Annotated in this window: 87 protein-coding genes, 1 tRNA gene and 2 pseudogenes (2 of these 90 running past the window's edge); 35 read left to right on the top strand and 55 right to left on the bottom strand. The window is 68.5% G+C overall.

What is annotated here, in order from left to right; genetic code table 11:
* On the bottom strand, positions 1–728 hold the 5' portion of the coding sequence (locus tag K5L01_RS02210) for a DnaJ C-terminal domain-containing protein (protein ID WP_250061537.1). 163 nt of this gene lie to the left of the window's left edge; the window shows 728 of its 891 coding nt (coding positions 1–728); its start codon is at positions 726–728; the stop codon falls past the left edge of the window.
* A gap of 121 nt (positions 729–849) precedes the next feature.
* Positions 850–1290, bottom strand: coding sequence for an Hsp20/alpha crystallin family protein (locus tag K5L01_RS02205; RefSeq protein WP_250061535.1), 441 nt, complete (start codon positions 1288–1290; stop codon positions 850–852).
* Between the two features lie 152 nt (positions 1291–1442).
* Here K5L01_RS02205 and K5L01_RS02200 point away from each other — a divergent pair, with 152 nt between their 5' ends.
* Both K5L01_RS02200 and K5L01_RS02195 read left to right on the top strand, forming a co-directional pair.
* The gene (locus tag K5L01_RS02200; RefSeq protein ID WP_250061533.1) at positions 1443–1925 is read left to right on the top strand and encodes a peroxiredoxin; all 483 of its coding nucleotides are present in this window, start codon (positions 1443–1445) and stop codon (positions 1923–1925) included.
* Between the two features lie 32 nt (positions 1926–1957).
* Positions 1958–2533: a ferritin-like domain-containing protein gene (locus K5L01_RS02195; RefSeq protein ID WP_250061531.1), complete on the top strand. Its 576-nt coding sequence runs from the start codon at positions 1958–1960 to the stop codon at positions 2531–2533.
* 287 nt (positions 2534–2820) lie between these two features.
* Here the strand turns inward: K5L01_RS02195 and pbpC are convergent, their stop codons facing one another.
* From pbpC to prpB, 6 genes are all read right to left on the bottom strand, one after another.
* On the bottom strand, positions 2821–5160 hold the full coding sequence (pbpC, locus tag K5L01_RS02190; RefSeq protein WP_250063417.1) for a penicillin-binding protein 1C: 2340 nt from the start codon (positions 5158–5160) through the stop codon (positions 2821–2823).
* Between the two features lie 183 nt (positions 5161–5343).
* Positions 5344–10263: an alpha-2-macroglobulin family protein gene (locus tag K5L01_RS02185; RefSeq protein ID WP_250061529.1), complete on the bottom strand. Its 4920-nt coding sequence runs from the start codon at positions 10261–10263 to the stop codon at positions 5344–5346.
* Positions 10264–10349: 86 nt separating this feature from the next.
* Positions 10350–11558 (bottom strand): 2-methylaconitate cis-trans isomerase PrpF, encoded by a 1209-nt coding sequence (gene prpF, locus K5L01_RS02180; RefSeq protein ID WP_250061527.1) that lies wholly within the window; start codon positions 11556–11558, stop codon positions 10350–10352.
* Positions 11559–11664: 106 nt separating this feature from the next.
* Entirely contained in the window at positions 11665–14280 is a 2616-nt protein-coding gene (gene acnD / locus K5L01_RS02175) for a Fe/S-dependent 2-methylisocitrate dehydratase AcnD (protein WP_250061525.1), read from the bottom strand.
* Positions 14281–14530: 250 nt separating this feature from the next.
* Positions 14531–15688, bottom strand: a complete 1158-nt coding sequence (gene prpC / locus K5L01_RS02170) for a bifunctional 2-methylcitrate synthase/citrate synthase (protein WP_250061523.1) — start codon at positions 15686–15688, stop codon at positions 14531–14533.
* 204 nt (positions 15689–15892) lie between these two features.
* Entirely contained in the window at positions 15893–16777 is an 885-nt protein-coding gene (gene prpB, locus K5L01_RS02165; protein ID WP_250061521.1) for a methylisocitrate lyase, read from the bottom strand.
* 115 nt (positions 16778–16892) lie between these two features.
* On the opposite strand from prpB, the gene K5L01_RS02160 reads away from it, so the two are divergent.
* A complete protein-coding gene (locus tag K5L01_RS02160) occupies positions 16893–18122 on the top strand; it encodes a citrate synthase family protein (RefSeq protein ID WP_250061519.1) in 1230 nt (409 codons plus the stop codon).
* 524 nt (positions 18123–18646) lie between these two features.
* Here K5L01_RS02160 and K5L01_RS02150 read toward each other — a convergent pair.
* The gene (locus tag K5L01_RS02150) at positions 18647–19003 is read right to left on the bottom strand and encodes a hypothetical protein (protein ID WP_250061517.1); all 357 of its coding nucleotides are present in this window, start codon (positions 19001–19003) and stop codon (positions 18647–18649) included.
* A gap of 97 nt (positions 19004–19100) precedes the next feature.
* Positions 19101–19700 carry a pyridoxamine 5'-phosphate oxidase gene (gene pdxH / locus K5L01_RS02145; RefSeq protein ID WP_250061515.1) on the bottom strand — a complete coding sequence of 200 codons (600 nt, stop codon included), beginning with the start codon at positions 19698–19700 and terminating at the stop codon, positions 19101–19103.
* A 42-nt stretch (positions 19701–19742) separates the two neighbouring features.
* Between pdxH and K5L01_RS02140 the strand changes: the two genes are divergently transcribed.
* Positions 19743–20558: a kinase gene (locus tag K5L01_RS02140; RefSeq protein ID WP_250061513.1), complete on the top strand. Its 816-nt coding sequence runs from the start codon at positions 19743–19745 to the stop codon at positions 20556–20558.
* A gap of 60 nt (positions 20559–20618) precedes the next feature.
* On the opposite strand, the gene K5L01_RS02135 is transcribed toward K5L01_RS02140, so the two are convergent.
* On the bottom strand, positions 20619–20822 hold the full coding sequence (locus tag K5L01_RS02135) for a dodecin family protein (RefSeq protein ID WP_250061511.1): 204 nt from the start codon (positions 20820–20822) through the stop codon (positions 20619–20621).
* 100 nt (positions 20823–20922) lie between these two features.
* On the opposite strand from K5L01_RS02135, the gene K5L01_RS02130 reads away from it, so the two are divergent.
* From K5L01_RS02130 to mdtD, 5 genes are all read left to right on the top strand, one after another.
* Positions 20923–21465, top strand: coding sequence for a shikimate kinase (locus K5L01_RS02130; RefSeq protein WP_250061509.1), 543 nt, complete (start codon positions 20923–20925; stop codon positions 21463–21465).
* Complete coding sequence (gene aroB / locus K5L01_RS02125) at positions 21462–22571, top strand: 3-dehydroquinate synthase (RefSeq protein WP_250061507.1); 1110 nt, start codon at positions 21462–21464, stop codon at positions 22569–22571. The genes K5L01_RS02130 and aroB overlap by 4 nt, the downstream gene beginning before the upstream one ends.
* A gap of 612 nt (positions 22572–23183) precedes the next feature.
* A complete protein-coding gene (locus tag K5L01_RS02120; RefSeq protein ID WP_250061505.1) occupies positions 23184–23435 on the top strand; it encodes a WGR domain-containing protein in 252 nt (83 codons plus the stop codon).
* Between the two features lie 121 nt (positions 23436–23556).
* Positions 23557–24630 carry a uroporphyrinogen decarboxylase gene (gene hemE, locus K5L01_RS02115; protein WP_250061503.1) on the top strand — a complete coding sequence of 358 codons (1074 nt, stop codon included), beginning with the start codon at positions 23557–23559 and terminating at the stop codon, positions 24628–24630.
* A gap of 141 nt (positions 24631–24771) precedes the next feature.
* The gene (mdtD, locus tag K5L01_RS02110; RefSeq protein WP_250061501.1) at positions 24772–26199 is read left to right on the top strand and encodes a multidrug transporter subunit MdtD; all 1428 of its coding nucleotides are present in this window, start codon (positions 24772–24774) and stop codon (positions 26197–26199) included.
* On the opposite strand, the gene K5L01_RS02105 is transcribed toward mdtD, so the two are convergent.
* Entirely contained in the window at positions 26200–29778 is a 3579-nt protein-coding gene (locus K5L01_RS02105; protein WP_250061498.1) for a hybrid sensor histidine kinase/response regulator, read from the bottom strand. It abuts the gene before it with no gap.
* A gap of 220 nt (positions 29779–29998) precedes the next feature.
* Here K5L01_RS02105 and K5L01_RS02100 point away from each other — a divergent pair, with 220 nt between their 5' ends.
* From K5L01_RS02100 to K5L01_RS02090, 3 genes are read left to right on the top strand one after another with little or no spacing between them, the layout of a single operon-like run.
* Positions 29999–30748 carry a YceI family protein gene (locus K5L01_RS02100; protein WP_425603809.1) on the top strand — a complete coding sequence of 250 codons (750 nt, stop codon included), beginning with the start codon at positions 29999–30001 and terminating at the stop codon, positions 30746–30748.
* Positions 30745–31323 carry a cytochrome b gene (locus K5L01_RS02095; RefSeq protein ID WP_250061494.1) on the top strand — a complete coding sequence of 193 codons (579 nt, stop codon included), beginning with the start codon at positions 30745–30747 and terminating at the stop codon, positions 31321–31323. Before K5L01_RS02100 ends, K5L01_RS02095 begins: the two co-directional genes overlap by 4 nt.
* Entirely contained in the window at positions 31320–31886 is a 567-nt protein-coding gene (locus tag K5L01_RS02090; protein WP_250061492.1) for a YceI family protein, read from the top strand. The genes K5L01_RS02095 and K5L01_RS02090 overlap by 4 nt, the downstream gene beginning before the upstream one ends.
* Positions 31887–31971: 85 nt before the next feature.
* Here the strand turns inward: K5L01_RS02090 and radA are convergent, their stop codons facing one another.
* The 11 genes and pseudogenes from radA to murJ form a co-directional block, all read right to left on the bottom strand.
* Positions 31972–33348, bottom strand: coding sequence for a DNA repair protein RadA (gene radA, locus K5L01_RS02085; protein ID WP_250061490.1), 1377 nt, complete (start codon positions 33346–33348; stop codon positions 31972–31974).
* Between the two features lie 142 nt (positions 33349–33490).
* On the bottom strand, positions 33491–33829 hold the full coding sequence (gene cyoD / locus K5L01_RS02080; protein WP_250061489.1) for a cytochrome o ubiquinol oxidase subunit IV: 339 nt from the start codon (positions 33827–33829) through the stop codon (positions 33491–33493).
* Entirely contained in the window at positions 33829–34461 is a 633-nt protein-coding gene (gene cyoC / locus K5L01_RS02075) for a cytochrome o ubiquinol oxidase subunit III (RefSeq protein WP_250061488.1), read from the bottom strand. The genes cyoD and cyoC overlap by 1 nt, the downstream gene beginning before the upstream one ends.
* Positions 34458–36455, bottom strand: a complete 1998-nt coding sequence (cyoB, locus tag K5L01_RS02070) for a cytochrome o ubiquinol oxidase subunit I (RefSeq protein WP_250061487.1) — start codon at positions 36453–36455, stop codon at positions 34458–34460. Before cyoB ends, cyoC begins: the two co-directional genes overlap by 4 nt.
* Before the next feature lie 2 nt (positions 36456–36457).
* Positions 36458–37513, bottom strand: coding sequence for a ubiquinol oxidase subunit II (gene cyoA, locus K5L01_RS02065; RefSeq protein WP_250061486.1), 1056 nt, complete (start codon positions 37511–37513; stop codon positions 36458–36460).
* A gap of 691 nt (positions 37514–38204) precedes the next feature.
* Positions 38205–38280, bottom strand: a tRNA-Thr gene (locus K5L01_RS02060).
* A 35-nt stretch (positions 38281–38315) separates the two neighbouring features.
* Positions 38316–39266, bottom strand: coding sequence for a 4-hydroxy-3-methylbut-2-enyl diphosphate reductase (ispH, locus tag K5L01_RS02055; protein WP_250061485.1), 951 nt, complete (start codon positions 39264–39266; stop codon positions 38316–38318).
* A gap of 59 nt (positions 39267–39325) precedes the next feature.
* A complete protein-coding gene (lspA, locus tag K5L01_RS02050) occupies positions 39326–39847 on the bottom strand; it encodes a signal peptidase II (RefSeq protein WP_250061484.1) in 522 nt (173 codons plus the stop codon).
* Positions 39848–39931: 84 nt separating this feature from the next.
* The gene (gene ileS / locus K5L01_RS02045) at positions 39932–42763 is read right to left on the bottom strand and encodes an isoleucine--tRNA ligase (protein WP_250061483.1); all 2832 of its coding nucleotides are present in this window, start codon (positions 42761–42763) and stop codon (positions 39932–39934) included.
* A gap of 128 nt (positions 42764–42891) precedes the next feature.
* Positions 42892–43810 (bottom strand): annotated as a pseudogene (locus K5L01_RS02040) (bifunctional riboflavin kinase/FAD synthetase); the annotation flags it as partial.
* An 83-nt stretch (positions 43811–43893) separates the two neighbouring features.
* Positions 43894–45522: a murein biosynthesis integral membrane protein MurJ gene (gene murJ / locus K5L01_RS02035; RefSeq protein WP_272494029.1), complete on the bottom strand. Its 1629-nt coding sequence runs from the start codon at positions 45520–45522 to the stop codon at positions 43894–43896.
* A 100-nt stretch (positions 45523–45622) separates the two neighbouring features.
* On the opposite strand from murJ, the gene rpsT reads away from it, so the two are divergent.
* A complete protein-coding gene (gene rpsT / locus K5L01_RS02030; protein WP_250061479.1) occupies positions 45623–45892 on the top strand; it encodes a 30S ribosomal protein S20 in 270 nt (89 codons plus the stop codon).
* Between the two features lie 231 nt (positions 45893–46123).
* Here the strand turns inward: rpsT and obgE are convergent, their stop codons facing one another.
* The 4 genes from obgE to rplU all read right to left on the bottom strand — a co-directional run bounded on the left by obgE (position 46124) and on the right by rplU (position 48695).
* Entirely contained in the window at positions 46124–47197 is a 1074-nt protein-coding gene (gene obgE, locus K5L01_RS02025) for a GTPase ObgE (protein WP_250061477.1), read from the bottom strand.
* Entirely contained in the window at positions 47184–48026 is an 843-nt protein-coding gene (locus K5L01_RS02020; protein ID WP_250061475.1) for a hypothetical protein, read from the bottom strand. The genes obgE and K5L01_RS02020 overlap by 14 nt, the downstream gene beginning before the upstream one ends.
* Before the next feature lie 81 nt (positions 48027–48107).
* Complete coding sequence (gene rpmA / locus K5L01_RS02015; protein ID WP_250061472.1) at positions 48108–48368, bottom strand: 50S ribosomal protein L27; 261 nt, start codon at positions 48366–48368, stop codon at positions 48108–48110.
* Positions 48369–48386: 18 nt separating this feature from the next.
* Positions 48387–48695 (bottom strand): 50S ribosomal protein L21, encoded by a 309-nt coding sequence (gene rplU, locus K5L01_RS02010; RefSeq protein WP_250061470.1) that lies wholly within the window; start codon positions 48693–48695, stop codon positions 48387–48389.
* A 414-nt stretch (positions 48696–49109) separates the two neighbouring features.
* Between rplU and uvrA the strand changes: the two genes are divergently transcribed.
* The gene (gene uvrA / locus K5L01_RS02005) at positions 49110–52088 is read left to right on the top strand and encodes an excinuclease ABC subunit UvrA (protein WP_250061468.1); all 2979 of its coding nucleotides are present in this window, start codon (positions 49110–49112) and stop codon (positions 52086–52088) included.
* Positions 52085–52492, top strand: a complete 408-nt coding sequence (locus K5L01_RS02000; protein ID WP_250061466.1) for an acyl-CoA thioesterase — start codon at positions 52085–52087, stop codon at positions 52490–52492. The genes uvrA and K5L01_RS02000 overlap by 4 nt, the downstream gene beginning before the upstream one ends.
* A 177-nt stretch (positions 52493–52669) precedes the next feature.
* Here the strand turns inward: K5L01_RS02000 and K5L01_RS01995 are convergent, their stop codons facing one another.
* Entirely contained in the window at positions 52670–54247 is a 1578-nt protein-coding gene (locus K5L01_RS01995; RefSeq protein WP_250063406.1) for a M20/M25/M40 family metallo-hydrolase, read from the bottom strand.
* A gap of 272 nt (positions 54248–54519) precedes the next feature.
* On the opposite strand from K5L01_RS01995, the gene K5L01_RS01990 reads away from it, so the two are divergent.
* The 4 genes from K5L01_RS01990 (at position 54520) to K5L01_RS01975 (ending at position 60296) form a co-directional block, all read left to right on the top strand.
* Positions 54520–55401, top strand: a complete 882-nt coding sequence (locus tag K5L01_RS01990; RefSeq protein ID WP_250061464.1) for a 23S rRNA (adenine(2030)-N(6))-methyltransferase RlmJ — start codon at positions 54520–54522, stop codon at positions 55399–55401.
* A gap of 96 nt (positions 55402–55497) precedes the next feature.
* Positions 55498–56043 carry a GNAT family N-acetyltransferase gene (locus tag K5L01_RS01985; RefSeq protein ID WP_250061462.1) on the top strand — a complete coding sequence of 182 codons (546 nt, stop codon included), beginning with the start codon at positions 55498–55500 and terminating at the stop codon, positions 56041–56043.
* Between the two features lie 62 nt (positions 56044–56105).
* Positions 56106–59579 carry a transcription-repair coupling factor gene (gene mfd / locus K5L01_RS01980; RefSeq protein ID WP_250061460.1) on the top strand — a complete coding sequence of 1158 codons (3474 nt, stop codon included), beginning with the start codon at positions 56106–56108 and terminating at the stop codon, positions 59577–59579.
* A gap of 96 nt (positions 59580–59675) precedes the next feature.
* Entirely contained in the window at positions 59676–60296 is a 621-nt protein-coding gene (locus K5L01_RS01975) for an HD-GYP domain-containing protein (protein WP_250061458.1), read from the top strand.
* A gap of 18 nt (positions 60297–60314) precedes the next feature.
* Here the strand turns inward: K5L01_RS01975 and cls are convergent, their stop codons facing one another.
* The 3 genes from cls to K5L01_RS01960 all read right to left on the bottom strand — a co-directional run bounded on the left by cls (position 60315) and on the right by K5L01_RS01960 (position 65446).
* Positions 60315–61814 (bottom strand): cardiolipin synthase, encoded by a 1500-nt coding sequence (gene cls, locus K5L01_RS01970; RefSeq protein ID WP_250061456.1) that lies wholly within the window; start codon positions 61812–61814, stop codon positions 60315–60317.
* 160 nt (positions 61815–61974) lie between these two features.
* Positions 61975–64062 carry a M13 family metallopeptidase gene (locus K5L01_RS01965; protein WP_250061454.1) on the bottom strand — a complete coding sequence of 696 codons (2088 nt, stop codon included), beginning with the start codon at positions 64060–64062 and terminating at the stop codon, positions 61975–61977.
* Between the two features lie 157 nt (positions 64063–64219).
* Complete coding sequence (locus K5L01_RS01960; protein WP_250061452.1) at positions 64220–65446, bottom strand: MFS transporter; 1227 nt, start codon at positions 65444–65446, stop codon at positions 64220–64222.
* Between the two features lie 74 nt (positions 65447–65520).
* Between K5L01_RS01960 and K5L01_RS01955 the strand changes: the two genes are divergently transcribed.
* A complete protein-coding gene (locus K5L01_RS01955; protein ID WP_250061450.1) occupies positions 65521–66318 on the top strand; it encodes an AraC family transcriptional regulator in 798 nt (265 codons plus the stop codon).
* Positions 66319–66469: 151 nt separating this feature from the next.
* Here K5L01_RS01955 and gpmA read toward each other — a convergent pair whose 3' ends face one another.
* A complete protein-coding gene (gene gpmA / locus K5L01_RS01950) occupies positions 66470–67219 on the bottom strand; it encodes a 2,3-diphosphoglycerate-dependent phosphoglycerate mutase (RefSeq protein WP_336254070.1) in 750 nt (249 codons plus the stop codon).
* Positions 67220–67324: 105 nt separating this feature from the next.
* Between gpmA and nfi the strand changes: the two genes are divergently transcribed.
* The 6 genes from nfi (at position 67325) to K5L01_RS01920 (ending at position 73219) form a co-directional block, all read left to right on the top strand.
* On the top strand, positions 67325–68005 hold the full coding sequence (nfi, locus tag K5L01_RS01945; protein WP_250061446.1) for a deoxyribonuclease V: 681 nt from the start codon (positions 67325–67327) through the stop codon (positions 68003–68005).
* 90 nt (positions 68006–68095) lie between these two features.
* Positions 68096–68959 carry a pirin family protein gene (locus tag K5L01_RS01940; RefSeq protein WP_250061444.1) on the top strand — a complete coding sequence of 288 codons (864 nt, stop codon included), beginning with the start codon at positions 68096–68098 and terminating at the stop codon, positions 68957–68959.
* Positions 68960–69045: 86 nt separating this feature from the next.
* Positions 69046–69768 (top strand): aquaporin Z, encoded by a 723-nt coding sequence (gene aqpZ / locus K5L01_RS01935; protein ID WP_250061442.1) that lies wholly within the window; start codon positions 69046–69048, stop codon positions 69766–69768.
* Positions 69769–69954: 186 nt separating this feature from the next.
* Positions 69955–70419 (top strand): hypothetical protein, encoded by a 465-nt coding sequence (locus K5L01_RS01930; protein WP_250061440.1) that lies wholly within the window; start codon positions 69955–69957, stop codon positions 70417–70419.
* A 509-nt stretch (positions 70420–70928) separates the two neighbouring features.
* A complete protein-coding gene (locus tag K5L01_RS01925) occupies positions 70929–72995 on the top strand; it encodes a carbon starvation CstA family protein (protein WP_250061438.1) in 2067 nt (688 codons plus the stop codon).
* Positions 72995–73219, top strand: coding sequence for a YbdD/YjiX family protein (locus tag K5L01_RS01920; RefSeq protein ID WP_250061436.1), 225 nt, complete (start codon positions 72995–72997; stop codon positions 73217–73219). The genes K5L01_RS01925 and K5L01_RS01920 overlap by 1 nt, the downstream gene beginning before the upstream one ends.
* A 654-nt stretch (positions 73220–73873) precedes the next feature.
* Here the strand turns inward: K5L01_RS01920 and K5L01_RS01915 are convergent.
* From K5L01_RS01915 to K5L01_RS01900, 4 genes are all read right to left on the bottom strand, one after another.
* Positions 73874–75127 (bottom strand): DUF819 family protein, encoded by a 1254-nt coding sequence (locus K5L01_RS01915; RefSeq protein WP_250061434.1) that lies wholly within the window; start codon positions 75125–75127, stop codon positions 73874–73876.
* 88 nt (positions 75128–75215) lie between these two features.
* Positions 75216–77282, bottom strand: coding sequence for an alpha/beta hydrolase family protein (locus K5L01_RS01910; RefSeq protein WP_250061432.1), 2067 nt, complete (start codon positions 77280–77282; stop codon positions 75216–75218).
* Positions 77283–77431: 149 nt separating this feature from the next.
* Positions 77432–79405 (bottom strand): OPT family oligopeptide transporter, encoded by a 1974-nt coding sequence (locus K5L01_RS01905; RefSeq protein WP_250061430.1) that lies wholly within the window; start codon positions 79403–79405, stop codon positions 77432–77434.
* Between the two features lie 328 nt (positions 79406–79733).
* Positions 79734–82604, bottom strand: a complete 2871-nt coding sequence (locus tag K5L01_RS01900) for a TonB-dependent receptor plug domain-containing protein (RefSeq protein WP_250061428.1) — start codon at positions 82602–82604, stop codon at positions 79734–79736.
* Between the two features lie 498 nt (positions 82605–83102).
* On the opposite strand from K5L01_RS01900, the gene K5L01_RS01895 reads away from it, so the two are divergent.
* On the top strand, positions 83103–84239 hold the full coding sequence (locus K5L01_RS01895) for a serine hydrolase domain-containing protein (RefSeq protein ID WP_250061427.1): 1137 nt from the start codon (positions 83103–83105) through the stop codon (positions 84237–84239).
* A 70-nt stretch (positions 84240–84309) separates the two neighbouring features.
* On the opposite strand, the gene dgcA is transcribed toward K5L01_RS01895, so the two are convergent.
* Both dgcA and K5L01_RS01885 read right to left on the bottom strand, forming a co-directional pair.
* On the bottom strand, positions 84310–85293 hold the full coding sequence (dgcA, locus tag K5L01_RS01890) for an N-acetyl-D-Glu racemase DgcA (RefSeq protein WP_250061426.1): 984 nt from the start codon (positions 85291–85293) through the stop codon (positions 84310–84312).
* A gap of 6 nt (positions 85294–85299) precedes the next feature.
* Positions 85300–86322 (bottom strand): N-acetyltransferase DgcN family protein, encoded by a 1023-nt coding sequence (locus K5L01_RS01885; RefSeq protein WP_250061425.1) that lies wholly within the window; start codon positions 86320–86322, stop codon positions 85300–85302.
* Positions 86323–86614: 292 nt separating this feature from the next.
* Here K5L01_RS01885 and K5L01_RS01880 point away from each other — a divergent pair, with 292 nt between their 5' ends.
* A complete protein-coding gene (locus K5L01_RS01880) occupies positions 86615–87724 on the top strand; it encodes a helix-turn-helix transcriptional regulator (RefSeq protein ID WP_250061424.1) in 1110 nt (369 codons plus the stop codon).
* Between the two features lie 242 nt (positions 87725–87966).
* Here K5L01_RS01880 and K5L01_RS01875 read toward each other — a convergent pair whose 3' ends face one another.
* Both K5L01_RS01875 and K5L01_RS01870 read right to left on the bottom strand, forming a co-directional pair.
* Positions 87967–89133 carry a DmpA family aminopeptidase gene (locus K5L01_RS01875; RefSeq protein ID WP_250061423.1) on the bottom strand — a complete coding sequence of 389 codons (1167 nt, stop codon included), beginning with the start codon at positions 89131–89133 and terminating at the stop codon, positions 87967–87969.
* A 403-nt stretch (positions 89134–89536) separates the two neighbouring features.
* Entirely contained in the window at positions 89537–90775 is a 1239-nt protein-coding gene (locus K5L01_RS01870; RefSeq protein ID WP_250061422.1) for a glycosyltransferase, read from the bottom strand.
* 97 nt (positions 90776–90872) lie between these two features.
* Here K5L01_RS01870 and K5L01_RS01865 point away from each other — a divergent pair, with 97 nt between their 5' ends.
* Positions 90873–91499 (top strand): TetR/AcrR family transcriptional regulator, encoded by a 627-nt coding sequence (locus K5L01_RS01865; protein WP_250061420.1) that lies wholly within the window; start codon positions 90873–90875, stop codon positions 91497–91499.
* A 464-nt stretch (positions 91500–91963) separates the two neighbouring features.
* Here the strand turns inward: K5L01_RS01865 and K5L01_RS01860 are convergent, their stop codons facing one another.
* Both K5L01_RS01860 and K5L01_RS01855 read right to left on the bottom strand, forming a co-directional pair.
* Positions 91964–93367, bottom strand: a complete 1404-nt coding sequence (locus tag K5L01_RS01860) for a hypothetical protein (protein WP_250061418.1) — start codon at positions 93365–93367, stop codon at positions 91964–91966.
* A 74-nt stretch (positions 93368–93441) separates the two neighbouring features.
* Positions 93442–94359: a hypothetical protein gene (locus K5L01_RS01855; protein WP_250061416.1), complete on the bottom strand. Its 918-nt coding sequence runs from the start codon at positions 94357–94359 to the stop codon at positions 93442–93444.
* Between the two features lie 186 nt (positions 94360–94545).
* On the opposite strand from K5L01_RS01855, the gene K5L01_RS01850 reads away from it, so the two are divergent.
* Both K5L01_RS01850 and K5L01_RS01845 read left to right on the top strand, forming a co-directional pair.
* Positions 94546–96372, top strand: a complete 1827-nt coding sequence (locus K5L01_RS01850) for an ATP-binding protein (protein ID WP_250061414.1) — start codon at positions 94546–94548, stop codon at positions 96370–96372.
* Positions 96373–96532: 160 nt separating this feature from the next.
* Positions 96533–97000: a hypothetical protein gene (locus K5L01_RS01845; protein ID WP_250061412.1), complete on the top strand. Its 468-nt coding sequence runs from the start codon at positions 96533–96535 to the stop codon at positions 96998–97000.
* 174 nt (positions 97001–97174) lie between these two features.
* On the opposite strand, the gene K5L01_RS01840 is transcribed toward K5L01_RS01845, so the two are convergent.
* Positions 97175–97732 carry a hypothetical protein gene (locus K5L01_RS01840; RefSeq protein ID WP_250061410.1) on the bottom strand — a complete coding sequence of 186 codons (558 nt, stop codon included), beginning with the start codon at positions 97730–97732 and terminating at the stop codon, positions 97175–97177.
* A gap of 87 nt (positions 97733–97819) precedes the next feature.
* A complete protein-coding gene (locus K5L01_RS01835) occupies positions 97820–98557 on the bottom strand; it encodes an HNH endonuclease (protein ID WP_250061408.1) in 738 nt (245 codons plus the stop codon).
* A 468-nt stretch (positions 98558–99025) separates the two neighbouring features.
* Here K5L01_RS01835 and K5L01_RS01830 point away from each other — a divergent pair, with 468 nt between their 5' ends.
* On the top strand, positions 99026–99511 hold the full coding sequence (locus K5L01_RS01830) for a DUF4238 domain-containing protein (protein WP_250061406.1): 486 nt from the start codon (positions 99026–99028) through the stop codon (positions 99509–99511).
* A gap of 228 nt (positions 99512–99739) precedes the next feature.
* Here the strand turns inward: K5L01_RS01830 and K5L01_RS01825 are convergent, their stop codons facing one another.
* Genes K5L01_RS01825 through K5L01_RS01815 form a run of 3 tightly spaced genes read right to left on the bottom strand, consistent with a single transcriptional unit; the run spans position 99740 to position 103400 of the window.
* A complete protein-coding gene (locus K5L01_RS01825; protein WP_250061404.1) occupies positions 99740–101695 on the bottom strand; it encodes a DUF3732 domain-containing protein in 1956 nt (651 codons plus the stop codon).
* On the bottom strand, positions 101692–102180 hold the full coding sequence (locus tag K5L01_RS01820; protein WP_057380189.1) for a three component ABC system middle component: 489 nt from the start codon (positions 102178–102180) through the stop codon (positions 101692–101694). The genes K5L01_RS01825 and K5L01_RS01820 overlap by 4 nt, the downstream gene beginning before the upstream one ends.
* Positions 102177–103400, bottom strand: coding sequence for an ABC-three component system protein (locus tag K5L01_RS01815; RefSeq protein ID WP_250061403.1), 1224 nt, complete (start codon positions 103398–103400; stop codon positions 102177–102179). Before K5L01_RS01815 ends, K5L01_RS01820 begins: the two co-directional genes overlap by 4 nt.
* A gap of 190 nt (positions 103401–103590) precedes the next feature.
* Between K5L01_RS01815 and K5L01_RS01810 the strand changes: the two are divergent.
* Positions 103591–103827, top strand: a pseudogene (locus tag K5L01_RS01810) (IS3 family transposase); the annotation flags it as partial.
* A gap of 1100 nt (positions 103828–104927) precedes the next feature.
* On the opposite strand, the gene K5L01_RS01805 reads toward K5L01_RS01810, so the two are convergent.
* From K5L01_RS01805 to K5L01_RS01780, 6 genes are all read right to left on the bottom strand, one after another.
* On the bottom strand, positions 104928–105392 hold the full coding sequence (locus tag K5L01_RS01805; RefSeq protein WP_250061402.1) for a hypothetical protein: 465 nt from the start codon (positions 105390–105392) through the stop codon (positions 104928–104930).
* Positions 105389–107422, bottom strand: coding sequence for an integrase (locus K5L01_RS01800; protein ID WP_250061401.1), 2034 nt, complete (start codon positions 107420–107422; stop codon positions 105389–105391). The genes K5L01_RS01805 and K5L01_RS01800 overlap by 4 nt, the downstream gene beginning before the upstream one ends.
* Positions 107412–108953, bottom strand: coding sequence for a site-specific integrase (locus K5L01_RS01795; RefSeq protein WP_272494028.1), 1542 nt, complete (start codon positions 108951–108953; stop codon positions 107412–107414). Before K5L01_RS01795 ends, K5L01_RS01800 begins: the two co-directional genes overlap by 11 nt.
* Positions 108946–110226 (bottom strand): tyrosine-type recombinase/integrase, encoded by a 1281-nt coding sequence (locus K5L01_RS01790; protein ID WP_250061399.1) that lies wholly within the window; start codon positions 110224–110226, stop codon positions 108946–108948. Before K5L01_RS01790 ends, K5L01_RS01795 begins: the two co-directional genes overlap by 8 nt.
* A gap of 130 nt (positions 110227–110356) precedes the next feature.
* Entirely contained in the window at positions 110357–110905 is a 549-nt protein-coding gene (locus tag K5L01_RS01785) for a single-stranded DNA-binding protein (RefSeq protein WP_250061398.1), read from the bottom strand.
* 232 nt (positions 110906–111137) lie between these two features.
* On the bottom strand, positions 111138–111518 hold the full coding sequence (locus tag K5L01_RS01780) for an SseB family protein (RefSeq protein ID WP_250061396.1): 381 nt from the start codon (positions 111516–111518) through the stop codon (positions 111138–111140).
* A 106-nt stretch (positions 111519–111624) separates the two neighbouring features.
* On the opposite strand from K5L01_RS01780, the gene K5L01_RS01775 reads away from it, so the two are divergent.
* The gene (locus tag K5L01_RS01775) at positions 111625–112623 is read left to right on the top strand and encodes a polyprenyl synthetase family protein (protein ID WP_250061394.1); all 999 of its coding nucleotides are present in this window, start codon (positions 111625–111627) and stop codon (positions 112621–112623) included.
* Positions 112624–112626: 3 nt separating this feature from the next.
* The gene (locus K5L01_RS01770; protein WP_250061392.1) at positions 112627–112881 is read left to right on the top strand and encodes a helix-hairpin-helix domain-containing protein; all 255 of its coding nucleotides are present in this window, start codon (positions 112627–112629) and stop codon (positions 112879–112881) included.
* 21 nt (positions 112882–112902) lie between these two features.
* Here the strand turns inward: K5L01_RS01770 and murD are convergent, their stop codons facing one another.
* Together murD and murL are read right to left on the bottom strand one after the other, a co-directional pair.
* Positions 112903–114309, bottom strand: a complete 1407-nt coding sequence (gene murD / locus K5L01_RS01765) for a UDP-N-acetylmuramoyl-L-alanine--D-glutamate ligase (RefSeq protein WP_250061390.1) — start codon at positions 114307–114309, stop codon at positions 112903–112905.
* A protein-coding gene (murL, locus tag K5L01_RS01760) for a UDP-N-acetyl-alpha-D-muramoyl-L-alanyl-L-glutamate epimerase (RefSeq protein WP_250061389.1) crosses the window boundary here: on the bottom strand, positions 114290–115343 show its 3' portion. 293 nt of this gene lie beyond the right edge of the window; the window shows 1054 of its 1347 coding nt (coding positions 294–1347); its start codon lies off the right edge, out of view — the gene reads right to left on this strand; the stop codon is at positions 114290–114292. Before murL ends, murD begins: the two co-directional genes overlap by 20 nt.

The raw sequence follows: 115343 nt of genomic DNA, 5'->3' as shown, positions 1-115343 counted from the left end.
TCGGGCGGAATCTTCAGCTCCACCGCACCGCCCAGGGTCGGTACGCTGATGCGGGTGCCCAAGGCCGCCTGCCAGGGCGTCACCTGCAGCGTATAGAGGATGTTGCGGCCGTCGACCTCGAACTGGGGATGTTCGGCGTACTCCACTTCCAGCATCAGGTTGCCGCCGCCACTGCCCTGCCCCGCCAGGCGGATCACCTGCCCCGGGCGGATGCCCTTGGGCACGCGCACGTCGAGCTGGCGGCCATCGAGGTTCAAGCGCAGCGTGTCGCCGCCATGGGCCGCCTCCAGCGGCACCGACAGCTTGGCGCGGGTGTCGCGTGACGGTTGCGGGCCGCCGCCGAAGCCCTCGAAGCCTCCCTGCGCGCGGCCGCCGCGCTGGCGCGCGAACAGGCTCTCGAAGAAATCGCTGAAACCGCCGCCGGCACCGGCACCGCCGAACACCTCCTCGAAATCGAAGCCCTGGCCGCCGCCGAAGTTCGGTGGCGCATGGAACTCCTCGCCCGGCCGGTAGCCCTGCGCCCGCAGCTGGTCGTAGGCCTGGCGCTTGGCCGGATCGCGCAGGGCCTCGTAGGCTTCATTGACGGCCTTGAACTGGTCCTCGGCACCGGCCTCCTTGCTCACGTCCGGATGGTACTTGCGCGCCAGCCGGCGGTAGGCGGTCTTGATCTCGGCATCGCCGGCCGTGGGCTCCACGCCCAGTGTCGCGTAGTAATCCTTGAATTCCATCCAGGCACCCTATCGGAGAAACAGGCCCGCCGGCTCGGCACCGGCAGGCGGAAACAGGCACGGCATCGCCGCGGCGCCATTCTAGCCGCGGCGATGCCGGAGGACCGCGATGCGGCGCGGATCAGCCGCCGCCGGTGCCGGCCTCGATCGGGATGCGCCGCGGTGCCGCCTCGACACGCTTGGGGATGCGCACTTCCAGCACGCCGTCGCGGCTGCGCGCGGCGATGCCCTCGGCGTCGGCGCTGTCGGGCAGCGCGAAGCGCCGCTCGAAGGCCCCCTGGCCGCGTTCGATGCGCGAGAAACGCTCGCCGTCGGCGGCCAGCGGCGCACTGCGCTCGCCGCGGATCGACAGCACGTTCTTGTCCATCTGCAGCTCGATCGAGGCCGGGTCCACGCCCGGCAGGTCGGCGTGCAGCACGAACCCGTCCTGCTGCTCGTGGATGTCCACGGCCGGCTGCCAGCGTCCACCCGCGACGGCCTCGCGCGGCGTTTCCAGCAAGGGCGCCAGCAGATGGCGGATGTCGGGCTGGGTCGGCCACTGGCGGTAACGTACGATGCTCATCATCTCCTCCTGCAACGGATGCGGGCCGGCGGGCCGGGATGGCGCCGCCGCTCCCATGCAGGGGAAGTGCTGCGTGAAGACGGCCTTTTCAAGCCGTTGACGCGCCCCTTAGACCCCCCTCACTAAACTGCAATTCAGCCTAGGAGAGCCCCATGACGATCCGCGTCGGCGACCGCATCCCCGAAGTGACCCTCAAGCGCATCCGCGAGGGAATGGAAACCGTCGACACCCGCGCCCTGTTCGACGGCCGCAAGGTGGTGCTGTTCGCGGTGCCCGGTGCCTTCACCCCCACCTGCTCCGCGCGCCACCTGCCCGGCTACATCGAGAACTTCCCCAGGTTCCGCAGCCGCGGCATCGAGGTCTACTGCATGGCGGTGAACGACCCGTTCGTGATGCAGGCCTGGGCCGCCACCCAGTCGGTGCCGGACGGACTGCAGATGCTGTCCGACGGCAACGGCGACTTCACCCGTGCGCTGGGCCTGGAAATGGACGCCAGCGGTTCGGGCATGGGCATGCGTTCGCGCCGCTTCGCGCTGTACGTGGACAACGGCACCGTACGCGGCGTGCATGTCGAAGATCCCGGGACGTTCGAGGTGTCCTCGGCCGAGTACATCCTCGACCACCTGCCCGGATAGTTCCCCCCCTGCCACCCAAGGAGCAGCCCGCCATGAGCAAGCCATCCGCCCGCACCTCCGCCCGCACCGCCACGCCGGCCGGCATGACCGACCGCAAGACGCTGCGCGCCAATGCCCGCAAGCGCATCGAGGACGGTGCCGTCACGCCGACCTACAGCGCCGACCGCAAGGCGGTGATCAAGCTGCTCAACGATGCCCTGGCCACCGAGTGGGTCTGCGTGCTGCGCTACTACCGCCACTACTACATGGCCAGCGGCATGCTCGCCGACGCGGTCAAGGCCGAGTTCCTGGAGCATGCCCAGCAGGAACAGGCGCACGCCGGCATGCTCGCCGAGCGCATCGTGCAGCTGGGCGGCGAGCCGGACTTCGATCCGGACACCCTCACCGCCCGCTCCCATGCCGAGTACAAGGAAGGCGGCAACCTGCGCGACATGGTGCGCGAGAACCTGATCGCCGAGCGCATCGCCATCGACAGCTACCGCGAGATGATCAACTTCGTCGGCGACAAGGACACCACCACCAAGCGCATCCTCGAGCACATCCTCGCCCAGGAAGAGGACCACGCCGACGACTTCGCCGACATGCTCGAAGGCTGGATCGGCGAGTAGCACGCCGCAGGTGCCGGGCCGGTCCGGCACCTGGCCTCCCGGCACCGGTCAGGGCGCGCTCCGTACCTGGGCAAGTACCCCCGTCAGAGTGCGCCACGTGGAAGTGGCAGCGCGTCTTGGTTCCCGCCCGTAAAAGCGCATGCTCGATGGCTGGATCGGCGCAGACAGCCCCCGCAGGTGCCGGGCAGGCCCGGCACGAATCGTCCCATACCGGTGCAGCCCGATAACCGGTGCAGTCGTCCCGGCACCGGTCATGGCGGGCGCGCGAGGCGCGCCCCGCACCTGCGTCAGTGCGCCACGCGGAAGCGGATGCGCGTCCAGGCGCCGTCCGCGGCCAGCGCGGTGAGGCGGTGCTCCCCTGGTTCGTCGAAATCACGCACGAAGGCCCGCGCGCCCTCGGTCTGTGCGATCCAGCGCCCGTCCAGCAGCCAGGTGACCGTCGATTCGCTGCCGATCGCCTGCAATTGCAGCCGCGGCCCGTGCGTCGCGCCCGGCGGCCGCGCCAGCGTCGCGCGGTCGTCCAGCCCGCGGATGTACAGCGTGCCGTCCTGGCCACGGCCATCGTCGGCGCAGCCCGGCGCCAACGGCGGCAGGCGCTGCGCGCGCCGCTGCGCCTGCGACAGCCAGGGCGTCGCCAGGGCCGGCCAGCGTGCCAGCTCGCGCACCGCGCGCGGGCCCGGGACCTCGCAGCCGGCGGACAGCCGCAGCCCGCTGCGCGCGTCGACCTCGAAGCGCAGCCGCCCCGGCTGCCATAGCCGCGCTTCGCGCTCGGCGAACGTCGGCGGCACGGCCTGTTCCAGCGCCAGCGCCTTAAGCGGCCGCTGGCACAGCGCCGCCGGAGTCTCCGCCGCGGCGATGCCCAGCGGCCAGCACACCTCCACCTCGCTCACGCTGGCCGGCATCGCCGGCACCGCACCGTCGCCGGGCAAGCGCGGCAGGCTGTCGATCACCTCGAACATCAGCGGCAGCGCGGTCACCGCGCCGTACTGCCCCGGCAACGGCGTGCCGTCCGGGCGACCCACCCACACCCCGACCGTGTAGCGGCGGGTGCCGCCGATCGCCCAGGCGTCGCGGTAGCCGTAGCTGGTACCGGTCTTCCAGGCCACCGCCGGCCGGCTGCCGGTGTCGAAGGTGCCCACGCCATAGCCGGGGCGCGGATTGGACTGCAGGATGTCGCGCACGATCCACGCCGCGCCCGGCGACACCAGCCGGCGCTCGATGCGCGGATCATCCGGGGTATAGCGCACGCGCCCGGCGATGCCCTCGCGGTTGAGCGCGGCGAAGGCGCCGACCAGGCCTTCCAGGCGCGCGCCGGTGCCGCCCAGGATCAGCGCCAGGTTGGGCTGCACCCCGTGCGGGAAGCGCAGCTTGATGCCGGCATTGCCCAGCCGCGCGGCGAAGCGCGACGGGCCGACACGGTCGAGCAGGTCCACCGCCGGCACGTTGAGCGACAGCCGCAGTGCGGTGGCCGCGCCCACCGGGCCGTTGAAGGCGGCGTCGAAGTTGCCGGGGCGGTAGCCGCCGAAGCTCTGCGGGGCATCCACCAGAAGGCTTTCCGAATGGATCAACCCGTCGTCCAGCGCCATGCCGTACAGGAACGGTTTGAGCGTGGAGCCGGGCGAGCGCCAGGCCTGCACCATGTCCACGTGGCCCAGCCGCGCCTTGTCGCCGAACGCCACCGAGCCGACGTAGGCACGCGCTTCCAGCGTGGCGTTGTCCATCACCAGCAGCGCGGCCGAGGTGCGCTCGGGCAACTGCGAGAAATACGCGGCCACGCGCTCCTCCAGGGTGCGCTGCAGGCCGCTGTCGAGGGTGGTCCGGATATGCGCCGCGCGCGGCTGGGCGCTGCGCAGGCGCTGCGCCAGCAAGGCGGCGTGCAGCGGCGGCTGCAACGAGCGCGCCACCACCGGCTCGATGCGCGCGTCGGCCACCTCCTCGGCCGACCACACGCCGAGCTCGGCCATGCGCGCCAGCACCTTGTCGCGGGCACGCTGCGCCGCTTCGGGATGGCGGTCCGGGCGCAACCGGCTCGGCGACTGCGGCAGCACCGCCAGCAGTGCCGCCTCGGCCTGCGACAGGTGCGCGGCGGACTTGCCCAGATAGGCCCAGCTGGCGGCCTCCACGCCTTCGATGGTGCCACCGTAGGGCGCGCGTTCCAGGTACAGGGCGAGGATCCGCCGCTTGTCCAGGTGCACCTCAAGCTGCAGCGCGCGCAGCAGCTGCTTGGCCTTGCCCCAGGGTGTGCGCGTGTGCGGATCGAGGATCCGCGCCACCTGCATGGTCAGGGTGGAGCCACCGGAGACGATGCGGCGTTCGCTCAGCATCTGCCCCGCCGCGCGCAGCAATCCCCAGGGGTTGATGCCCGGATGGCGCCAGAACCAGCGGTCCTCGTAGGTCAGCAGCGCCTGCAGGTAAAGCGGCGACACCGTGTCCACGCTGGCCGGATAGCGCCACACGCCCTCGGCATCGGCGAAGGCGCGCAGCGGCGTGCCGTCGCGTGCGGCCACCAGTGTGCTGGTGTCGCGCGAGGTCGGCAGCGGCGGCGGGAAGGCCAGGTCCAGGAGCAGCAGCAGCGACAGCGCAGCCACCGTGCCCCAGCGCAGGTAGGGCAGGAGACACCGGAACAGGCGGGGGCAACGCCGGAATGGCGGTTCCTTATCGGGACCGCCCGTACGTCCGGCCCTCGCCCCCGCCGCGCCCCCGGAGAGAGTGGAGCGCTGTGCCGCCGGTGTCCGTGGTGTGCCGCTCGCCATCGACCCTTCATCCATTGCACCGCGGGCGCCTGCTCCGGCGGGCGCCCGCGGTGGCCGTCACGGCTGCACGACGGTGATCGTGGACGGGCTGGAACGCCCGACGCCGCGCAGCTCGGGGCGGTACATGTCCTCGGCCAGCGGCGGCGGCACCGTATAGGTCCCCGGAGTCACCGCGCGCACCAGGTAGAACACCCGTGCGGTACGCCCGCGCGCGAGGTTGAGCGCGGCCACGTAGCGGTCGTCGCGGTACTCCTCGTGCCTGGCGTCGGCCGCTCCGGAACGGTCGCTGATCTGGATGCCGTCCACCACCACGTCGGCCCACTGCTTGGCGTCGCCGAGGTTGAAGTTCTCCACCTCCAGCCCCGCCGGCAACAGGTCGGTCAGCAGGGCATCGGGCATCGCGCTGTTGGCGGTGACGCTCAGCCGCACGATCAGCGCCTCGCCTTCCTTCAGCGGGCCGGGCTGCCAGGGCTTGCCGTCGGGGGTGAACCAGTCACGCTCGATGCCGATCACCCGGGTGTCCGGCGCCGGTGCCTGGCGCGGGATGCCGGCCACCTCCAGGCTGGCGAACATCGGCGCCTCGCCCTGCGGCGAGAAGCGCACACCCTGCGCCAGCTGCGCGGCGTCGAACACCCGCGCGAACAGCTTGCGCGCATCGATGGCTTCGCGCGCCTCGCCCACCGCCAGTTCGCCGGACACCCGCTTCTTCTGGTCGGCCATCAGCCCCTTGCCCAGCCGCGCCAGCGCCACCTGCTCCTGCGTGCTCAGCCACAGCCAGCCGCTGCCGCGGCGCGCATCCAGTTCGCGGCCCAGCCCGACCGCACGCGCGTCGTATTCGGGCTTGGCCAGGCCATGCTCGTGCAGCAGCGCGATCATCAGCGCCCCGTCGCGCAGCGGGCTGCCGTAGTCGCCGAAATAGCCCGGCCGGTCGCTCGCCCCCTTGTCGAAGCCAGCGGCGATGGCGGCCTGGCCGCGCTTGCCGTCGCCCTGCAGCGACAGCGCCACGCCCAGGTGCACCAGCGACAGCGCGGTGACGGCCTTGCCGCGCTCGTTGTCGTACAGCGCGCGCAGCGTGCCCAGCGGCGCACGGTTGACGCGCGCCAGCACGTAGCCCGAATAGGCCTGGTTGGCGAAGGTCAGCGCCTCGCGCCGCTCCTGCCCGTAGAACGGGTTGCCGCCACTGAGCAGGTCCTCGCTGATCCGGTTCAGGGCCTTCTGCAGCACCGCGTCCGGCACCGCGAAACCGGCGTCCTTGGCATCGAGCAGGAACTCGGCGATGTACGGGGTCAGCGCCGGATTGACGTAGTCGTCGTTGCCCCACATCGAGAAGTTGCCGTTGGCCACCTGCATCGAGGCCAGCCGTCCGAACGCGCCCTCCATGCGCTCGCGGCGCGCCTTGGCGTCCAGGCCATCGGCACCGAGCATGGCCGAGGTCGCCTGGTCCAGCAGCAATGCGGCATAGCCCTTGCTGGCGGTCTGTTCGCTGCAGCCGTAGGGGTAGTTCAAGGCCCCCTGCAGGGCCGAGGCGAACGGGATCGGCGGCAACGGGCTGACCAGCATGCGCGCGTTGACCGAGCCGGGCATCAGCCCGCCGGCGAAGCCGCTGTCCAGGGTGACCGGCGCCAGCGGGTCCAGGGTGCGGGTCTGCGAGCGCAGCACCTGCGGCCAGGCCGCGCGTACCGGCAGGTCGTGGCGGCGGTCGACCTTGAAGCCGTTGCCGTCCACCCGCACCCGCACCTTGGCCACGCTGTAGCCTTCCTGCGCACTGAGCGGGAAGCTCAGCGTCCGCTTGGCGTCGGCGGCCAGCTGCAGCGTGCGCGTGCCTTCGGCGATGGCCAGCGGGCCCTCGCCGTCCACGCGCACGGTGAAGTCGCCCGGCCTACCGGTGAAGTTCTGCACGTCCAGGGTCACCGTGCTGCGGTCGCCCGGCGCCATCACCCGCGGCATGCTGGCCTCGGCCAGGATCGGTGCGCGCACCACCGTTTCCACGTCGCGGTTGCCATAGCGCTGGTCCGAATACACCAGCGCCGACACCCGCAGCGTGCCGTTGAAGTCCGGCACCTGCAGGACGATGCGGGCGTTGCCCCTGGCGTCGAGCGCGACCGGGCCGGAGAACAGGTCCACGGTCTGCACCCGTGCGGTCGGGCGCCGCGCCTGCGGCAGTGCCTGCAGGGCCATGTCGCCGCCGAACTTGAGCTTGCCGCTGCCGCCCTCGAAGCTCTCGATCACCCGCCCGTAGATGTCGTAGGCGTCCACGCCCAGCCGCCGCTGCGCGAAGAAGTGCGCGGTGGCGTCGGGCACCGGGAAGCGGGTGATGTTGAGGATGCCCACGTCCACCGCCGAGACGGTGACATGCGCCGGCTTGCCCGCCAGTTCCGGCGCGCTGACGGTGACCGCCAGCGGCTGCTCGGGGCGCATCTGCTGCGGCGCCACCAGGCCCACCGCGACGCGGCGGTCGCGGCGGTCCATCGGCACGTGCGCCACGCCCACGGCGCGCGCCGGGGTGATCCTGCTGGGCGCGCTGCCGCCACGGAACACCAGCGCGGTGACGTAGACGTCGTGCCGTTCCCAGTCCCGGGTGACCGGGATCTCGAAAGTGCTGCCCGGCTTGGCCTCGATGTCCTGCACGTAGAGCATGCGGTCGCTTTCGACCATCAGCACGCCGCGGCCGGCATGCGGCGGGGTCAGCGTCACCTTCAGCGTGTCGCCGGCCTTGTAGCCGGTCTTGTCGAGCGCGAGCTTGACCTTGTCCGGGCGCGCGTCCAGGCCGCGGTTGTCGTCGTTCCAGCTCCAGCCGGCGCGGAACGGGTAGCGCATGGTCAGGCCGCTGGCCGGGTCGAACACGTCCACCCGGTACTCGCCCCACTCCACCGGGAAATCGAACGTCGCCGAGGTCGCGCCGGCGTCGACGGTACGGGTGTCCTTGTTCTCGAAGCGGCGGGTGAAGTCGTAGTCCCAGCGGTTGTCGGTGAAGGTCCAGTGGTAGTCGCGCAGTTCACGCACCAGGGTGACCTTCAGCCCCTTCGCCGGCTGCGGCGTGCCGTCGGCATCCACGCGCAGCAGCTCGAAGCGGGCGTTGGCATTGGCGTCGGCACCGTCGGCGTCGTTGAACAGCGGGCGCACCGCGACCAGTGCCGGGGCCGGCCACAGCACCCGCTTGAGCGTGCGGGTGACGGTGCGGCCACCGGTCTCGTAGACGCTGCCGGAAACCACCGCCGCCACCGTCGTGCCCTTGCCGACCTCCTCCGGCAGCGCGATGTCCTCGCGCAGCCGGCCGTCCCCGGGCAGGGTGGTGTCGATCACGTCGTCGGCAGCGCGCGGCAGGGTCACGGTCGGGTCGCCGAAGAACCAGCCCGGCATCGACTCCACCGGGTGCTGCTCCACCGCCACCGCCAGCCTGGCGGTGAAGCGGTTGCCATCGGCCGGCGCGCCGTACAGGTAGGCGGCGTCGGCCTGCAGTTTCAGCGGCTCGCCGGGCCTGAGCGTCTTCTGCGCGCTGTCCAGGTCCAGCTTCATGCGCTCGGGCAGGAATTCCTCGATGCGCAGGGCCATGCCCTGCACCGCCTCCTTGCTGGCCGGGTCGGTGCGGAACTCCACCTGCCAGCGGCCGGTCGGCGCCTCGACCGGGATCGCCTGCTCGAAGCTGAAATAGCCCTGCGCATCGGGCTGCAGGCGGGTCTCGCGGAAGACCTTGCCGTCGGGCTGCTTCAGGCGCAGGAACACCGGCTGCAGCGCCTTGCCGGAACCGGCGACCGGGCGGCCGTCGTTGTCGCGCAGAAGCGCCGACACGCGTACGGTCTCGCCGGGGCGGTACAGGTCGCGGCCGGACCAGGCGAACACGTCGAACCCGGCGCTCTGGCGCCCGGCCACGGCGAACTCGCTCAGGTCCAGCGCCGGCTGGTTGAACGGCAGCAGGGTGGTGTCGCCGCCGCTGGAGGCCACCAGCACGTGGGCGGCGTCGAGCGTGTAGTTGAGCAGCGCGTTGCCGTTGGCGTCGGTCTGCCCACGGAGCACCGTCTCGCCCTTGCCGTCCAGCACCCGCAGCTCGATCTTCTTCGCCGGCGCGCCGGAGGCCAGCGAGGCGGTGTGCACGAACAGCTGCTCCTTGTAGGCGCGGGTGTGCAGGCCGATGTCGCTGACGGTGAAGAACGCGGTGTCGTACTCGCCTTCGAAACTGCCGGCGCGCTTCATCACCGCGAAGTACAGGCCGGGCTGCTGCAGCTCGCGGATGTCCTGGATCGGCAGGTAGGTCAGCATGCGTTCGTTGGGCTTGCCACCGAGCACGAAGCGGTTGACGTAGACCGGGTCGGCCAGCTGCGCGATCGGCGTGTGCTCGCCGTAGTCGCTGTCCAGTTCCCAGCTGCCGCGGCGGCCGCCGCGCTGGTACTGGCTGAAGAAGGTGGGCAGATTCTTCTCGCCCACGCGCAGGAACTCGACGTCCACCTCCGGCACGTTCACCGACACCACCGGCAACCCGCGGCTCTCGCGTGCCGGCAGCACGCTGCCCTGCGAGGCGAAGCCGGCGGCCGGCGACAGTTCGCCGGTGAACACCTTTTGCCGTACTTCCTTGCCGAGGCGGCTGCCGTCGGCGGCCAGCAGGTCGGCCGAGACGATCAGGGTGTAGTCCTTGGCCGCCTCGACGTAGGGGTAGCGCAGGGTCCTGCCGTCATCGGACAGCGACCAGCTGCTGTCCTCGGTGCCGACCTTCTCCTCGAAGCGCAGCAGCGTGTCGAAGTCCTGGGTGCCGACCAGCGGCTGTGAGAACTCCACCGCCAGCGCCAGGCCGTCGCCGCCCTTCTGGTCCGGCCACACCCGTACCAGTGCGAAGCCGTCGACCGTCTCGCGCTCGGAATGGATCGCCTCGCCGCTGGCGCCGGGCAGCTGCCCGGTCTCGTTGCGCTTGCAGCCGGCCACCAGCGCCAGCGCCAACAGCGCGGCCGTGGCCCAGCGCACGTGCTTCCACTTCCGGTCGTTCATGGCCTTCTCCTGCGGACGCGGCGAGTATAACGGCCGCCCGTGACCTTCCCGCATGCGCGCCGGGCTCCCTGCCGCGCCGCGTCCGCTCAGCGCGGCTGGACGGCCCCGGGCACCCGCACGGCGCCCTCCATCAGCACCCGTGCCGAACGCGACATCACCGCCCGGGTCACGGTCCACCGGCCATCGGCCAGGGCCACCGCCGCGCCCACCCGCAGCGTGCCGGAGGGATGGCCGAAACGCACCGCGTCGCGCGCCCCACCGCCGGCGGCAAGGTTCACCAGGGTGCCGGGCACGGCCGCGGCCGCGGCGATGGCGACCGAGGCGGTGCCCATCATCGCGTGGTGCAGCTTGCCCATCGACAGCGCGCGCACGTTGAGGTCGATCTCGGCCGCGGCGATGCGCTTGCCGCTGGAAGCCGCGTAGTCCTTCGCCGGTGCCACGAAGGCGACCTTGGGCGTGTGCTGGCGCGTGGCCGCGTCCTCCGGTGCCTTGATCAGCCCCATGCGCAGCGCACCGGCCACGCGGATGGCTTCCAGCCGGGCCAGCGCCGCCTTGTCGTCGTTGACCGCCGGCTGCAGCTCGGTGCCATCAAAGCCGAGGGCGGCCGCATCGACGAACACCGTGGGAATGCCGGCGGTGATCAGCGTGGCCGTGAGCGTGCCGATGCCGGGCACCTCCAGGTCGTCGACCAGGTTGCCGGTGGGGAACATGCCGGGCTGGAGCCCCTCACCGCCCTCGCCTTCGTCGTCGGAGGGATCGATGAACTCCAGCACGATCTCGGCCGCCGGGAAGGTCACCCCGTCCAGTTCGAAGTCGCCGGTTTCCTGCACCTGCCCGTCGCTGACCGGGACATGCACGACGATGGTCTTGCCGATGTTGGCCTGCCACACCCGTACCGCCACCGTGCCTTCGCGCGGGATGCGCGCGGCCGGGACGAAGCCGTTGGCGACGGCGAACGGCCCCACCGCGGTGCTGAGGTTGCCGCAGTTGCCCGACCAGTCGACGAAGGCGCTGTCGATGGAGACCTGGCCGTACAGGTAGTCGACATCGTGGTCCGGCACCGAGGCCGGGGCGATGATCACGCACTTGCTGGTGCTGGAGGTCGCCCCGCCCATGCCGTCGGTGTGCTTGCCGTACGGGTCGGGCGAACCGATCACGCGCATCAGCAGCGCGTCGCGCGCCGGGCCGGGGACCCGCGCCGCTTCCGGCAGGTCGTCGAGGCGGAAGAACACGCCCTTGCTGGTGCCGCCACGCATGTAGGTGGCGGGGATGCGGATCTGCGGGGCGTGCGTCATGTTCGTCTCCTTGCCCCCGCAGACGCGGCGTCAACCGCGAACGGGGGACTTTCCGGGAAGGCCCCGTCGCGACCGGGGTCGCTCCTGCGGGGAGGGGCGGTATGCATCAGGCGGCGCTGCCTTCCAGGAAGTCCTGCGCGAAGCGCTGCAGCACGCCGCCGGCCTCGTAGATGGCCACTTCCTCGTCCGAATCCAGGCGGCAGGTCACCCGGACCTCGACGGTGCCGCCGTCGCGGCGGTGGATCACCAGGGTCAGGTCGGCACGCGGGGTGCGCTGGCCGACCACGTCGTAGATCTCGGTGCCGTCGATGCCCAGCGTGGTGCGGTCGGTGCCCGGCTTGAACTCCAGCGGCAGCACGCCCATGCCGATCAGGTTGGTGCGGTGGATGCGCTCGAAGCCCTCGGCGGCGATGGCTTCCACGCCCGCCAGGCGCACGCCCTTGGCCGCCCAGTCGCGCGAGCTGCCCTGGCCGTAGTCGGCGCCGGCGATGATGATCAGCGGCTGCTTGCGCGCCATGTAGGTCTCGATCGCCTCCCACATGCGCATGACCTTGCCGTCCGGCTCCACGCGCGCCAGCGAGCCCTGCTTCACGCTGCCGTCGGCGTTGCGCACCATCTCGTTGAACAGCTTGGGATTGGCGAAGGTGGCGCGCTGCGCGGTGAGGTGGTCGCCACGGTGGGTGGCGTAGGAATTGAAGTCCTCTTCCGGCAGGCCCATCGTCGCCAGGTACTCCCCGGCCGCGCTCGACGGCAGGATCGCATTGGACGGCGACAGGTGGTCGGTGGTGATGTTGTCCGGCAGCACCGCCAGCGGACGCATGCCGCGCAGCGTGCGCTCGCCGGCCAGCGCGCCCTCCCAGTACGGCGGACGGCGGATGTAGGTGCTCTGCGGACGCCAGTCGTACAGCGGACTGACCGGCGCGCCGTGCTCGACGCGTACGTTGAACATCGGGTTGTAGACGCGCCGGAACTGCTCCGGCTTGACCGAGGCCTTCACCACCGCGTCGATCTCGGCGTCGCTCGGCCAGATGTCCTTCAGGCGGACGGCATTGCCATCGGCATCGATGCCCAGCACGTCCTTCTCGATGTCGAAGCGCACGGTACCGGCGATGGCATAGGCGATGACCAGCGGCGGCGAGGCCAGGAACGCCTGCTTGGCGTACGGGTGGATGCGGCCGTCGAAGTTGCGGTTGCCCGACAGCACCGCGGTGGCGTACAGGTCGCGGTCGATGATCTCCTGCTGGATGGCCGGGTCGAGCGCGCCGCTCATGCCGTTGCAGGTGGTGCAGGCGAAGGCGACGATGCCGAAGCCCAGTGCCTCCAGCTCCGGCAGCAGGCCGGCGTCCTCCAGGTACAGCTGCACCGCCTTGGAACCGGGCGCCAGCGACGACTTCACCCACGGTTTGCGCACCAGGCCGCGGGCGTTGGCGTTGCGCGCCAGCAGGCCGGCGGCGATCACGTTGCGCGGGTTGGAGGTGTTGGTGCAGCTGGTGATGGCGGCGATGATCACCGCACCATCGGGCATCAGGCCCTGGGTTTCCTCGCCCTTGCCGCTTTCCAGCTTGGCTTCGTCGGCGATGCCGCGTTCGGCCAGCTCGGACACCGGCAGGCGCCGGTGCGGGTTGCTCGGCCCGGCCATGTTGCGCACGACCGTGGACAGGTCGAACTCGAGCACGCGCTCGTACTGCGCGGTGGCCAGCGCGTCGGCCCACAGGCCGGTGGTCTTCGCGTAGGTCTCCACCAGCGCCACCTGTGCTTCCTCGCGACCGGTCAGGCGCAGGTAGTCCAGGGTCTGCGGGTCGATGTAGAACATCGCCGCGGTCGCACCGTATTCCGGGCACATGTTGGAAATGGTGGCGCGGTCGCCGATGGTCAGCGCCGCGGCACCCTCGCCGAAGAACTCCAGCCAGGCGCCGACCACCCGCTCGGCGCGCAGGAACTCGGTCAGGGCCAGCACCACGTCGGTGGCGGTGATGCCCGGCTGCGGCCGCCCGCCCAGCTTGACGCCGACGATGTCCGGCAGCCGCATCCACGACGCGCGGCCGAGCATCACGTTCTCCGCCTCCAGGCCGCCGACACCGATGGCGATCACCCCCAGCGCGTCCACATGCGGCGTATGGCTGTCGGTGCCGACACAGGTATCCGGGAACGCCACGCCGTCCTGCACGTACACCACCGGCGACATCTTCTCCAGGTTGATCTGGTGCATGATGCCGTTGCCCGGCGGGATCACGTCCACGTTGCGGAAGGCGCGCTTGGTCCAGTCGATGAAGTGGAAGCGGTCCTCATTGCGGCGGTCCTCGATGGCGCGGTTCTTGGCGAACGCCTGCGGGTCGAAACCGCCGCACTCCACCGCCAGCGAGTGGTCGACGATCAGCTGCACCGGCACCACCGGGTTGACCTTGGCCGGGTCGCCGCCCTTCTCGGCGATCGCGTCGCGCAGGCCCGCCAGGTCCACCAGGGCGGTCTGGCCGAGGATGTCGTGGCAGACCACGCGCGCCGGGAACCATGGGAAGTCGAGGTCGTGCCTGCGTTCGATCAGCTGCGTGAGCGAATCGGTCAACATGGCCGGGTCGCAGCGGCGCACCAGGTTCTCGGCCAGCACGCGCGAGACGTAGGGCAGCGTGGCCCAGGCGCCGGAGGCGATGGCATCGACGGCTTCACGGGCATCGAAGTAGTCCAGTGCGGTGCCGGGGAGGGTCTTGCGGTGCTGGCTGTTCATGGCTGGCTCGGAAAGCGGGGGGACGGGAAACGGTGCGCAGCGGCCCCCTTCCGCCTCTTCCTCCGGGGGACACCCGGCGGGATGGCCGGGCGGCACGGTGAAGCCGCTCGAGGGGCGGGGCACAGGAATGTGCCGACTGCGGGTGCCCACGGGGCGGATGGGGGATCGGGCGACACCCCGTGCAATCCAGGGACTGCGGACGTCGCCCTGCCCTCACCCGCTCCCATGGGAGGCGGGGCTCGACGGCGCCTCAGGCGCGCTGGTCGAGCGGTACGAACGCCTGGTCTTCCGGACCGGTGTAGTTGGCGCTCGGGCGGATGATCTTGCCGTCGATGCGCTGCTCGACGATGTGCGCGCTCCAGCCGGCGGTGCGCGCGATCACGAACAGCGGGGTGAACATGGCGGTCGGCACGCCCATCATGTGGTAGCTGACGGCGCTGAACCAGTCCAGGTTCGGGAACATCTTCTTGATGTCCCACATCACCGACTCCAGGCGCTCGGCGATGTCGTACATCTTCATGTTCTGCTGCTCGGCCGACAGCGCGCGCGCCACGTCCTTGATCACCTTGTTGCGCGGATCGGACACGGTATAGACCGGGTGGCCGAAGCCGATGACCACTTCCTTGCGCTCCACGCGCGCCTTGATGTCGGCCTCGGCCTCGTCCGGCGTCTCGTAGCGTTTCTGAACTTCGAAGGCGACTTCGTTGGCGCCGCCGTGCTTGGGTCCGCGCAGCGCGCCGATGCCGCCGGCGATGGCGCTGTACATGTCGCTGCCGGTGCCGGCGATGACGCGGCAGGCGAAGGTGGAGGCGTTGAACTCGTGCTCGGCGTACAGGATCAGCGAGGTGTGCATCGCCTTGACCCACGACGCGCGCGGCGGCTCGCCGTGCAGCAGGTGCAGGAAGTGGCCGCCGATGGAGTCGTCGTCGGTCTCCACGTCGATGACCCGGCCGTTGTGGCTCCAGTGGTACCAGTACAGCAGCATCGAGCCCAGGCAGGCCATCAGCTTGTCGGCGATGTCGCGCGCGCCCGGGTGGTTGTGGTCGTCCTTCTCCGGCGACACGCAGCCCAGCACCGAAACGCCGGTGCGCATCACGTCCATCGGGTGCGCCGACGGCGGCAGCTCCTCCAGCGCGGCCTTGACCGCGGCCGGGATGCCGCGCAGCGCCTTCAGCTTGGCCTTGTAGGCGCGCAGCTCGGCGGTGTTCGGCAGCTTGCCGTGCACCAGCAGGTGGGCGATTTCCTCGAATTCGCTGGTGGTGGCCAGGTCGAGGATGTCGTAGCCGCGGTAGTGCAGGTCGTTGCCGCTGCGGCCGACGGTGCACAGCGCGGTGTTGCCGGCGGCGGTGCCGGACAGGGCGACGGACTTCTTGGGCTTGAAGGCCGGGGCGGCGGTGGATTCGGACATGATGGAACCTCGATCAGGGTCGGAACGGGAGGCCCCGCTGCCGGTGGCAGGGGGCGGCGGCATGCGTCCGGCCGGTGCCGGATGCTGCGCGCACGGGTGCACAGCGTTTTCCGGGGCCGTCCCTGGCGGTGCCCTCCGCGGGTTCCCGCCCTGCGGGACGGCTTCCCTGCCGCCCCGCCTCCACGAGGGAGGAAACGGCGGGAATCACGTCTTCGCAGCGAACGTACTGTCCAGGCTGCGCTCGAACCGGTGGTAGTCGATACGGTCGTACAGCTCCTCGCGGGTCTGCATGGCGTCCACCACCGCGCGCTGGTGGCCGTCGCGGCGGATCGCCTCGTACACGGCCTCGGCCGCCTTGTTGGCCGCCCGGAACGCCGACAGCGGGAACAGCTGGATGGCGACCCCGGCCGAGGCCAGTTCGTCGCGGCTGAACAAGGGCGTGGCGCCGAATTCGGTGATGTTGGCCAGCAGCGGCACCTTCACCGCGTCGGCGAAGCGCCGGTAGGTCTCCAGATCGTACGCCGCCTCGGCGAAGATGCCGTCGGCACCGGCCTCCACGCAGGCAAGGGCGCGCGCGATGGCCGCATCCACGCCTTCCATCTGGATCGCGTCGGTACGGGCGATCAGGAAGAAGTCCGGATCGGTCCTGGCATCCGCCGCGGCCTTCACCCGGTCGACCATTTCGCCCTGCGTGACGATCTCCTTGCCCGGACGGTGGCCGCAGCGCTTGGCGCCGACCTGGTCCTCGATGTGGCAGGCGCCCGCACCGGCCTTGATCAGCGACTTCACCGTGCGCGCGATGTTGAACGCGCTCGGCCCGAAGCCGGTGTCGATGTCCACCAGCAGCGGCAGGTCGCACACGTCGGTGATGCGGCGCACGTCGATCAACACGTCTTCCAGGGTGTTGATGCCCAGGTCCGGCAGGCCCAGCGAGCCGGCCGCGACGCCGCCGCCGGACAGGTAGACGGCCTTGTAGCCGGCGCGCTTGGCCAGCAGCGCGTGGTGGGCGTTGATCGCGCCGATCACCTGCAGCGGCTTCTCGGCGGCCAGCGCGGCCCGGAACGCGGCACCGGCGGAAGGAACGGACATGGCGGGGAACTCCTGGCGTCTGGGGCGGAAGCAGCGTTCCGCGATGGCCCACAATCTGGCACTCTCCACATCATTGATCAATCTTGATCAAAACAATCAACCTGTTGAATACGCCATGTCCACCCCCTCCGACCCCGAGTTGATCCGCGCCCGCGAGGCCTGCGCCCTGCTCGGCATCAGCCCGGCCACCCTGTATGCCTACGTCAGCCGCGGCCTGCTCAGCTCGCGCCCGGGCCCGGACGCACGCAGCCGCGTCTACCTGCGCGCCGAAGTGGCGCGACTGGCGCAGCGCAAGCGCGCCGGCCGCGGCGCCGCCCGCGGCGCGGCGCAGAGCCTGGACCGGGGGTTGCCGGTACTGGAGACCCGGATCTCGCTGATCCGCCCCGATGCGCCGTATTACCGCGGCCGCTCCGCAGTGGCGGCGGCCCGGGCCGGGGCCACCCTGGAGGACATCGCACGGCTGCTGTGGGAGTGCGAGGACCAGGATCCGTTCGCGGCACCGCCACCGGCCGCGTGGCCGGAACCGGTCGCGGCCCTGGCGCGGGATGCCACGCTGCCACCGCTGGAGCGGGCCATGGCCTGCATCCCGCTGCTGGCCCTGGAACAGCGGCAATCGCTCAACGCCGCCGCACCGGTGCGGCGCGAGGTGGCGGCACTGCTGCTGCGCCAGAACGCCGCGCTGCTGGTCGGCACCCGGCCCGACGCCCGCCCGGTGCACCGGCTGCTTGCCGACGCCTGGCGTCCGGGCGACACCGGGTTCGCCGGACTGGTGCGTTCGGCGCTGGTGCTGTGCGCCGACCACGAACTGAATGTCTCCGCGTTCGCGGCGCGCGTGGTCGCCTCCACCGGCGCGCACCTGCACGCCACCGTCAGCGCGGGGCTGGCGGCCCTGTCCGGCCCCCGCCACGGCGGCGCCACGGCACGTGCGCACGCGCTGCTGCAGGACGCCCGCGCCAGCGGCGCGGCGGCCGCCTTCATCGCCGAGCGCTGGCGGCGCGGCGACGAACTGCCCGGCTTCAACCACCTGCTCTACCCCGATGGCGATCCGCGTGGCGCCGAGCTGCTGCGCCAGCTGCGCGAACGCTGCGGCGATGCGCCGCGCATGCGCGACGTCGAGGCGGTACTGGCCGCCACCGCCGAGCACAGTGGCCAGCACCCGAACATCGACGGCCTGCTCGCCGCCATCTGCCACGTGCACGACCTGCCCGCCAGCCCTGCACTGGTGATGTTCGCCACGGCGCGCCTGACCGGCTGGCTCGCGCATGCCCTGGAGCAGCAGGCGCTGGGAACCCTGATACGGCCGCGCGCCCGCTATGCCGGGCTGGCGCCGGGAAGCGAGCGCTAGCAGCGGGCGCCATCGCCGCTTGCGCACCAGGGGGCCGCGCCGCTGGGCCGCTCGTTCCCTGGGGCGCGGGACCCTCCGCGGACCCGGCACCCCCTGGCCGGCTGGCGCCCCGGACGCGGTTTCCAGCACCCTCCGGCACGTGCCGGAGGGGATCAGACCGCGCAGTACCGCTGCGTCCGGCGCTGGATGATCACCACGCCGCCCTGCATCGCCGCCACTCAGCGCCGCCGGCCCCGGCTGCAGGATCAGCGGCGACGTGATCGTGTGCAGCGCGCCATCGCGCATGGCCTTGATCGCCGCCCAGCCCGGGCGTGCGGCCACGCGCCCTGGGTGGCACGCCTTGCCGCATCACGCGCCGCGGATGATGTCCGGGGTGCGGGCGACCATCGGATCGCCATCGGCCAGGATCCGTGCCTTGGCCAGCCGCGCACGACGGCCCGGGGAACACGCTGATGCCGACGATGCGGTCCTGCTCGCCCAGCGCGTACCGGGTCCGGTCGGTCAGACGATGCGGCGCGGTCCGCTCACGGCGCGGCGAACGCCACCGCATCGACGAACACCGCCGGGCTGTTCCACGGGTGGTGCGCGGCGATGCCATCGTCCAGCAATCGCTGCAGCCGCTCGCGGTCGCCCGGGACGTCGCGCGGGATGCAGAACTCCAGCCGCACCGTGGGCGCGCTCACCCGCTCTCCGGCCCCGCCGACGGCGCTGGCGGTGCCCGGCAGCACGCAAAATTGCTCCCGCCCCGGGGCCGACTCCCACATGCCGTGCGCATAGCCGCCGGCCGCCAGATCGTCCACCGCGAGGATGCCGCGCTTGAGCGCCTCCAGCTGCGCCGGTGGCACGAACACGGTGATGCGGTAGACGGGATGCAGGGTCACGGCGCCTCCGGGACCGTGCCGCAGTACACCACCGGCACGGTCTCGCTGACGCCACAAGCGGCATGCGCCGACCGCCCGCCCCGGGCCGCGGCGTGATTCACGGATACAGCAGCCGCTTGCTCCAGGTGTCGGCGGCATCGGCTTCATAGCACCAGCGCTCATGCAGGCGGAAGTTCGCGCCGTACCAGAACTCGATGCGCTGCGGCACCACGCGGATGCCGCACCAGCCGTCCGGGCGCGGCACCTCGCGGCCCTCGAAGCGGGTTTCGAAGTTGCGCAGGCGCTCCTCGAACTCCTCGCGCGACCCCAATGTCTGCGACTGCACCGAAGCCCAGGCGCCGACCTGGCTCATGCGTGGACGCGACGCGAAGTAGGCGTCGGCCTCGGCGGCGGACACCAGCTGCGCAGCGCCGTCCACCCGTACCTGGATGCCGGCCTCGCGCAGCCCGCGCCACAGGAACAGCAACGCCGCTTGGCGGTTGGCATGCAGCTCGCGGCCCTTGCGGCTGTCCAGGTGGGTGTAGAACACGAAGCCGCGCTCGTCCACGGCCTTGAGCAGCACGGTGCGCGCCGAGGGCCGGCCATCGACGTCGGCGGTGGCCACGGTCATCGCCGTGGGTTCGATTTCATTGCTGGCCTTGGCCTCCTCCAACAGCTCGGTGAAGGTCGACAGCGCTTCTGCGTACAGGTCGGTCATGGTTCCACTTCGGACAGCGGGGGTTTGGGCTATTGTGGCGCCATGTCGTCCGCTCCGCACCGTTTCTCCTCACGCCGCTTCCCGCAAGGCCTGGTCGCGCAGGCGCTGGAGGACGCGCTGGCGTGCGGCCGCTGCACGCCGGTACTGGCGATCAGCGGCCTGCAGGGCAGTGGCAAGTCCACGTTCGCCGCACAGGTGGTGGAGCACGCGCAGGCGCGCGGCCTGCGCGCGGCAGCGCTGTCGATCGACGATGTCTACCTCACCCGCGCCCGGCGCCAGCGCCTGGCCGACCGCGTCCACCCGCTGCTCGCCACGCGCGGCCCGCCCGGCACCCACGACCTGCCGTTGGCGCTGGCGACACTGGACGCGGCCCGCAGCGGGCGGCCGTTCGCGCTGCCGCGCTTCGACAAGCTCGCCGACGAGCGCGTGCCCGAACCGCACTGGGAGAGGGTCGACGGGCTGGACCTGCTGGTGTTCGAGGGCTGGTTCCTCGGCACCCCGGCCGAAACCGAGGCCGCGCTGCACGCTCCCTTGAACGCGCTGGAACGCGATGCCGACCCGGAAGGCACCTGGCGGCGCTGGTGCAACCAGGCGCTGGCCGGGGACTATCCCGCGCTGTGGCGGCAATGCGACCGGCTCTGGTTCCTGCAGCCCCCCGGCTTCGAGGTGGTGCCGCACTGGCGCTGGCAGCAGGAACAGGCGCTGCAGCAGGCGGCGCCCGGCCGCAGCGGCATGAGCCGCGCCCAGGTCGAACGCTTCGTGCAGTATTACGAGCGGGTCAGCCGGCAGGCGCTGCGCTGCCTGCCCGGCATCGCCGACCGCACCCTCGTGCTGGATGCCCAGCGGCAGGTGCTGTAGAGCGGGGCAACGCCCCGCCGGCGTCCTGCCGGGAAAACCGGAGCGGGGCGTTGCCCCGCTCTACTGGACCAGGAAGGTCACCCGCAGGTTGACCCGCCATTCGGTGATGTTGCCGTCGCCGTCGGTGACGACCTTGGTCTCGTTGATCCAGGCGCCCTGGATGCCCTTGACCGTCTCGGCCACCTTGTTCAAGCCGTTGCGCACCGCCTCTTCGACGCTGGCGCCGGACGACGCGCTGACTTCGATGATCTTCGCCACTGCCATCTCCGCCTCCATTGGTTGCACCACGAACCACTCGCGGTGGAGGCCAGCTTGACTGCTACCGTGTTAACGCACCGACACGAGGTGCTAGCATCGGCCCGCAATGAATCCCGCCCCCAACGTCATCCTGGTCGGTCCCATGGGGGCCGGCAAAACCTGCATCGGCCGCCGTGTGGCCGAACGCTTCGGACTGGCATTCGTCGACGCCGACCAGGCGCTCGTCGAGGATGTCGGCGCCTCGATCCCCTCCTTGTTCCAGAGCATGGGCGAGGCCGGCTTCCGCGCCCATGAAAAGCGGGTCCTGGCGCGCCTGCTGGAGCGCGGCGGACAGCTGGTCGCCACCGGCGGCGGCGCCGTCCTGGATGCCGACAACCGCCGCCGGATCCGCGAGCGCGGGTTCGTGGTCTGGCTGCGCGTGGGCGTGGCCGCCCAGCTGCAACGGCTGCAGCGCGACAAGAGCCGCCCGCTGCTGCAGCGCGACGACCGCGAACAGGCACTGCACGCGATGGCCGCGCTGCGCGACCCCCTCTACGGCGAAGTCGCCGACCTGATCGTCGATACCGACCCCTACCCGCCCACCGAGGCCACCGCGCAGCTGGTCGTGCGCCTGGCCGCGCAGTGGCGGAATCCGGAATGCCCCGCATGACTCCTGCTCCCCGTACCGTCGCCGTCGGCGGCGACCGCCCCTACCCGATCGCCATCGGCCCCGGCCTGCTCGACGAGGGTCCGCGCCTGGCCGACCCCCTGCGCGGGCGCCATGCACTGCTGGTCAGCGACGACCGCGTCGCCCCCCTGTACCTGGAGCGCGTGCGGCGCGCACTGCAGGCCGCCCGCCCGGACCTGGTGATCGCCGACCACGTGATTCCCGCCGGCGAAGCCTCCAAGACCCTGCAGCACTTCGGCGCCACCCTCCAGGCCCTGGCCGGCCTGGGCGCCACCCGCGACGCCACCGTGCTGGCACTGGGTGGCGGCGTGGTCGGCGACCTGGCCGGCTTCGCCGCCGCCTGCTGGATGCGCGGCGTCGACTGCGTGCAGCTGCCCACCACCCTGCTGGCGATGGTCGACTCCTCGGTCGGCGGCAAGACCGCGGTGGACCTTCCCCAGGGCAAGAACCTGGTCGGCGCCTTCCACCCGCCGCGCGCGGTGATCGCCGACACCGGCGTGCTGCGCACCCTGCCGCCACGCGAACTGCGGGCCGGCCTGGCCGAGGTGATCAAGTACGGCGGCATCGGCGATCCCGCGTTCTTCCAGTGGCTGCAGGCGCAGCGCGACGCGCTGCTGGCCGGCGACGACGCGGCATTGGCGCAGGCCATCGCCCGCAGCTGCGAGCACAAGGCCGCCATCGTCGAGCGCGACCCGCTGGAGAAAGGCGAGCGCGCCCTGCTCAACCTCGGCCACACCTTCGGCCATGCCATCGAGACCGCACAGGGCTATGGCGCACCGGACAACGCCAACCTCAACCACGGCGAAGCGGTGGCCGTGGGCATGGTCCTGGCCGCGCGCCTGTCGGCGCTGCTGGGCATGGCCGACACCGCCGACACCGACGCCCTGCGCGACCTGCTGCTGGCCTATGGCCTGCCGGTGACGATCCCGGCCGGACTGGAAGCCGACGCACTGCTCGCGCACATGCGCCTGGACAAGAAGAACCTCGCCGGCCGCCTGCGCCTGGTGCTGTGGCGCGGCATCGGCAAGGCCGAAGTGGTCCCCGACGTCGACGAATCCGCCGTGCTGGCGGTCCTGCGCGGCGGCTGAAGCGCCCGCGCGGCCACCGCCTCCCATGTAGAGCAAGGCCACGCCCCGCAGGCGCTTGCCCCATGCACCTGCCACCCCCGGCCGGGAACGCCCCGCCGGGCAAGGCCCGGCGCTACAGCTCCCGCGGCGGACGCCCCGCCCTCGCACACCCCGTGTAGAGCGGGGCCGCGCCCCGCTGGCGCCGGCCCCATGCACCTGCCGCCCCCGGCCGGGAACGCCCCGCCGGGCAAGGCCCGGCGCTACAGGTCCCGCGGTGGACGCTCCGCCCTCGCACACCCCGTGTAGAGCGGGGCCGCGCCCCGCTGGCGCCGGCCCCATGCACCTGCCGCCCCCGGCCGGGAACGCCCCGCCGGGCAAGGCCCGGCGCTACAGATCCCGCGGTGGACGCTCCGCCCTCGCACACCCCGTGTAGAGCGGGGCCGCGCCCCGCTGGCGGCAGCCCCATGCGCCTGCCACCCCCGGCCGGGAACGCCCCGCCGGGCAAGGCCCGGCGCTACAGGTCCCGCGGCGGACGCTCCACCCTCGCATCCCGTGTAGAGCGGGGCCACGCCCCGCTGGCGCCGGCCCCATGCACCTGCCGCGCCGGTAGCCGGGCCCGGCTACAATCACCGCATGCGCGTCTATCTGCAGCAGCCGCCCAGCGGCAACGAATCTCCCCGGTATGTGCAGCTTTCCCTGGTGCCGGACCTGCTCGGCGGCTGGGAGCTGCTGCGCGAGACCGGCCAGACCGGCGGCCGCGCGCAGCTGCGCCGCGAGCTGTTCCTGCAGCCGGACGAAGCCCGGCTCGCCTTCGAGAAGGCCCGCGACGTCCAGCTCAAGCGCGGCTTCCAGGTGGTGTTCGCCAGCGGCGAACCGCAGCCCTGAGAACCGTCCTGCGCCACCGCTGCGTCCGGTCCGCGCGCCATGCCGGCCCGGGCCGGCCGACCGCGCGCCCCCCGCTTTCCGTGCCGCCCCGGCCCTCCGGCCACGTTCCAAGGAGTCTTCCGTGACCAGCCCCCTCCGCAACGACCGTTTCCTGCGTGCCCTGCGCCGCGAGCCGGTGGACTGCACGCCCGTCTGGCTGATGCGCCAGGCCGGCCGCTACCTGCCGGAGTACCGCGCCACCCGCGCCCGCGCCGGGAGCTTCCTGGGAATGGCCAAGAATCCGGAGGTCGCCTGCGAGGTGACCCTGCAGCCGCTGGCCCGGTTCGACCTGGATGCCGCCATCCTGTTCTCCGACATCCTCACCGTGCCCGATGCGATGGGCCTGGGGCTGTATTTCGTCGATGGCGAGGGCCCCAAGTTCCAGCGCCCGATCCGCGACGCCGCCGCGGTCGCGCAGCTGGCGGTTCCGGACATGGAGACCGAGCTGGGCTATGTCATGGACGCGGTGCGGCTGATCCGCCGCGAACTGGACGGCAAGGTGCCGCTGATCGGTTTTTCCGGCAGCCCGTGGACGCTGGCCTGCTACATGGTCGAGGGCGGCGGCAGCAAGGACTATGCGCGCATCAAGGCGATGGCGCTGAACGCGCCGCAGGCACTGCACCGGCTGCTGGAGGTGGTGACCGACGCGGTGGTCGCCTACCTGGCGGCGCAGCGCGCGGCCGGCGCCCAGGCCCTGCAGGTGTTCGACACCTGGGGCGGGGTGCTGTCGCCGGCGATGTACCGCGAGTTCTCGCTGCCCTACCTGTCGCGCATCGCCCGTGAACTGGAGCGTGGCGAGGGCGCGCAGCGCACGCCGCTGATCCTGTTCGGCAGGGGCAACGGCCCCTATGTGGCCGAGCTGGCCGCCACCGGCACCGAGGGCGTGGGCGTGGACTGGACCATCGCGCTGGAAGAGGCCGTGCGCGCCGGCGGCGGCCGGGTGGCGCTGCAGGGCAACCTGGACCCGACCACGCTCTACGGCACCCCCGAGGCGATCACCACCGAGGTGGGCAAGGTGCTGGACAGCTATGCCGCCGGCAATGGCGGCTCGCGCGAGGGCCACGTGTTCAACCTCGGCCACGGCATGTCGCCGGACATGAATCCCGACCACGTTGCCGTGCTGGTGGACGCCGTGCACCGCCTCAGCCGCCGCTGATCCCGGCATCCCGCGCCCGGTCCGGCGCGGGACCACCGCCGCGCCGGGCCGGCATCGCCGGCCCGCCCGCCCACGGTCCTGCGCGGCGCCTGCACACCCCGGGGCGGACAATGCCCCTTTCCTCTGCGAGTCCGCGTCCCGATGTCCGCTCCGGTTTCCAGTCCGCTGCCCGCCGGCAGCCCGCACAAGCCCCTGCTGTGGCTGGTGTCGCTGGCGATCTTCATGCAGATGCTGGATTCGACCATCGTCAACACCGCGCTGCCGGCAATGGCCCGCAGCCTGGGCGAAAGCCCGCTGCAGATGCAGTCGGTGGTGTTCAGCTACGCCCTGGCGGTGGCCAGCTTCATCCCCGCCTCGGGCTGGATCGCCGACCGCTTCGGCACCCGCCGCACCTTCCTCGCCGCGATCGTGCTGTTCACGCTCGGCTCGCTGGCCTGCGCACTGTCGCCCACGCTGCGCTGGCTGGTGGCCGCGCGCGTGCTGCAGGGCATCGGCGGCGCCATGCTGCTGCCGGTCGGGCGGCTGGCGGTGATGCGCTCGGTGCCGCGCGCGCAGTTCCTGTCGGCGATGAGCTTCATCGCGATCCCGGCGCTGATCGGCCCGCTGCTCGGGCCGACCCTGGGCGGCTGGCTGGTGGAGGCCGCGTCCTGGCACTGGATCTTCCTGATCAACCTGCCGATCGGGTTGATCGGGCTGGGCGCGGCGATGCGCATCATGCCCGACCACTATGGCCTGCGCCGGCAGCGTTTCGACCTGGCCGGCTACCTGATGCTGGCCTTCGGCATGATCGCGCTCTCGCTGGCGCTGGACGGCGCCTCCGGCTTCGACTCGGCGCATGCGCTGGCGCTGCTGCTGGCGGTGATCGGGGTCGCCGCGCTGGCGGGTTACTGGCTGCATGCCGCCGGCCGTGCCGACGCGCTGTTCCCGCTGAGCCTGTTCCAGGTCGGCAGCTACCGCATCGGCATCCTCGGCAACCTGTTCTCGCGCATCGGCAGCGGGGCGATGCCGCTGTTGATCCCGCTGCTGCTGCAGGTCGGCCTGGGCATGAGCCCGATGGCCGCCGGCATGATGATGATCCCGGTGGCGCTGGCCGGCATGGCCGCCAAGCGCCTGGCGGTGCTGCTGGTGGAACGCTTCGGCTACCGGCGCACGCTGATGGTCAACACCGTCTGCGTCGGCCTGGCCATGGCCAGCTTCGTGTTCGTCACCGCACACCAGCCGCTGCCGCTGCGGCTGCTACAGCTGGCGCTGTTCGGCGCGGTCAACTCGATGCAGTTCACGGTGATGAACACCGTCACCCTGCGCGACCTGGACATGGACCAGGCCAGCAGCGGCAACAGCCTGCTGTCGATGGTGATGATGCTGGCCACCGGCTTCGGCGCGGCCACCGCCGGCAGCCTGCTGTCGGCTTTCGGCAACCACCTCGGCGCCCACGGCGACGGTGCCACCGCCGCGCTGCACGCGACATTCGTCTGCGTCGGCGCGATCACCCTCAGCTCGACCCTGGTGTTCTGGCAGCTGCCCGAGAACCGCCCGCACCCGCGGGCGGTGGAGGAAGTCGCCGAGTGATCAGCGCGGCGCCGGCCGCCAGGCCGCGCCGATCGCCGCCACCAGCATGTCGCCGGTCACCGGCTTGCGCAGGAAACCGTCGAAACCGGCCGCGCGCGCCTGCAGTTCCGCGGCGGGATCCGTGCGTGCGGTGACCGCCACCAGCGCGAAGCGGTGGCCCTGCCCGCGCAGCTGCGTCGCCAGCGCCATGCCGTCCAGCCCCGGCAGGTCCAGGTCCAGCAGGCCCACGTCGAACGTCCAGGCGGTGACCTCGGCCAGCGCGGCCAGCCCGTGCAGCGCGTGCACCACCTGGTGCCCGCGGGCGCGCAGCAGGCCGGCGATCACGTCGGCGACGGTCAGGTCGTCCTCCACCAGCAGGATCCGCAGGCTGCCGTCCGGGCCGCTCCCGGCGGCCGGCGGTGCCCGCCGCCGGCCATCGTCCAGTGCCCGCCACGGCAGCGGCAGCTCGACGATGAAGCGCGCACCGGCCCCCAGCCGGCTGGCCACCCGGATGCGTCCGCCCATGGCGACCGCCAGCTCCTGGCAGATCGCCAGGCCCAGGCCGCTGCCGCCGTAGCGCGAGGTGGTGTGCACGCCCTCGGCCTGCTCGAAGCGCCGGAACAGGCGCGCCTGCTGCTCCGGACGGATGCCCGGGCCGGTGTCGCTGACCTGCAGGCGGATGCCGCGCCCCTCCGGCAGCAGCTCCACGCCCATGCCGACCTGGCCGTGCTCGGTGAATTTCACCGCGTTGCCCAGCAGGTTCATCAGGATCTGCCGCAGGCGCATGGCATCGCCGGTGACCAGCACCGGCATCGGCAACCGCCGCTCGTGCACGAACATCAGCCCGCGCTTGTTGACCACCGGCGCGATCAACGCGGCGGTCTCCTCCAGCAGCGGGGCCAGCTCGAAGGCCTGGCTGTCCAGTTCCAGCCGGCCGGCCTCGATGCGGGCCAGGTCCAGCGAATCGTTGACCAGCTGCAGCAGGTGGGTGCCGGCCTGCTGGATCGAATTGGCGTAGCGCCGCTGCGCGCTGTCCAGCGGGGTATCCAGCAGCAGCTCGGTCATGCCCAGCACGCCGGTCATCGGCGTGCGCACCTCATGGCCGAAGGTGGCCAGGAAGCGGGTCTTGGCCATCGACGACTGCTCGGCCAGCGCCCGCCGCTGTTCGGTCAGCTGCCACTCGCTGCGTCGGCGCAGGCGCGCACGGTAGGCCAGCACCAGCCCGCCCAGCGCCAGCACCGCGGCGACCCCGTAGCCGGCCTTGGCCCAGCCGCCGCGCCACCAGGCCGGCGCCACCTCGATCTGCAACGGCGGCGCCGCGATCCAGCCTCCGCCGGGCACGCTACCCTGCACCTGCAGCGTATAGCTGCCCGGTGCCAGCCGCGCGAACACCCGCTCGCCGCTGGCACCGGCATCCACCCAGTCCAGGTCGTAGCCGGCCAGGCGGAAGCGGTAGGCGTTGTTGGTGGGGTCGGCGAAGGCCAGCAGCCGCGCGACCACCTGCAGGTCGCGGTCGCTGTCGCGCAGCTGCAGGGCGGTGCCGGGGCTGAGCTCGATCGCGTCGTCGCCGCGCCGCACGCTCATCCGCTCGATCACCAGCGGCGGCTTGCGCGGCGGCGGCCGGACCTGCGCCGGGTCGAACAGCACCACGCCTTCCGGGGTACCGCCGGCCACCTGCCCGTCGCGTGCCCGCACCAGGCTGCGGCGCCGGAACTCCTGGTCCGGCAGGCCGTCGTGCACGCCGTACAGGCGCACCGAATGGCTGGCCGGGTCCACCCGTATCAATCCGCGCGCGGCGCTGGCCCAGAGCAGGCCGTGGTCGTCCACCACCAGCCCGCCCGGCGCCAGTACCGGGAAGCCGTGGTCGCCGCCGATGCGGACCTCGCTCACCAGCCGCCCGCCCTTCCAGCGGTAGCGCTCGACATGCCCCTGGCCGGCGGTCCAGACCGCACCCCCGGCGTCCACGCTGAAGGCATAGACCGGGTCCTCCGGCCCGCCCGGCACCGGCCGCAGGCGGGCGGCGCCCGGATCCCAGCCGGCAAGGCCGGCGGCGCCGGAGATCCACAGCCGGTCCTGCGGCCCACACTGCATGTCCTCGATGCCCACGCTGGGCAGGCCGGCCTGCCCGGGCGCGATCTGCCGCAGCACCCGGCCCTCGCCATCGCGCTGCTGCAGTCCGGCGTCTTCCGAATACACCCATACCCGGCCACCGTCGCAGAAGCGCACGATGTCGCCGTCGCCGGCCAGCGCCGCATCCTCGGCATCGTCGCGGTGCCAGCGGCGCACGCTGCGGTCGCGCGGGTCGTAGCGCACCAGGGTGTCCAGGCTGCCGATCCATACCCGGCCGCGGGCATCCTCGGCCACCGACTGCGGCCAGGCGATGTCGGCGATCGGCTGCAGGTGGTGCTCCACCGCGCCGGTCGCCGGGTCCAGGCGGTCCAGCGCACCACGCGTGCCCACCACCCAGAGGCCGCCCGAGGAGGAGGCCGCCAGGGCCAGCGCATACGGGTTGCGCAGCGATGCCGGGTCGTCCAGGTGCCGCGTCAACACCGAGAACTGGCGCCAGCTCGGTGGCAGGTGCCAGAGCCCGGCGTTAGTGCTGGCGAACCACAGCCCGCCATCGCGGTCTTCGTGGGCGGCATTCCAGTTCGGCTTCACCAGCCCGCGCTCCTGGGCGCTGTAGAGCGGCACGTTGCGCACCGCTCCGCCACGGCGGCTGTAGCCCAGACCGTCGCGCGTATCCAGCCAGTAGTCGCCGCCGCCGGCATAGGCCAGCAGACCCAGGGCATCGCCGGCGGCCAGCCCGGGCCAGCCTGCGGACACGAAACGGCCGTCGCGCCGGCGCACCACCACGCCGTCGGTGGTGCCGATCCACAGCCGCTGCTGGCGGTCGACCTTGAGGCCGTTGATCCGCGTGCTCGGCAGCACGTCCTCGCCTTCGCGCTGGAAACCGTGGCCGGTCCAGCGCGCCAGCCCGCCCTTGGTGCCGACCCACAGCACGCCGTCGGCGGTCACCGCCAGGAAGGCGACCGCGGCCGACGGAAGGCTGTCCGCGCGGCCCGGCTCGGGCATGAACCGCTGGATGCTGCCATCGCTGGCCAGGCGGTGCAGCCCGGCGGTCGGGGTGCCGAACCAGACGCTGCCGTCAGGGGTGGAGGCGATGCTCCATACCGTGTTGCTGCCGATTTCCGGGTGGCTCTTGCGGTTGAAGAAGCGGATGCTGCGGCGGTCGGCCGACAACACCCCCAGGCCCGCACTCTGGGTGCCGAACCACAGCTGGTTGCGGGCATCGACGTGCAGGCTCCACAGCAGGTTGTCGCGGATGCCGTCCTCGGCGCGCCAGATGCGGTGGCTGCGTCCGTCGAAGCGTGCCAGGCCATCGCGGCTGGCCAGCCACAGGTAGCCGGTCCGGTCTTCGGCGAACGCATTGATGTTGGCCGACGGCAGGCCATCGGCCACGCCCAGCCGCCGCGGCTGCGGGGCGACCGGCACCTCGGCCTGGACCGCCGAACCGCAGAGCGCCAGGAGCAGCAGCAGCGCCGCCCGCCCGAGCCGGTGCGCGGCGCCGGTGGAGCCACGACCGCCGGCACGCGTTCCCACGCCGGCCGCTGCACTTCCTCGTCCCCCCTCTTCCACCGCTTCACTCGCCCACACCCGTACTCCCGGCAAAATAGCATCCGCACCGCCGTACGGCCGAACCGGTGCGGTCTTTCCACCCTCCGCGCGTCGCAATTACGGCAAACCCCGGCATGCGGCGGATCGAATTGGGAGCGGCATCACAACGATCCATTGCAGCCGCCGGTGACAACCCGCCCCCGGCATGCGCCTAGAATCCCCTTGTCCGTCCAGGAGCCGCCGCTTGCCTTTCCGCCGTCCCGCCGCCCTGCTGCTCGCCTGCCTGATCCCGCTGACCGCGCCGGCCAGCGAGCGCTACCGCCTGGACCCGGTGCACACCCGGGTACTGTTCGCGATCGACCATGCCGGGTTTTCGCAGGCGCTGGGCACCATCGCCGGCAGCGAGGGACTGCTGGAGTTCGACCCGGACGACTGGCGCAGCGCCCGCCTGGACGTCCTTGTCCCGCTCGACCGGCTGGAACTGGGCGAGGCCGGCTGGAACCGCGCGGCCCTGGCCCGCAACCTGCTCGATGGCCGCCGCCACCCGCAGGCCCGCTTCGTGTCCACCCGCGTGGAACCCATCGCGCCCGACCACGCCCGCGTCCATGGCCTGCTGACCCTGCGCGGCGTCAGCCGCGAGGTGGTGCTCGACACCCGCCTGAACGCGCTCAAGCGCCACCCCCTGCCGCCGTTCCGGCACACCGCCGGCTTCTCCGCCAGCGCCACCCTGAACCGTTCCGACTTCGGCATCGACGCCTGGTCGTCGGTCATCGGCGACCGCGTGGAACTGCGCATCGAGGCCGAAGCGGTACGCGATGCGCGCGCCCTTCCGCCGGCAGCCACCGGCGGGCTGCCCGCCGGTACCGATGCCGGCACCGAGGATGTCGAGGCGGCCGCGGCCGCCGCCGTCGAGGCAGCCCTGGCCCCCTCTCCAGAACCGGAACCACGCCCATGAGCCTGAAGAATCCTCCCGACCGCTGGGGCGGCGTCAGCACCGGCCTGCACTGGCTGATCGCCCTGCTGATCCTGCTGCTGGGCATCGTCGGGCTGACCATGGGCGAGCTGCCCAGGACCCCGAAGTACTTCTGGGTCTACACCACGCACAAGTCGCTGGGCATCAGCGTGCTGATACTGGTCGCGCTGCGCGTGGTGTGGCGGCTGTATGCCGGCGCCCCGCGGCCGCTGCCGGGCACTCCCGGCTGGCAGCGGCGCATCGCCACCGCCACCCATGTGCTGCTGTACCTGCTGATGTTCGCCCTGCCCCTGTCCGGCTGGCTGTACGACTCGGCCAGCGGCCTGCGTCCGTTCAGGCTGTTCGGACTGCTGGAGATGCCCAAGCTCAGCGCCCCCGACGACCTGCTCGCGCAGCTCGCCCACGGCGTGCACGAATGGGGCTTCTGGCTGCTGATCCTCGCCGTGCTGGCCCACGCCGCCGCCGCGTTCTACCACCACCTCCACCAGCGCGACGCCACCCTCGCACGCATGCTGCCGCGCGGCTGGCTCGCCCCTCCACAGAAGGAGTCCGCATGACCATCAAACTCACCACCCCGGCCGCGGTCGCGGCCGCCCTGGCCGGCCTGATCGCCACCGCCCCGGCCCTGGCCGCGGACTACGAACAGGCGCCCGGCTCGATCCTGGTGTTCGCCACCAAGTACGACGGCGAGATCTTCACCGGCACGTTTCCCGGCTTCCAGACCCGCGTGAGCTTCGACCCGGCCGATCCGGCCGCCGGTTCGCTGGACGTCACCATCCCGCTGGCCGGCGCCCGCAGCGGCAACGGCGACCGCGACTCGACCCTGCAGGGGGCGGATTTCTTCAACGTCGCCCGCTTCGCGCAGGCCCGCTACACCGCCACCGGCTTCCGTGCGGTCGGCGACAACCAGTACGCCGCCGACGGCACCCTGGAACTGCGCGGCGTCAGCAAGCCGGTCACCCTGACCTTCACCTGGACCCCCGGCGCGCAGCCGGTCCTGACCGGCAAGGCCACGGTGATGCGGCTGGACTTCGGCGTCGGCGGCGGCGACTGGAGCGACACCCGCACCATCCCCAACGAAACCGCGATCAGCACCAAGGTCGTGCTCCGCGCCCGTTGAGATCCGCTCCGGGCGCCCGCCGGCGGCGGCGCTGGCGCATGCGGGCGCGCGGACGCCGCCAGGCTGCCCGGTCCGCGTGGCGGGCTCAGGCGGCCTCGATCGCGTCGGCCAGGCGCTCGACCGCGATCACCTCCAGGCCCTTGATGCTGCCGCTCTTGGGCGCATTGGCCCGCGGCACGATGGCCCGCTTGAAGCCGTGGGTCGCGGCCTCGCGCAGCCGCTCCTCGCCGTTCGGCACCGGACGGATCTCGCCGGACAGGCCGACCTCGCCGAAGGCCAGGGTCTTCTCCGCCAGCGGCCGGTCCTGCAGCGAGGACAGCACCGCCAGCAGCACCGGCAGGTCCACCGCGGTCTCCTGCACGCGGATGCCGCCCACCACGTTGATGAACACGTCCTGGTCGCCGACCATCACCCCCCCGTGCCGGTGCAGGACCGCCAGCAGCATCGCCAGCCGGTTCTGCTCCAGGCCCACCGCCACCCGGCGCGGGTTGGACAGCGGCGAGGCGTCCACCAGCGCCTGCACTTCCACCAGCAGCGGCCGGGTGCCTTCGCGGGTGACCATGACACAGCTGCCGGGCTGGCGGGTGCTGCCCCCAGACAGGAAGATCGCCGACGGGTTGGGCACTTCCCTCAGGCCCTTTTCGCCCATCGCGAACACCCCCAGCTCGTTGACCGCGCCAAAGCGGTTCTTGAACGCGCGCAGCACGCGGAAGCGGCTGCCGCTCTCGCCCTCGAAATACAGCACCGCATCGACCATGTGCTCGAGCACCCGCGGGCCGGCGATGCCGCCCTCTTTGGTGACATGGCCGACCAGGAACACCGCGGTGCCGGTCTCCTTGGCGAAGCGCACCAGCCGTGCCGCGCTCTCGCGCACCTGGCTGACCGACCCCGGCGCCGCGGTCAGGCTCTCGGTCCACAGCGTCTGTACCGAGTCGGCGACGATCAGCTTCGGGCGCGCGGCCACGGCCTGCCGCAGGATCAGCTCGATGCCGGTCTCGGCCAGCGCATTGACGCCCTCCAGCGGCAGCTCCAGGCGCACCGCGCGGCCGGCGACCTGCGCCAGCGACTCCTCGCCGGTGACATAGAGCACCGGCAGGGTGCCGGCCATCTTCGCCACCGCCTGCAGCAGCAGGGTGGACTTGCCGATGCCCGGGTCGCCGCCGACCAGCACCACCGCGCCCTCGACCAGACCGCCGCCCAGCACCCGGTCGAACTCGCCGATGCCGGTGGACACCCGCGCGTGTTCGCTCTGCCGCACGTCCTTGAGCGCGGTGATCGTCGGCGCTTCGGCCTTGCCGGCCCAGCCGCTGCGGCGGGCCGCCGGCGCCTTGGCCGCGGCCGCGCTCTCCAGCACGACCTGCCCCAGCACGTTCCAGACCCCGCATTCGCTGCACTGGCCCTGCCACTTGCTGTATTCGGCGCCGCATTCGCTGCAGACGTAGGCGGTGCGATTCTTCGCCATCGGCATTTCCCTGGTGGATCGCCGCACAGGATACCCGCGGCCGGTCGCAGGACCTGCAACCGGCCGCCGCCGGTCCACGTCCGCGGCAATGGAAAAGGCCGCCCGGAGGCGGCCTTTCCAACGCGCACGGCGATGCCGCGGATCACATCATGTGGTAGTTCATGTTCCACATGACCCACAGCGTGCCGGCCACGATGATGCCGATCACCACCAGGGTGAACAGGCCGGCGTTGACGTTCCAGCGCGCCGCCGAGGAACGGTCCAGGTGCAGGAAGAACACCAGGTGGACCAGCAGCTGCAGCACGCCGGTGACCAGGATCACCATCCCGGTGGCGAAGGCCGACGGCAGCGCGCCGCTCATCACCGCCCAGAACGGGATGATGGTCAGCAACGCGGCCAGCACGAAGCCGGTGAGGTAGGACTTGACGCTGCCGTGGCTCTCGCCGCCGGCACTGTGCGCTTGGTTGTCGTGTGCGGACATCACAGGGCTCCAGTCAGGTAGACGACAGAGAACACGCCGATCCAGACCAGGTCCAGGAAGTGCCAGAACAGGCTCAGGCACGCCATGCGGGTCTTGTTGGTCTGGGTCAGTCCGTTCTGCTTGAGCTGGATGAACATCACCAGCAGCCACAGCATGCCGGCACTGACGTGCAGGCCGTGGGTGCCGACCAGGGCGAAGAACGCCGACAGGAAGGCGCTGTGGTCAGGGCCGTAGCCCTGGTGCACCAGGTGGTTGAACTCCCAGATCTCCATGATCATGAAGCCCAGGCCCAGCAGCCAGGTGATGCCCAGCCAGGCGAACATCTGCCCGACCTTCTTCTGGTGCAGGGCGATCATGCCCAGCCCGAAGGTCAGCGACGACACCAGCAGCAGCGCGGTTTCGCCGGCGACGAACTTCAGGTCGAACAGCTCCTTGGCGCCGGGACCGCCGTTGGTGCCGCCGGCCAGCACCACATAGGTGGCGAACAGCGAGGCGAAGATGAGCAGATCGCTCATCAGGTACACCCAGAAACCGAAGACGGTGCCTTCGCCGGCGTCGTGGTGGTGCTCGTGGTCGTGGTCCGCCGCGGGCGCGGCGTGACCGGGGTTCATCGTGGGGGCGGTCGTACTCATGCCTTCACCTCGCTCTTCACCAGCCCCTGTGCTTCCAGGTGGCGGTGGTGTTCGTTTTCGATGCGCTCCACTTCGGCGGCCGGCACCCAGTAGTCCACGTCCTTGTCGAAGGTGCGGTAGATGAAGGTGCCGATCATGCCGACCAGGCCGACGATGGCCAGCCACCAGATGTGCCAGATCATCGCGAAGCCGCCGATCAGGCTGAAGGCGCCGATCACCACGCCGGTGCCGGTGTTGCGCGGCATGTGGATGTCGCTGTACTTGGCCGGCCGCGCCCAGGCTTCACCGCGCTGCTTGCGCTCCCAGAAGTCGTCCAGCTCCTCGCCCTTGGGCGAGACGGCGAAGTTGTAGAACTGCACCGGCGAAGCGGTCTCCCACTCCAGGGTACGGGCGTCCCACGGGTCGCCGGTCAGGTCCGCGTTCTTCTTGCGGTCGCGGATCGAGACCACGAGCTGGATGAGCTGGCACAGGATGCCGGCGCCGATGATGAACGCACCGATCATCGCGACCACGAAGTACGGCTGGTAGTCGGCGTTCGGATAGCTCTGCAGGCGACGGGTCACGCCCATGAAGCCCAGCACGTACAGCGGCATGAAGGCGACATAGAAGCCGATGAACCAGCACCAGAACGCGCGCTTGCCCCAAGTCTCGTCCAGCTTGAAGCCGAACATCTTCGGGAACCAGTAGGTGATGCCGGCCATCATGCCGAACACCACGGCACCGATGATGGTGTTGTGGAAGTGGGCGATCAGGAACAGCGAGTTGTGCAGCACGAAGTCGATGGCCGGGATCGCCAGCATCACGCCGGTCATGCCGCCGATGGTGAAGGTGATCATGAAGCCGATCGTCCACAGCACCGGCGAGGTGAAGTGCACGCGGCCACGGAACATCGTGAACAGCCAGTTGAAGATCTTCACGCCGGTGGGGATCGAGATGATCATCGTCGTGATGCCGAAGAAGGCATTGACGTTGGCACCCGAGCCCATGGTGAAGAAGTGGTGCAGCCACACCAGGAACGACAGCACGCCGATCGCCGCGGTGGCGTAGACCATGCCCTTGTAGCCGAACAGGGTCTTGCGCGAGAACGTGGCGATGACTTCGGAGAACACGCCGAATGCCGGCATCACCAGGATGTAGACCTCCGGGTGGCCCCAGATCCAGATCAGGTTGATGTACAGCATGGCGTTGCCGCCGGCGTCGTTGGTGAAGAAGTGCATGCCCAGGTAGCGGTCCAGGGTCAGCAGCACCAGGGTGACGGTCAGCACCGGGAAGGCGGCGATGATCAGCACGTTGGTGACCAGCGCGGTCCAGGTGAACACCGGCATCTTCATCAGCGGCATGCCCGGGGTCCGCAGCTTCATGATCGTCACCAGGAAGTTGATGCCGCTCAGCGTGGTGCCCAGGCCGGAGACCTGCAGTCCCCATATGTAGTAGTCCACGCCGACGCCGGGACTGTACTCGAGCCCGGACAGCGGCGGGAACGCCAGCCAGCCGGTCTGCGCGAACTCGCCCAGGCCCAGCGAGATCATGACCAGGCCCGCGCCCGACACGAACAGCCAGAAGCTGAGCGAGTTCAGGAACGGGAAGGCCACGTCGCGGGCACCGATCTGCAGCGGAACCACCAGGTTCATCAGGCCGGTGATCAACGGCATGGCCACGAAGAAGATCATGATCACGCCGTGGGCGGTGAAGATCTGGTCGTAGTGGTGCGGTGGCAGGTAGCCCTCCGCGCCGCCGGCAGCGACCGCCTGCTGCATGCGCATCATGATCGCGTCGGCGAAGCCGCGCAGCAGCATCACGAAGGCGACGATGAGGTACATCGCGCCGATCTTCTTGTGGTCCACCGAGGTGAACCATTCCTTCCACAGGTATCCCCAGAGCCGGGCCTTGGTGATCAGGCCCAGCACCGCCAGGCCACCCAGACCCGCGACGATCAGCGTGGTCGTGATGATCGGGTCGTGTGGAATCGCGTCAAGCGACAGTTTTCCCAACATTGTCATTCTCCCGAGGCGCCGTGGCCGGCATGGGCGGCGGCGGGCTCGTCTGCGTTGTGTTCGGCGTGCGGCGCGGCATCCGTGTCGTCGGCAGCGTGTGCGGGGGCGTCGTGCCCTTCATGGCCGCCGGCGGCGTCGTGGCCGGCGTGGCCGTCCTCGCCGTGCGCCATGCGCGGGCCATGCTTCATGCCGAAGTGGTGGTTGTCGCCCATGTGGCGCGCGACCAGCCAGTCGAACAGGCCGGCTTCGGCATTGCCGTAGTAGGTGACCGGGAACCAGTCGTGGTTCTTCTGCGCGCCCAGCTCGGCGAACGCGGCCTTGTCCATCACCCGGGCCTCAGCCCGCACCTTGCCCAGCCACTGCTGGTACTCCTCGTCGGAGACCGCGTGCGCGCTGAAGTGCATCTTGTTGAAGCCCGCGCCGCTGTAGTGCGAGGACATGCCCTCGAACACGCCCGCCTCGTTGGCGATCAGGTGCAGCTTGGTCTCCATGCCCGCCATCGAATAGATCATGCTGCCCAGGCTCGGGATGAAGAACGCATTCATCACCGTGTCCGAGGTCAGCTTGAAGTTCAGCGGCGCATCGACCGGGAACACCAGCTCGTTGACCACGGCCACGTTCTCTTCCGGGTAGACGAACAGCCACTTCCAGTCGAGCGAGATCGCCTCGATGGTCACGCCCTTGTGCTCCGACTCCAGCGGCCGGTAGGGATCCAGCGCATGCGAGGAGCGCCAGGTCAGCACCGCCAGCACCAGCACGATCATGCAGGGGATCGACCACACCACCACTTCGATCGCGGTGGAGTGCGCCCACTTCGGCTCGTAGCGGGCCTTGGTGTTGGAGGCGCGGTACCGCCAGGCGAACACCAGGGTCATGATGATCACCGGCACGACGACCAGCAGCATCAGCACCGTGGCGGTGATCAGCAGCGTCTTCTCGTCATGGCCGATCTGGCCCTTGGGGTTGAAGATGGCCGCGTCGCAACCAGCCAGCAGCGCGGCGAATACAAACAGCAATCCCGGACGCAGCCAGCGTCCAAGCGATTTCAACGGAATCATCGAGTCGATCCAATTGCGAGGGGGCGCCTGCTCCGGCTTCCCGCACGCTGTTGCGCTGCGTGAACGGCCACCGGGGATTGCCCACCGGGGTGCACGCCTACGGGAATGCTGGATTCAGCACCGTAATTCTAGGCGCCGTCCAACGCTTTAGAAAGGCATTGACAAGGATTCCACACAGCGTTTGGGGCTTTCCTCGTGCGACATGTTGTCGCACCCGCTCCGCCTGCGCGCCCCTTCAGGTGCGTGAAGCGCCCTGCCGCGGCCGGCCGGCCAGCGTGCGCGCTCACCCGGCGGCGGTGACGTGGAGATCGCCGGCACCCCTGCCATCGGCGCGGGACGCCCGCGCGCACCGCCTGTTCCGGCGCGCCGCAACGGCCACGGCCGCGCTCGACCGCGGCCGAACGAGCGCTGTCCGGCACCATCGACCGGGCCCTCGCACACGACGGCAGGTGCCATCGCGGCGGCCGCCCGTGGCGAGCCCTGTGCAGCGACGGTGGCGCGTTGCAGACCGCCGACGGAACGTCGCACCGGCCCGCCTCCCTGTGCGGCGGCCCTTGCCTTCTTGTCCAGCGCGGAATCTGCCCGGCCACGCCCGCTGTTTCCAGCCACTCCCGCAGGCCGCCCGAAACGGACGGCGGCGTGGCGGAAAAAGAAAAGGCCGGACGCGGACGTCCGGCCTTTCTTCTGATGCTGGTGCCGGAAATAGGAATCGAACCTACGACCTACGCATTACGAATGCGCCGCTCTACCAACTGAGCTATTCCGGCGGAGCGGCGGATTGTAGGGCCGGCCGCGACAGGGGTCAATCGACCAGACGCAGGCGCAGCTCCTTGGGCAGCGCGAACACCATCGACTCCGGCTCGCCGTCCAGTTCACCGACACGGCCGGCACCCAGTTCGCGCAGGCGGTCAAGGACGCCGTCCACCAGCACCTGCGGCGCGGACGCGCCGGCGGTCAGGCCGATGTGCCGCTTGCCGGCGATCCAGCCCGGGTCGATCTCGTGCGCACCATCGATCAGATAGGACTCCACGCCCTCGCGCCGCGCGAGTTCGGCCAGGCGGTTGGAGTTGGAACTGTTCGGCGAACCGACCACCAGCACCAGGTCGCAGCGCTGGGCGAGCTCGCGCACCGCATCCTGGCGGTTCTGGGTGGCGTAGCAGATGTCGTCGTTCTTCGGCCCCTGGATCGCCGGGAACTTGCGCCGCAGCGCGGCGATCACGCTCAGGGTGTCGTCCACCGAGAGCGTGGTCTGGGTGGTGTAGGCCAGGTTGTCCGGCTGCCCGACCGCCAGCGCCGCGACGTCCTGCTCGTCCTCGACCAGGTAGATCGCACCGGCGCCGGCCTCGCTGCGCCACTGCCCCATGGTGCCTTCGACCTCGGGGTGGCCTTCGTGGCCGATCAGCACCACGTCGCGGCCGGCGCGGCAATGGCGCGCCACCTCGAAATGCACCTTGGTCACCAGCGGACAGGTCGCGTCGAACACCTTGAGCCCGCGCCGCCCGGCCTCGTCGCGCACGGCCTGCGAGACGCCGTGGGCGCTGAAGATGACCGTGTTGCCGTCGGGCACCTCGTCCAGTTCTTCGACGAAGATCGCGCCGCGCTGCTTCAGGTCGTCGACCACGAAGCGGTTGTGCACCACCTCGTGGCGTACGTAGATCGGGGCGCCGAGCGTCTCGATCGCGCGCTTGACGATCTCGATGGCGCGGTCGACACCAGCGCAGAAACCACGGGGATTGGCGAGCAGTACGTCCATGCGGGGATTCTAGAGGACCCTCGTGGGGAACAGGGAATGGTGGATGAACCGGGCCGGACTCAAGGCCCGTCCACGGCATCCGGCCGCCGCTTGCCCTTGCCGTCGAACAGGCCGCCCAGGGCGATGCCGACGGCGCCGGCGACGATCGCCGAGTCGGCCAGGTTGAATGCCGGCCAATAATGGTCGCCGACGTACCATTGGATGAAATCGATCACGTGGCCGTGCAGCTGGCGGTCGATGACATTGCCCAGGGCGCCGCCGATCACCAGCGCGTAGGGCAGCGCGGCGCGCCAGTTGCCGCGCGCGGTGCGCGACAGCCAATGGCCCATCAAGCCGCTGATGCCCAGCGCCAGCACGGTGAAGAACCAGCGCTGCCAGCCGCCGGCGTCGCTGAGGAAGCTGAACGCGGCGCCGGTGTTGTAGGTGCGATACCAGTTCCAGACGCCGTCGATCACCGGCACCTGCGTGAACTCGGGCAGGCTCGACAGCACCCAGGCCTTGCTCCACTGGTCCAGCCCGATGATCGCGGCCGAGAGCAGCAGCCAGACCAGGGCATTGGGTTTGATGGCGGGGGTTTGCATGGACGGGACTTCCGGTGTGCGGGCCGCGGGAGGCCCGATGATGGCGCCGCCCGCGTGCACGCGCAGGCAAGCGGCGCCGGTTGCTCAGAACCAGCGGCGGTCTTCGCCCGGGCCGTCGACGTTGCCGGCGCAGCGGCCGCACAGCTGCGGATGGGCCGGGTGGCTGCCCACGTCGGCGCGGTGGTGCCAGCAGCGCACGCACTTGGCCTTGTCGGTCGGCTGCGCGCTGACGAACACCTCGTCGGTGGTCGCCGGTCGCACGCTGACATCGCCACTGATGAAGAAGAAACGCAGCTCGTCGGCCAGCGGCTGCCAGCTGGCCGCCTGCTCGGCACTGGCCGCGACCGTGATCTCCGCTTCCAGCGCGGCGCCGATGGCGCCGTTGGTCCGCATCGGCTCCAGCACCTTGGCGACCTGCTCGCGCAGCGCCAGCAGCTGGTCGAAATCGGCGGCCGACAGCTGCGCGTCATCCGGCAGCGGCGCCAGCCCGTCGTACCAGGTGGTGAACAGCACGTTGTCGGCGCGCGCGCCCGGCAGGTAGCCCCACAGCTCGTCGGCGGTGAAGGTCAGGATCGGGGCGATCCAGCGCACGAAGGCCTCGACGATGCGGTACATGGCACTCTGCGCCGAACGCCGCCCGCGCGAGTCGGCCGGCATCGTGTACAGGCGGTCCTTGGTCACGTCCAGGTACAGCGACCCCAGGTCGACGCTGCAGAAGTTCAGCAGCAGCTGCACGATCTCGGCCATGTCGTATTCGGCATAGGCGGCCTTGATCTTCTCCTGCAGCTCATGCGCGCGGTGCACGATCCAGCGGTCCAGGGCCACCATGTCCTCCAGCGGACGCAGGTGCTGGACCGGATCGAAGCCGTCCAGGTTGCCGAGCAGGAAGCGCGCGGTGTTGCGCAGGCGGCGGTAGGCGTCGGCATTGCGCTTGAGGATCTCCTGCGACAGCGACATCTCGTTGCTGTAGTCGGCCGAGGCGATCCACAGGCGCAGGATGTCCGCGCCCAGGGTGCGCATGATCTCCTGCGGCTCGATGCCGTTGCCCAGCGACTTGGACATCTTGCGGCCGTGCTCGTCCACGGTGAAGCCATGGGTCAGGCACTGCTTGTACGGCGCCGCACGGTCTATCGCCACCCCGGTCAGCAGCGAGGACTGGAACCAGCCGCGGTGCTGGTCCGAGCCTTCCAGGTACAGGTCGGCCGGCTTGCCGAAGCCGCGCGCGCGCAGCACGCCCTCGTGGGTGACGCCGGAGTCGAACCAGACATCGAGGATGTCGGTGACCTTCTCGTACTGCGCGGCGTCCTCGCCCAGCAGTTCGCCGGCATCCAGCGCATACCAGGCATCGATGCCGTCGGCCTCCACGCGGTCGGCCACCTGCAGCATCAGCTCGACGCTGCGCGGGTGCGGCTCACCGGTCTCGCGGTGCATGAACAGCGCGATCGGCACGCCCCAGGTGCGCTGGCGCGAGATCGTCCAGTCCGGACGCCCTTCCACCATGCTGGCGATGCGCGCCTTGCCCCAGGCCGGGAACCAGCCCACGGTGTCGATGGCGGCCAGCGCATCGCTGCGCAGGTTGGCCTTGTCCATCGAGATGAACCATTGCGGGGTGGCACGGAACACCACCGGCGTCTTGTGCCGCCAGCAGTGCGGGTAGCTGTGCTGGATCTCGGCGAACGCCAGCAGCGCACCGCTGCCGCGCAACACCTCGACGATCAGCGGCTGCGCCTTCCACAGGTGCACGCCGGCCAACACCGCCTCGCCGGCCGGCGGCGTGGAGGGCAGGTAGACGCCACGGCCGTCGACCGGGTTGATCTGGCCCGCGTTGTAGGCGTCCATCACGCCGTACTGCTGGCTGACCGCGAAGTCCTCCTGGCCATGGCCGGGCGCGGTATGCACCGCGCCGGTGCCGTCGGCGTCGGACACATGCCCGCCGTTGAGCAGCGGCAGGTCGCGCTCGGGATAGAACGGGTGCGCCAGCCGCTGGTTCTCCAGCGCCGCCCCCTTGGCGTGGCCGTGCACCACCACCTCGCCGATGCCGTAGCGCGACAGCGCGCGCTCGGCCAGCGTCGCGGCCAGCACCAGCCAGCGCGGCTGGCCGTTGTGGGCCGGGCCCTCGACCAGGGCGTAATCGATGTCCGCGCCGAGCGACACCGCCAGCGAGGCCGGCAGCGTCCACGGCGTGGTGGTCCAGATCGGCACCGCCACTTCCACGCCGGCCGGCAGGTCCACGCCAAAGCTCGCCGCCAGCGCCCGGGAATCACGCGCGGCATAGGCCACGTCGATCGCCGGCGAGGTCTTGTCCTGGTACTCGATCTCGGCCTCGGCCAGGGCCGAGCCGCAGTCGAAGCACCAGTGCACCGGCTTGGCGCCGCGCACCAGGTGGCCGTTGGCGACGATCCGCGACAGCGCGCGGATCTCGTTGGCCTCGAAGTCGAAGCTCAGCGTCTTGTACGGGTTGTCCCAGTCGCCGACCACGCCCAGGCGCTTGAAGTCGCGGCGCTGGATCTCGATCTGCTCCTCGGCGTATTCGCGGCACTTCTGGCGGAACTGACCGGCATCGAGCTTGGTACCGACCTTGCCCCACTTCTTCTCCACCGCGATCTCGATCGGCAGGCCATGGCAGTCCCAGCCGGGCACGTACGGCGCGTCGAAACCGTCCAGGTAGCGCGACTTGACGATGATGTCCTTGAGGATCTTGTTGACCGCATGGCCCAGGTGGATCTGGCCATTGGCATAGGGCGGCCCGTCGTGCAGCACGAACAGCGGCCGGCCCTTGGCGTTCTCGCGCAGCTGCGCATAGATGCCCTGCTCTTCCCAACGCGCCAGGATGCCCGGCTCGCGCTTGGGCAGGTCGCCGCGCATCGGGAAATCCGTCGCCGGCAGGTGGAGGGTGGCTTTGTAGTCTTGGGTCACGGGCATTTACCGTTGCGCGGCTGTAGTTGAAGAGTCCGCACAGGGCTGTGCGGGCTGTTGCGGCGGCGTTCCAGCACCGTTCCCTGTACGGGAGAGGTGCGGGCTGCCGCAAGGGTTCGCGCCGTCGCCGAGGATCCGGCGCGCCTGCTGCGCATCGCGCTGCATCTGCTCGGTCAGGGCGTCCAGGCTGTCGAATTTTTCCTCGTCGCGCAGCTTGGCGACGAACTCGACCTCGATATGACGGCCGTACAGGTCGCCCTGGAAATCGAACAGGTGCGCCTCCAGCAGCGGCTCCACGCCCTGCACGGTCGGGCGCGTGCCGAAACTCGACACCGAGGGCCAGGGCTGCTCGGCGACCCCGTGCACCCGGGTCGCGTAGATGCCCGACAGCGCCGGGGTTTTGGGAAAGCGCAGGTTGGCCGTCGGGAACCCCAGGGTCCGCCCCAGCTGGCGCCCGCGCACGACCCGCCCGCCGATCGCGTACGGCCGCCCCAGCAGCTCGCCCGCATGGGCGAACTCGCCGGCCACCAGCAGCTCGCGGATACGGGTGCTGGAAATACGCTCGCCGTCCAGGTGCACCGGCGCGATCTCGCCGGCGCCGAAGCCCAGCTCCGCCCCCATCGCCTGCAGCAACGCCAGGTCGCCCCCGCGGCGGTTGCCGAAATGGAACCCCGGGCCGATCCACACTTCGCGCACGCCCAGGCGCCGCACCAGCATGTCGCGCACGAAATCGGCGGCGGTGATGGCGGCCATCTTCGCGTCGAAGCGCAGCAGGCCGACACTGTCGATGCCGAGCCCGCGCAGCGAGGCCACCTTGTCGCGCGCCAGCATCAGCCGCGGCGGCGGGGCCCCCCGGGCGAAGAACTCGCGCGGCAGCGGCTCGAACGCCAGCGCCACCGCGGGCACGCCCACGGCGCGCGCGCGCGCGACCGCGTGCCGCACCAGCGTCCGGTGGCCCCTGTGCAGGCCATCGAAAGCACCGATGCAGACCACGCTTCCCTGCGGGAACAGCACCCCGCCTTCGACGTCTCTAAACAGCCTGCTCATTCAACCCGGGTCGATCCGGCGCCCAGGCGCCGGTTCTGTCGTATGTAGCGGGCCAGTATAGCGGCGCCCGCGCCGCAACCGCCCTACTGGCCGCGCAGCTCGCGCGGGCGGTAGCCCATCAGCAGCAGGCCGGCGGCATAGGCGCCGGCGCCGGCGCCCACCAGCACGCCCAGGCGCCAGCCACGTTCCAGCCAGCTCCAGGGGGTCCAGTCGGCCCACTGCAGCCGCAGCGCCAGCACGGCCGCGGCCATGGCCAGGCTGGCCACCAGCAGCTGGCGCAGGAACCGTCCCCACCCCGGCTGCAGGCGGTACACCCGCGCCCGGCGCAGGTACCCCCACAGCTGCAGGGCATTGGCCCAGCCGGCCACCGCGATCGCCAGCGCCAGCAGCGCATGCGCGCCCTCCACGTCCTTCAGGGCCGCCAGCCAGCGCCCGTCGGCCGCCGCCAGCGCCGCGCGACCGGTCGGCGTGAGCCACAGCAGCGCCGCGAACAGCGCGGCCGCGCAGGCGATGTTGATCGCGATCGAGGCCAGCGCGGCCTTGACCGGGGTGCGCGTGTCCTGCCGCGAATAGAAGGCCGGGGCCAGCACCTTCACCAGCAGGAACGCCGGCACCGCGGTGGCCTGGGCGACCAGGCTGAGGCTGCTCATGCGGGTGTCCAGCTCGGAGAAGCGGCCGTACTGGAACAGCGTGGCCAGCAGCGGCTGCGCGCACAGGATCAGCCCCAGGCAGGCCGGGACCCCGATCAGCAGGCACAGCCGGAACCCCCAGTCCAGGCTCCGCGAGTAGCCCTGCGCATCCTCGGCGGCATGCCGGCCGGACAGGTGCGGCAGGATGACGGTGCCGATCGCCACCCCGAACATGCCCAGCGGGAACTCCAGCAGCCGGTCGCTGTAGTACAGCCAGGTCACGCTGCCGCCCATCAGCAGCGACGCGGCCAGGGTGTTGAACAGCAGGTTCACCTGCGCCACCGAGGAGCCGAACAGGGTCGGCACCATCAACCGCAGGATCTTGCGCACCCCGGCGTGGGCGAGGTCCAGCCGCGGCCGCGGCAGCAGTCCCAGCCGCGCCAGCGACGGCAGCTGGAACGCCAGCTGCAGGATGCCCGCGGCGAATACGCCCCAGGCCAGCGCCAGTACCGGCTCATAGCCCCAGCCGCGCATCCGCGGCGCCAGGCACAATGCCGCGGCGATCATCGACAGGTTGAGCAGGATCGGCGACAGCGCCGGAATGGCGAAGCGCTGGTAGCTGTTCAGGATGCCGCCGGCCAACGCCGCCAACGAGATGAACAGCGCATAGGGAAAGGTGATCTGCAGCATCAGGGTGGCCAGTTCGGCCTGTTCGCTGCCCGGCGCGAAGCCCGGCGCGAACACCCGCATCACCCAGGGCGCGAGCACCAGCGCCAGCCCCGTCACCACCAGCAGCGCCGCGATCAGCGCCCCGGCGACCCGGTCGACCAGCGCCTTGACCGCCGCCGCGTCGCCTTTCGCCTTGTACTCGGCCAGCACCGGGACGAAGGCCATCGAGAACGAACCCTCGGCGGACAGCCGGCGCAGGAAGTTGGGAATCCTGAATGCGACCACGAACGCATCCATCGCCGCACTCGCACCGAACACCTGGGCGTACACCTGGTCGCGCACCAGGCCACTGATGCGCGACAGGAAGGTCATGGCGCTGAACACCGCCGTGGATTTCAGCAACCGGCCGCTCAACGCATTTCCCCTTGACAACCCGACTTGACGTTCATTCTTCCGCCCATCATACTTCCGTGCTTGCTGTTCCCACCATACCGATTTTCAGGAAACCACCACCGTGGCCAATATCAAGTCCGCCCAGAAGCGCGCCAAGCAGACCGTTGTGCGCAATGCACGCAACACGGCTCAGCGCTCGATGCTGCGCACCGCCGTCAAGAAGGTGATCAAGGCCCTGGACGCCAATGACGCCAGCGGCGCCGAGGCGGCCTTCGCTGTCGCCCAGCCGATCCTCGACCGTTTCAGCGCCCGTGGCCTGATCCACAAGAACAAGGCCGCCCGCCACAAGAGCCGCCTGACCGCCCGCATCAAGGCGCTCAAGGCCGCCTGATCCGGCAGCCCCAGGAACCGCCAGGTTCCCGGCAGGAAAAGCCCGGCCCACGCCGGGCTTTTTGTTGCCCGCCCGTTGCCCGCGGCGCTTTCCGCAGGACGGCGCCGGCCAGCCCTCACCCGCCCCTGCGCCGCCGGGAACCCCCCTGCCCGGCCGCCCGGCATGGCCGCGTACAAAAAAACGCCGCTTCCCATCGGGAAAGCGGCGCTTCCGTCTGCGGGGGCGGGAAACTCAGCCGCCCTGCGCGTCGCGCTCTTCAGCTTCCCGCAGTTTCTGCTGGTCGAAGAAGGCCATGATGTCCTTCATGATCGGCCAGGTGCCCTCGCGGCCCAGCGCCGACACCAGGTACCACGGCTGGGTCCAGCCCAGCGCCGCGACCACCTGCTCGGCCGCCGCCCCGGCCTCTTCCTCGAACATCAGGTCGGCCTTGTTCAGCACCAGCCAGCGCGGCTTCTGCAGCAGAGCCGGGTCGTGCTTGCCGAGCTCATGCTCCAGTGCCCGCACCTGTTCGACCGGCGACGGCGCATCGGTCACCGCCTCGCCGCCGCCCTCGAACGCGGGCGAAAGGTCCACCAGGTGCAGCAGCAGGCGGGTACGCTGCAGGTGGCGCAGGAACTGCGCGCCCAGGCCGGCGCCATCGGCGGCCCCTTCGATCAGGCCGGGGATGTCGGCGATGACGAAGCTGCGGTAGTTCTCCACCTTCACCACGCCCAGGTTCGGGTACAGCGTGGTGAACGGGTAGTCGGCGACCTTCGGCGTCGCCGCCGAGACCGCACGGACCAGGGTGCTCTTGCCGGCGTTCGGGAAGCCCAGCAGGCCGACGTCGGCCAACAGTTTCAGCTCCAGCTTCAACAGCCGCTGCTCGCCCTCTTCGCCCGGCAGCGCCTGCCGCGGCGCACGGTTGGTCGAGCTCTTGAAGTGCATGTTGCCCAGGCCGCCCTTGCCACCCTTCGCCACCAGCAGGCGTTCGCCGTGGCGGGTCAGGTCGCCGATCACCTCGTCGGTGTCCACGTTCATCACCACGGTGCCGACCGGAACGGTGACGACCAGGTCGTCGCCGGCCTTGCCGTACATCTGCCGGCCCATGCCGTTCTCGCCACGGCGCGCCTTGAAGATGCGCTCGTGGCGGAAGTCCACCAGGGTGTTCAGGTTTTCGTCGGCGCGCAGCCAGACGCTGCCGCCATCGCCGCCATCGCCGCCGTCGGGGCCACCGAGCGGAATGAACTTCTCGCGGCGGAAGCCGACGCAGCCATTGCCGCCGTCGCCGGCGATTACAGAGATTTCGGCTTCATCAACGAGTTTCATCTTGGTATCGCAAGGTTCTCAGAATCACTTCGGCCCGCAGCACCGGCGCTTCCTGCGCCGCGCCGGCGGCGCGGTACAGGCGCACGATGCGGCGGGGATTGTCCCGCCCGTCGGGCAGGAAGTAATGGTTGGAGACGCGGTATTCCGCACCTTCCAGCAGTTCCACATCGTCCACCGGACGCCCCTGGGCGTCGCGCGCCATGACCTGGCGGCGCCTGCGGACCTTGGCACCGTCCGGCGCGATGCTGGTGGACTCTTCCAGCTCGACCCAGTTGGACGGGCCAAGGGCCAAGCTTCTTTCAAAGTCTTCGCGGCCTTCGACGCCGAGACGTCGGCCTTTATAGCTCAGGGTGCGCGTGGCGCCAGCATAGCGGACCGTGCCCTCGCCCATCGGCCAGTCCGGCTGCCCGCTGCCTTGCGGCGCCTGCATCCATATCCGCACCGTGGCCGGCGGTGGGCGCCTGCCCTCGCCGTATGCCATGTGCACTTCCCAGCCGCCACTGCGATCCCAGCTGAAGACCGTGGTGCGCAGCCAGCCATCGGCATCGAAATCGCCGCGGGAATGGCTGCGCTCGACGCCTTCGACGGCAGGCTCCGGCTGCCAGCCCGCCGGATCGGCCAGCAGGGCAGGCAGCTGCGGCGAACCCGGCGGAAGCGTCAGGGTCTCGGCCTGCAATGATGCCAAGGGCCCGGCGACCGTCAGGGTGGCGCGGTCGCTGGGAATATCGGCCGCGCATCCGGCGCAGGCCAGCAGGCCGGACAGCAGGGCCGCAGCCCAACAACGGATCACCATCCCTGCCCCCTGCCCGTTCGCAAAACCGTGGACCACCTGGAAACGACAAGCCCCGCCGAAGCGGGGCTTTCGTCGGCGGCACCCGCGCCGGAGCTGGGGTGCCTGCACGTGCGGCGATCAGACGTCCGCGACGACGCTCACGGTGCGACGCTTCTTGGCGCCCTTCACCGAGAACTCGACCTTGCCGTCGACCAGCGCGAACAGCGTGTGGTCGCGACCCAGGCCGACGCCGGCGCCCGGATGGAACTGGGTGCCGCGCTGACGCACGATGATGTTGCCGGCTTCGATGGCCTGGCCGCCGAAGATCTTGACGCCCAGGTACTTCGGGTTGGAATCGCGGCCGTTACGCGAGGAGCCTACGCCCTTTTTATGTGCCATGACGGATTCTCCTTGGGATTAGCCGGCGATGCCGGTGATTTCGATTTCGGTGTAGTACTGGCGGTGACCCTGGCGCTTCATGTGGTGCTTGCGCCGGCGGAACTTGATGATCCGCACCTTGTCGGCGCGGCCGTGGGCCACGACCTTGGCGGTCACCGAAGCGCCCTTCAGGGCATCGCCGATCTTGATGCCGTCGGCATCGCCGAGCATCAGGACGGTGTCGAACGTGATCTCGCTGCCGGCTTCGGCTTCGAGCTTCTCAACGCGGAGGGTTTCCCCCTGCGCGACGCGGTACTGCTTACCGCCGGTTACCAGAACTGCATACATGACCAGACTTCCTCTGTAGTTATTGTGGTCGCTGTGCCGCCATCGAGGGCGGACAGGAGCGGGATTTTAACGGGACAGGGAGTTTCGGGTCAAGCCGCCCCCGGCCGGGAAAACCCTGCCTGAACAAAGGCCTGCGCAGCCCCCGAACGCCCCGCGGATCGCTGGCAATGGCCGCGATTGCCCCCAAATCACAAGGCCGTTAGGCTGATCGACTGCCGCCGGCCAAGAACATGCCCATGTCCCTGTCGCGCCCGCCCCGGAGCTTCTCCCGCCGCGTCCGCAACGCACGCTTCCGGTGCGGCTCCCGCCCCGCGCGGGCCCTGACGGCCATGCCCGACGCGGCCTGAACATGTTCCCGGCCCTCCACACCCCCGCATGCCGGCACCCCCGGCCGCGGCCAAGAACGGATTTCCCATGGCGATGGATTTCATCCGCATCCGCGGTGCGCGGACGCACAACCTCAAGAACATCGACCTCGACCTGCCGCGCGACAAGCTGATCGTGATCACCGGGCTGTCCGGCTCGGGCAAGTCCTCGCTGGCCTTCGACACCATCTACGCCGAGGGCCAGCGCCGCTATGTGGAATCGCTGTCGGCCTACGCGCGGCAGTTCCTGAGCGTGATGGAGAAGCCCGACCTGGACCATATCGAGGGCCTGTCGCCGGCGATCTCGATCGAGCAGAAGTCCACCTCGCACAACCCGCGCTCGACCGTGGGCACCATCACCGAGATCTACGACTACCTGCGCCTGCTGTACGCCCGCGTCGGCAGCCCGCGCTGCCCGGACCACGGCTACCCGCTGGAGGCGCAGACCGTCAGCCAGATGGTCGACCAGGTGCTGGCACTCGACGGCGAGCAGCGCTGGATGCTGCTGGCGCCGGTGGTGCGCGAGCGCAAGGGCGAGCATGCGCAGGTGTTCGACCAGCTGCGCGCGCAGGGCTTCGTGCGGGTGCGCGTGGACGGCGAACTGCACGAGATCGACGCGGTCCCCACGCTGGCGCTGCGCCAGAAGCACACCATCGAAGCGGTGATCGACCGCTTCCGGCCGCGCGAGGACCTGAAGCAGCGCCTGGCGGAGAGCTTCGAGACCGCGCTCAAGCTGGGCGACGGCATGGCCACCGTGCAGTCGCTGGACGATGCCCAGGCGGTGCCGCAGCTGTTCTCCTCCAAGTACAGCTGCCCGGTCTGCGACTACGCGCTGCCGGAGCTGGAACCGCGGCTGTTCTCGTTCAACTCGCCGGTCGGCGCCTGCCCGGGCTGCGACGGCCTGGGCATGGCCGAGTTCTTCGACCCCGCCCGCGTGGTCGTGCACCCGGAGCTGTCGCTGGCCGCGGGCGCGGTGCGCGGCTGGGACCGCCGCAACGCCTATTACTTCCAGCTGATCGCCTCGCTGGCCAAGCACTACGCGTTCGACGTGGACGCGCCCTGGCAGTCGCTGCCCGAGGCGGTCCGCCAGGCGGTGCTGTACGGCAGCGGCGAGGAGCAGATCACCTTCACCTACTTCACCGAGAACGGCGGCCGCAGCCAGCGCAAGCACCGCTTCGAGGGCATCATTCCCAACCTCGAGCGCCGCTACCGCGAGACCGAATCGCCGGCGGTGCGCGAGGAACTGGCCAAGTTCATCAGCGAGCGGCCCTGCCCCGAGTGCGGCGGCGCGCGCCTGAACAAGGCCGCCCGCAACGTGTTCGTCGCCGACCGGCCCCTGCCGGAGCTGGCGGTGCTGCCGATCGACGAGGCCAAGCGCTTCTTCGGCGAACTGAGCCTGCCGGGCTGGCGCGGCGAGATCGCCGCCAAGATCGTCAAGGAGATCAGCGAGCGGCTCGGCTTCCTGGTCGATGTCGGCCTGGACTACCTCACGCTCGAGCGCAAGGCCGACACGCTGTCCGGCGGCGAGGCGCAGCGCATCCGCCTGGCTTCGCAGATCGGCGCCGGCCTGGTCGGGGTGATGTACGTGCTCGACGAGCCGTCCATCGGCCTGCACCAGCGCGACAACGAGCGCCTGCTCGGCACCCTGACCCGCCTGCGCGACCTCGGCAACACGGTGATCGTGGTCGAGCACGACGAGGACGCCATCCGCCTGGCCGACTACGTGCTGGACATCGGTCCGGGCGCGGGCGTGCACGGCGGCGAGATCGTCGGCCAGGGCAGCCTGCAGGACATCCTGGACGCGCCGCGTTCGCTGACCGGCCAGTACCTGTCGGGCAAGCGTGCGATCGAGATCCCGGCGCGCCGGCACAAGCCCAACCCGAAGATGACCCTGCACCTGCGCGGCGCCAGCGGCAACAACCTCAAGAACGTGGACCTCGCGATTCCCTCGGGCCTGCTCACCTGCGTCACCGGCGTGTCCGGCTCCGGCAAGTCCACGCTGATCAACGACACCCTGTTCTCGCTGGCCGCCAACGAGATCAACGGCGCCTCGCACCCGATCGCACCGTACCGGGAGGTCGACGGCCTGGACCTGTTCGACAAGGTGGTGGACATCGACCAGTCGCCGATCGGCCGCACCCCGCGCTCCAACCCCGCCACCTACACCGGCCTGTTCACGCCGCTGCGCGAGCTGTTCGCGCAGGTGCCCGAGGCGCGCGCGCGCGGCTACTCGCCGGGCCGCTTCAGTTTCAACGTGCGCGGCGGCCGCTGCGAGGCCTGCCAGGGCGACGGCCTGATCAAGGTGGAGATGCACTTCCTGCCCGACGTCTACGTGCCCTGCGACGTCTGCCACGGCAAGCGCTACAACCGCGAGACGCTGGAGATCCTCTACAAGGGCCACACCATCAACGACGTGCTGGAAATGACCGTGGAGGACGCGCTGATGCTGTTCCAGCCGGTCCCGGCCATCGCCCGCAAGCTGGAGACGCTGGTCGACGTGGGCCTGAGCTACATCAAGCTCGGCCAGAGCGCCACCACCCTGTCCGGCGGCGAGGCCCAGCGCGTCAAGCTGTCCAAGGAACTGTCGCGGCGCGATACCGGGCGCACGCTCTACATCCTCGACGAACCGACCACCGGCCTGCACTTCCACGACATCGAGGCCCTGCTCGGCGTGCTGCACAAGCTGCGCGACGAGGGCAACACGGTGGTGGTGATCGAGCACAACCTGGACGTCATCAAGACCGCCGACTGGATCGTCGACCTCGGCCCGGAAGGCGGCCACCGCGGCGGCACGCTGCTGGTCGCCGGCACCCCCGAGGACGTGGCCGCCTGCCCGCAGTCGTACACCGGCCAGTTCCTGGCACGCATGCTGCCGTCCACCCAGGCCCGCCCGGAACAACCGGCCGCGGTGGCCAACAAGCCGGACGCGCGGCCCCCACGCAAGTCGAAGACCGCCGGCAAGACGACGGCAAACAAGACGGCGGCCAAGAAGACCGCCACGCCCCGCAAGCAGAAGGTATCCCCATGAGCAGCGAACCCAAGCAACTGGCCCGCGTTCCGATCAGCGTACGCTGGCGCGACATGGACGCGATGGGCCACGTCAACAACGCCAAGTACGTGTCCTTCCTCGAGGAAGCCCGCGTGCGCTGGATGCTGGGCGTGGACGGGGTATCGATGAACGACCGCATCGCCCCGGTGGTGGCCAACACCCACATCAACTACCGCCTGCCGATCGTGTGGCCCAACGACATCGTGGTGGAACTGTTCGTCGAGCGCCTCGGCAACAGCAGCGTCACCATCGGCCACCGCATCGTCGACCAGAAGGACCCCGCGCGCCTGTACTCGGACGGCAACGTGGTGGTGGTGTGGATGGACACGCAGACCGGCCGGAGCGCGCCGCTGCCGGACGCGGTGCGCGCGGCGTCCAGCTGAGAGCGGCTTCCGAAACGCGGGAAGCGCGCCGGCCAGGCCCTCACCGCGCTGGCGGCCCCAACGTCATCAGTCCCCGGCGCCGCGCCTGCCGGTTGCCCGGCTCGACGGCGCCTGCCCCGGTACAGAAAGACCCGGGGCCGCAGAGCGGCCCCGGGTCCTTTCCGGATTGCAGCGCGCTCAGTCTTCCAGCAGCGGCTTGCGCGGCATCTTCTCGTCGCGCATGGCGGCGTTGTAGACGAACGCGGCCACGATCGCCGCCGCCTGCTTCAGGTCTTCCGGCTCGGCGTGGTCCCAGGTGTCCAGGTTGCTGTGGTGGACATTGCTGAAATAGTCCAGACGGTCCTGGATGAACTGGAAGCCGGGCAGGCCGACGCGGTCGAAGCTGATGTGGTCGGTGCTGCCGGTGTTGCGGCTGACCACGGTGGTGGCGCCGACATCGTGGAACGGCTTCAGCCACTCCTCGAAGATCGGCATCGCGGCGATGTTCTCCTGGGCATAGATGCCGCGGAAGCGGCCCGAGCCGTTGTCCATGTTGAAGTACACGGAGAACTTCTCGTAGTCGCGCAGCCGGCGCAGCGGCCCGGTCGGTTCGCGCAGCGAGGCCGGCAGTGCCTTCTGCGCCGGGTCGGTCGGCTCCGGGTAGTTCGCGAAATGCCGTGCGACATACGCCTGCGAACCGATCAGGCCCTGCTCCTCGCCGCTCCACAGCGCCACGCGGATGGTGCGCCGGGGCTTGGCGCCCACCGCCTTGAGGATGCGCATGGCCTCCATCATCACCGCCACGCCGGCGGCGTTGTCGGCCGCGCCGGTACCGGTGTGCCAGGAGTCCATGTGCGCGCCGAGCATCACGATCTCGTCGGCCTTGCCGCTGCCGCGGATCTCGGCCACGGTGTTGTGCCCGGGCTGGTCGCTGTCGTCGGTGAAGCGCGCGGCGACATTGACCCGCACCCGTACCGGCTGCTCGCGCTCCAGCGCGCGCGCCAGCTGGTTGTAGTGCTCGGCGATCATCGCCAGTTCGGGAATGCCCACCGGCTCGCCGGCCTTGCGCGAACCGCCGCCGCCGACGCGGATGATGCCGTTGTCCCAGCCGCTGATGCTGAGGGCGGCCAGCGCCCCTTCCTCGGCGAAGAACGCATTGGTGGCGCGCGCCAGCTCCTGGCGTTCGGCGAACTCCTTGACCCGCTTGGCGCGGTCGGTGTCGCTGCCGCCGGGGATGGCGAACGTCTGCAGCCCTTCCAGCGAGGTCGCGTCGTGCCGGTGCGAATCCGGCTCGGTGCCGCGCTTGTACTCGCGCGCATCGCCCAGCAGCAGGATCTTGCCGCGCAGCGTGCCCTTGTACTTCTCCAGGTCGGCCAGCTTCTTGATCTCGACCTTGACCACCTCGCCCTCGACCGTGCCCGCGGTGCCCGGGGTCCAGGCCTTGGGCAGGGCGTACAGCGGCGCCATGCGCGGGGCCAGCATCTCCACGCTGGCCGAATCGAACTCCCAGCCACGGCCGAAGTCCTCGAACGCCTCATCGTGCACGTCGACCAGTCCCCACTCGCCGAACTTCTGCCGCGTCCAGGCATTGGCGCGGGCCATGGCCGGGGAGTTGGTCAGCCGCGGGCCGATGCTTTCGGTCAGGTGCGAGAAGGTGTCCATCACCTGCGAGCGGTGGAACGCTTCCTGGCGGATCTTGCCCACCATCTCCAGGTCCACCTTCTCGGCCGCGCCCGCGCTGCCCACGAACGCCAGCCCCATGCCCACTGCCAGCATGCATCGTTTGATCATCACTTCCCCCGGCCCGCGGCCGATCACGGCAAAGGCCCGAGTGTAGCCAGCAGCGTCCCTGCCGGAGCCGGCCAATGGTCATGGTCGCGCGGCGGCAGGCCCGTCGTGGCGGCGGCCCGCCGCACCGGGAAATCCCGTCCGGCCACCGTCCCGTGCGGCGCCCCGCCAGCGTCCCGGCACCCGGACTGTCTCGACGCCCGTGCCGCCCGGACGAGGCCGCCATGGCCTGCCCCGGGCGGCGCCCGTACACTGCGGCGATGAACTACCGCCACGCCTTCCATGCCGGCAACCATGCCGACGTGCTCAAGCACATCGTCCTGCTGGCGCTGATCGACGCGCTCAAGCGCAAGGACACGCCGTTCTTCGTACTCGACACCCATGCCGGACGCGGCCGCTACCTGCTGTCGGCCGAGGCTCCTCGATTGCCGAACGGCAGTCCGGGCCGCAGGACCGCCGAGGCGGACGACGGCATCGGACGGCTGATGGGCGCCGCTTCCCTGCCCGCCGTGGTGGAGCGCTACCTGCGCGCGGTGCAGGCCGACAACCCGGTCGGCGCGCTGCTCGCCTACCCCGGCTCGCCGCTGCTGGCCGCCCAGGCCCTGCGCGAGCAGGACCGGATGGCCGCCTGCGAGCTGCAGCCGGAGGAGGCGGCGGCCCTGGATGTCCTGTTCGCCCGCGACCGCCGGGTGCAGGTGCTGGCCGCCGATGGCTACGAAAGCCTCCGCGCCCTGCTGCCACCGCGTGCCGGCAGCACCCGGATCGGCCGCGCGCTGGTGCTGGTCGACCCCCCCTACGAGGCGCAGGACGCGGAATACCCGCGGATCATCGCCGCCCTGCGCGAGGTCCTGGCGCGCATGCCGCAGGCGCAGTGTGCGGTGTGGTACCCGATCAAGCAGCGCCGCAGCCTGCTGCCGTTCTTCCGCAAGGCCGCCGCCCTGCCGGCCAAATCGGCGCTGGTGGCCGAACTGCTGGTCCGTCCGGACGACTCGCCGCTGCGCCTCAACGGCAGCGGCATGCTGCTGCTCAACCCCCCCTGGCAGTTCGACCAGGCGCTGGCCCCGGCGCTGCCCGCGCTGCAGCGCGAACTGGGCGCGGACGGTGCCTCGACCCGCCTGGAATGGCTCAAGAGCGGGGGCTGAACCAACGCCCCCCGGGGGCGGTCCATGGTTGAACCGTGTTCACAGAAAATACCGCCGCAGATGCAAGAATCGGCGGACTTTGGAGGAACCGCAGTCATGGCTACCCGCAACCGCATGCCCCCGTGGCATGAAAACTTCAAGGCGCCCAGCGGCCGCGAGCTGCTCATCCGCCCGATCCGCCCCGAAGACGGGGCTCCGCTGCAGGGAGCCTTCGCACTGTTCGGTCCGGAGGAAGTCCGCGACCGCTTCCTTCAGGCGGTGGACGTGCTGTCCGACGAGACCGCCCAGCGCCTGACCCACCCCAACCCGAAGACCGAGATCGCACTGGTCGCGGCCGAGCCGCTGCCTCCCGGCGAAGCGCTGGTCGGCGCCGTGGCGCGGGCCACGGTCATCCCCGGCACCCGCGACGCCGAGTACGCCATCCTGGTCAGCCGCTTCCTCGCCGGCCAGGGGCTGGGGCGGCAGCTGATGCGCAAGCTGGTGAAATGGGCCCGCGGCAAGTTCCTGGACCGGCTGTACGGCGATATCGCCCAGGACAACGAGCCGATGCTGCAACTGGCCGCATCGCTCGGTTTCAAGCAGGTGCCGCACCCCACCGGCGCCCCCGGCCTGGTGCGCATGGAACTGGACCTGGCCGGCTGATCCCGGCGCCGGCGCGCGTCCGCTCCGGACCGCGCGCCGGGGTCTGATAAAATCGCCGGTCCATGTCCGCACCCCACTTTCCCACTCCGCCGCTGCCCCGCGCGGGCCAGCTCCGCGCCTGGTGGCGCGCCCCGGTTTCCAGCAGCGCGCTGGCCTGGCACGTGGCCCGCGCCGCGCAGGCCCATGGCCGCCCGCTGCTGCTGGTCGCCCGCGACAACCACAGCGCGCACCAGGCCGTCGCCGACCTGCAGACCCTGCTGGGCGACGCCGCAGGCGCCTTGCCGGTGGTGCCGTTTCCCGACTGGGAAACCCTGCCCTACGACCAGTTCAGCCCGCACCCGGACATCCTTTCGCAGCGGCTGGCGGCCCTGCACCGGCTGCCCACCCTGGACGCCGGCATCGTGGTGGTGCCGGTGCAGACGCTGCTGCAGCGGCTGGCGCCGCTGAGTTTCATCGTCGGCGGCAGCTTCGACCTGGCGGTCGGCCAGCGGCTGGACCTGGACGCGGAGAAGCGCCGGCTGGAAAGCGCCGGCTACCGCAACGTGCCGCAGGTGATGGACCCGGGCGACTTCGCCGTGCGCGGCGGTTTGCTGGACGTGTACCCGATGGGCGCCGGCGCACCGCTGCGGATCGAGCTGCTGGATACCGACATCGATTCGATCCGCGAATTCGACCCCGAGTCGCAGCGCTCGCTGGACAAGGTCGCCGCGGTGCGGATGCTGCCCGGCCGCGAGGTACCGATGGATGAGGCCAGCCTTGCCAAGGTGCTGGCCACGCTGCGCGAACGCTTCGACGTGGATACCCGCCGCAGCCCGCTGTACCAGGACCTGAAGTCGGGCGTGCTGCCGGCCGGCATCGAGTACTTCATGCCGCTGTTCTTCGAGCGGACCGCCACCCTGTTCGACTACCTGCCTGAAGGCTTCCTGACGGTGGTGGCCAGCGGCGTGTCCGAGGCCGCCGAGGCCTTCTGGGCCCAGGCCGGCAGCCGCTACGAACAGCGCCGCCACGACATCGAGCGGCCCCTGCTGCCGCCCGAGGAGATCTACCAGTCCCCGGACAGCCTGCGCGAGCAGTTCAACAAGCAGCCGCGGGTGGACGTGTGGCCGGCCGACCATCCGCGCATCGCCGAGGCGCAGGCGCTGGGCGACCAGCCGCTGCCGCCGTTGCCGGTGGCCACCCGGGACGCGCCGGCCGCGCAGGCGCTGACCTCCTTCCTCGAGCACTATCCCGGGCGCGTGCTGGTCGCCGCCGATTCACCGGGCCGTCGCGAGGCGCTGCTGGAAGTGCTGCAGGCCGCCGGCCTGCGCCCGCCGGTGGTGCCCGGGTTGCCGGCGTTCCTGGCCGACGACGCACCGCGCTTCGCGATCACCGTGGCGCCGCTGGACGACGGCTTCGCCCTGGCCGAGCCGCCGCTGGCGGTCCTCACCGAGCGCCAGCTGTTCCCCGAACGCGCCGGGCATCCGCGCCGCGCGCGCCGCGCCGGGCGCGAGCCCGAGGCGATCATCCGCGATCTCGGCGAGCTGACCGAGGGCGCGCCCATCGTCCACGAGGACCACGGCGTCGGCCGCTACCGCGGCCTGGTGGCGATGGATGTCGGCGGCATGCCCGGCGAGTTCCTCGAGATCGAGTACGCCAAGGGCGACCGGCTGTATGTGCCGGTCGCGCAGCTGCACCTGATCAACCGCTATTCCGGCGCCTCGCCGGACACCGCGCCGCTGCACTCGCTGGGCGGCGAGCAGTGGAGCAAGGCCAAGCGCAAGGCCGCCGAGAAGGTCCGCGACGTCGCTGCCGAACTGCTGGAGATCCAGGCCCGCCGCCAGGCCCGTGCCGGCCTCGCGCTGGACATCGACCGTGCCCTGTACGAACCGTTCGCCGCCGGCTTCCCGTTCGAGGAGACCCCGGACCAGCTGGCCGCGATCGAGGCCACCCTGCGCGACCTGCAGTCCAGCCAGCCGATGGACCGCGTGGTCTGCGGCGACGTCGGCTTCGGCAAGACCGAAGTCGCCGTGCGCGCCGCCTTCGCCGCCGCCAGCGGCGGCAAGCAGGTGGCGGTGCTGGTGCCGACCACGCTGCTGGCCGAGCAGCACTACCGCAGCTTCCGCGACCGCTTCGCCGACTATCCGCTCAAGGTCGAGGTACTGTCGCGCTTCAAGAGCAGCAAGGAGATCAAGGCCGAGCTGGACCGCGTGGCCGCCGGCGGGATCGACGTGATCGTCGGCACCCATCGGCTGCTGCAGCCGGACGTGAAGTTCAAGGACCTCGGCCTGGTGATCGTCGACGAGGAACAGCGCTTCGGCGTGCGCCAGAAGGAGGCCCTCAAGGCGCTGCGCGCCAACGTGCACCTGCTCACGCTCACCGCCACGCCGATTCCGCGCACGCTCAACATGGCCATGGCCGGGCTGCGCGACCTGTCGATCATCGCCACGCCGCCGCCGAACCGGCTGGCGGTGCAGACCTTCATCACCGCCTGGGACAACGCGCAGCTGCGCGAGGCCTTCCAGCGCGAGCTGGCCCGCGGCGGCCAGCTGTACTTCCTGCACAACGACGTGGAAAGCATGGGCCGCATGCAGCGCGAGCTGTCCGAGCTGGTGCCCGAGGCACGCATCGGCATGGCCCACGGGCAGATGCCCGAGCGCGAGCTGGAGAAGGTGATGCTGGATTTCCAGAAGCAGCGCTTCAACGTGCTGCTGGCCAGCACCATCATCGAATCGGGCATCGACATCCCCAACGCCAACACCATCATCATCAACCGTGCCGACCGCTTCGGCCTGGCGCAGCTGCACCAGCTGCGCGGCCGGGTCGGGCGCTCGCACCACCGCGCCTATGCCTACCTGCTGGTGCCGGACAAGCGCGCAATGACCGCCGACGCGCGCAAGCGCCTGGAGGCCATCGCCTCGATGGACGAGCTCGGCGCCGGCTTCACCCTGGCCACCCACGACCTGGAGATCCGCGGCGCCGGCGAGCTGCTGGGCGAGGACCAGAGCGGGCAGATGGCCGAGGTCGGCTTCAGCCTGTACACCGAGCTGCTGGAACGCGCGGTGCGCTCGATCAAGTCCGGCAAGCTGCCCGACCTGGACGCGGGCGAGGAAGCGCGCGGCGCCGAGGTCGAACTGCACGTGCCGGCGCTGATCCCCGACGACTACCTGCCCGACGTGCATACCCGCCTGACCCTGTACAAGCGCATCAGTTCGGCGCGCGACAGCGGCATCCTGCGCGAGCTGCAGGTGGAGATGATCGACCGCTTCGGCCTGCTGCCCGATGCGGTCAAGCACCTGTTCGCCATCGCCGAACTCAAGCTGCAGGCCGGGGCGCTGGGCATCCGCAAGCTGGACCTGGGCGAGAACGGCGGCCGCATCGTGTTCGAAGCGCAGCCGCGGATCGACCCCATGGCGGTGATTCAGCTGATCCAGAAGCAGCCCCGGCTCTACCAGATGGACGGCCCCGACAAGCTGCGGGTCAAGCACCCGCTGCCCGAGGGCGCGGACCGCTTCAATGCCGCGCGCGCGCTGCTGACCACCCTGCACCCGGCGGCCTGAGCCGCCGCCCGGGCGCCATTGCCTGGAGCCCGGGCGACAGGGAGAATAGCGCCTCCTTTGCCATGTTCCGGCCGTCTCCCCCACGGCATGGGCCCAATGCTTCCGATCCCTGAATCCCCGGGCCTGCCCCTGTCGCCGGACCACGCCACCTGCGGCATCGCCGTGCTTGCCGCCGCGCTGGACGAGCGCGACCGCTACACCGACCAGCATTGCGACCGCGTGTCGCAGCTCGCCGAGGCGCTGGGCCGCCACTGCGGCCTGTCCGATACCCGCCTGGGGCACCTGGTGCTGGCCGCGCGCTTCCACGACGTCGGCAAGATCGGCATCCGCGACGACGTGCTGCTGCATCCCGGGCGCCTGGACGAGGCGCGCATGGAAACCATGCGCTCCCATCCCGAACGCGGCGCGCGGCTGTTCACCGCCACCGGGCGCAGCGACGCGGCCGCGGTCGCCAAACTGATCCTGCACCACCACGAGGCCTGGGACGGCAGCGGTTATCCGCACGGCCTGCAGCGCGAGGAAATCCCGCTGGAGGCACGCATCCTCACCATCGCCGACGGCTACGACGCGATGACCTCGGTGCGCCCCTACCGCGGCCCGATGCGCTCGGAAGACGCGCTCGCGATCCTGTCCCGGGAGCAGGACCGGCTGATCGACCGCCGCCTGTTCGGTGAATTCCAGGGCCTGCTGCGCGAGCACGCCGAGATCGCCGGCTGACGCCCGGCGGCGCCGGCCTCAGAGCACCGGCGACATCATCGCCACCGCGTTCTGCACCAACCGGGTGACGAGGGACCAGGCCGCGACCTGGGTGCGCGTCACCTGCGTGGACACCGACAGGTACTTTTCCTGCCGCCGGCGGATCGCCGCGGTCACCGTGCGGTCCGCGATCAGCAGGCTGTTCTCGAAGTTCAGCTCCAGGCTGCGGCGGTCGATGTTGGCCGAGCCCACCAGGCTGAGCTCGCCATCGACGGTCATCGACTTGGCGTGCAGCAGGCCCAACGGGTATTCGTACACCTCCACGCCGCACTGCAGGAGGTCGGCGTAGGTGCTGCGGCTGGCCTGCCCGACCAGCCAGGAGTCGTTGCGGCGTGGCAGGACCAGCCGGGTCGTCACCCCGCGCCGCGGCGCCGCGCAGATCGCGCGCAGGATCGATTCGTCCGGCACGAAGTACGGGGTGGTGATCACCAGTTCGCGCCGGGCCGCGTAGATGCAGGCCACGAAGGTGTCGGCCATGGCGTTGTGCCGGGCGATCGGGCCGGTCTGGAATGCCAGGGCGACACAGCCGCCGGCGGCCGCGGCCGGTGCCGCCGCGAACGGGTAGTCCTCCAGCCCGCCCTCGCCGCTGCTGGGGATCCAGCCGCTGAGGAACAGGAACTGGAACTGCGCCACCACCGGCCCTTCGCAGCGCAGCAGCAGGTCGATCCACGGCGCATGCGCGGCTTTGACGCGGAACTCCGGATCGGCGCAGTTCTGGCTGCCGCAGTAGGCGATGCGGTTGTCGATCACCACGATCTTGCGGTGGTCGCGCAGGTCCATGCGGCTGAACGCGATGTGCTGCAGGCGGTTGATGTCGTCCAGCGTCCTCAGCTGCTTCACGCCCGCCGCCGCCAGCTGCTTCCAGCGCCGGCCACCGACGAATCCGCGCGACCCCAGCGCATCGACCATCACCCGGCACGCCACGCCACGCCGTGCCGCCGCCGCCACCGCATCGGCCACGCGGCCGCCCGCGGTATCGTCCAGCCAGATGTAGAAGGCGATGTGCACGCTCTCGCGGGCCTGCTCGATGTCGGCCACCAGGGTGTCCAGCGCGGCCCGGCAATCGCGCTCCGGCGCGTCGGCCCGGCTGTCCTCGTCGCCGAGCAGCACTATCCGGTTGCCGCCCAGCGCCGGCAGGCCGTTGACCGTCCCGGCCAGTCCCAGCACCGGCAGGGCGCGCTCGGGCACGCCGGCCAGTGCCGTCGCCGGTGCCGCCGCGGCCGCGGCGCTCATCCGCCGCAGGGCCTGTTCCACGCGCCGGAAGCGCGCGCGGCCGATGGACGTCTCGCCCAGCAACAGGTAGGCCACCATGCCCAGCAACGGCGCGAGCATGATCACCGCCACCCACGCGGCCCGCGAGGCCGGCGTGCGGTTGGGGCGGGTCAACGCGCGGGCGGCGACCGCCAGGTGCGCCGCGAAGGTGACCGCGGTGATTCCCAGCTGCAGCAACGCGTGCGGCTCGTCGGCGCCCGGCACCATGCAATCTCCTCGTGATCGATGACCTGCCGCACGTCGCGGCGCCCCGATCAATACCACGTCCGTGCGCGCGGCGTGGCCGCCGCCCGCAGGGCACCACCCGCAGACGGAAGGGCCCGGCGTTGCCGGGCCCTTCCTGGTACGGCTCAGACGCCGGCGCGGCTTACCAGATGACCACCCGCTGGTCGTCGCCGCGCACCATCGCGTCGCCGGCCTTGCACTGGAACGCCGCGGCGAAGGACGGCATGTTCGACGGCGCACCGTTGGCGCGGAAGTTGGCCGGCGCGTGCGGATCGGTGTTCAGGCGCACGCGCAGCTCGCCCTCGGTGAAGTTGCGGCGCCATACCGTGGCCCAGTTCATGAAGAAGCGCTGGTCCTGGCTGTAGCCGTCGATGTCGACGTTGCGGGACGGGTCTTCCTCCAGCGCCACCTGCAGCGCGTCGTAGGCCACGGTCAGGCCGCCGAGGTCGCCGATGTTCTCGCCCAGGGTCAGCCGGCCCTTGACATGGACGCCCGGCAGCGATTCATAGCCGTCGAACTGCGCCACCAGCTTGTCGGTGCGGGCGTCGAAGGCCTTGCGGTCGGCGTCGGTCCACCAGTTGTCGAAGTTGCCGTTGGCGGCGAACTGGCTGCCCGAGTCGTCATAGCCGTGCATCATCTCGTGGCCGATCACCGCGCCGATGCCGCCGTAGTTCAGCGCCGGGTCGGCCTTGGCGTCGAAGAACGGCGGCTGCAGGATCGCCGCCGGGAACACGATCTCGTTCTTGGCCGCGTTGTAGTAGGCGTTGACCGTCTGCGGGGTCATGCCCCATTCGGTCTTGTCCACCGGCTTGCCGATCTTGTCGAGCATGTAGCGGTAGTTGAACGCGCGCGCGGCCTGCATGTTGCCCAGGTAGCTGTCGCTCCGGGTGGCCAGGCCCGACCAGTCGCGCCACCTGTCCGGGTAGCCGATCTTCGGGGTGAAGCTGGCCCACTTCTCCAGCGCCTTCTTCTTGGTGTCCTCGCCCATCCACGGCAGCGCCTCCAGCCGCGCCTTCAGCGCCACCGACAGGTTCTCCACCAGGTGTTCCATCGCCACCTTCGAGTCGGCCGGGAACACCGCGTCCACGTACAGCTGGCCCAGGGCCTCGCCCATCGCGCCGTTCACCGATTCCAGCACCCGCTTCCAGCGGGGCTGCATCTCCTGCTGGCCGCGCAGGGTCTTGCTGAAGAAGTCGAAGTTGGCCTGCTCGAAGGCCGTGCTCAGGTACGGGGCCGCGCCGTCCACGGTGTGGAAGCGCAGGTAGGCCTGCCAGGTCGTGGCCGGCACCTCGGCGAGCATCGTGTCCAGTTCGGCGAAGAAGCCCGGCTGCGCCAGCGAGAACTTGTCCTTGGCCGGCACCTCCAGCGCGTCGAACAGCGCGGTCCAGCTGAAGTGCGGGGTCTGCCTGTCGGCGTCGGCGGCGCTGAGCGGGTTGTAGCGCTTGGCCGGGTCGCGCAGCTCGATGCGCGACAGCGAGGCCTTGGCCAGGCGGGTCTCGAAGTCCATCACCGCCCTGGCCTGCTCCTTGGCCTGCGCGGCCTCGATCCCGGACAGCGCCAGCAGCTTCTCGATGTAGCCGACATAGGCCTCGCGGATCCCCGCCTGCGAATCATCAAAGTAGTAGCCCTTCTCCGGCAGGCCCAGGCCGCCCTGGCCGACATAGGCGATGACGTTGGCCGAATCCTTGAAGTCCGGGCTGGCGTACAGCGAGAACAGGAACCCCCGGCCCTGCGCATAGGCTTCGCGCAGGTAGCCGGCGATGGCCGCGCCGTCGTCCAGCGCGGCGATCCGGTCCAGCTCCGGCTGCAGCGGCGCGATGCCCGCCGCCTCGATGGCGGCCTCGTCCGAACCGCTCTTCCAGAGGTCGCCGATCTGCGCTTCCACGGTGCCGGCCTTGGCGCTGGCCGCCGCGGCCTGCTCGACCAGCGCGCGCTGCACTTCCAGCGACCGTTCGCGCAGGATCTCGAAGCTGCCCCAGGTGGTCTGGTCGCCCGGCACCGGGTTGGCCTTGAGCCAGTTGCCGTTGACGAACGCGTCCAGGTCCGTGCAGGCCGATGCCGACAGGTCGAGGTCGCCGGCGTTGAACGCCACCGACGGCGTCTTGATCTGCGCCGGGTCGAACCCCGGCCGGGCCGCGTCGGCGGCCGGGGCCTCGGTCTTGCCGCACGCCGCCAGCGAGGCGGCGATGGCGACGGTCAGGGACAGCGGAACGAATCGGGAAAGGGTCATGCGGAATCTCCGGGACAACACAGGGAACACCGCGGCTGCGCGCGGCCAATCCCCGAGCGTAGGCGATGGCCCCCGCCTCCGGCTAGGCCGAAGGTCATGCGTGCCAGCAGCTGGACCCGGACCGCGCGCGCGGGCCCGTGTCCCGGCCGGGCGTGGCTCAGTTCCCCGGCGAGGCCGGCGACCGCGGCAGGAACGCCGCCACCATGCCCAGCAACGGCAGGAACGAGATCACCTTGTAGACCCAGAGGATGCTGGTGTGGTCGGCCAGCACGCCCAGCACCGCCGCGCCCAGGCCGCCCATGCCGAAGGCGAAGCCGAAGAACAGCCCGGACACGGTGCCGATGCGGTGCGGCATCAGTTCCTGCGCATACACCAGGATCGCCGAGAACGCCGAGGACAGCACGAAGCCGATGATCAGGGTCAACAGCGTGGTCCATTCCAGGTTGGCGTAGGGCAGGATCAGCGCGAACGGCGCCACGCCCAGGATCGAGGCCCAGATCACCGGCTTGCGGCCGATGCGGTCGCCCACCGGGCCGCCGATCAGGGTGCCGGCCGCCGAGGCCGCGAGGAAGCCGAACAGGTGCAGCTGCGCGCTCTGCACCGACACCTGGAACTTCTGCATCAGGTAGAAGGTGTAGTAGCTGCTCAGGCCGGCGATGTAGAAGTACTTGCTGAAGATCAGCACCAGCAGCACCACGATCACCCAGGCCACGGTGCGCGGCGGCAAGCGCGCCTCGTTCGCCGCCGCCACCGGCGCCGGACGCGCCGCGCTGGCGCGCAGGTGCTGCTGGTACCAGCGCCCGACATAGGTCAACAGGCAGATGCCGATCAATGCGGCACCGCCGAACCAGGCCACGCTGCGCTGGCCATTGGGCGCGATCACCGCCGCGGCCAGCAGCGGGCCGATGGCGGTGCCGGCGTTGCCGCCCAGCTGGAACACCGACTGCGACAGCCCATGGCGGCCGCCCGAGGCAAGCCGGGCGATGCGCGAGGATTCCGGGTGGAAGATGGCCGAGCCGATGCCGACCAGCATCGCCGCGGCCAGCACCGTGCCGAAATTGGGCGCATAGGCCAGCAGCAGCAGGCCGCACAGGGTGGAGGTCATGCCGATCGGCAGGGAATACGGTGCCGGCCGCCGGTCGGTACGCAGGCCGATCAACGGCTGGAACAACGACGCGGTGAGCTGGTAGGTCAGCGTGATCAGGCCGATCTGGGCGAAGCTCAGGTTGAACTGGCCCTTGAAGATCGGATACAGCGCCAGGATCAGCGACTGCATCATGTCGTTGACCAGGTGCGAGCTGCTGATCGCGGCCAGCACGCCCACGGCCAGCGGGCGGCGCCCGGCAGGCGGGGAAACGGTGACGGAGGGGGCGGCGGAGGACATGGCGGTACCGGAAACGGGGGGGAGCGGCCAGCATGATAAGGTCGCCCCCGACGCCCTTCCTGCGCGATATGGTCATGCAGCCTCTTGAAAAGGACATTGGCGGGCGCCGCGGGCAGCGCCTGCCGCTGCCCGCGCCCGTCGACACCGCGGTGTACAGCACCGCCCGCGCCTATGCCCCGGGCACCCTGATCCCGCTGCACCACCATCCCGACCGCCACCAGCTGGTCTATGCCGAATCCGGGGTACTGGTGGTGCGCGCCGGCATGGGCCGCTGGGTGGTCCCGAGCACCCGGGCGATCTGGATTCCCGCCGGCATCGACCACCAGGTGCACTGCATCGGCCAGGTGCAGATGCGCAGCCTGTACCTGGCGCCCACCGCGATGCCGCAGCCGCCCGCCGGCGCCTCGGCGGTGTCGGTCACGCCACTGCTGGCGGCGCTGATCCGGGCCGCCGCCGGTGTCGTCCAGCCGTACCGCGAGGACTCGCGCGACGGCCGCCTGATGCGCCTGATCCTGGACGAGATCCAGGCCCTGCCGGCGCTGCCGCTGCACCTGCCCGAGCCGGCCGACCCGCGCCTGCGCCTGATCGGACGCCAGCTGGAACGGCACCCGGACGATCCCTCGACCCTGCGGGACTGGGCCGACCGCCTGCGGGTGGACGTGAAGACGATCCAGCGGCTGTGCGCGCGCGAGCTGGGCATGACCTTCGGCCAATGGCGGCAGCAGGCGCGGCTGCTGCGCGCGCTGGAACGGCTGGCGGTCGGCGAGAAGGTCATCGATGTCGCACTGGCGCTGGGCTATGAGAGCCCCAGCGCGTTCAGCACCATGTTCAAGCGCCGCTTCGGGCTGACCCCGAGCCAGTTCTTCCGTTGAGCCGCCACCCTGCAGGCCAGCCGGCGGAGCGCGGACCGGCGGCGATCAACCGGCCATGCCGCGGGAGCGCTGGATGGCCGGCGGACGTGGAAGCCCGGAACGCAAACACCCGGCCGAGGCCGGGTGTTTCGATGCTTCGAGCAGGCCGGCGTTACTTCGCCTTGCCCTGGTTGGCGACCGCCTCGGCCGCCTTCTTGGCCGCTTCCGGGTCGCCCAGGTAGCGGAACGACTGCACGCCCAGATCGTCGTCCAGCTCGAACAGCAGCGGGATGCCGGTGGGGATGTTGAGCTCGAGGATGTCCTCGCGCGAGACGTTGTTGAGGTACTTGTACAGCGCGCGCAGCGAGTTGCCGTGGGCGGTGACCAGCACGGTCCTGCCCTCCTTCAGCTGCGGGGCGATGGCGTCGTGCCAGTACGGCAGCACGCGATCCAGGGTGGTGGCCAGCGATTCGGTGGCCGGCAGCGCGTTGCGGTCCAGCCCCGCGTAGCGGCGGTCGTGGACCGGATGGCCCGGGTCCTCCAGGTCCATCGGCGGCGGCGGGATGTCGTAGGAACGGCGCCACACCTTGACCTGTTCCTCGCCGTGCCGGGCGGCGGTCTCGGCCTTGTCCAGGCCCTGCAGGCCCCCGTAGTGGCGCTCGTTGAGGCGCCAGGACTTGGCGACCGGCAGCCAGTCCTGGTCCAGCTCGGCCAGCGCGCCCTGCAAGGTGTGGATGGCGCGCTTGAGCACCGAGGTGTGCGCGGCATCGAACTTCAGCCCGGCATCCTTCATCAACCGGCCGGCAGTGGCGGCTTCGCGGCGACCCTGCTCGGTCAGCGCCACATCCACCCAGCCGGTGAAACGGTTGTCGAGGTTCCACTGGCTCTGGCCATGGCGCAACAGCACGAGTTTGCGGGTCACTGCGGGGTCTCCGGTTGTGTGGATGGAAGCGCCCGATTGTAGCCGCATCGCAGCAGCCCCCCTCCGTCCACCGCGCAGCGACGGGAAGCATGGCAGTCTGCGTCCATGGAGCCCATCCACAGCCTTTTCCCGGAGGACACCAGCCTGGCCGGGCTGCGCCGCCTGCAGCATGTACTGGCGGCGCGCGTGGACCTGGAGGACCGCGTGCCCCGCCTGCCGGCGCGCGTCGCCGGGGTGGACAGCGGTTTCGAGGACGCCGGCCGCATCACCCGCGCGGTCGCGGTGCATGTGGATGGCCCCGGCCTGCAGCTCCGCGAATCGACGCTGGCGCGCCTGCCCACCGTCCTGCCCTACATCCCCGGCCTGCTCAGTTTCCGCGAGCTGCCTGCGGTGCTGCAGGCGCTGCGTCAGCTGCAGGAGCCGCCGCAGCTGGTGCTGGTCGATGGCCATGGCATCGCCCACCCGCGCGGGCTCGGCATCGCCGCGCACCTGGGCGTGCTGACCGGCCTGCCGAGCATCGGCGTGGGCAAGCGCCGGCTGGTCGGCGAGTACGCCGACCCCGGTCCGGAACGCGGCGACCACACACCGCTGTTCCACAAGGGCCGCCAGGTCGGCTGGGTGCTGCGCAGCAAGCCGCGCTGCAATCCGCTGTTCATCTCGCCGGGCCACCATGTGTCGGTGGCCGCCTGCCTGCCGCTGGTGCTGGCCTGCCTCACCCGCTACCGGCTGCCCGAACCTACCCGGCTGGCCGACCGCATCGCCTCGCGCCGCGATGGCCAGGCCTGATCCATCGCGGCAACAGTCCGTTGCCGCCGGAGCGCCGGCACCGGCCCGCGGTGCATGCCATGCTGCCCGTCCCCGCAATGGAGCCCCGTCATGACCACGATCATCAGCCCCCGCGTCCATGACCTCGGCGGTTTCCAGGTGCGCCGTGCCGTGCCGACGCTGGAGGCGCGCAGCGTCGGTCCGTTCGTGTTCGTCGACCACATGGGCCCGGCGGTGTTCGCGCCGGGCCGCGGCATCGACGTGCGCCCGCACCCGCACATCGGCCTGGCGACGGTCACCTTCCTCTGGTCCGGGGCCATCGGCCACCGCGACACGCTCGGCTCGGACCAGGTCATCCGCCCCGGCGACGTCAATTGGATGACCGCCGGCCGCGGCATCGCCCATTCCGAGCGCACACCGCCGCGCGAGCGCGAACACGACCACCCGCTGCACGGCATGCAGACCTGGGTGGCGTTGCCGAAGGACCACGAGGAAACCGCGCCGGCATTCCATCACTTCAGCGCGGCGCAGCTGCCGCAGCAGCGCCGCGACGGCGCCTGGCTGCGGGTGATCGCCGGCCGCGCCTATGGTGAGGAATCCCCGGTGCGGGTGTTCGCCGACACGCTCAATGTCGCCATCGACCTGGAGCCCGGCGCGGAGATCGACCTGGACACCACGCATGCCGAACGCGCGCTCTACCTGCTGGAAGGCGACGCCCAGCTCGACGGCGTGGACATCCCGGTCCAGCACCTGGTGGTCCCGGAGCCGGGCGCGCGAGGGCGGCTGCGCGCGAAGACCCCGGTCAAGGCGATGCTGATGGGCGGCGAGCCGCTCGATGGCCGCCGGCACCTGTGGTGGAACTTCGTCTCCAGCTCGAAGGAGCGCATCGAGCAGGCCAAGGAGGATTGGCGCGAGGGCCGCTTCGGCACGATTCCCGGCGACGACCAGGAGTTCATTCCACTGCCGGAGCGCTGACGCCTCTTAACGCTTCGAACACACCGACATCACAGTTTGTGGGTATGTTGCCTGCGTCCATTCCGGGCCATTGGGGAGAATGCAGGATGCGCAGGGACAAACGTTTGGCGGCCGAATTCCTCGGCACGTTCTGGCTGGTGCTCGGCGGCTGCGGCAGCGCCGTACTGGCCGCCAAGTTCGGCGGTGACGGCAATCCGCTGGGCATCGGGTTCCACGGCGTGGCACTGGCCTTCGGCCTGACCGTGCTGACCGGCGCCTATGCCTTCGGGCACGTGTCCGGCGCCCACTTCAACCCGGCGGTCAGCCTCGGCCTGTGGGCCGGTGGCCGCTTCGCCGGCAAGGACCTGGTGCCGTACATCATCGCCCAGGTGCTGGGCGGCCTCCTCGCCGGCTTCCTTCTGCTGCAGATCGCCCAGGGCCAGCCGGACTTCGCGATCGACGGCAGCCAGGCCGGCGCCTTCGCCAGCAACGGCTACGGTGCGCTGTCCCCGGGCGGCTACAGCATGGCCGCCGCCTTCCTGTGCGAAGTGGTGATGACCGCGATGTTCCTGGTGGTGATCATGGGCGCCACCCACGGCCGGGCACCGGCCGGCTTTGCGCCGATCGCGATCGGCCTGGCGCTGACCCTGATCCACCTGATCAGCATCCCGGTCACCAACACCTCGGTGAATCCGGCCCGCTCGACCGCCGTGGCCGTGTTCGCCGGGTCGGGGGCGCTGGGCCAGCTGTGGCTGTTCTGGCTGGCGCCGTTCCTGGGCGCACTGGTCGGCGGCCTGCTCTACAGGTGGCTCGGCAACGAGCCGCGTTGATCCTGCCGGCTGGCGGAACGGCGGCCGCCGGTTTGCGGCCGCCGGTCTTTTTGTACTACCGTAAAAACGCATCGGGCGCGTTGCATGGACGCCCGCATCGGGCAGGGGTGGAGCGCCCACGGGGAAACCGTTGCAGACCTACAACACTGCCGTCAGGCCCGCAGGGCCGACGATCCGGGGGAAGGCATGCTGAAAAACGTACGTACGGTTGGCTGTCTGCTGCTGCTCGCCGGCAGCGCCGAGGTGTCTGCGCAGCAGGCCGGCTGTCCATCGCTGCCTGCGGCCAGTGGCCTGCAGTGGCAGGAACAGGCGCAGAGCGACTTCATCGTCTGCAAGGCCGCGGCCGGCGATGGCCGCATCGTCCTGAACGTGATGCTGACGCCGCGCGATCCGGGGCTCAACTTCAACCGCACGCTGCGCGCCGAGCGCGGCAGTTTCGGGGGCGAGAGCCTGTACTGGTATACGCCGGACATGGGCGGCCGCGACGTGCCCGGCCTGGATTTCCGGCGCATCACCACCGTCAAGCTGGCCCGCAACCACTATGCGCAGATCTGGATAGACGCCGGCGACGCCGGTGAACTGGCCGCGCTGCAGCAGGTCACCGGCGAACTGGGCTCGGCCGACAGCGGCCTGGCCGGACACGCGCGCTAGCCGGCAGGCCACGCCGCGGACCGGCGCGGCGCCCGCCGGCGGCACGCTGCCGGGCGTGGGCGGCCCCGCGTTACCGGGGTGGCGCAGGTGCCCCGCGAACAGGAAAGTGACCGTCTCGACGCCGTGGCGCGGGGCCCCGGGGACGCCGGCGATGGTGTCGCACGTCGCGGCCGTCGACGGATTCATCGGGCGCCCGCAACGGATCGAACCCGGACACGGCTGCCCTTGGGCGCACGCACGCCGGCACCGTCGGACGCGGGCATGCCGCGTGGCGCGCGCAACGGGCGAATCCGCCACGGCCCGGCCTCCGTGGCGGCACCGGCGATGGGCGCCGTGGGCCACCGCCCTCGCCGCGACCGACCGCTCCAGGAGCGCTGTCCGCACCGCGCCGATGCCCCGGCGGCGGCACCCGGCTAAGACCAAAGTCGCATCCTTCCAGCCCCTCCGGAGCGTTGACCCCCGGCCGCCACGGGAGGACTCTTGCAACGGTCTTCCCGCGAGGTGGCTCGATGAAAGGTTTCTCCAAGGCCGGATGGGCAGCGCTGTCGCTGATCGGCGCGTTCTGCCTGGGTGTCGTGGCGCTGCGCCGCGGCGAGCACATCAACGCACTGTGGATCGTGGCCGCGGCGGTCTCACTGTACCTGGTCGCGTTCCGCTACTACGGGCTGTTCATCGCCAACAAGGTGCTGGGGGTGGACCCCACGCGCGCCACGCCGGCGGTGGTCCACAACGATGGCCTGGACTACGTGCCGACCAACAAGCACGTGCTGTTCGGCCACCATTTCGCGGCGATCGCCGGCGCCGGCCCGCTGGTCGGCCCGGTGCTCGCGGCGCAGATGGGCTACCTGCCCGGCACCCTGTGGCTGATCGCCGGCGTGGTGCTGGCCGGTGCGGTGCAGGACCTGATGATCCTGTTCATCTCCAGCCGCCGCAACGGCCGCTCGCTCGGCGACCTGGTGCGCGAGGAGATGGGACCGGTACCCGGCACCATCGCCCTGTTCGGCGTGTTCATGATCATGATCATCATCTTGGCGGTGCTGGCGATGATCGTGGTCAAGGCGCTCGAAGGCAGCCCCTGGGGCATGTTCACCGTCATCGCGACGATGCCCATCGCGCTGCTGATGGGGCTGTACATGCGCTACGTGCGGCCCGGCCGGATCGGCGAGATCTCCCTCGTCGGCCTGGTCCTGTTGTTGGCCGCGATCTGGTACGGCGGCCGGGTCGCCGCCGACCCGGTGCTGGGGCCGATGTTCACCTTCACCGGCGTGCAGATCACCTGGATGCTGATCGGCTACGGCTTCGTCGCCGCGGTGCTGCCGGTATGGCTGCTGCTGGCGCCGCGCGACTACCTGTCCACCTTCCTCAAGATCGGCACCATCGTCGGCCTGGCGATCGGCATCCTGATCGTAATGCCGGAACTGAAGATGCCGGCGCTGACCCAGTTCGCCGACGGCACCGGTCCGGTGTGGAAGGGCGGCATGTTCCCGTTCCTGTTCATCACCATCGCCTGCGGCGCGGTGTCCGGCTTCCATGCGCTGATCTCCTCCGGCACCACGCCCAAGCTGCTGGCCAACGAACGCCATGCCGCCTACATCGGCTATGGCGGCATGCTGATGGAATCGTTCGTGGCGATCATGGCGATGGTCGCCGCCTCGATCATCGAGCCGGGCATCTATTTCGCGATGAACAGCCCCGCGGCGGTGATCGGCACCGACGTCGCCAACGCCGCGCAGGTGGTCAGCAGCTGGGGCTTCACCATCTCCCCGGAGCAGCTCACCGCGACCGCCGCGGAGATCGGCGAGCACTCCATCCTCTCCCGCGCCGGCGGTGCACCGACGCTGGCGGTGGGCATCGCGCAGATCCTGCACGCGGTGCTGCCGGGCGACGGCATGATGGCCTTCTGGTACCACTTCGCCATCCTGTTCGAAGCGCTGTTCATCCTCACCGCGGTGGATGCCGGCACCCGCTCCGGGCGCTTCATGCTGCAGGACCTGCTCGGCAACTTCGTGCCGGCGCTGCGGCGCACCGATTCGTGGGTGGCCAGCTTCATCGCCACCGGCGGCTGCGTGGCGCTGTGGGGCTATTTCCTGTACCAGGGCGTCACCGACCCGCTGGGCGGCATCAACATGCTGTGGCCGCTGTTCGGCATCGCCAACCAGATGCTGGCCGGTGTCGCCCTGCTGCTGTGCACCGTGGTGCTGTTCAAGGCCAAGAAGGCGCAGTACGCGTGGGTGCCTATCATCCCCGCGGTCTGGCTGCTGATCTGCACGACCGCCGCGGGTTTCATCAAGATCTTCTCCAGCGAGCCGGCGGTGGGCTTCATCGCCCAGGCGCACAAGTACCGCGACGCCATCGCCGCCGGCAACCTGCTGCCGCCGTCCAAGGACCTCGGGCAGATGCAGCAGGTGATGCTCAACAACTACATCAACGCCGGACTCACCGCGCTGTTCCTGTTCGTGGTGTTCGCGGTGCTGGTGTATTCGCTCAGGACCATCGCCGCCGCGCGCCGCTCCAGCGTGCGTACCGACCATGAAACCCCGTACGTGGCGCTCAAGCCGCACGAGATGGACCTGTGATGGGCACCGCACTGGTCCCGGCCGGCCAGCACCAGGCCTTCCGCCGCACCTGGCGGCGCCTGGTGCAGACCGCGCGCCTGTGCTGCGGCGTGCCCGACTACGACAACTACGTGCGGCACATGCGCGAGAAGCACCCCGGGCGCGAGGTCATGGACTACAAGACCTTCTTCCGCGAACGGCAGGAAGCCCGATTCGGCGGCGGCAAGGGCTTCCGCTGCTGTTGAGCGCCCATACGGTGCGGGAACGGGAAGGCCGCCGGAAGGTGGCCTTCCGCCTTTCCCGCAGGCGATGCCGGCCACCCTGTCGCGGCAAGGCTCCGGTCAGGGTGTCGCTGTCGCCCCGGCAACGCCCGGCGGGGGCTGCCCGCGAGTGCCGCAGCGGGGCGAGGCCCCGCTCTACCGGGGCCCGGGTCATGGCGGCGCTGTAGCGCCGGGCAGCGCCCGGCGGGGGACTGCCCGTGAATGCCATAGCGGGGCGAGGTCCCGCTCTACCGGGGCCCGGGTCGTGGCGGCGCTGTAGCGCCAGGCAGCACCCGGCGGGGGACTGCCCGTGAATGCCGCAGCGGGGCGAGGCCCCGCTCTACCGGGGCCCGGGTCATGGCGGCGCTGTAGCGCCGGGCAGCGCCCGGCGGGGGACTGCCCGTGCGGGGCGAGGCCCCGCTCTACCGGGGCCCGGGTCGTGGCGGCGCTGTAGCGCCGGGTAGCGCCCGGCGGGGGACTGCCCGTGAATGCCGCAGCGGGGCGAGGCCCCGCTTTCCCTGGATGCAGGCGGCGATGGGACTGGGACGCCCCTGGCATCGCGCCCGGATGTTCCCGGCCGGTGATGCGCGGAGGGCGCCTTGCCGGCGCCCTCTGCCTGCCATTGCCGGGCGTGGGCCGTCAGGCTCCGGCCATCCACTTGAGCATCAGCCCGGTGATGTAGGCCAGCACGGTACCGGTGGCGTAGCCCACGGTACCCAGCAGCACGCCCACCGGCGCCAGGCTCGGGTGGAACGCCGCGGCCACCACCGGCGCCGAGGCCGCCGCGCCGACATTGCCCTGCGAGCCGATGGCCAGGAAGAACATCGGTGCCTTGAGCAGCCGTGCCACCACGTACAGCAGCAGCACGTGGGTACCCATCCAGATCACCCCCAGCAGGAACAGCCAGGGGCGCTCCAGCAACGACAACAGGTCCATCTGCATGCCGATGCAGGCGATCAGGAAATACAGGAACAGGGTGCCGACCTTGGAGGCTCCGGCCGCTTCCAGCTCGCGCACCCGGGTGAAGCTCAGCGCCAGCCCGGCGATGGTGGACAGCATCACCACCCAGACGAACGCGTTGTCCAGCGAGGCCTGCTTGGCGAAGCCGAGGTTCGCCCCGCACCAGGCCGCCAACGGCGTGGCCAGCGCATGCGCCGCCCCGACCACGCCCAGCCCGACGCCGACGATGACCATCAGGTCGGTCAGGGTCGGGATGCGCGCGCTCTTGGCCTGGTAGTCGGCGATCCGCCGCTTCATGTCGTCGATCGCCGAGGTATCGGCCCCGTTGCGCGCGTCGATCCCCGCGGCACGGCCGGCCAGCCAGATCAGCGACGGCATCAGCAGGATGCTGGCGCAGACCACGTCCACCACCGCGAACTGGCCGAAGGTGGTGGCATCGACGTTGAAGGTCTCGCGCATCGCCGCCATGTTGGCGCCGCCGCCGATCCAGCTGCCCGCCAGCGCGGCCATCCCCGCCCAGGTGTCGCCGGCGACGGTGGGCGGGTGGATCAGCCGCATCGCCTGGAAGGACACCAGCGCGCCGAGCATAATGCCCACGGTGCCGGTGACGAACATGATCAGCAGCTTGGGCCCCAGCCGGATGATGCCCTTGAGGTCGATGGAGACCGTCAGCAGCACCAGGGCCGCCGGCAGCAGCACGTCGCGCGCCACCGGGTCGTAGAGCTTGGTGGCATGGCCGTCGATGACCCCGGCGGTGTTGTAGATCGCCGGGATGAAATAGCACAGCAGCAGTGCCGGCACCCAACTGAAGAACTTCTTCCAGAAACCGTCCTGGCGGCTGGACAGGTAGAAGATCGTACCCAAAGTGGCGGCGATCAGGCCCAGGCCGACGATGTCGTTGGTGATCAGCGGTGCAGTGCTCGCGGGCGTCATCGCCCCTCCCTCGATCTGGTGTGGAATGCGCTTGCCGGACAACCGGCACGGGCGCGCCCCGCATGGAGCGCGCCCGGCGGCCGCCGGTTCAGCGGCCGATGTACTGCTTCAGCCAGGCATTGACGGTGTCGTGCCACTGCAGGCTGTTGTGCGGCTTGAGGACCCAATGGTTCTCGTCCGGGAAGTACAGCAGCTTCGACTCGATGCCCTTGCGCTGCAGCGCGGTGAAGGTGGCCAGGCCCTGCTCCACCGGGATGCGGAAGTCCTGCTGGCCCTGCACCACCAGCATCGGCTTGCGCCAGTCGGCGACGTGGTTGACCGGATTGAACTTCTCGTAGTTCTGCGGGACATCGTAGGGCGTTCCGCCCTGCTCCCACTCCATGAACCACAGCTCTTCGGTGGCGTAGCCCATGGCGCGCTGGTCGAACACGCCGTCGTGGTTGACCAGGCACTTCCACGGCTCGTTCCAGTTGCCGGCGATCCAGTTGACCATGAAGCCGCCGTAGCTGGCGCCCAGCGCGCAGGCCTTGTCGCCGTCGAGGAAGCCGTACTTCTGCTGGGCCGCGGCCCAGCCCTTCTGCAGGTCCTCCAGCGGGCGGTCGCCCCAGTGCTGGCTGATCGCGTCGGTGAAGGCCTGGCCGTAGCCGGTGGAGCCGTGGAAATCGATCATCACCACCGCATAGCCCTGGCCGGCATAGGTCTGCGGGTTCCAGCGGTAGCTCCAGCCGTTGCCGAAGCTGCCCTGCGGACCGCCGTGGATCAGGAACGCCACCGGGTACTTCTCGCCCTCGCGGTAGTCGTGCGGCTTGACCACGTAGCCATGCACGGTCTCGTTGTTCCACCCCTTGAAGGAGAACTGCTCGAAATCGCCGAAGTCCACCTCCGGCAGCATGTCGCCGGCACTCTGGGTGATCGCGCGCAACGGCGTACCGGCGGCGGTGGTGGCGGTGAAGAGCTGGTCGCCGCTCACCAGCGAGTTGCGGGTGAAGGCCAGGGTGTCACCGGCGATGTCGAAGGCCGAGATGCTGCCCTCGCCCACCAGCTTGTCCACCGTGCCGGCGGCGATATCGACCGCGAACAGCGGGTGCTCGCCCATGTCCTGGGCGGTGGTGTAGAGCGTGGCGCCGTCGGCGGAGAGCACGATGCCGTCGGCCGAGCGGTCCCACTGCGGGGCGATCTCGCGCGCCTGGCCGCTGGCCAGGTCCAGTGCCATCAGGGCGAAGCGGTCGGCCTCGAAGCCCGGGCGCTTCATCGCCCGGTAGTACAGGGTCTTGCCGTCGGCGCTGAACACCGGGCCGGCATCCCAGGCGGGATTGCCGGCGGTCAGGTTGACCGGCGCCTGCTTGCCGTCGGCATCGAGCCTGTACAGGTCGAAGTTGGTCGACCACGGCTCCTGGCGGCCCTGCACGCGGATGCTGGCCACCACCGAAGTGCCGTCCGGCGACCACACGAAGTCCTCGTTGCCGCCGAAGGGCTTGGACGGCGCATCGCCGGCCAGCGTGGCGCTGATCGCCGAAGCGCCCTTCACCGCCGCCGCTCCGGCCGCCGGCAGCGGCGCCACGAACAGGGTGTTGCGGCGGCCGTCGGCCCAGGCGTCCCAATGGCGCACGAACATGCTGTCGAACACGACGCCGCTGTTCTTCGCCTTCCCGCGCTCCGCCAGCCGTGTGGCGGTGCAGGCCAGGTCCGAACCGCAGTCCTGGAACACCCCGGTGCTGAACAGCACCCGGTCGCCCTGCGGCGAGATGCGGTAGCTGTCCACGTCCAGCGCGAAGTCGGTCAGCTGCCGCGGCGTGCCGCCGGCCAGCGGCATCACGTAGAGCTGCTGGCTGCCGCTCCTGCCGCTGAGGAAGTACACGCTGCCGCCATCGGCCGAGAGCGCGGCGGAGTGGACGTTCCAGCCGGCCGGGGTGAGCGGCCGCGGCGGTGCCATGTCGCGGGTGCGCAGGTCGCGGATCCACAGGCTGCTGGCAGCCTTGAGGTCGGCATCGACCACGCGCTTGGCGAACACCACCTGGGCGCCACCGGCGCTGAGCAGCGGTGCGGACACGCGGTCCAGCGCGACCATGTCGCGGACATCGAAACCGCGGGCGCTGGCCAGCGACGGCAGCACGGCGAGCAGGCACAGCGGCAACAGAGCGTGACGGCGCTTCATGGGATCCTCCCGGGGTGTGGCAAACCGTGGATGGTAGGCGTGGCGGCCGCGGTCATGCAAAGGCTTGAAGTCATGCCGCCGCCAACCGCCGGCAACGGCAAGGCCCCGCCTGCGCGGGGCCCTGCCGGAAAACCGTGGAACGGGTGGACTCAGCGCCCGGCCGGCGCGGCCTGCTCGCCCTTCCTGCCGACCCGGTACAGCAGCCAGCCGACCAGGAACAGCACCGCCAGGCCCACCCAGGCCGACAGCCCGGCCCAGGTCCCGGCGAAGCCGCCCAGCGGGATCGCCAGCACGTCGCCGCGGCCGCTGGCCACGATCGGGATGGCGATGGCGATGCCCATCAGCGCCTCGCCGGTGATCAGTCCGGCGGCGAACAGCACGCCCGGGCGGTGCACCCGGTCGCGGCCGTCGTCATCGTCGGCCCGCAGCTTGTGGAAGCGCTCGACCAGGTGCGCCAGCAGGCCGCCCAGGAAGATCGGCACCATCAGCTCCAGCGGCAGGTAGATGCCGATGGCCGCGGCCAGCACCGGCACCCGAAAACGCTTGCCGGTCTTCTTCAGCCATTCGTCGATGGCGATGATGAGCGCGCCGACGCCGGCCCCCAGGCCGATCATCGCCCACGGCAGCTCGCCGCCGAACAGGCCGCGCGCCACCGAGGCCATCAGGTTGGCCTGCGGCGCCGCCAGTGCATTGGGGTGTTCCGCGGTGGGCGCGCCGATGCCGTAGGCGTGCGCCAGCAGGTTCAGCACCGGGGCCATGATCAGCGCGCACGAGAACGCGCCGATGCCCAGCATCAGCTGCTGCTTCCACGGCGTGGCGCCGACCAGGTACCCGGCCTTGAGGTCCTGCAGGTTGTCGCCGCCCACGGCCGCCGCGCAGCACACCACCGCGCCGATCATGATCGCCGCCACCGGGCCCAGCGCCGAATCGCGGCCCATCAGCAGCACCAGCACCGCCGAGGCGAACAGGATGGTGGAGATGGTGATGCCCGACACCGGGTTGTTGGACGAACCGATCAGGCCGGCCAGGTAGGCCGATACCGACACGAACAGGAAGCCGGCCACGATCATGATGAGCGTCATCGGCACGCTCACGTGCCACTGCCCGACGATCGCCTGGTACAGGCCCAGCAACGGCAGGGTGAAGGCGACCAGCGCGATCAGCATCCACTTCATCGGCAGGTCGCGCTCGGTCTCGGCCAGCTGCGCGCTGCCGGTGCTCTTGCGGGCCGCGGCGAAACCGCTCTTGATGCCCTTGACCAGCGACTTGCGCAGCGAGAACAGCGTCCAGACGCCGCCGATCAGCATGGCGCCCACGCCCAGGTAGCGGATCTGCGCCCCCCAAATGGTGAAGGCGGCATCGGCCGCACCGGCATCGGCGATGGCGCCGGCCAGCGCCGCGTTGCCGTCGACGAAGAACGCCTGGTACAGCGGAATGGCGATGTGCCAGGAGAGGATCGAGCCAGAGACCACCACGATGCCGACGTTGAGGCCGACGATGTAGCCCACGCCCAGCAGCGCCGGCGACAGGTTGGTGCCGATGAAGGCGGTGATCCGCGAGCCGCCGACATAGGCCGACTGTGCCCAGGCATCGGGCAGCAGGCGCAGGCCCGAGGCCGCGGCCAGCTTGACCAGGCCGCCGATCATCGCCGACACGGCGAGGATCTTCATGCCCGGGCCCGGGTTCTCGCCGGCCTTGAGCACCTCGGCCGCGGCCTTGCCCTCCGGGAACGGCAGCGGGTCCTCGACGATCATCGAACGCCGCAGCGGCACCGAGAACAGCACGCCGAGCAGGCCGCCGAGACCGGCGATGCCCAGCACCCACCAGTACTTGAAGTCCGGCCAGTAGCCCATGATCACCAGCGCCGGGATGGTGAAGATCACCCCGGCGGCGATCGACGAACCGGCCGAGGCCCCGGTCTGGACGATGTTGTTCTCCAGGATGGTGCCGCCGCCGAGCAGCCGCAGCACGCCCATCGAGACGACGGCGGCGGGGATGGCGGTGGCGATGGTCAACCCGGCGAACAGCCCCAGGTAGGCATTGGCGGCGGCCAGGATCACCGCCAGCACGACGGCGAGCAGCACCGCACGGAGAGTAAGCTGCCGAGGCGCAGCGTTGTTCATGGGAAATCCCTGCTGGAGAAAGCGCTGCAACGCTAACGTCCGCTTAATGGCAAGTCCAGCGGTCCTGCAGCATCGCCCCCTGCTCCGGCAACCGGAAACGGCACCGGCGGCCCCTGCGCGCCTCCCGCTTCCCGGAGGTGGCGCCCGGAGGGGCGCCGCAATACCCCCAGGTGCCCGGGACGCCGGCATGCCGATGCCGGACGAACCGCGACTGGAATCCGCGCCGTCCGCGCTGGACCGCGGGGCACGTAGGGGGCGTGCCGTGCACCGTTCCGGCCGCTGCCGCGGGACACCCCACGGCAGCGTACCGTCGACCGTTTCGGACCGGTCAGAAATCGATGTCCAGGTTGATGTAGAACGCGCGTCCCTGGATGCCGTAGAGGTTCTGGTAGAACGGATACCAGGTCATGCTGCGGTCCTTCGGGCCGTACGAGTCGAACAGGTTGGTCACGTCCAGGCCCAGGCGCACACGCTCGGTGATCTGCTTGGACACGCTGGCGTTCCACTGCACGTACGACGGCAGGAAGGCGCTGGCCTGGTAGTTCACGCGGCCGCCGTTGCGGTAGCCGTACACGCTGGCGGCCCAGTCGTCGCGGTTCCAGCCAAGGGTCCAGTTGGTGCGCGAACGGAATGCCAGCGGCTGGTTGCCGCAGCTGTGGGTGGACGAATACGAGCAGCCCATGTAGTCCTGCCACGGGTCGCCGGCGGCGATCTGCACGTCGTAGCCCAGGGTGCGGCTGTAGCCGGCGTTCAGGGTGAAGTCGCCGAGCGTGCCGATGCTCCAGGCATAGCGCAGGCTGGCGTCCACACCCTTGGTGCGCACGCCGGCCTGGTTGATGGCGTCCAGGAAGTACTCGGTGACACCGCCGGCGGCATCACGCTTGACGTAGTCGAGGTAGATCGCGCAGGCGCCGGAGTTCGGGTCGACCGCGGTGCCGTCCACACGCCGGCCCAGCAGGCAGTTGGCGTTCTCGCTCATCAGCGTGGCGGTGTCCAGGTACTGGCTCTTGCCCTTGAGCTTGATCTCCCAGTAGTCGGCACTGAGCGACAGCTTGTCGGTCACGTCCCAGACGATGCCCAGGCCGTTGGAGGTGGCGGTCTCCTCGTGCAGGCGGCTGTTGTTGCCGCCCTCCACGTACCAGGCGGCCTCGTGGTGCTCGCTGGCGCACTTGGTCATGCCGGCGGTGGTGCCCAGGTCGATGCCGTCCACGCGGCACAGGTAGTAGTTGGTGATGTAGTCGTCGTAGTTGGTCACCGGCTCGCCGTACAGCCACATGATGTTCGGCGCCATGAAGCTGGTCTGGCGGCTGGCGCGCAGCAGCAGGTTGTCGAACGGACGCCATTCCAGGCTGGCCTGCCAGGTGGTCGCGTCGCCGACATCGGAAATGTCGTCGTACTTGTCCCAGCGGCCGGCGACGTTGGCCACCAGGCGCTGCAGCAGCGGGATGCGGAACTCGATGCCGGCGCCGTAGCGGTCACGCGGGCCGCCGCCGGCCACGCCGGTGTCGTTGAAGGTCCGGTCCGGGCCCTGGTAGGTGCTCAGGCTGCGGCGGTCCGGGCGCAGCTCGTACTTGGAGTGCGAGGCTTCGAACACCGAGGCCATCTCGACGTCGCCGGCCGGCAGGCTGAACAGCCGGCCGCTGAGCACGAACTGCGCCTGCGCGGTCTGCGACAGGTTGCGGTTGCGGACGGTGTCGACCATCGAAGCGTACTGCTCGGGGCTGACCGGGTTGAACAGCACCGACGGATCGACCTGGTACAGCGGCGCGCCATTGACGTCGCCGACCTTCTCGCCGAACAGGTAGCGGTGTACGCGGTCGGTGATCAGCTGCTTCCAGCTGCTCTTCATCTCGTCGCGCGACAGGCTCAGGCTGGCGTCCCAGTCGAAGCGGTCGCCGATCATGCCGCGCACGCCGAGGTTGGCGCTGAGCGTGTTCTCCTCCCAGATGCGCATCGGCGCACCGCCGATCTCGTTGGGGTCCAGTGCGCGCCAGTATTCGAACTTGCCGAGGGTGACGTCGTAGGCGTCGCCGGAGTTGTACAGGTACATGCTGGTGCGGTGCGCGGCCTCGCTCTTGGAGCGCTGCACCAGCAGCTGGCCGTAGGCTTCCACGGTGTCGCTGAAGCGGAAGCTGCCCGACACGTAGGCCGAGGTCTTGTTGTACTTGTTGGCCAGCGTGTCGCCGTCGTAGTAGTTGGCGTTGCCGCACGAACTGGGCAGCGCATCGCTGGACGAGCCGTACATCGGGAAGTAGTTGCTGCCCATGGTGCGGCAGGTGTGCGCCAGCGCCGCGGCGGCGGTGGCCGCGTCGACGTTGTCGGTGTGGATCAAGCGGCCGCTGCTGTCCAGCCAGTAGTTGCCGTTGTAGCTGCCGTCCATCAGCGCGCTGTCCAGGCCGAAGGTCGGACGGTCGCTGCCGGCATTGCCCGGCGCGTTCATGCCGGTTCGGATGATGTTGCCGCGCTGCCAGGAGAAGATCGGGTTGCGGTTCAGCTGCTCGAAGGCGTAGGTGATGTTGCCGCGGTCCCAGGTCTTGCCGCCGCTGAACTGGAACTGCCCGGTATCGCCGCCGCCATTGGTGGTGGTGCCGCCGCGGATCCGCAGGTGGTTCCCTTCCCAGTTGTCGCGGGTGACGATGTTGACCACGCCGGCGACGGCGTCGGAGCCGTAGATCGCCGAGGCGCCGCCATTGAGCACCTCGATGCGCTCCACCACCACGGCCGGGATGCTGCCGATGCTGACGCCGGTGGAGGCCGCGCCGGAGCTGGCCGCGTATTCGGTCATGCGCTTGCCGTTGAGCAGGATCAGCTGGTAGCCGACGCCCATGCCGCGCAGGTTGAGGAACGAGGCGTCCGGCTGCGTGGAGCTGGCGTTGAACTCGCCGCCGACGACGTCGCCGTTGAACTGGGTCAGCGTCTGCAGGGCCTCGGCCACGGTGCTGTAGCCCTGCTTCTTGATGTCCTCGCCGGTGATCATCACCACCGGCGACGGTCCTTCGACCTCGGACCGCTTGATGCGCGAACCGGTGACCTCGATCTTGTCCAGGGTCCGGGCCGGCTCGCTGCCGGCAGTGCCGTCCTGCGCCGCGTCCTGCGCATGCGCGGCGCCGGCGGCCAGGGCGGCGACCGGCAACGCCAGGGTCATGAGGATCGCCGCCCTCAGGCGGCAGCGCTGCGATGGATGGTGGCGAAAGGACATCATGGTACGTCTCCCCAGTGGCTCGATATGGATCGGCTGAATGGCGTTGCGGTGATGGTGGCCTGTAGCTGAGGGACGACCCTGTCCCTGTTCCCCGGCATGGCTGCGGCGATCGGCGGCGGCATGCGTGGCGCGCGCCGCGATGCGCGGACCTGGGGCGGCTCCGGCTGGACGGCGGCGGTTGCACCCGCCGCACTCTTCCGGAACCTGCCCTCGATCCTAGGGGCAGCGGCGCGTGTCCTGCATCGGGAGAAACCCCGATTCTTGAGCGGCGGGTGCGGCGCATCCGGGCGACGATCCGTGACATCGGAAACCGACTGGAAATACCGGGAAAAACCGCTTCCAAGCGTGCAGGGATGCGGTATCGTTCGGTGGCCCCGGACGCCCGCGCCGCCACGCCGCGCGGGGGCCGGACCGGCCCATACCCGCCCACCCGCGACGCGGTGCGGCACCCTTTCCGAAGACACCGGGGAAAAGATGAAGACCCACGCATCACGCATGGCCGTTCTGGCGCTGGCACTGTTCCCTCTGGGCGGTGCCCATGCCCAGCCACCCGCTGCCGACGCCAGCACCCGCTACGGCTGCAGCACAGCGTCCACCGTTCCGTCCGGCGACGCCGCGGCACGGCTGGAGGCGTTCTCCGCGGCCATGCGCGCGCAGGCGGTGCCGGGCGCGCAGCTGGCCTATGCCGGCCATGGCCGCCAGGCACTCTATTGCCACGGTGTGGCCAAGGCCGGCGCCGAACGCAGGGTCGATGACACCACCCTGTTCCAGGCCGCCTCGCTGTCCAAGGTGGTCGGTGCCTACATCGCCCTGCGCCTGGTCGACCAGGGGCTGCTCGACCTGGACACGCCGCTGTGGTCCTACTGGCCCTCCGAGCGCACCCGCGACAATCCCCAGGCCCGCACCATCACCGCGCGCATGGCGCTCAACCACACCAGCGGCCTGCCCAACTGGGAGATCTCCCCGTCCAACCCGGCGATCGACCAGACCCCGCTGCGGCCGCGCTTCACGCCCGGCACCCGCTTCGCCTATTCCGGCGAGGGCTTCTACCTGCTGCAGCGGACCATCGAGCACCTCACCGGCCGCGACTGGAACACGCTGGCCGCCGAAGAGGTGTTCTCGCGCATGGACATGCCCGACAGCAGCTTCGTCACCGATCCCGAGGTGGCCGGGCGCCATGCCTCCGGCCACGCCGGGGACGGCACGCCCGAGCCGGACCGGGTGTTCGGCTGGGGCAATACCGCCTGGACGCTGGTGACCACCGCCCACGACTACGGCAACTTCGTGCACAAGGCGCTGTACCGGGGCGAAGGCCTGCAGCCGGCGACGCGCGCGGCGATGTTCACGCCGTCCAGCGACGCCGCCGACCCGGCCGCGCCCAATGCCGCCGACCCGTTCATCGCCTGGGGCCTGGGCGTCGGCCTGCAGGACGTCGATGGCCGGCAGATGGTCTGGCACTGGGGCGACAACCCCGGCTTCAAGGCGCTGTTCATGCTCGACCCCGCCAGCGGCGAGAGCCTGGTGCTGCTGACCAACAGCGAGAACGGCCCGGCCACCTACAAGCAGGTGCTGGCCACGTTCATGGGCGAAGGCCGCTACCCGGCGGTGGACTGGTCCCTCACCCAGGACTGAGCCGGGCATGGAAAAGGCCGGTTGCGGACCATCCGCAACCGGCCTTGTAGGCCCCGCCCGATCCCGCCATTCACCCCCAGAGCGGGGGGTCCGGCATCGCCATCCGTCCACGCGTGTAGACGATGCCGTCCGGCCAGTCCTCGGCCTGCAGCCAGGGGCCGTCCAGGTCGCAGACCTCGCACAGCTGCGCCAGCACCATGCCCGGGGCCACCGATACCGACCCGCCCAGCATGCAGCCGACCATCAGCCGGAAGCCCGCCGCGCGCGCGGCCGCCGCCAGTTCCAGGCCCGCGGTCAGGCCGCCGGTCTTGTCCAGCTTGATGTTGACGAACTGGTAGCGCCCGACCAGCCCGGGCAGGTCCTCCAGGGTGGACAGCGCCTCGTCGGCGCAGACCGGGATGGCCCCTGCATAGGCGCCCAGGCCTTCGCTCTGGTCCACCGGCACCGGCTGCTCCAGCAGGTCCACCGCATAGGGCTCCAGCGCCGGCGCATAGGCCAGCAGCTCGTCCACACTCCACGCCTGGTTGGCATCGACGATCAGCCGCGCCCGCGGCGCACCGCGGCGCACCGCCGCCACCGCCGCCACCGGCGAACCGCGGCCGACCTTGACCTTCAGCCAGGGATAGTCGGCATGCGCGCGCGCCGCCGCCTCGTAGGCCTCGATGTCACGGATGCCGATGGTCACCGCGCTGTCCACCGGCCGCCACTGGCCGACACCGGCCAGGGTCCAGGCCGGCACACCGCTGCGGCGCGCCTCCAGGTCCCACAGCGCCGCGTCCAGCGCATGCCGCGCGCCACCGGCCGGCAACAACTGCAGCAGTTGCTGCCGGTCGCAGCCGCGTTCCAGCTCGGCGCGCACCTGTTCGATCTGCGCCAGCATGCTTTCCGGCGTCTCGCCGCGGTAGGCCACGCCGCCGGCTTCGCCGCGGCCGACCACACCGTCCTCGTGCAGCTCGACGATCACCACCTGCGCCTCGCTGCGTACGCCGCGGGCGATGGCGAAGGGCTCCTTCAACGTCCAGGCATGCGTCCGGGCATGCAACCTGCGTGCCATGCCCGATCAGCCCATGATCGAGGCAACCACCCGGTCCAGGGGGCTGCGCAGGGGATCGAAGGCCGGCACGCCCAGCTCGCGTTCGACGCGCTCGAGCGCCTCCTGCGCGGACGCTTCGTCCATCGCCGAGGTGTTCAGGCTCACGCCGACCAGGCGTGCCGCCGGGTTGGTGATCCGCGCCATCTGCAGGTACAGGTCGCGGGCGACCGGAAGGCTCGGCAGCGGATAGTCCGGCCAGCTCACCACGTGCGTGCGCAACGGGTCGTGGCACAGGACCAGGCCGTCGGCCTGCGAACCGTGCAGCAACCCGAGGGTGACCCCGGCATAGGCCGGATGGAACATCGACCCCTGCCCTTCCACCAGGTCCCAGTGGTCCGGATCGGCGTCCGGCGAGATGCATTCGGCCGCGCCGGCGATGAAATCGGCGATCACCGCATCCACCGCGATGCCGGCCCCGGCGATCATGATCCCGGTCTGCCCGGTGGCACGGAAATCAGCATCGATGCCCTGCCCGCGCATCGCCCGTGCCAGGGCCAGCGCCGCGTACTTCTTGCCCAGCGCACAGTCGGTACCGACCATCGCCACGCGCTTGCCGCTGCGGCGCTTGCCGGTCGCACGCGGCAGGTTGTCCGGCGGCCGCCGCACGTCCACCAGCCGTGCGCCCGACCGCGCCGCCGCCTGCGCCAGGCCCGGCACCGACTCCAGCGGCGTATGCAGCCCGCTGACGATGTCCAGCCCGGCCTCGACGGCGGCGATCAGCACCCGGCTCCAGTGTTCGGGAATGCGGCCGCCGACCGGCGTGACCCCGATCACCAGCGAACGCGCGCCCGCGGCGGCGGCCTCGGCCGGCGCCATCTCCGCCAGCCCCAGGTCGATCGTGCCGCCCGGCAGGCGCGTCTGCCCGATGCAGTTCTCCACGCTCCAGTCGTACAACCCGTAGGCGGTCTTGGCCTTGATCGGATTGGTCTCCTCGCCGAGGAACAGCAGGTAGGGCATGTTGAGCACGAGCCTGTCCAACGACGCGGTCATGCGCTTGCCTCCCATCCGGCCCGACGCGATTGATTCATGTATTGCATGGCGGCCTACCTTTGCCAGAGCACTGAGAATTGATCGGTTGTCATTCGATCACATCGCCCCTGCGGATGAATCGGGAAAAACCCGGATATTCCGGCCCCGTACGGCACCCGCCGGCGTGGAACAGCGTCGCCACTTGCCAGCGTGCGGCGACGCTGCTACATAGCCATGCACGCAGCCCGGCCAGCGCGGACGACCCCCGCCCGCACCCGTGCCGCGGTGATGTCCGCAGTTTCCGGGAGACGCCATGTTGATGCTTGATGCCACCAGTGCCGCCACAGTCGCGGACCCGCTGGCCGCCGAGCGTGCCGCCGTGGTGAAGGCCCTGGACATGGGCACGCTGTGGCAGGCCTGCACGGCGCTGATCAACAAGGCGCTGCCCTGCCATTCCTGCAGCCTGCTGTTCGACATCGACGGCTACCAGCCGCTGCAGGGACGCCACCACCTGGCCGAGGCCGGCGACGACCCTGCCCGGCTGGTCACCAGCCTCGAGGTGGCGGCCCCCTACCTGGACGCCAACCCGCAGATCCGCTCCTACACGTTCTCGCAGATCGCGCTGCAGGACGCCCACGCGCCGCAGCGCCTGAAGGCGCAGAACCCCAGCCCCGGCTGGCGTGAATTCATCCACCTGGCGTTCTGGCAGGACACGCGCCTGGAAGCGGTGCTGAGCATCCGCATCCTCACCGCGCACACCGACCTGTCCGACGCCGAGCTGGGGTTCCTGGCCGAGCTGCACCCGCTGCTCGATGCCAGCCTGCAGCGGGTGCGCATGCTCGAATCCGACCGCATGCGGCACAAGGCCGTCGAGGACCTGCTCTACGAACTGCCGCTGGCCGCGGTGCTCGTGGACCAGGACCTGGTGCCGTCGTACATGTCGCGCGAAGCCAAGCGGCTGTGCCGCCGCTGGAGTGCGGATGCCGAACGCCAGGCGCGCCTGCCGCGCGCCATCGAGGTGCCGCTGCGGCACTGGATGGAAAGCGCCGACGAGGCCGCCGCACCGGGGCAGCGCGCCAGCTTCGCCATCGCCCATCCGCAGCGCGCCGGCGAGGGCCTGCGCGTGGAGATCAGCTCGGCACCGGGCAACTCCTTCCGCCACGCGCAGCACCTGCTGATCCTGGCCCCGGAAGGCGAGCAGCAGCACCTGATCGACGTCACCTCGGCACGCGCCCTGCCGGCCCTGCAGTGCCTGTCGCCGAGCGAACGGAAGGTGGCCGGACTGGTGGCCTCGGGGCTGAGCAACGATGCGATCGCCGAGCGCCTGTGCCGCTCGCGCAAGACCATCGAATCGCAGATCAGCTCGATCTTCCGCAAATTGAACGTGGCCAACCGTACCCAGCTGGCACGCCTGCTGACCTGAGCGGGGACGCCCTGCGCACCGCCGCCGCGCGGCGGGCGGCCACACGGCGAGCGGCACCGCCAAGCCCGGCCACGCGCCCTCCCTGGCCGAGGTTCGCGGCGGCGGCCGCTGGCGGCAGGCCGCCGCCCCGGGAAGGAGGACGCGCCGGCGTCACGGTCCCTGCCCGCACCCGCGGCAGTCCACCGCAATGCCGCGCGGGGAGCTAGATCAGCACCCGCACGGCATTCCGGCGTCGGGCCGGCTCAGCGTGCCGGCGGTTCCTGCACCCGGGCGGCCCGTACCGCCTGCAGGACCGGCTCCAGCGGCAGCGCCGCCGCGGTCCCGCGGTGTCCACGCACCGTACCGGCGCGGAACAGCGAATTGACGATCGCCTCTTCGGTGGCTTCGGCCGCCGCCTGGAACAACGGCGACATGGCTTCGCCGGCGACACTGCGCGCCGGCTGCACCGCCGCGTCCGGATCGCGCAGGGTGTCCTTGGCGGTGGAGAACGCGATGACATAGTCGCCCGAGCCGTTGGACATCACCGACCCGGTGCGCGCCAGCCCCACCAGGGCGCGGCGCGCCAGCCGCTGCAGCTGCAGCGCATCCAGCGGCGCGTCGGTCGCCACCACCATCATGATGCTGCCGTCACCGGTGCTCGGCGGCGGCACCGCCTGGCTGCGCGCATGCTCGGCCGGGTCCGGCAGCACCTTCCACACCGGCACCCCGGCGATGGTCAGTTCGCCGCCGAAATTGCTCTGCACCAGCACCCCCACCGTATAGCCGCCCTCGTCCGCGGCCAGGTGCCGCGAACTGGTGCCGATGCCGCCCTTCCAGCCGAAGGCCACGGTCCCGGCGCCGGCGCCGACCGCCCCTTCCTCGACCTCGCCATAGGACGGCGTGGTCAGCGCCCGCTCCACCAGGGCCGGGGTCAGCGGACGTGCGCGGATGTCGCTGAGGTAACCGTCGTTGGTCTCGCCGACCACCGGGTTGAGCGAGCGCACCTGCTCCATGCCCGGCTGCCGCAGCAGCCAGTCCACGGCCGCGTCGGCCACCTTCCAGGTGCTCAACGTCCCGGTCAGCAGGATCGGCGTCTCCAGCTCACCGAGTTCCTGCACCTGGGTGATGCCGGCCAGCTTGCCGTAGCCGTTGCCGACCACGATCGCCGCCGGCACCCGTTGCCGGTACAGGTTGCCCGCGTGCGGCAGGATCGCCGTGACCCCGGTATGCAGCCGGGTGCCTTCGGACAGCGTGGCATGCCCCACGCCGACCCCGGCCACGTCGGTGATCGCATTGTGCGGCCCGGTCGGCAGCGTGCCGATCACGACGCCGGCCGCACGCGCGCGCGGACGCTGCTCCGCGGCGTGGGTGGACGCGGCCGCACCAACGGCGACCAGGGCAGACAACAGGATGGGCCAACGCTTCCTCATTCGACGATCTCCAGCCAGACACGGTGAACAGAGCGGACACGGTACCGCAGGCATCCGCCTGCCGGTCCGCATCGCCGCCTCGGCCTCCGAACGCAGGCCTCCCGGCAGGATGCTGACGCCTGCAGGCGCGCCGCGCATCGGGAGAAATCCCCATTTTCGGCCCGGAGGAGCCGCCCGGCCCGCGACCGCTCCGCGCCGGCGCGGAGAAGCGCGCCGCAGTGCCTCACCGCGCCCGTGCACCCGCGGCGGGCTGCAGACCACCTGCGCCTCGCGCCGGCGACGGGAGAACGGCGGCGGTGCCCCCTGTGCCCACCCTCCATGGCACAGGGAGCGCACCGCCGGCAAAGCCCCCGCCGGCATCCACGCAGGCACCCGGCCATCGAGGAGCCGAGGGCCGCGCCGCTCAGCCGCGTCCGCCCATCAGGGCAGCGATGGCGGCCACCGCGACAGCCGTCCCGTCCTCCTGCGCGAGCCGTCCGCCCAGCGCCCGCGCCCGGGCCCGCATGTCCGGCTGCCCGGCCCGGGCCAGTGCGGCGGCGAGCCGGGCACCGCTCACGTCCCGGCCCGGCCCGGCGGCGGCCGCGACCCCGAGCCGCTGCAGCCGGTCGGCCCAGAAGAACTGGTCGCCGGCGAACGGGAGCACCACCGACGGCACCCCCGCCCGGGCCGCCGAGTGCGTGGTGCCGGAGCCACCGTGGTGGACCACCGTCGAGACCCGCGGGAACAGCCAGCCGTGCGGGACCTCCGCGATCGTGTGGAAGTTGCCGGGGAGCCCCGCGCCCTCCATTCCACTCCATCCCGGAAAGAACAGCGCGCGCCGCGACCCGACCGCCTCGACCATCCGCTCGAGGAACGCATTCCGGGAAAAGCCCGCCATGCTGCCGAACCCGATGTAGAGCGGCGCCTCGCCCGCGGCAAGGAAGTCGACCAGATCCGGCGGCGGGCTCCAACCGGATTCCGGCACGTTCCACTGGCCGCAGATCCGCGCATTCGCGGGCCAGTCCGCAGGCGTCGGCAGGAGGCTCGGGGAGACGCCGTACAGCATCGGGTGCTCGGTCCAGACGCGCCAGCGCGGCGGCAGCCCGCACACGCGGACGCGCGCCTGGTTGACCGCCCGGCGGAAAGCCGTCCAGAGCAGGGCGTTGACGATCCGCTGGCTTGTCCGGTTCAACACGCGCGGCACCGCCCGCGGGGGCAGGAAGGGCGACGGGAACGCCGACGTCGGGGTGATCGGGATCAGCCCGGTGCCGATGGCGCGGATGCCGCGCCGCTCGGCCACCGACAGGCCCACGAACGCGGCCAGGCCGGAGACGATGAGCGCATCGCAGGCCGCGGTAGCCTCCAGCACCTGCTCCATCCACGCGGACGCCTGCGCATTGGCGATCTTCGCCAGCGCCCGCGCCGTATGGTTGAAGCCGCCCTTCTCGCGGACCGCCGCCGAAAGCGCCTGGCCGGGCATCAGTGCCGCGCGGATGTCGCCGGAAAGCGCCGCATGCGGGATCCCGAGCGCCCGTGCCGATGCCAGCGTGCCCCCGTCCGCCAGCAGCAGGGCCTCATGGCCGGCGGCGATCAAGGCATGGCACAGCGCCGCAAGCGGACGCGTATCGCCCTCGGTTCCATACGTCACGACAACGAACTTCATGGTCCGCGCACCTCGGCCTCGACCTGCTGCACGCACATTAGTGCACGACGTATACTCATGCAACACGTACACCATCCATCATGAGGACCAGAACGCGATGGAAGTCCCCCCGCCCCCGGGCCGCCGTGCCCGCAAGCGCCAGCAGACACGCGACACCCTGATCGCCACCGCAGCGGCGCTGTTCGACCTGCACGGGTACGACGCGGTGACCATGGAGCAGATCGCGGCCCATGCCGACGTCGCGAAGCGGACGCTCTACAACCACTTCCCCACCAAGGACGCGGTCCTGGCCGACTGGCTGGAAGCGCAGCTGGCGCGCGACCTCGCGGACCTGCAGCCACGGATCGCCGCCCGCCGCGGCTTCCGTGCCCGGATCGACACCCTCCTGGACGCCTCGGCCGCCTGGTGCGAACGGCACCCCGCACGGCTGAGGGCATACCTGCAGCACCGCATGATGAACGCCGGCGCCGCCGCCGGGCCCGGCAGCGGCGGCCCCATGGACGCCTGGCGCCTGTTGATCGCGCGGGGACAGGACACCGGCGAACTGGACCCCGCGCTCTGCGTGGAGCGGCTCGCGACCGCCTTCCACCACCTCTACTTCGGCGCCATGCTGCGCTGGCTCGACGGCCCGGAACCTTCCCTGCGCGACGAATTCCGGGCAATCACCGACCTGTTCCTCGACGGTGCCCGTGCGCCCGGCGAGGTGCGGAAACCCGCCCATTGATGCCAGGCCACCCTCACGCACCTGCACCCGGTGACCCGCTACAGCGGCCGCGTGCACTCTGAGCCCGGGCCCACACCGGCGCGCATCCCCTGGAAAACAAGGAACCCCGGCAGGCGCGCGGCTTGCCGGGGTTCCTGTACCTCTCCAGACGCCGCAGGGGCGTCAGAGCAGGGGCGTCAGAACGGTTGTATCTAGCGAGATTGTAAACATCTCATCTTGAACCTTGGAATTCAGAGCCCTTGGCCGATACAACGACTTGAGATGTAAACATCTGATCGCTGCTAGGCCACGTTGTTTACACCCATGCAGTTCCATCGGAGCGTGGGTGCCGGCAGCCACTCCACTCTTTCGCCAGAATCGGCCTCCAATGCCCCCATCGGCCGGGAGCAGACATGCTCCCGAATGATGGCCGGCTTCAAACCAAGGTGATTCAGAACTCCGTCTACACAAAAATCCGCACACACTCAGTGATCGAACGTTTCTCGGAACTTCAAGTCATCCACGGAGGGCACGGTTTGGTGTGCGCCTAGGACCAGCGTTCTGGATTTGAGGATGATCTCCTTAAAGAAGCGCTGACAATCCATCTCGCCGTTCACGAGCAGCCAATGCGCAGCCTCTGGAAAGATCGCTGGGTTGACCGGGTGCTTGGCATTGGGGTTGTGGAACACCTCCATTTCAGCCGTCCAAGGCTCGTAATCGTAAGGTGTCCACAACGCCCGGTATTCGTCGGTGTTGGCATCCATGCTGAAGGGCTTTCCCCGCAATGCGCCAGCCGTGAAATCTGCGAACTCCCCGATGCGAACGTATCGATAATCGCCCGTCGATCCGCCAAACGAGACTGCAACACGGCTCAGCTTCGACAGCGTTGCGGCTTGGCTGAAGATTACCGCGGACAAATCCTCTCCTTCCGGGACATTGAAGAGTCCCGCCGGAATCTCCTCGGCACCCAGCAACTCATCGGCGGCCTCCGATACGGCCACACGCTGGCCGTTCACCTCCACCTCTTGCGCAAAAAAACCGTAGAGGTAGCCGATCAGCGCGGTTCGACTCCAGACCATTGAACCGGGCGCCTGGAAGTCGGCGATGGCCAGAACAAACGGCTTGCCTGCGACGTGCGGCATCCGTGCGTAGCCATTGTCCATCTTGCTTTTGATGGTCTTGGCAAACCGAACTGCGGCGGTGCCCAGCATGCGCTCGCGTCGGTCTAGAGGCGGCGGTGCCTCCACCGCATTGGCGTGGTCGTAGGGGATGGACGGGTTGGCCGTGACGGCTTCTATCCAGGCTTCTCCGCCCTTGCGGTTGGTTACATGGAAATCCGGAGACGGACGGTCCTGCGTCACCAGCAGCCCTTGTTCTCTCAGGCTCGCGAACAGAATCGCTTCCCAGAGCCGGGTGTGGAAGTTGTCCGTCCGGCAATCACTGGCCCAGTTGTCGTCAGGGTTAGGCATGGCCAAATACAGCTGGTTAAGCATCCATGCCCCACGCTCCCTGAAGTGCTGCCCCAGCTCTTTGAAGATGTTGCTGGGGTCTTTCTTGGCGTTAGAAGGCGACAACGGGGGGCGTCGCTTGGCGCCGGGTGGCAATGCGACTTTCGGGAGTCCATCCACGCATGCCTCCTTGATGCTCGCCATGGCGTCGTCCTCTGAGAAGACATCGTCATCTCGCCGCAGAACGACCCACACGTCATCTTCTCGACGTCGCATCACCAGCACGCCGAATCTGCCGGAGGTGGTGTTCGCCGTCAGGGCACAGACGGTGATCCCATCCAAACTTTGCCAAGCGTTCTTCGGGGGATTCTCACCGAATCCCAGTCCTCGCGGCAAGGCGAGCGCGAAGACACTGAACATGCTGGAAGGAAGTTGATCCATCGCCATTCCTGTTGCTGTGTTGAGCTCTAGCTCTCAGCGCGATTTGGAAAATGAAGGGTGGACGCCCCTCGTCCTCAGTTCTCCGCCTCTATTGGGACGCGGTGATAGTTGACGTTCAAGCGCTTGATGAGCGCTTTTGTTTTCTTGCCGGGAGCGCACGGACAGACCAGGACAGCCTCACCGTTGGGCACCTGGCGCATCGCCAACTGTTCTGCCCGGAGGATGGCTCGGTATTTCACGCACTGATAGACCCCACGCATCAGCTCATCCTCCGAGCACTTGCTGGTCTTAACCTCTACCGCCAAACGTTGACGGCCGTTGGCGAACAACACGTCTAGGCGATCGCCGCTGCTCAGCACTGCCTCGTTCTTGCCGGGCTCAAACTCTCCGAAGTCTTCCAGCTCTTCGGGATGATCCCGCACCCATCGTTTCAGGGCTTGGTGCTCGGCGCTCTCAGGCGCCCCACCCTGCGGGACCTTGGGCAGAGGCAACACCTCGCCTTGGTCGGCCTGCAAGGCACCTGATTCCGGCTCAAGCCGAGCAACCCCAAGCGCTGCGGCGACCTGATCCCACTTGCCGTAGTGGTAGACCGCGTTCATGGCGGCATCGAGGTAGGCCTTACGGTCGGCCGCCATGCCCACCCCATTGTCCTCGAAGAAGTAGTGGGCGATCTCGTCCGCACCCGTGCTCGGGTAGCCGGTGCTCTTGCTGACCACAATGGTGTTGATCGGCGGAATCCGCTCCCCTCGCCATTCGGGGAGTCGGCCCAGTTGCTCGACGGCCAAGCCAACCGCCCCAACCGCTGGGCCGTAGACCGTTTTGCGGGCCTTGGGCTCGTGATCAAACTCCGCCTCCAACTGCTCGGCCAGTTCGCCGTAGGAGATGGGCCTCCCTTCCTTGGCCCGGCGGATCAGGATAGGAAGAATGTCAGCCACGACCTGAATTCGCCAAGGAGTGTTGGCGAGGGGAAGCTGGGTCCAGTTAAATGCCATGGATTCACTCCTTGGGATATCAGATGGATGGTATCGAAAAGCCCACCAAATGCGGCCGGTGAGCGAGGCACCCGGCCCCTAAGCCCAAAGATCGCTGCTGCCCCAGTTGTCGCCCCTGCGGCCCCAAGGCATCATCCAGTGGCGGCCGACTTGGCTGTTTGGAAGACGCTCAGGGGGAGCGACGACATGCGCTTGGAAGCAATCAGCATCACCAACTTCCGCTGCTATGGGGAGGAAGTCCGGGTCGAATTGGACGACTTGACGACCTTTGTGGGCCGGAATGACATCGGCAAATCCGCCATCCTGGAAGCGATGGAGATCTTCTTCAACGCGGATGTCGTGTCCATGGAACAAGGGGACGCTCATGTCCACAACGTGGACAAGACCGTTTCAATCACGTGCGAGTTTTCGGATCTGCCGCCGACGCTGACGTTGGACGCGGGTGCAGAGACGACGTTGGCCGATGAATACCTTTTGACCCAAGACGGGCGGCTGAAAGTTCGCAAGTCCTACGACTGCTCCAGTAAGAAGCCAACCGCAGAGGTATTGGTCCTTGCGTTCCACCCCACCGCTGCCGATTGCGACAACCTGCTGGAGCTAAAGGAGAAGGACCTTCAAAAGAAGGTGAAAGACCTTGGCCTGGCGGTTGCACTGAAGGGAAACCCCGGCATGCGTCGCGCGCTCTGGACGGCCGCTGGTGACCTAAAACTTCAAGAGGTGGCGATCGCGGTGGGTAAGCCCAAGGAGGACGTCAAGCGCATCTGGGACCAGATCGAGCCCCACCTTCCGATGTTTGCGCTTTTCCAAAGCGATAGGAGCAGCCGCGACTCCGACAGCGAGGTCCAGAGCCCCATGAAGGCGGCCGTAGCCGCCGCGATTGCAGAGGTCCAAGACGACATCGCTCGAATCCAGGCCAAGGTGCGGGAGAAGGCAGAGGAGATAGCAAAGAACACGCACAGAGCTCTGGCCACCATTGACCCGAGCTTGGCGAGCGAGTTGACGCCCGAGTTCAGTCCGCCGACCCCCGCCAAGTGGCAGGGGCTGTTTTCGCTTGGGTTGAACACGGACGACGGAATTCCATTGAACAAGCGAGGTAGCGGTGTGAGGCGGCTCGTGCTGGTTAGCTTTTTCAAAGCCGAGGCCGAACGCCGGCTCAAGACGAGCACTAAGCGCAGCATCATCTATGCGATTGAGGAGCCCGAAACCGCGCAGCACCCAAATAACCAGCGTATTCTTATCGACTCTTTCAGAATGCTATCCGAGGACCTGGGCTGCCAGGTCGTGTTGACCACACACAGTCCCGGTTTCGCTTCGGCGCTGCCCCAAGAGAGCATTCGTTACGTTTCTCGCCATGCCGATACCAGAAAGCCGCAGATCGAGTCGGGAGTCGATGTGTTCGGTCGGGTTGCAGAGGCGCTGGGCGTCACCCCTGACAGCCGTGTCCAGGTGCTCGTGTGTGTCGAAGGGCCGACGGACGTATTGGCATTGAAGGCTCTTTCCAGAGCACTCCACCAAGCAGACCCTCGCGTGCCCAACTTTGCGTCCGATGATCGCATCGCCTTCGTGGTGTTGGGCGGGGGCAACCTTGAGCACTGGGTCAATCATCATTACCTACGCGCGCTCATGAAGCCCGAAGTGCACATCTACGATAACGACGTCGCCAAATACGCAGATTCCGTGGGCCAGGTCAATGCTCGCCAAGACGGCTCTTGGGCCGTCCAGACCATCAAGCATGAGATCGAGAGCTATCTACATCCTGACGCTATTTTCCAGGCCTTCGGGATCAACATCGATGTCCACGATCACCCGGTGGACAACAAGGCCACGCCGAAGCTCTTCGGGGAGGCCTACTCGGCACATGTCGGGCATGGGGCACCGTTAGGAGACAACAAGGCCAAGGCCAAGCTGGCCCAGCAAGCGTTCCCGTGCATGACTCCTGAGATGCTGGATGCACGAGACCCCGGTGGAGAGGTCCGCGGCTGGTTCGGACGCGTGGCTTTGATGTTGACGTGACCAGCGAATCGGAAACGGGGGCATCGATGGCTACCTTAGCGCCGCTTCCTTCGTGGCAGCGGCCTTCCCCGGTGGCTGTCATCTTAAGAGTATGACAACAGAACTGAGGCATTAAGATCCAGTGAACCACGAGCGGCATGCTACTCACTTGGGTGGATTGGTGGGCAACCTCAAGACCCTTGAAATGTTGATCCGACTTGCATTGGCGCAACGCGAGGGGTCGCCTGCGCGTAATACCTACGGCGACGACTTCAGGAATGCTCCCGTTGGAACGCCCATTCCGCTGAGCGACTTCAGCAACTTCCATTCTTTGAACAAGCTCATCGATGAATTCAATAAGTCGTTTCCTCGCAGCCCGCTGGACAAGGATCTGATTAAACTTCGCGACGCGCTTGCACACGGCCGAGTTTTCAAAGGGCCGAAGGAGGCAGATTTTCGCATAGTCAAGTTCTCCAAGCCGTCCAAGACGGGCGTTGTGATTGAATACAGTGCGGTCATGGACGAAGCGTGGTTCGTCCAGAATAAGGCTTGGGTTGCATCGGCGGTGAAAACAGTAGGAGACACGTTCAACCGCACCCCGGCGGGCTCAAAGCTGCGCACAGGTGGGCGCGGATCCAACCAAACTTAGCTGCTCACACCTGAAACGGTCAGCTCACTATTGCGTCCGACTACCGAAGCGAAACCCGGGACCTGTTCTAGTCCGTGGAAGAATAGTGCCTCATCACCTCCCGAGAAGAACATCGGGCCTACGAAACGCCTGAGTTAAGCCGCGCCGCGAAGCGGCGTCGGCTTGGACGAATTGTTAGGCGCTACTGCTTGAATCCCAAGTGCCATTTCGAACCTTTTGCTGGATGAAGCGCTCCACCTTGCTTTTAAGTTGGGCATGCGATTCATCATGCTCGCCTAACGAGCTTTTGCAGCTATCGCAAGAAAAGCCAATTCTGTCAATGAAGTTGTAGCTACTCGCCTGGTATGGGAACACTTGGAAGTCGCAGTTGGGGCAAAAGCTATTGAGGTTGCTTATGTGGCCGTCAACATATCGCCAGCGCCAGCGGAGACCGAAAAACTGGTCTGCGGTGTAGTTTTCCCAGGACGCAGATGTGCCGGATTCTCTGCGGACAAGTGTCCAAGCTCCAGCGAGGAGAAGAAGAATCGTTGGGGCAACGCCGAGGAAGAGCAGGCCCAATACCCAATGTGAAACATAGCTGGATGCCGTCAAAAAGCCCCAGGTGGAAGCTGCCAAGCTGGTGACTTTGGGCCAGTAACCGAAAAAGTAATTGCCGACAAAGCCAGCAATGGCAATTACTCCTGCGGCAATGACCGCGCTCCAAACGGGATCTTTCCAGATGCTCCTGATCATCGCATGATGTTTGGTTGTGGCGCCTAACGCCTGAATTAATCCGCGCCGCGAAGCGGTGTCGGCTTGAATGAATTGTTAGACATCTGATTAATGAGGCAAGATTGTATTGAGCTGGCCGCGAACATTGCAGCCGTAGTCTTCCCTCAATGAAAGCACCTTGTGTCCGACTCGATTCCGAAGGGCATCAAGTTCATGACGCTGCGTGCTTGAGTACCGGCTGGTGCGATTCATGTACTCACGGCACTCATCGACAAGGTCCTTGATCAGCGCTTTGAGCTTGGAGTCGTATCGGATTTTCTTGCGAAGTTCTGATAAGTCTTGGCGGAGGCGCTCAATGGAAAGCGAAACATGCTGAGACACTTCAAGATGGTGATCAACGAAAAGAGCACCGTGGCTTTCAAGGAGATCAACAACATCTTGGGCAACTTGCCCCTCTTCAGTGAACCTTCTAAGTAACGGAACAGGGCTGCGGTGCGAGTGGAGAAGGGATCTTATTAACTCTTCGTGGGATTTCTTCCACCCAACTAGCGTGGCTTCCGGGAAGTCGGCCCCGTTGTTTTTGTCAATAAGGGTGTGGCAACTTGCACATAACCAAATCCCGTTTTCGACCTTTGCTCTGGCCTCATTCGACATAAGATCGTCGTATCGGGCTTGTCCCTTCTTCTTTGCAGAAATATGGGCTGCCTCACCAATTTTTAACTTTAGAGGTCCGTTCCCATCTGAAGGACCGACTGTGATTGTCAGGCAGCTAGGATTGTTGCAGATCAGGCCGGATCGGAAGGCCAAGGTTTCGATCGTTTCTTTTGAGAAGTCTGGGGCTGCCAAGATTGTCTCCAGATGTCTAACTATCTAATAGACGGACCCGTGGGTCCGGTTATACGGCTTATTCACAAAGCGCCGCATGGTGGGCTTTGCCCTTGACACAGCTCGATCTTAGGGCAGCGGGGGCCGGCTAACAAGCCAGCGTATAACCGGACCCAGCGCCAGGCTCGGCGGCGGCACCAATGGCCGCTATGGGTCGCGTAACGTCCTGCGGCCAAGAGCGGAGATATTCCCGAATGATGGCAGCCTTCAAACTCAGACGAGTCAACATCCCGTCTATACAAAAATCCACACACGCCCATTTACGATCCAGTTTGAGCGGCAACTCCCTCAGGCGTAACGCGAATCCCGTTTATACAAAAATCTGCTCACGCCTCCCTCCACCAAACTGCTCCCGCCCAGCACAAAGCCCAGTCTCACCTGGTGATTCACCCGTTCCGCAGACTGGCTTAGACCTCCGTGGATCGCCCAATGTCCGGCCGCAAACACCACTACCTGCCCCAGCTCATCCAACGGCCATTTGCCTACCGACAGCGAGGTAAGGAATTCTATGTCCACGCTCACCACCGGACCCGGGGGCGTTTCACGCCCAACACCAGCGGGCTGGGCAAGGAGCTGGACTTCTACGGCGGCCCGGAGGACACCAGCCTGGACGACGCCATTACCCATGGCGAGGACGCACTGGCCGAGACCGTGCAGGCCATCAATAGGGGGGATGTCGTTACCCCCATGGACGCCGCTACTCTCATCTCCGCCCTCGCCTTCCGTACCAAATCTATGCGGGAAGCCCTCGTAGAGATGTTCCCGTCGATCGTGGAAGGGCTGCGTACCACGCTCCTTGATCCACTGAGCGTGCGCCGCGAGCTCATGGCCAGCCTTACTGATCCGAAGGAGCAGAAGCGCCTGATCAATGAACAGATCGAGGCGACGTTTGGCCAGCTTCCTCGGGAACAGTGAATCGCCTGGGCTTTTGTAGACACTCTTCAACCGTTTAGTGCGCACCAAGTCGCCCAGTTACTTCTAGACAGCCTTGGTTCCTTGGGTCGCATGACGCCCCTGCGGCCATGAGCGGACCTTAATGAAGGAGCGCTTTCTGCTGGATCCACCCAACGAACGGAGTGGAGACCGAAGCAACACTCCCCCCGCCAGCTCCCCATACCGGCGGCGGCATGTCGGCTCGATCGATCAATTGGCCGCTTCTGACGGCCATTCCTCCGGAACCAGCGCGGGCGGCTTGGTCCACGGTTCCTCGACCAGCGCGTCCTGGAACCACTGATCACGCAGGTTCGCATGCTCAGTGACGATCAACTGGAAACCTGGGACATCTTCCTGCGTGAACTTCAGCAGCAACTCGAACAGCCGACGCACTGCATCGAGATCGGCGTCATTTTCCGTCTTCTGCACCGAGCCGTCGGCGTCCCTGTAGACCTGCTCGGAGGGGAAGTAGACCTGGGTTGGTTGGTCGATCAACAGGAAGCGCGGAATCGGACGGTTGTTCTGCGCCGCAAAGAGATGCAGAGCAAGCAGTGCTGACAGGTGGTAGGCCAGATGGTTCTCGCCGCCACCGGTCCTACCCATCGGCACAGGACGCTCGGGTCGATCGAAGATGATCGTCAACTGCGGCAGGTTGAGCCGTGCAGGGTAAGGGCCGAACTCGGCGTGAAACTTCTGGATGTATCGCGACACCTGTGCAGAGATGTTGCTGAGGATCGAGGTCAGGCGCTCATTGCTCTCGTCGGCGCCGACCTGCTCCTCAAGCTGCTTGACTTTGTTGCTGAGACGGCGATTCTCTGCTTCAAGTTTGACAAGATCCTCATTCGGGAGGAGCGTTTCCAGAAACAGGCTGATACGGCCGACCACACGTGCGGCTGCGTTGTTGCGGGTGCCCATCTGGGCGATGATTTCGTTGGCCGAGATCGCCGCAGACAACTCAGCTTCCTTCTGCCTGATATCGCTCGCGATCCCGTCCACCTTGCTGGTCAATTCGGCGAGGTAGGCTTCGAGCTTGGGGCGCTGGCCGGTGGCGATACGCAACTCTTTGTCGAGCGATTCCAGCTCCTTGAGCAGGACGACGGCGACCGGGGACTTCAAGGCCAAGTTTTGCTCGCTAAACGGCCATTGCCATTCGCCGCTGTCGGGATCTTTCGGGAGCGCCTTGATCGAGGCCAGCCGGTCAATCTGTTCGGCAGCTTCGTTTTCGTAGCCGCCCGACCGCTTAGCGAACTGTCGTGCCGCGTCGATCCTGGTCTGGGTATCACGGCGATCCTGACGCAACCGGGCCAGTTCATCTTCCAGAAGCGAAACTCGGCTGCCGTCGTCGTCTGGCACCGTTTCGGGCTTCCACGACAGCGCCAACCTCAATGCGTCGACGATCCCGTCGGCATTCAGGTTCTCGTCGGTATTGCTGATGACTCCGACCGTCTTTGCTTCCGAGTAGAGGCCGATAGCTTGTTCATGCGACGTGTCGACGGCGTCGCGCGCCTGCTCTAGCTTCTTGTTGCTGATCCGCAGATCGCGCTGCGCTATGCGCAGCTTGGATTCCAGCTCGTAGCGATCGTGCGAGGAGACGCCGAGCAGGATTGGCAGCGTGTCGCGGATCGCCTGCGGTTGGAACTGCTCGTTCTGCCGATAGAAAAGTTGGTCTTTATTGGCAACCAGTCCCTGCTTCTGGAACAAGTAGTAGAACGTGTGCTTGACGTTCGCATCGTAGCTGTCGCGGCTGTGTTCAAGCGCGACTTCCGTGCGGTTCTCGGGAATGCCGAGCAGGCGCGACAGCAGTTCGACGATGCTGACGTCGTCGGTGTTGACCGCCAGATCCTTGAACTCGGGCGCCTGCAATTGAGCCCCCCTTCGCAGCATTGCCGTGCTGCAGCTGGCGCCTCCGCCGGGCGGGGTCGGCTTGGCGACCAGCACCTGTTCTTGCTCGAACTGATAGATCACGGCGAACCAGGCCACCTTGTCGCGAATGATGCCTTCGGGGACGTTGAACGAGGAACGTCCCATGCAATATTCGATGATCTCGGAGAGCGCAGACTTTCCGGTGGAGGATCGACCCGTGATGACGTTGAGTCCGTCCACCTTGAACTGGAGGTCACGGCGCTGGCCGTCATGGCTGTAGATGTGGATGGATCTGATCTTCATGGACGAATCCCGAAAGTCGTGTAAACGGTCGCTCGGTCGGCGATGCGTGCAAATTCCTTTCCGATGATGCGTGCCACTTTCTGGCACGCAACGGTTTCGGCGGTTCCATCGACGCTTTTGCGGACCTTCTTGGGTACGGTCTGGATGCGACCGTCGTCCGCGACGGCGATGCAGCCCCTTTCCATCAGCAGACCGAACCCCTCGAAGGCATACGGCAGCATCTGCGTAACCCGGTCGGTGAAGCCCACCATGATTTGCTGGTTCTTCTCCGCGGTCTTGAGCAGGTAACTGCGTGGACTGCTAGCGATCACCTCGCGTGAGTCTTTATGCAGGCACAGGGGCAGCACAAGCAGCGACAGCGAAAATGGCATGCCGCGAGCGTCTTCTTCTTCGTAGCCGTGCAGGGCGCGGAACAGGACCAAGCCGCAGAATGCAGGGTTGAATAAGTTCCGAATTTCAAAGGGGCGCTGATCCCATCGCTTCACGAGGCCACCCCCAGCACCTCGCCAAGGCGGTCCAGGAATCTGGGATGCCAGTAGACCTTGGGTTCTGGCATGGCATCCGCCAGGATGTGGAAGCTGCCGCGAAGGACATAGGGTTCCGTCACCCGTGCGCGAATGCGTAGGGATTCGATCTTCCCTGTCTCAAATTCCGCCCAGTTGTAGAGGGTTGCGCCGGCTTCGCGCAGTGCTTCTTCCGCGCTGTCGTCCTTCAGCTTCTCGAAAGCGACATCCTTGTAGCGCCCCCACTCATCGGTGAGGCGATCTTCGTACTCTTCGACTTCTCCCAACACAAGCAGGTTCTCGCGCGCCCAGGCCGATCGTTGCTCGAACGCGCGGTAGTAATCCAGAATCGCGCTCCTGATCCGATTGGAGGAAATGCCGATCTCGCGAAGTTGCGCCACGAACAGGCGCGGGTCGGCATCAGTGTCGATCTCGTCAGCGGGCACCTTTCCTCGGAACGTGATAGGCAGGTTGTCCGCCTTATATTCCTCGGCGAAGTTCGAGAGCTTGTCCGAGACTTCGTAGCCGAAGATCCCTTCCGACTTAGCGCCAGTCAACTGCTTGATCACTGCGTCGGTCCACCAACCCTCCAGCCGCTCGAAGACGAACTCACGATGCTCGCGTCGGATGCTTCGCATGTGCTTGTCCCTTATGAGCGCCGGGATGTCACCGATGCGTGGGCTGCCATCGAGGATCAGGATGCGTTCGAGAAAATCTTGTTTTTCGGGTTCACTCAGTTCGTTGAAGGCTGTGACGATCGGCGCGATGAGTTTTGATGTCGATCCGGCAAGTGCGGTATTGGCCAATTCGGTCAGCGTTGTCGTATCACCGGAGGCTGCGGGCTGTTCGGGGAGAAGACGGGCAAGGAACGAGCCGGTCGATACCGTACCGGTGGTGAACAGAAAGAACCGCAGGTTCGATGCGACGCGGCCATCCCGCTTGTACCGCGCCAACCAGATGTTGACGGACTTCCAAAAATCCGTCGACAGGTCAGTCAACCTATCGCCAATCGCCTTGTGTTTGAGCGAAGCCAAGGACTTACCACCGTCGCCATCGACAAAGTCGAGGTCGTCGTCCTTTTCCAGGAAGATTGCAGTGTCTTCCGGCAACTGAAGCAGTTGTAGCAGCGCGAGACGTGCCTGGTAGATATATCCCAGACCTTGCTCGCCGGCTGAAAACTTATCGGTGGGCACCTCGGCCATGCCTAGTCCTTGTGCTAGTTCTTGAAGATCAGGAACGACGATAGACCCAGGCTACATAGCGCATCTTCCGATGCGTCATGTCTTACTCTATTTCCCCTGACTATGGCCGCAAGCCCGCCCCTACCTGTCCATTCTAGGAAATAATAGCAAATCGCCATAGCCAGGGAGTCAATTTTGTATTCCTGTTGGGGCGGCGAGGAAACGCCAAGGCAGCCACTCGGCGATCCTACACCCGGATCGCAGCAGCCAATTCCGAAGTAGTGATTACCAGCGTTACCTGGCAGCCAGTGACCTGGTGTGCTCAATGAGCGCGGCGGGCCAATGCGGCGACAACGCCGCATGCGAAGGCTTCTTCGGCTTGTTCAAGCACAAGCAAATCTACCGCATGACATATCCAACACTCGAAGCCGTCTCAACTCGCTCATTCTTCTTTCCCATCTCAACCACTATTACACAAGCCACCAGCACACCCCCCAGGAGCGAAACGAATAGCAATACTCGCCGCATCCGCTCTCTAGTCGTGATTTGCCCATTCATGGCGAATCTGTACCGAGAAAAAATCAGGACCGCAGCGGTACAAGTCCATAACCCCGAAACCACGCACACCATCGCCCCAATGCCGCGTACAGATGCGGCAAGTCCGCTACTGAGGACCACGTAGCCTCCGCCGATCATGGCTAGCCCCAAGGCCAAGCACTTCATCAGCTCAATCGTCTCTTTAAGCGCGACAAAAAATTCATCTTCTTTTCTTCCCAGATCAGTGCTTTCAGACAACGCACCCGCTGCCCTGCACTTACCGGAGGAATTACTTGCATCCATGGCTACCGCTCCGAACTGTCGTTACCGATATCTATCGGCCACGCTGGCAGTAAATTAAGACGCAACCTCAGACTGCGCCGAGACAGCTAGGTCGTTAACCGGAATCCGGCCACGACGGCCACATGAAGCCATCTTCTTGCTGCGCACATGCGGCAGACGCCAAGTAGAACCGATGAATCGGACTATCTGATCCGCGGAGGCAGGCAACCACCGCAATGGATAACAGCGTAAAAACGCCTTGCTGGCAACTAAACACGCCGAATTGGCGACCAGGCCCGCTGCACGCATAAAAATAATCTTCAGCCGCTTAATGTGCAACGCAACCCAAGCTCCATCAAGAGTAGCCCTAGCCAGCTTTCGGTCACGCAAGTAGGTTATCTCTCATCTTTGCCCCTTCTCTTAGCCTTGCGCTTTTCGTCCCTAGGCTCCATCGACTTCCGGTTGGCGTAATCCATCCACAACCCCACCCCGCAAAGGATAAGCGCCAAAGCAAGCACGCCCAATGTACCGATCATCGAGAATTTCCTCCGGCCATAGCCGCGCAAGACCAACGGATTCACGCAGTCTACCAGCACAGTAATGATCGGCGACATTAGCCCCTTCGTGCCGGGACCTTATTCCTACCAAATGCGTCTTTCCGGCCCCGCAAGTGCGTCTTTTCGACCCCGCAACTGCGTCTTTCTGGCCCCGCCGCCAACTGAGCTTCTTCTACATCTTCTTTATAGGCCTGGACGACAGCGTCTGCCCTCGATTCACTCGCGGCAGCGGCTGATCCAATAACTCCTTTGTGAGGCCACGCGCATGAGCGTTGTAAGCCCAGGTTACAAACTGCTCTAGCAGCCGTTGATTCTCAGCTTCCAGTCGTTGATTCTCCGCCTCAAGCCGCACCATCCTTTCCACCACCCCCGGACCGCCCAGCCCTCGTCGGCTGCGTGGCTGAGCAGAACTCAACAAAGACTTGCGCTGCACAAATGCTGCGCGAATACGCTCATGCTTATGAAGGGCCTGCCTTGTGTAGCGGCACTGCAAACGGAGAGCAACGGAGTCGATCAATGCCTCCCAAGTCAGCGTGACGTCACTCCACGCATCAAGAATCCTGACAATCTGCTCGATTGCGCCGTCAGTGAGGTTCTTGCCTCGCCGCGCGCCCCTCTTCGTCGCAGACAAGCTCATTCGCCTGCCCCTTGGAGACTACGACGATCTTGAATAGCAGCACCGGCTTGCTTTTCGCTCCCGCGCACACGGGATGGCACATCAGCCACTGCCATCTGGATCGGCGTACCGTCGGGCACCTCCGGATCTTCCATGATGGCCAACAGTTGGGCGAGTCTTTCGACCGCGACGCGGTGATGCTCCATCCATCGATCACTACCTGCATAGCCCGCGCCTGTCGCGGCCTCCGCCTTCTCTTTTAGCCGCATGGCTTCGCCAAGCTGCGCACGCAACCTTGACATTTTCCTTTCGTCGCCCTTTACACAGATCAACTCCTGACAGTTAATGCAGTCCGCATGCAATTGGCATGGAGAAGATGTGTAGTCATGGATGCAGTACCCGAGTTCCGTCACATGTGCCGTCGGGACAACCAGTTGTGCAAAGGCATCTCGCTTGATCAGCGCACGCTTTGGCAACTCGGACAAAGAGCCAAGCATCTGACCAGTACCCACCGCAGATCGGATGCCCTCAAGAATCTGCCTTGGCGACACATGGTCGTATGCTTCGTTCTGGCGCACATCCAGTCGACCAGACCATTTCGCGATGTCCAGTTGGCTTAACCCACCTACCTGAGCCAACGTATTTAAGTAATGTCGAAAGGCATGCGACTTCAGAACGATATGACTACCGTTGGGCTCAGTGAACCCGAAGCGCGAGAAGATCGAATCCAACCCATGCGCACTCCGGCTTCCAAGCCCCGTGTTGATCTGCCCGACACTTACGAGCTCAATCATGCAGCGATACGTACCACGCTGGGCTCCCAGCTCATTTCTGCGAACAACGAACAAGGCTTTCGCATAGGTAACACCCGTCTTCTCATCGAGAGTTGGAAAGCCTCGCGGAAGCAGAGAGATAATAGCCCCTTCAACCTCCTGGAATCTGACATAGAGCGCATTACCCTGCCCCTTCAATCTAACCATGCCAATCCCCTGCGCTTTGCACCATGCATTTGCGCCTACCCGGTCAATCAGACCAATGATCCGCGCAACCTCCTCAAGGGTTAGCCATTCGTTGTTGCGCAGGTGCTCCACGTCCGACGCCAGATAAATCCGGCCAGGATTGCGTTCATACCATTCGGCGACCACTCGCGCTTCCGCTGTGACTTTTCGGATTCGACGCAAAGCGTCCTGCACGACCGGCGCCATTGCTGGCACCATCCACTTCACTCCAGGCTTTGCTCCCTTAGCCGGCCACCAACGCAGGCCGTATGCATCGTCCTTCCCGGGACGCGCTTCTACAACCTCGCAATCTGATGGCAACGTCAAGACTTCACTGATCCGATCGGGAGCCGCCAACATGATTGCAGCAGCTGACGTGGTGATCACGTCCGCGGGCTCTTTGGCCATCAGGAATATTCTTGGCAGAGCGTCAAGAGCAGCTTCTGATGGCAACTTCTCTCTCCTACGTCTATCAGCCTCCGGCCCCACACGCACAGTATCCAGTGGACGTCGTATTGGACTACGCCAACTTGTCCGATTGATTATCAGGGCATTACCTCTCATGAACTCGGAAAGCACCTCTAGCTGTTGCCCTACGCGATAGGCCGCTCCGGCACTGAAGTGCCCCACCACAAGTTGTGCAGCTCGATTGAAGACCGCCTGATCCGCACGCACGGGATCACAATCCCCCTCCTGCTCTGCAAGAGCCGCTGCCAACGCACGGAGTGCGGCGACCCTTGTATGGATGGCTTTAACGGGGCGAATCCCAGAGAGATAGCGGATGTAGGCCTTTGCAAAGCTTCGGAACGGTTCGGGCATCACTGACGGAACAGGATCATTCACTGCAGCCAGTGTTGAGAAATTGATCCGTTCCCGCTTCTTTCCTTTAGCCTTGGTCAAGACCGCGTCAGTCACGTCCCAAGTGTCGCTTTCGAACGAAAGATCCGGACCAAAGACCACAAGCTGATCGCGAGCCAGATCAATAAACTGACGAACGTTTGCCCTGACATCAGCCTCAATACGGGGAACGAAAACGACGATATCAGCCGCCACGATCTCGCTCCTTCTGCCATGCTTCACATCGGCGAACAACTTCCGCTACCGCCAGAATAGTTCTGTCGTTCACTGCCGCAATTCGAGCATCAGCATCTTTGCTCAGACGGTCGCGCTCATCCACCAAATGCTCCAGCACGGCCTGATGGGGCCCATCGACCCAAGGCTCAAAGTTCACACAGGTGTAGCAGGCGATGGGAGCCAGGAAGCCGCAGAATCCGTAGCTTCCGCAGCTACCTATAGGCCTCATGGATGGATCAAAACGTGGATCACATATCCGACTTGTCGGATCGGCATGGCGAGTAGCATGCGACTCATTCTCAATGAGAACACCTGAGAAGGCTTGTGCCATTGGGGCCAGCCGAAATGCGATAGCCTTATCGATTCTCTCGACGATCTCTGGCCGCGCCTCGATATACACACCAACATTCTGTGTGTCGCTATGATCCAGAAGTTCCGCGATGACCAGCTCGCCATGACCTTCCATCGCTGCCCTGGTTGCAAATGTTCGGCGGAAACGTATGGAGCTAATTCGGAGATATTCTCCCGTTCGTTCGGACTTGGCTTGAAGCGGCTCCAACGTCGACTGCAAAAGAGCAGTTATACCGTTCCGAGTGCGATGAAACTGAAAGCCGGCAGGCTCGACATGCGGCCTTGAGGTTGCCGGAAAAAGCGGCGCCTCAGAGGGATCTTCAAGAACACCTTCAAACATTCTTCTAACACAGGCAGCATGCTCTACAAGCAATTTGCCGATCTGCGGTATAACCAAGCGATCCCTAAACGCGCTTCTTACGAGCTGCCCTTGCTGCTTAGCTCGTGGCATCCGCAGCAAGTAGATCGGCACACCGCTCTTCTGCTCTACAACAGTGACATCCTTCACCTTCAACGCAGCATGCTGGACCGGGCGCTGCCCTAGCAGCATGAAAAGATATGTCAATACGTAACCTTCCCTAGAGACATCGCCCCTCTGATAGGCTCGATCCAGAGCCCTTTGCAGCGCCTCCAACTCGATGTCTGTGAACGGGCCTTCGTGAGGATCATGAGTCAGTACCGCACGCCCCTTCTTAACGCCAGGATTTCTAATTTGCTTAAGAAGGACATATGCCTGCCCTGAAACTCCCGCGTAGCCAAACTCATGCCAGCGCCGCAACAGAGTTGACAACTGACCGAAATGCCAGAGATTCCGTACATCCAATGAAACTCTATAATTAATAAGATCAGTGTCGCTGAACTCAGCAACCGGACCACCTCTACTCTTTCCAACGTGCAATGCGAATCTAAGTAGCTGTTGGAACATCAACTTTAGGTGGCCGGATGCCATCCTTTCCGCGTACCACACAAGTACTGCTTTGGCCGAGGCTTCCAATTCTCTTGAAAGACAGAGATTCGAGAATCGAAGGCTGATCACCTCGGAGACGTCTCGATACATCCAGTGATCGAGCTGGGGATTGAATCCCACCCCACTCGGTGTCTCCACCCAAGCTGGCAGAGACAGAGGGTCCTCAAACCTGATACGACCCACCTCATTCATCCTTACTGACCTCAGCAAGAACCTTTTCCTGCATTGCGAGCGAAGCTTCTCTCGCCCTTCTACGAATGTGACGCCTCGTATATACCGCAGCATGATCAGACGTTGGCGACCATCCCATCAGGTAGCTTCGGTATTTCTGCTCCTCGGCCGACGCCACCCTAGCCGCATCCATCTGTCTAGAGAACATGTCATTCCATGTATGTCGTAGAAGATGCGGTGAAAGCTCCTTTGGCAAGTCTGGACACGCGATGCGCAGCACCTCAAAAACCTTCTCTGCAGCAGCAACAGTAAGCGGCTTCCCACTGCGACTGGCCGCGAACAGAAAGCCATGCATCTTTGAATTCGGCAAACCCGATCTATGATCAAGAATGTACGCGTTAGTTTGAGCAAGGAGATCTTTCTGCAGTTGAAGAACCCTTGCTCGAGTTTTGGTTTGAGGTTGATTTCGTCTAGGATCCCCTGGGTCATCTGCGCGACGATGGATTGTGACTTCGCCCAATCGGCTGTCGATATCTGAGTTGCGCACCCCAAGCGCTTCTCCAATTCTCAATCCAAGATTCAACAGCCAACGCACCAGAAGCGCATTGCGATAGCGAGCGTGCTCATCGCGCCACGGGTTGTCGGTGCTCGAAGGATCGGTCACACGCAGCAGTTCTTGCACCTGCCTGTCGGATAGCCCCTCCCGCTCAACTCCGAGGCCGGCGGCCGGCAAGTAACGCATCCGACTATCCAATGCTCTGAACGTGATCTCCGTAGCGTTCTGAAAGCGGGCAAGGAATGCGTTTGAGACGCCATTTCGACTTCGACGATCATCCGCCAACCAAGCAAGATAGCTACGGATATACAACAGGCGCGTCGACGCCACTTGAGGGGCCACTTCTTTTAGGCGTTGTCCATGTGGCTTGGTACGCACGGCCTCCTTTGCTAGGACCGGCTTCTTGCTTTGAGTGCAAGAGACAGTCGTCCTGGAGCCGAGCTGCGCCAACGGTTGCCGGCTACTACGTATGAGCCCCTCAACCTCAGCAACCGAAAGAAGTTCCCCATACTCCAGACGACTGTCGATGTCGATCCGACGTGCAGCCAAGAAATGTTCAAGAACCACGATCGCACGTAGCACGTTGCTGATCGTGTTAGTTGAGAGATTTCTACCGCGAACCTGAGTCAGCGCAAACACGGTGGGGCGAAAGAGCGGGCATCCATGCTCATCCAGCAGTACCGGAAAGCGTTCGCCAGAGGCGAACACGACGATCCGAACACGAAATGCCGGCTCCATCGTTTACATCCTCTACTGCTAGAAGATTGGCCTCAGACTAGCAAGAAGAAAAAATCTCCGCGTAAACATAAAAACCCCGGTAAGTACAATGACTTACCGGGGTTTATTTGCATCACTGCATTATTAAAAATTAGAACGGAATGTCGTCGTCGGCGAAGTCGTCCATCGGCGGCGCCGCCGGCTGCTGTGCCGGTGCCGGCCGCTGAGGACGCTGGCCGCCATAGCCGCCGCCCTGGTCCGCATTGCCGTAACCGCCCTGCCCGCCCTGGCCGCCGCCCTGCTGGCGCGGGGCCGCCTGGCGCTGCGGACGCTCGCCGCCGTAGCCACCGCCGCCACCGCCCTCGCCGCGGCCGCCGAGCATCTGCATCTCGTTGGCGACGATGTCGGTGCTGTACTTCTCCACGCCGTCCTGCCCGGTGTACTTGTCGTAGCGGATTTCGCCCTCGACATACACCTGCGACCCCTTGCGCAGGTACTCGCCGGCGATCTCGCCGAGCTTGCCGAAGAACACCACGCGATGCCATTCCGTGCGTTCCTGGTTGTTGCCGTCGCGGTCCTTGCGCACGCTGGTGGTGGCCAGGCTGATGCGCGTCACCGCCATGCCGCTCTGGGTGTACTTCACGTCCGGGTCGTTGCCGAGGTTGCCGACCAGGATGACTTTGTTGATGCCGCGGGCCATGGGATTCGCTCTTTGCGTTGGATGCCGGAAGTCGCGCCGGGGCCGCTCGCGGCCGGCGCACGTGGTCCCCGGCGCACGCGCCCGGGGGACCGGACACAGGATACTAGCATCGTGCCCGCCACACCCGGCCGGCGCGCTGGCGCGGGCGGTTCACCGACCGCCGGCCGCGCGGTTTCCCGGGGGAGTGCACCGGACCGGGCGCGGCCTGCGTGGCCACCGGCGCCGGCAGCGCTCAGCCGAAGTCCTTCAGCAGTTCGCCCACCCCCGCCGGGGAGAGCTCCAATCCCAGCGTGGCGCCGGGATTGACCACCACCCCGTAGCCGCCGGGCACCCGGTGCAGCACCTCGCGCATCGTCCAGCGCACGGTGTGCGGCGCCTGCTGCGCGTGGTTCCCCACCCGCGCCTCGTGGGTGAACACCGCCACGTGCAGCACGCCCTGCTTGTCGAACAGCAGCGGGTCGAAGCCGCTGCCGTCGGGCGTGACCAGCCGGCCGGTGAGCAGCACCACCTGCGACCCCACGAACGCCTCCATGAACGCCCTGATCGGCACGCGGCCGTCCATGGCGGCCTGCAGCAGCGTCTCGACCGGGGTCTGCGGGGAGGAAACATTCATGGCGGTGGCAACGACGGCGGGGGGCGACGATTCTAGCCGCCCCGTGCTCACGCCCGCCTGCCGGCGCCACCGCCTATACTTCCCCCACGCCCCACGACTGCATCGCATGAGCATCGCCGAAGACCTCCGCCCCGCGCTGGGCCTGCCCGCCATCCAGACCCTCGCCGCTGCGGACATGGCCGCGGTCGATGCCCTGATCCGCCGCCGCCTGTCCTCGGACGTGGTGCTGATCAACCAGATCGCCGACCACATCATCTCCGCCGGCGGCAAGCGGCTGCGGCCGATGCTGGTGATGCTCGCCGGCCACGCGGCCGGGGGCGCCGGCCCCGAGCACCACCAGCTGGCGGCGATCATCGAGTTCATCCATACCTCGACCCTGCTGCACGACGACGTGGTGGACGAATCCGACCTGCGCCGTGGCCGCAGCACCGCCAATGCGCTGTGGGGCAATGCACCGAGCGTGCTGGTCGGCGACTTCCTGTACTCGCGCAGCTTCCAGCTGATGGTCGAACTGGACCGCATGCCGGTGATGCGGATCCTCGCCGACACCACCAACCACATCGCCGAGGGCGAGGTGCTGCAGCTGCTGCATGTCCACAACCCGGACACCGACGAAGCCGCCTACCTGCGCGTGATCGAGCGCAAGACCGCGGTGCTGTTCGCCGCCGGCACCCGCCTGGGCGCGCTCGCCAGCGGCGCCGGCGAAGCCGTGCAGCAGCAGCTGTACGACTACGGCATGGCGCTGGGCTACGCCTTCCAGATCGCCGACGACGTGCTGGACTACTCGGCCAACGCCGAGGAACTGGGCAAGAACCTGGGCGACGACCTCGCCGAGGGCAAGGCCACGCTGCCGCTGATCCATGCCATGGCGCACGCGGACGATGCTACCCGCCAGCGCCTGCGCGGGATCGTGCAGGACGGTGATGCCGGCGCGATGCCGGAAGTGCTGGCCGCGATCCACGCCACCGGCGGCCTGGAATACAGCCGCCAGCGCGCCGTGGCCTATGCCGATGCGGCCGGCCGGGCACTGGACGGGCTGCCCGAGAGCGAGGCGGTCGCCGCCCTGCGCGGTCTGGCCCGTTACGCGGTCCAGCGCAGCCACTGACCCATGGCCGGCGAGCACTTCAGCGCCCAGGAACGCGCCGTGCTGCTGGCGGTCAAGGGCGTCGGCGCCACCGTGGTGGCGCGCCTGGAGCAGCTGGGGTTCGGCTCGCTGCAGCAGCTGGCCGGGGCCGAGCCCGGCGACATCCTCGCCCAGGCCGCGGCGATGCTCGGCAGCACCTGCTGGCGCAACAGCCCGCAGGCACGTGCGGCGATCGAAGGCGCGGTCCAGGCCGCGCGGCGGCAGGCGCCGCCGCGCTGAGGGCCGCGGCCGCCCGCGGCCTCAGTGGATGCCCAGGCCCGGAATCGTACTGATGCTGTCCGGGTCGAAGCCCGCCAATCCGGCGAAATGGCGGCCACGCGCCACATAGTCCGTGTAGGCGCCGAAACTTGGCGCTCCCGGCGACAGCAGCACCACGCCCCCCTCCCCGCCCAGCGCGGCACGCGCCAGCGCCACCGCCTGCGGCAGGTCGCGCGCGGCATGCAGGCCGAAGCCGCGCGCCTCGGCCAGCGGTTGCAGCAGGGCATGGATGCGCGGGCCGTTGCCGCCCAGGGTGACGATCTCCAGCGGGGCGTGCCCTTCCATCCGCGCGGCGAAGCCGTGCCAGTCGAGCCCGCGGTCGTGGCCGCCGACCAGCAGCGCGATGCGCTGCCCGGCAAAGCACTCCAGCGCCGCCAGGGTGGCATGCGGGGTGGTGCTGATGGAATCGTTGACCCAGCACAGGCCATCGCGTTCGCCCAACCGTTGCAGGCGGTTGGGCAGTGGCCGGAAGTGGCGGGCCGCCGGTGCCAGCGCCACCGCGTCCAGTCCCAGCGCCTCCAGTGCCGCCAGCACCGCGCACAGGTTGCCGCGGTTGTGGCGGCCCGGCAGCGGCGTGTCCGCGGTATCGAACACCGGCCGGTCGCCGCGGTGCACCACCTCGCCGACCATGTGCCAGCCGTCGGGCTGGTTGAACCACACGACCCGGCTGTGCGGCAGCCGCAGCGCCCGCAGACGGGCATCGGCGGCATTGAGCACCGCCACGCGCGGATGGCCGTCGGTCACCAGCGACAGCTTGTCGTCGATGTAGCGCTGCTCGCTGCCGTGCCAGTCCAGGTGTTCGGGAAAGAGGTTCAGCACGATCGCCACCTCCGGCCGCGCGCCGCTGCGCGCGACCTCGGCGGTCTGGTAGCTGGACAGCTCCACCGCCCAGTAGTCCGGCGCCTGCGGCGGATCCAGGACTTCCAGCAGGGGCAGGCCGATGTTGCCGGCCAGGCCGGTGCGGTGCCCGCCGGCGCGCAGCAGGTGCGCCAGCAGCGCGGTGGTGGTGCTCTTGCCCTTGGTGCCGGTCACGCACACCGTACCGGGCAAGGTGCCGTCGGCACGCGCGTGCTCGCCGAACCACAGCGCGCTGCCGCCGATCAGCTGCGTGCCGTGCGCCAGCGCCTGCTGCGCCTCGGGCCGGTACGGGCTGATGCCCGGCGACTTGACCACCACCTCGAAGCGCGCCAGCGCCTCGCCGCTCACCCCGGTCTCCACCTGCAGCGCACCCTGACCCTCGGCGCGCGCGCCCGCGGCTTCGGCCTCCGGGCAGAACAGCGTCAGCGGCAGGCCGGGCAGCCGCGCACGCAGCGCGTGGAAGGCGGCACGGCCTTCGCGGCCCCAGCCCCACAGCGCGACGCGCTTGCCCTCAAGCTGCGAAATCCGCACGCAGGCGCTCCCACAGGGTGGCCGGGATGCGGTGTTCGCCGTCGATCCCCAGCAACGGCTCGAGCCGCAGCTCGTCCGCGGCCAGGGTCGGCTGGATCAGGTTCGCGAACCGCTTGACCAGCGCATCCTCGCGCCACTCCGGGCGCGTGGCCAGTGCGGCCATCGCCGCGCGCGATTCCCGGCCCTCGCCCACGCACTCGAACGGCTTGTGGTCCTGGAATTCCAGCAGCGCGTCGAAACCACCGGCCTGCTCGGCATCGTCGAGCAGGTTGCGGCCGAAGATGCGCACCAGCCGGGTCTTGGGCATGAACGGCGCCAACGCCAGGAACACGAAGTGGCACTTCGGGCAGACCCCGCACCAGCGGTTCACCGGGCGCTCGCCGAGGATGTGGAAATTGCGGTTGCAGCTGGAGAAGTGCGCGTCGTAGTAGTCGTTCCTGGCGAACTGGCGGGCGACCGCCAGCTCCGACAACGGCCGCAGCAGCGAGTAGTAGTGCAGGTCGGCGGCGACATGCCGCTGCACATGCTCGCCGAACGCCTTCTCGAACGCCCAGCCCTTGGACCACTGGTGGTTGACCTCACCGGTGCCGGCAATCTGGCTGCCGTAGCTGGCCGAGCGCTCGTTGGAGAACACCACCTGGTCCACACCCCGCACCAGCGCCGCCAGCACCATGATCGCCGAGTTCACCGCGGTCACCGGGATGTGGCCGTTCCAGGCCCCCTGCCGGTTCAGCTCGAACAGCTCCGGCGCCAGCGTGCGGCCGATGTTGAGCATCGGCAGCCCGGTGCGCTCGGCGCAGGCGCGGATCAGCTGCGAGCCGCCGATCCAGGTGATGGTCTCGGCCACCGCGGCCTTGCGCAGCGCCTCGATGCTGACCAGCGAATCCTTGCCGCCGCCGATGGCGACCAGCGCGTGCCGGCGCAGCCCCACTGCCTGTGCGGGCGCCAGCGGCGCGGCCACCGGCAGACTGAACCGGCCGCGCAGATCCAGCCCGTTGCGGTAGGCGAACTCGCCCAGGCCATGCAGGTAGATG

Origin of the sequence: Stenotrophomonas mori (genome assembly GCF_023556335.1) — a bacterium.
GTDB classification, from domain to species: domain Bacteria; phylum Pseudomonadota; class Gammaproteobacteria; order Xanthomonadales; family Xanthomonadaceae; genus Stenotrophomonas; species Stenotrophomonas mori.
The sequence above is the reverse complement of the archived record's forward strand: the minus strand, read 5'-3'. Positions and strand labels throughout refer to the sequence as shown.

Coding starts and splice junctions, on each gene's coding strand:
- K5L01_RS01990 (WP_250061464.1), top strand. CDS start 54,520: ATGAACTACCGCCACGCCTTCCATGCCGGCAACCATGCCGACGTGCTC.
- K5L01_RS01940 (WP_250061444.1), top strand. CDS start 68,096: ATGACCACGATCATCAGCCCCCGCGTCCATGACCTCGGCGGTTTCCAG.
- K5L01_RS02195 (WP_250061531.1), top strand. CDS start 1,958: ATGAGCAAGCCATCCGCCCGCACCTCCGCCCGCACCGCCACGCCGGCC.
- K5L01_RS01960 (WP_250061452.1), bottom strand. CDS start 65,446: ATGTCCTCCGCCGCCCCCTCCGTCACCGTTTCCCCGCCTGCCGGGCGC.
- K5L01_RS01780 (WP_250061396.1), bottom strand. CDS start 111,518: ATGAATGTTTCCTCCCCGCAGACCCCGGTCGAGACGCTGCTGCAGGCC.
- K5L01_RS02135 (WP_250061511.1), bottom strand. CDS start 20,822: ATGGCAGTGGCGAAGATCATCGAAGTCAGCGCGTCGTCCGGCGCCAGC.
- K5L01_RS01840 (WP_250061410.1), bottom strand. CDS start 97,732: ATGATCAGGAGCATCTGGAAAGATCCCGTTTGGAGCGCGGTCATTGCC.
- mfd (WP_250061460.1), top strand. CDS start 56,106: ATGTCCGCACCCCACTTTCCCACTCCGCCGCTGCCCCGCGCGGGCCAG.
- rplU (WP_250061470.1), bottom strand. CDS start 48,695: ATGTATGCAGTTCTGGTAACCGGCGGTAAGCAGTACCGCGTCGCGCAG.
- K5L01_RS01805 (WP_250061402.1), bottom strand. CDS start 105,392: ATGAGCTTGTCTGCGACGAAGAGGGGCGCGCGGCGAGGCAAGAACCTC.
- ispH (WP_250061485.1), bottom strand. CDS start 39,266: ATGGACGTACTGCTCGCCAATCCCCGTGGTTTCTGCGCTGGTGTCGAC.
- aroB (WP_250061507.1), top strand. CDS start 21,462: ATGACTCCTGCTCCCCGTACCGTCGCCGTCGGCGGCGACCGCCCCTAC.
- K5L01_RS01900 (WP_250061428.1), bottom strand. CDS start 82,604: ATGTCCTTTCGCCACCATCCATCGCAGCGCTGCCGCCTGAGGGCGGCG.
- K5L01_RS01870 (WP_250061422.1), bottom strand. CDS start 90,775: ATGAAGTTCGTTGTCGTGACGTATGGAACCGAGGGCGATACGCGTCCG.
- cyoB (WP_250061487.1), bottom strand. CDS start 36,455: ATGTTGGGAAAACTGTCGCTTGACGCGATTCCACACGACCCGATCATC.
- K5L01_RS02205 (WP_250061535.1), bottom strand. CDS start 1,290: ATGAGCATCGTACGTTACCGCCAGTGGCCGACCCAGCCCGACATCCGC.
- K5L01_RS02130 (WP_250061509.1), top strand. CDS start 20,923: ATGAATCCCGCCCCCAACGTCATCCTGGTCGGTCCCATGGGGGCCGGC.
- prpC (WP_250061523.1), bottom strand. CDS start 15,688: ATGTCCGAATCCACCGCCGCCCCGGCCTTCAAGCCCAAGAAGTCCGTC.
- mdtD (WP_250061501.1), top strand. CDS start 24,772: ATGTCCGCTCCGGTTTCCAGTCCGCTGCCCGCCGGCAGCCCGCACAAG.
- cls (WP_250061456.1), bottom strand. CDS start 61,814: ATGGTGCCGGGCGCCGACGAGCCGCACGCGTTGCTGCAGCTGGGAATC.
- cyoC (WP_250061488.1), bottom strand. CDS start 34,461: ATGAGTACGACCGCCCCCACGATGAACCCCGGTCACGCCGCGCCCGCG.
- K5L01_RS01925 (WP_250061438.1), top strand. CDS start 70,929: ATGAAAGGTTTCTCCAAGGCCGGATGGGCAGCGCTGTCGCTGATCGGC.
- K5L01_RS01830 (WP_250061406.1), top strand. CDS start 99,026: ATGTCCGGCCGCAAACACCACTACCTGCCCCAGCTCATCCAACGGCCA.
- K5L01_RS01910 (WP_250061432.1), bottom strand. CDS start 77,282: ATGAAGCGCCGTCACGCTCTGTTGCCGCTGTGCCTGCTCGCCGTGCTG.
- acnD (WP_250061525.1), bottom strand. CDS start 14,280: ATGAACAGCCAGCACCGCAAGACCCTCCCCGGCACCGCACTGGACTAC.
- K5L01_RS02100 (WP_425603809.1), top strand. CDS start 29,999: ATGCGCCTAGAATCCCCTTGTCCGTCCAGGAGCCGCCGCTTGCCTTTC.
- K5L01_RS01770 (WP_250061392.1), top strand. CDS start 112,627: ATGGCCGGCGAGCACTTCAGCGCCCAGGAACGCGCCGTGCTGCTGGCG.
- K5L01_RS01965 (WP_250061454.1), bottom strand. CDS start 64,062: ATGACCCTTTCCCGATTCGTTCCGCTGTCCCTGACCGTCGCCATCGCC.
- K5L01_RS01825 (WP_250061404.1), bottom strand. CDS start 101,695: ATGAAGATCAGATCCATCCACATCTACAGCCATGACGGCCAGCGCCGT.
- K5L01_RS01985 (WP_250061462.1), top strand. CDS start 55,498: ATGGCTACCCGCAACCGCATGCCCCCGTGGCATGAAAACTTCAAGGCG.
- K5L01_RS02160 (WP_250061519.1), top strand. CDS start 16,893: ATGTCCACCCCCTCCGACCCCGAGTTGATCCGCGCCCGCGAGGCCTGC.
- K5L01_RS01860 (WP_250061418.1), bottom strand. CDS start 93,367: ATGGATCAACTTCCTTCCAGCATGTTCAGTGTCTTCGCGCTCGCCTTG.
- prpF (WP_250061527.1), bottom strand. CDS start 11,558: ATGACGCACGCCCCGCAGATCCGCATCCCCGCCACCTACATGCGTGGC.
- obgE (WP_250061477.1), bottom strand. CDS start 47,197: ATGAAACTCGTTGATGAAGCCGAAATCTCTGTAATCGCCGGCGACGGC.
- K5L01_RS01855 (WP_250061416.1), bottom strand. CDS start 94,359: ATGGCATTTAACTGGACCCAGCTTCCCCTCGCCAACACTCCTTGGCGA.
- K5L01_RS01795 (WP_272494028.1), bottom strand. CDS start 108,953: ATGAATGAGGTGGGTCGTATCAGGTTTGAGGACCCTCTGTCTCTGCCA.
- prpB (WP_250061521.1), bottom strand. CDS start 16,777: ATGTCCGTTCCTTCCGCCGGTGCCGCGTTCCGGGCCGCGCTGGCCGCC.
- K5L01_RS01975 (WP_250061458.1), top strand. CDS start 59,676: ATGCTTCCGATCCCTGAATCCCCGGGCCTGCCCCTGTCGCCGGACCAC.
- K5L01_RS01880 (WP_250061424.1), top strand. CDS start 86,615: ATGTTGATGCTTGATGCCACCAGTGCCGCCACAGTCGCGGACCCGCTG.
- K5L01_RS02140 (WP_250061513.1), top strand. CDS start 19,743: ATGTCGTCCGCTCCGCACCGTTTCTCCTCACGCCGCTTCCCGCAAGGC.
- K5L01_RS02095 (WP_250061494.1), top strand. CDS start 30,745: ATGAGCCTGAAGAATCCTCCCGACCGCTGGGGCGGCGTCAGCACCGGC.
- rpmA (WP_250061472.1), bottom strand. CDS start 48,368: ATGGCACATAAAAAGGGCGTAGGCTCCTCGCGTAACGGCCGCGATTCC.
- cyoA (WP_250061486.1), bottom strand. CDS start 37,513: ATGATTCCGTTGAAATCGCTTGGACGCTGGCTGCGTCCGGGATTGCTG.
- K5L01_RS01875 (WP_250061423.1), bottom strand. CDS start 89,133: ATGAGGAAGCGTTGGCCCATCCTGTTGTCTGCCCTGGTCGCCGTTGGT.
- K5L01_RS01785 (WP_250061398.1), bottom strand. CDS start 110,905: ATGGCCCGCGGCATCAACAAAGTCATCCTGGTCGGCAACCTCGGCAAC.
- K5L01_RS01930 (WP_250061440.1), top strand. CDS start 69,955: ATGCTGAAAAACGTACGTACGGTTGGCTGTCTGCTGCTGCTCGCCGGC.
- K5L01_RS01815 (WP_250061403.1), bottom strand. CDS start 103,400: ATGGCCGAGGTGCCCACCGATAAGTTTTCAGCCGGCGAGCAAGGTCTG.
- K5L01_RS01850 (WP_250061414.1), top strand. CDS start 94,546: ATGCGCTTGGAAGCAATCAGCATCACCAACTTCCGCTGCTATGGGGAG.
- K5L01_RS01920 (WP_250061436.1), top strand. CDS start 72,995: ATGGGCACCGCACTGGTCCCGGCCGGCCAGCACCAGGCCTTCCGCCGC.
- nfi (WP_250061446.1), top strand. CDS start 67,325: ATGGAGCCCATCCACAGCCTTTTCCCGGAGGACACCAGCCTGGCCGGG.
- K5L01_RS02090 (WP_250061492.1), top strand. CDS start 31,320: ATGACCATCAAACTCACCACCCCGGCCGCGGTCGCGGCCGCCCTGGCC.
- K5L01_RS01895 (WP_250061427.1), top strand. CDS start 83,103: ATGGCCGTTCTGGCGCTGGCACTGTTCCCTCTGGGCGGTGCCCATGCC.
- K5L01_RS01865 (WP_250061420.1), top strand. CDS start 90,873: ATGGAAGTCCCCCCGCCCCCGGGCCGCCGTGCCCGCAAGCGCCAGCAG.
- radA (WP_250061490.1), bottom strand. CDS start 33,348: ATGGCGAAGAATCGCACCGCCTACGTCTGCAGCGAATGCGGCGCCGAA.
- lspA (WP_250061484.1), bottom strand. CDS start 39,847: ATGCAAACCCCCGCCATCAAACCCAATGCCCTGGTCTGGCTGCTGCTC.
- K5L01_RS02200 (WP_250061533.1), top strand. CDS start 1,443: ATGACGATCCGCGTCGGCGACCGCATCCCCGAAGTGACCCTCAAGCGC.
- dgcA (WP_250061426.1), bottom strand. CDS start 85,293: ATGGCACGCAGGTTGCATGCCCGGACGCATGCCTGGACGTTGAAGGAG.
- K5L01_RS01915 (WP_250061434.1), bottom strand. CDS start 75,127: ATGACGCCCGCGAGCACTGCACCGCTGATCACCAACGACATCGTCGGC.
- uvrA (WP_250061468.1), top strand. CDS start 49,110: ATGGCGATGGATTTCATCCGCATCCGCGGTGCGCGGACGCACAACCTC.
- cyoD (WP_250061489.1), bottom strand. CDS start 33,829: ATGTCCGCACACGACAACCAAGCGCACAGTGCCGGCGGCGAGAGCCAC.
- K5L01_RS02000 (WP_250061466.1), top strand. CDS start 52,085: ATGAGCAGCGAACCCAAGCAACTGGCCCGCGTTCCGATCAGCGTACGC.
- K5L01_RS01775 (WP_250061394.1), top strand. CDS start 111,625: ATGAGCATCGCCGAAGACCTCCGCCCCGCGCTGGGCCTGCCCGCCATC.
- aqpZ (WP_250061442.1), top strand. CDS start 69,046: ATGCGCAGGGACAAACGTTTGGCGGCCGAATTCCTCGGCACGTTCTGG.
- K5L01_RS02185 (WP_250061529.1), bottom strand. CDS start 10,263: ATGAACGACCGGAAGTGGAAGCACGTGCGCTGGGCCACGGCCGCGCTG.
- K5L01_RS01995 (WP_250063406.1), bottom strand. CDS start 54,247: ATGCTGGCAGTGGGCATGGGGCTGGCGTTCGTGGGCAGCGCGGGCGCG.
- pdxH (WP_250061515.1), bottom strand. CDS start 19,700: ATGACCGACCTGTACGCAGAAGCGCTGTCGACCTTCACCGAGCTGTTG.
- K5L01_RS01955 (WP_250061450.1), top strand. CDS start 65,521: ATGCAGCCTCTTGAAAAGGACATTGGCGGGCGCCGCGGGCAGCGCCTG.
- K5L01_RS02120 (WP_250061505.1), top strand. CDS start 23,184: ATGCGCGTCTATCTGCAGCAGCCGCCCAGCGGCAACGAATCTCCCCGG.
- K5L01_RS01790 (WP_250061399.1), bottom strand. CDS start 110,226: ATGGAGCCGGCATTTCGTGTTCGGATCGTCGTGTTCGCCTCTGGCGAA.
- K5L01_RS01885 (WP_250061425.1), bottom strand. CDS start 86,322: ATGACCGCGTCGTTGGACAGGCTCGTGCTCAACATGCCCTACCTGCTG.
- K5L01_RS01905 (WP_250061430.1), bottom strand. CDS start 79,405: ATGAACAACGCTGCGCCTCGGCAGCTTACTCTCCGTGCGGTGCTGCTC.